This window comes from Paraburkholderia sp. BGA-UO-ETr-F21 (assembly GCF_059567925.1).
In genome coordinates this window covers 227,252-342,298 of sequence record NZ_JCAQOY010000005.1, presented here as the reverse complement: position 1 = coordinate 342,298, position 115,047 = coordinate 227,252, and the positions used below count along the sequence as shown (strand labels likewise).

The window sequence follows — 115,047 nt, the reverse complement described above, 5'->3', positions numbered from 1 at the left end:
TGGTCGGCGGGCCCAACCATTGTGAGGAACATACTGATACCGTGAGCAAGTCCGGCAACTTCATGTTTTTCGCGGGGGCGTTCTCCTCCCTGAGCAACTACGAGGCACCATTGGAGTAGGTTTGTAAGCTCCGGGTACTTCGCCAGCCGTTGGTGCAGGAGGCGTGATTCGGTGTTGATCAACGGTTGATTTTTCGATTGTCATTCTTGGTTTCCGCCTTGAGCCGGGTTGCCGCAATGACCGAATGACTGTTCTATCGCTAAACGCCGCCGTTGCGGTCATCTTGGGCTGAAGGGCCGAATAGGGTCGTGAAGCGGCGCTCGCCTTCCCACACGATCACGCTACAGCGACCGGTCTTCCTAACTGTTGCTGCCGATTTCCGGATAGTCCAACCAAAATCCCGGGCTTTCGAATCTAACTAATTCCGCTCACCGAGGGAGATCGGGTTATTTGGTCGCGCCCGTATCGGCGTGGCCGTGAATTCATGCTTTCGAGGTACCGGTGTGTCGGCGTATCCTTGGCGGTATCGAGTGCAGCCGGGAAAGCAACATGCCTAATTCGAGATTGGGCAGGTGCATCACCAGCAAGGAATTTTTTGATCGTGGGGCCGAGGTTGTCGAGGCTGCCATGAGCGGATTGGAGAGGCCGGGATTTACGCCAACATACGACCGGTTGGGACAGGACAAGGAGAACGCGACATGCCAGCCGACAAACTAGGCCGCTACATGACCAGCCCTGAATTCTTGAAGCGAGCTCAAACAGCCGTTGCGGACGCCGTGCGCAAGCTGGAAGCGAAGGGTATCAAACCCGCCTACGTTGACCGGCGATCTAGCCAAATCGTTGGTGCTGGGGATGACGAGGGTTGCGAAAAAGGCTCTTGCGAGGGTGAATCCGTTCCCGATATATTGAAAAAATAGAATCGGGCATATCTGAAGGAGCGCAAGAATGAGCGATAACGGAGCCACGCTTGGCAGAGCTTTTGCCGCCGAGCGGAACGCGGCAGATTGGAAGACCTATGCGAAAAATCTTGAGCAACAGTTGCTGGCGGCAGAAGCGAACCTTGCGGGCAACAAGGCGTTGAAGGACGCGGCCCTGAGAGAACTGGCAAAAGTTGCTCCATCGAATTACCTGATGGTGCAACAGAATCGTCAGCAAATCTATGACAAGGATTTCGACGCCGTCGTAGCGTCAGGCCGTCGCGCCGCGTAGCCTGCCCCGTTTCATAAAGAAGAGCCGGCCAAATGGACGGGCTTCTTGCTACATTTTCTCGCGGGAGATGTGACCCGCGTCTCTTGGGGCGCCACCGCCCCCCAGCATCGCAGGCCCTTGACTGCGAGCAACGTTGGCTCCTTGACTGACCCCCGCGCCGAAATTCTGATTAGTCTTGTCGTGCAGATCTTGGCCAACACGTCCGGCCATCTGGCCGCCGATCCACGCAAATACCTGATCGGGGATCACGTGGATAAGCGAGAAGGCGCCGTTCACGAGCGACAGGCACATGCTCACATAGAGCACGATGAACCCGACGATGCTGACCAGACCGGTTGTCGAATCGTACTGCGCGTTCTGTAGGGCGACGCCGAACATCGAATTGAGCAACGTTCCGAGTGCAACGACGCCGGCCCCGCCAAATACGAAACCCAACATCATGAACACCGGCCGAAACATCACATTGAGCAGGAAGATATAGCCGTGTGTTGTGCGCTGGCCCACGCCCTCGCCTTCGCCGTCAAGGTGCGCAAACCCCCATAACGGCGATGCCACAAGGCTCTCGCACACAACGGCAAACCAGCCAACCACGCCACCGAACCAGACCATGAACGGTAGCATAGGTACGTAGATCGACAGCATCGCGCCGAAGAAAAACAGCGTAATAACCAGCATGACGATGAACGGGCCGAGTGCCTTCATCACGCCGCTGCCCATGCCACCAACCAGTCCCGAGATCCCGCCCGTGGCGACCTCTGCCGCCTTACCAATCAGGGTGTCTTTCGCGCCCAAGGCGGCCTCGACACCAGCGTATCCGCCGAGTGCTACCCACCCCGCATCGAGGATGCGATCACCAAGGTTTTTCATGCCGATCAGCGGGTTGGTGGCAGCACCCGGCCCTTGTCCCGAGTTCCAGCTAACGACCCACTTCACCAGTCCCTGCCCGTTGAAGATCTTCCCGATGATCGTCTTCGGATCAGTGCCGGTTATACCCGCCGAAAGGTTGTCCAATGCGCCCTGCGTTGTAGCAACCGATGCGTCCTGTTGAAGCTGTTGGCTATAAACAGTGCTCACCTTACGGTATAGCTGCGGATACGGGATGTTGTCGGCAACCGTGCCGGGCACTGCGGCAGCCGTCGCGTTCGCCAGGTTGCTGACTTGTGAATTGGCTTGCGCGAAGGTCTGATACCAAGCGCCCATCATGATCCAGCCGTCGCGTTGCAGGTTCGACTGGATGACACTTGTTAGTTCATTGATCGCGCTTGATGAGTTCGAGATTGCCTGTGTAATCGAGGACTGATATTGCAATGCGGCTTGGTTGATGGTGTTCTCGGGATCGGCCGGTTGCGATTGCCCGTTCACCGCAGATACGTAAGCCTGCGCTGCGGCTAGCAAAGTGGACTGCATCGCGGCCAGCGCGTTTTGGTGTGCGCTGAGCATTTGGGAGTATGCCGCGTCCGGATCAGCTGAATAGACGGCCATGCCGTCGTATTCCGGCATCGACGGCGGCCGTGCAAGGTTGATCTCGGCCCCGCCGCACGACAGGCCGCGCTGATTCATCAGGACGATCTTGGTGTTTGTCGCGATCGGGTTGAAGTTCTCTACCGGATCAACGGACACACCGCTATCGTTCGGCATGTTTGCGATCGCTGTGTTGGCCGATTGAGCACAAAGGTTTGCTTCGAACAGGGCTTTTGCAAGCGTCGTAGCCTGCGGCGCAGCCGGCGTCGCGATCATCGAACCGCCCGTGTTGAGCACGCTCACGGCAGCGTCCAGTGTGAGGTTGGCGATGCCGACGCCGAGCATGGTTCCCCACAGCATCACCATCTGCACGCCGCTGAAGCCACCGAACACCGGTACGAGAGACGAGAACCCGACGCTGGTGCGGATGATGAACCATGGCGATGACTTTTTTTGCCCCATGAATTCGCCGTCCTGCCCGGTCGCGATAAGCGCAGCGCTAAAGTGATACATCGCCCAAATCACGCCCACCGCGAGCACGCACGAGTTCAGCACAAGGAACATTTGTGCGACCATGCCGCCTGCTCCGCTGCCGGCAGCGAGCGGGTTGTGTACTGCTGGCCCGAACACCAGTTCGAGCAGGGACATGGACTTGTCGCCGCTGCGGTTTGCCGCGTTCCGGATATCGCCTATCGTCATAGACGACTGCTGCGCAATCGATGTTGCTGTTGCCAGCATGAGTGACGTTGCTACCGTTACCCGTCTAACCTGATTGATCTTGTTCATCTGCACACCTTGTCAGGAAAAAAGGTGCGGGTTGAACAGGCGCGAGACCGCGCCTCGTGAGCGAAAGAAGTCGCGGAGACTGCCGAGCGGCGCGTCGGGCTGTTGCGGGCCGGCCTCCAGTTGCCATAGTTGCCGCTCGTACTTGACCGCAAACAACATCGGCAGACCGATACCGAGGATGCCATTCACCACGGCGAAAAGGTTCCCGCCGAGCATACCGCCGAACGCGTAGGAGGCGCAAAGGGCGACGAAAACCAGACAAAGGCGTTTTTTGTTGAGGCAGTCTTGCGCAATCCGCTCTAGCGGCAACGCGTCGGCCGGCCGTCGCGCGAGCGCTTCGCGATAAGTTCTGACATGCCGGGTTGTCGGCTTTTGCCGGTCGATTTCGTCTTTCAGGTCCCGTACCGTCTTTGCGCCGCTTCCCATCGCGTCTTTCGCGGACTTGAAGGCCCGGAAGATTGGATAGCCGGGGATGATGTACAGGCTCGCGTGCGCGATACGGCGGCCGATGCCCTTCTTTTTTGTTTCATCGTTCATCGCTTGATCTCCGATTCGACGGCGCGTTTGAGTTGCGCGTACGCCTGTTTCAGGAGGAATGACCAGAAAAAGGCGGTCCACGCTGCGGCCAGGCAAACGCCCAACCAGTTCATCGGGTCATAGTGGCTTCGCGCCCACCACACCGAGGCGCACATGAAGCAATGCGCGAGCACGCCTATCTGGAAGATGAGGCACGCGTCTTTAAACTGTTCATGGCTCAGTCCACCGCGCGCGCGGCGACGGCGCAGGACGTGCGGCAAAGCAGCTAATATCCGCAGGACGCGGTTAATGTTTCTAGACATGACATCACCCAGAGTTGGCGTACCGTTAGAAGGTTGTTGGATTTCATGTCTGGGTTGGTCATGCCCCTGCGCCCGGCAGATTGAGGCAGTTAGCGACTATGCTGGGGTCAGCCCATTTCCCATCAGGCCAGTAAGTATTGGTCGCCCACCAGTTATTGGCTCCGTCAGTGTAGATTTGTTGAAAGCCCCCCTCCGGTCCTCCGGAGAGTTGCCCAAGACTGCAATAGGCGTGAACGCCCAGATACAGGCTCGAAGTGTTGATCGGTATTGAATAACTGGAATAGGTGAACGCCTCACCTGCTGCTCTCCACACACCGGACTGACAAAACAGGGGCCCGCTGCCAGAGGTGCCAATGAGCGTATTCCCACCGCATGGAGTGCCCGCAACTGCGCTACCGTTAACTTGCACATACTCATTGGCAGTAAATCTGCCGGTCGTCACGAGTTGACCGCTCCCTCCGCCCCCGCCAACAACCGTCACCCCTGAACCGTTCCATGGCTTCAGGTACAGGTTTCCGCCACCCGTCTCGATGTACTGCGTGCCCGGATTGTAGATTTGGGTGCCGTTACCCATCGTTGTGTTGCCATTGATCTGCGCAGCATTCGCGACTACTGTTCCGTTCGCGGTCACATTGCCGTTGGCCGTCACATTGCCAGTAGCGGCAACGCTCCCATTGGAGTTGACGTTCCCCGAGTTAACCGTCGCCCATGCCGCCCCCGTCTTGTTCAGGACTTGCCAAGCGCCGGCCTGGTATGTGTTGGTGTTCCCCGCCCCATCGTTTGCGATTGTGGTTGACTGCGCGCCATTCGCAGACACGTACGTGGACGCATTCACCGTGGCGGCGTTGACGATGTTATGGAGGGTCCCGGTCGAGCCCTTGAAGTTCAGATTCCCTTCCATAGGAAGCGACCCATCACGACGTACAAACGCAGACCATCCGCTTGACCCGTAGCCAACGCGCATGGCGAGGATGCCAGAAATGTTCCCCATCGGATTCGGCTGATTCCAGCCAGAATTCATGCCCGTAATCGTGCCAGGCGTGATGATGTCCGAGTATCCACCGTCCCCACCGATCGCAGCAGCCCCGTCGTCCAGCGTCATCGGCTTCCCCGTAGACGGATCGGTGATCGAGCCAGCTATGTACACGAGGCCAGCGATGTCGCAGCTTGGGGCAGCGCAGCTTGCGGGCGTCTTCGCAAGCGAGATCACATAGGGCGTGCCGTATGCGCTCGTTGTCGAGAACCCGGCCGGAACTACGTTGATGTTCACCAGTTCCGTCATCGTCGGCGAATACTCATCAGCGACGCCCGCGATCGGGGTCCCGTTAATCAGATTCGAATAGTACTTGGTAAGATACACGCCGTTGATGCTGTTCCCGATATCGGCAAGTAGGTTTCCCTGTGCGGCAGTCTGCTGCGAAAGCATTTCCTGACGCTGTGCCCATATCTGCGCAGTGGCAAACGCGATCGCGATCGACGCGCCGATTCCAAGCGACAGCAAATCATAGATGCCTCGTTGCCGAGCGTGCGAGCCGATGAATAATTTATTGAGGTTCAATGCGTGCATTTGGTGGCTCACCGGGCATTAGTCGCACGTACGCGCTGAAGTTGAGCTTCGATTGCGGGACGATCTGCCGAGCGTTCGTGCGCAGCAAGAGATTGTCCCGACAGGACATTCGATTGCCTCACCGCTTTGACCAGTTCATGAATCTGATCAACCAAAAATGCTTGCGTGAGAAGCTGTTCACGCTGAAGCTTCGTCGGGTCGGCTACTGCACTGAATTCGATTTGCCAGTAAGGATTTTGCCAACGGCGGCCCGCCTCGAAGTCTTCGAGTTCCCCGAGGCTCATGATGCCGGTGCTCTTGGCAACGCTTGATGCGTTCGCATTGAAATACTGAGCCGCAGCGTCTGACTGCTTGATGTCTTGGATCAGTTGGGCGCTACCGGGGAATGGCATGCGCGACGCAATCAGCTCGTTCATGGGCTTGATTGCAGACGACATGTTCGCCTGATACGCCTTCTGCATCGCTATATATAGCTTGCCTGTTTCCGTGCTGGCTTCAGCCTTGGTGATACTCTCGGGCGGTTGTGGATCGATTGACATACGGGCGTAAGCGCGCGCCGCGTCCTGCTGCTGCGGTGTGAACGTCAAATCGACGTCCTTCCCGGGCATGCCTGCACCGATGAAAACCGAATCCACGTCCGCATCGCCGTCCGGCATTGTGGAAGCCTTGCAGCCGGCGTAGCCCATTTGCAGTTCGAGCGGACTGCAATAGTTGTCGGCGTGGATGCTTGCTGACGCTCGACGCGATGCCTCAACTGAAGGGGCGGGCGAGTTGAGCGCCTTATCGAGCGGTGCATAGCCGACATGCGAGCCACTCGGCCGATAGCTGGACGCTGTTGTAGTAGTGCTATGGACGGCCTGCAATGCATAGTTGCTGCTCGACGTAGAACAGGGATCGATGGGTAGTTCCGTCTCGCGCATAACTCGATCGATCTCCTGTTGCCGCTGAACTTCCAGTGCCATTTCGCGTTGGGTGTTAGACGCCTGCACGACGCTATCCGACACCTTTGAACCGACGCTTGCGATGTCAGTATCGATCTCGTTCAAAATTGTGGATAACGATGTGCCGAGGGATGCGATTGCTGTTTGAACTGTCAGTTGTGCCTCCGTGATCGCGCTGACGACACATCCGTCACATACGGCGAAGGCACTACTGCTGACCGAGAGCAGTGCGGCTCCCGCGAACGTGGCACTCAGTTTGACCTTGGTGATTTTCACAGTGGCGTCCTCAGTGGCAGGTAGATTCGAGACGCATCGCGGTCGGAGCTGACACAAACAGTTCCAACAGCCGCACTTTCATAGCAATGACTTTTCCTTCCGCAAGCCACTGCCTCACGGTCATTTGGCGCATCACCGACACACCATTCACGCACTCGCACGCGGTCACTGCGCGGTCCAGTGCCGCATCGTTGTTGATCTGAACCTGCTGTAAATGTGCGAGCGCTTCGGCGTGACGCGTATCGGCCGCCGCTTGTGCGGCTGCAAGCATGTCGGACGTGCTTTGTTGATCGGCGGGCGCTGACGTCGAGACAACAGCGAGCACATAGGCGCAAATGATTTTTCGAATCACCATGTCAACTGCCCCCGGCGTACACCACGGAACGACGCATGTCATATAGGCCGTACAAATACGCCCGCGTCTCTCCGGGTTCAGTGCGCTCAATGAGGGTTTCCAAGCGTTGGAGCGACATGTGCCACACGTCTTCGGTCTCGAGGACAACCGATAAATCGGTGTCGAACGGCAGCGAAGAAAGGGGGTGACTTGCTTGTAGAATGCGGGTAGTCATGCGTTGGCCTCTCGAACAGGTCTATGTGTGATTAGGTGCGACGGCCGGTTCCAGCCGGTCGTCGTACCGACATTCTTCTAAGGTTATCTAACTAAAGATAATCAATTATCACTGACGCAGATAATTCGGCAAGTACCGGTTTGTCCTATACTTCAAACTCGCGGAAATATTTTTTCTCGTAGGCTGGGAAAATTGCCTAACAGGCAAAAAAGCAGTGCTTGGCTGCGCCGTAAGTCGGTGAGCGAGCCGATTTCTTTGCTGGTTCGAAAGGCGTTGCTTACGTAAATTGCAGAAAGGAACGAGCTCGTGCGTTCTTCTGGTAGCTGTGGATGTGTGCTGGGGTGGCGCTGAACGTTGGCGTGTCTCTAGGCTGATAAGGCGGCCACGCGATGTTCGGTATGGTAACTTTAGTTCAGCGATATCGATGGAGCGATCATCTGTCTCGGCTGATTGAATCGATTAGCCGTGCCGCGACCTCGATGATGGTGAGGACGCGCGATTGACTGTTTCATTCGGCTTGCGGACATCTGCCTGCCTTTGCTTGAATTCAGTCCACGCACTGCGGCGCTGAGCGTAGTGTCGGCGCGCTGTCCGGATGGATCGATGCCCCAGCAGTGCTGCCACCTCGTCGGGCGAAGCGATTGCCTTAGCGTTCGCCGAAAACTGATGCCGAGCAGAATAGAGGGCATAGGTGCGTTTGGTATCGCCCGGCCATAGTGCCTTACACAGCCGGCGTAGAGCTTGGCTGCACCCCTTCTGAATTGCCGAGAATTGAATTCCCCGCGCTTGAAGTTCGCGCAGCGATTCCAGGTGCGCTCGAACAATCGGTAGATCGCCCGAATGTACAGGGATGACACGATGCTCACCGGTCGCACGTCCGTTCGTGGCCTTTGCGTTTCTGACGACTAGTGCTGCTTGGTCCTCGGATAGATTGGCGTGCTGCCATTCGCAAGGTCGAAGCCCCGTCACAATGGCACTCATCAACCAGAGGGCTGTTCTCCGCGAATAGTCGCCGTCACGTGATGGGTTCGCGAGGTTAGCGACCAACACGTCGTAGTCACGCTTGGGGATGCCCTTTCGTTTGCGTGACGACGTGCGTCCGATTTCCCGTTCTGGCTTGCAGTCGACATATGGGAGGAGTCGGATTTCATCGGCCGTTTTCTGAAACAGCGGGTGGCCAGTGCGTTCGAATTCCATCTCGTAACGGCACACCAGACACGCTTGATACTGCCGGAAGGTCGCCCACTTCCACTCGCTCGCGTGCCGTCTCATGTAGGCCACTACATCGGAAGGAGCCGGGTAAGCGTCTTCGGGTAACTGCATTTCATCGGCAATTCGACAGAGGAGACCATGCGCGCGGGCGAGGTACCCATCAATGGTTTCTTTTGTACGAGTCTGGTCTCTGGCTGCTTGCCTTGGGTTCATCATGGCCGTGCTCAATTCCATTTAGGGATGCAAACCACAAGTGCTCTGCCTATTGGGGTTGCAAGATATTTTGTCCACAAGACTATCAGCTTCCGTGATCTTGTTGGTATTCAATCGAGACGGCGTCCAATGCATTTGTGGATTCGTTACGCGGTTAGGTATCAGGTAGCGGCTATGTTTTCACATAGCCGCGTTACAGCTTCACTTGCAGTGAGCTGTAACAACCATAGGGTGTCGAAAAAGTATCAGATACCAAACCGGTCCGAATCCGGGCTCTGCGGGACACGAGATATTCGGAAGCGACTTTGCGCGAGCTGCGTGCGGGTATGTGTTGGTCGAGTTCGCGGAATCTTGTTGAGTTCAAATGCGTCAATATTGCGTCGACTACGCGTCGTGTGGGAAGCGGCGGCTACACCGACGGCCGATCAGTGTAGGCGGATGCGTTATAGATACGTCATCAATGCGTCGTTATTGATACATACCCCTGCCGGGATCGACCGAGATGAGATTGCGTTACGAATGCGTGGTAGATGACGCATCCTCGATAAAGCCAATCATTATTTCGGCAGTTACTGCAGACGGCCTTCTTGGTTGACAGCTGGCGAGGACTGATGCCGACACCTTTCCTGAGCCGTTCTTGAGGTCGAGGGTGCCAACCCCGAAGGGATAGGGGACGCACACTTTGTGCTCTGCGATGCAATCAAGGTCGCACCGCACGCGGTCTTGTCCCCTCCGAAGCGACCGACCGGCCGTTGAACGTTATACCCAAACACTTGGCCGATACGATTTGATACGCAGCGCCATCGCGCTCAAGCAGTCCGCCATCCTTTAGACCGTCTGCGGTTCGAACGTGCTGTATATATAGCGGCGCATCGCGGCCTCGCCGACAGCGTCCATCGACACGGCCAATCAAAGGGCAATCACATTGATCGAAGCCGTTGCATGGCTCTTACCGGATACAATCGCCCCTTTCCTTTGACACGACGCCAGCGCAATGACCACCATCTCGTTCCCGGAAATCCGTGCCCACTTGCAGGCGTTTGCAAAACAATGGAAACAGGCGGAACGCGAGAATGCCGACGCAAAGTTGTTTTGGGCGCGGTTTTACGAGTGCTTCGGCATCCGTCCGGAGTCGGCGACGATCTACGAAAAGGCGGTGGACAAACTCGACGGCACGCGAGGTTTCATCGACTCGTTTATTCCCGGGTTGTTGATCGTCGAGCACAAGAGCAAAGGCAAAGATCTGAACTCGGCGTTTACACAGGCGTCCGACTACTTCACGGCCTTGTCGGAAGGCGAACGTCCGCGATATATCATCGTGTCGGATTTCGCCCGGTTCAGGTTGTACGACCTGAAAACTGACACCCAGGCCGAGTGCAAACTCGCGGACCTTTCCAAGCACGCCGGTTGGTTCCGGTTCCTGGTCGAGAAGGATGCGTCGCCGGAGATCCTGGAGGAGTCGCCGATCAACCGAAAGGCGGCGTACGCCGTCTCGAAGTTGCACGAGGCGTTGTTGCAGGCGAACTTCCGCGGGCGCGATCTGGAAGTGTTTCTCACGCGGCTCCTGTTCTGCCTCTTCGCCGACGACACCGGGATTTTTGGACAAGACGGCCTCTTTCGACGGTACGTCGAAACCACAAGGCCCGACGGACGTGACACCGGGCAAAGCCTGGCGAGCCTGTTCGACGTGCTTGACACGTCGTACAGCGATCGGTCGTCGAACCTGGACGACCGTCTGGCCGCGTTCGCCTACATCAACGGGTCGTTGTTTTCCGAGCGTACACGCATCCCTTCGTTCGATGCGGACATGCGAACCCTGCTGGTGAAGTGCGCGGAACTGGATTGGAGTGGGATCAGCCCGGCGATCTTTGGGGCAATGTTCCAAGGTGTACTCGAAGTGCACACGCCGGACGAGACGCGCCAGGCCAGTCGCAGGGAACTCGGCGCGCACTACACCTCGGAACGCAATATCTTGCGGGTCATCAACCCGTTGTTCATGGACGATCTACGTACCGAGTTCGAGAAGGCGCGAAAGAGCAAGCCCCGATTGCAAGCGCTGTACGACAAGTTGTCGACGCTCACCTTCTTTGATCCAGCATGCGGCTGTGGCAACTTCCTGGTGATCGCTTACCGGGAACTGCGACGCCTAGAAAACGATGTCATCGCGGCGTTGTTTGTTGACTTCGGGCAAGGCCCCGGCCTGCTTGACGTGTCCACGCTTTGCCGGGTGCGGGTCAATCAGTTCTACGGCTTGGAAATCGACGATGCGGCGGCGCACATCGCTCGCGTCGCGTTGTGGATCACCGATCACCAGATGAACCTGGAATCAGCGGATCGCTTCGGCAACACGCGCCCGACGGTTCCCTTGGTTGATACACCGCACATCCACCAGGAAAACGCCCTCCGCTTCGATTGGGCGTTGATCCTACCGCCCACGCAATGCTCTTACGTGATGGGCAATCCCCCGTTTATCGGTGCGAAATACCTGAACGACGCCCAGCGGGAAGATGCTCGCCTGATCTTTGCCAAGATCAAAAATGGAGGTCTGCTGGACTACGTGGCAGCCTGGTATGTAAAGGCACTGGCATACATCCAGCAAAACCCGACCATCGACGTAGCGTTTGTCTCGACCAACTCGATTACGCAGGGCGAGCAGGTGTCTGCGCTTTGGGGACCGTTGCTGCAAGGCGGCATCCATATCCGCTTCGGGCATCGCACGTTTCAGTGGAGCAACGAAGGCAAGGGGATCGCCGCGGTGCATTGCGTCATCATCGGCTTTGGTCTCCGCGTACCGGATCGGTGTACGATTTACGACTACACCGGCGACATTAAGGCCGAGAACGCGCTAGTCATCGCCGCCAAACGCATCAACCCTTACCTGGTCGATGCGCCCGACTACTTGTTGCCCAATCGACGCACTCCAATATGCCCCGTTCCGGAAATCGGCATCGGGAACAAGCCTATCGACGGTGGGCATTATCTTTTCACCGACGACGAAAAAGCTGCGTTCGTCGAACTGGAACCGAAAGCCGCCCCGCTGTTTCGTCGGTGGTACGGCTCGGTTGAGTTTATCAACGACCTGAGTCGGTGGTGCCTGTGGCTGGGTGATCTAAAGCCGAACGAACTGCGCGCGCTGCCGGAATGTATGAAGCGCGTCGAGGCCGTCCGCAAGAGCCGTCTTGCGAGCGATAGCCTCCCCACGCAAAAGTTGGCGGACATGCCGACGCGCTTTCACGTCGAGTTCATGCCGGACAAGCCGTTCCTGGTGATCCCTGAAGTCTCGTCGTATCGCCGCGAGTTCATCCCGCTGGGGTACCTGGAACCGCCAACCCTTGCGAGCAACAAGGTACGTCTGATGCCCGACGCGACGCCGTATCATTTCGCAGTGTTGCATTCGACCATGCATATGGCTTGGGTGCGCACTGTAACGGGACGACTGAAAAGCGACTTTCAATATTCCGTCAAGATCGTATTCAACAACTATCCATGGCCAGAAGCGACGGAAGCGCAACGAAAAGCACTGGAGTCCACCGCCCAGGCGATTCTCGACGCGCGTTCGCTTTTCCCCGGGTCGTCACTGGCTGATCTTTATGACCCGCGGACCATGCCGCCGGAACTTCGGAAGGCGCATGTTGCCAATGACCGGGCGGTCGATGCCGCTTACGGGTTCAAAGGCGACAAATCCGATGCGGGGCGTGTTGCGTTCCTGTTTGTCCTTTACGGCAAGGTGACCAGCCTCCTTCCGCCTGCAAAGCCGAAGCGCACACGGAAGGAGAAAGCAAATGCGTAGTCGCAGCCAAGGCCATTGGGCGGGCGGAGCGTCCACCCTTACAACAGATCGCCGTTTTTGATGACCTTGAAGTTGCGCGGGTTGACCAGACGCGCGCCTCGCGACATGACACGGACATCGCCATGGCACTGGACCAACGTTTTCTCGCCGTGCGCGAGGACGGCCTGCTGGTACTCGTCCTTGTCGAGTTCAACAGAAACGTTTTTCGGTTGACCGTTCAACGTCACCGCGATCGTGATCGTTCCGGTTTCATCGGCCAGCGGCCGGTCCAGTTTTTCGACGGACCCGGTGATTGTCCGGTCGTACAGCGTGTAGTCTTCGCGTTTGTAGTAGGCCGCCGCCTCCGCGACGCGTTCCACCTTGTCCCTGTCGAACACGAACTTGACCGGCGGACTCGGCTCCAAACCGCTGCTGGCCGGTGTGATCGTCACCTCGAAGCCACGCTTCTGGTCTGCACCGCTCAAACCCACGAGCGCATCGCACAAGTTTGCACTCGCGCCATTGTTCACGGCTTCGTCGAGCACGATAGTGTTCCCGCCGCTCGAGATCGTACCGATCGCATCGTCGAGCGCCCGCAGCCCCGACGACAGGGTGGCGGTCACCAGGCGTGTCGTCGGCACCGATGGCAAACCAAGTTGCGACGTTTGCTGGACCGGTACAGGAGCGATGATGTTGACGACGTAACTGCCGATTTCCGTCTGACCCAAGCGCAGCGATCGCAGGTATTCGTTCATCTCGTCGGACTTGCGCCCCGTGAACTGCCGCCGTTTCGAGGTGGACGCAAGTGCGGCGGCTTCCATCAGGTCGCGCGCCCGCTGGTTCAGCAGCACGCCATCGTCGAGCGGGATCGTGCCGCCTTCCACGTCGAAGTGGAACACCCGAACGCGGATGCGATCCGAAAAATATCCAGCAACATCGCGAACGATATCGAGGACCGGCCGCCCCTCGAAGTCGGCGATCGCCGTCACGGCGTCGACCAGCCGCCGGCCAAAATCTTTCGCCCGCTGTTGCAGCGACGGCAGTAAAACTTCGGCGTCTTCCTGCTGGGGTTCCGGTCGGTGCCACACCGACGCCATCGCCCCAAGGTCCGCATCTTTTCGCCAGCCACGCAGGTCGAGGTAAGCGGCCAGTTGATCGGGCGTTATGTCGGCCAGGCGTTTGAGCAAGTCGTCGCGGCTCATAGCGCGCTCCCTCGATTGCTCGCCAAGGTCATCAGGTGCGTCAGTGCTTCGGTGGTCAGGCGTTGGTTCAATGGAACGTCAATCGTCACCGTCGTGCTATTTGCTGTGTCCGGCAGGTCGCGCAGTGACACGTAGAAGCATGCGTTATGCATGCTCATGTGGTCCTGATGATGCTGGACCCAATGCGCCGGCTCGTCGGACACGAGCAGTACGGCTAGATAACGCGGGCAGATGACATCGTCGCCGCGCAGGTCGTCGTAGTTCTTGCGGGACAACGGAAAGCGGATGACCTCGCCGGTCACGAGGTCACGTGACGTGCATTTGAGCTGGAACTGGACCTTGGGGTTGCGAACCGGGCCTTTGAAGCCGCGTCCGGTAAGCTCCAGGTCAACGCTGTCGTCGTCCACGTCGAGTTCCGACGGGTTGAGGCCCGCCTGTGCGGCGATCGCTCGCACGTACGCCTTGTTGAACTGCTCTTTTTGTTTTCCGATGTCCATCGCCCCCGATCCCCTTTCCCGCGTCTTGCCCCCAATCGAGCGGCGTCGCCTGCGACGTTTGCGACATTGTAACGGCCCTCGCCCCGCCGACGCTCGCGCTTTGCCACGTGCTCATCGGGGATTGGCTCTGGCCCGCCCTTCGAGCGCCCGGATGAACCGGATCGAGGCGCCGACGTGACTGAAGATCAGCAACGCCTCCGAATGGTTCAGGATTGGGTTGTCGTGCGCCAGGCTCTTGTTGTTGCGCACGTCGTTGAACGCCTCCAGGACGCTGATGCTGCTGCGCAGGATGCGGTCGGTCATGTCCGACTCGATCAGGCCAGCGACCCGTATCGCTTTGACATACTCGCCCATCAGGCTGTGCAACGGCTTGTCCCGGTTGACCTCGATGCCGCGGTGCTCGCAGTGCGTCCGCAAAAACTTCATAGCGAACACGTGCAGGCGATCCAGCGCCGTCGCCGGCTCGTTCTGTTCGATCGCCGTGCGGATGTGCTTCGCTGCCGCTTCAAAGTCCAAGTCGTTGACGCTGGCGGTGAACGCGTCGATCTCGGGGACGGGGCTCGACGGGTCTTGGTGAAGCTGGGCGATGATCTTGTCCACGTCGGCGAGTAACGCGGCATCCGCATCCGCCGGAAGGCAGTCGTATTCGTTCGCGTGCTCGATCAACGCGACGAGCACCTTGGCGACGAGGCGGTCCGGCTCGACGGTCCAGAAACCCCGCATCCGGTTGGCCTTTGACCCGGAACTCAGGTTGATCCGGTACTTCGCATCGTCGATGTCGAGGCCCGAGTGTTCTTCGAAGAACATGGAAAACGTGCGGTCGGAAAAGTTGAGCACGTAGCCGCTGCTCATCCCGAGCAGGCGTTCCAGTTTCCGTTTTTCGATCGACGACAGGGTTGCCATTTGTGGTCTGTATGTTGACTGGTCTGTTGCCGATTGTAGCGACAAACGGCACCTAGCCCCCTGTCGCTGCTTCGCCGGTCGGCGTTGGTGGCATGGGAATGATTGCCTGGCGATCGTCCGACACCACACGGTCGTAACGCTGGACGAACGTGCGCATCTTTTCCGGCTGTTCGTTGTACGACGTGATCCAGCGTGTGATCGCAGCAGCCGCCGCCTCGATCAATCCATACGTGTTGATGTACTTCACCATGGGGTCATCGCTGGGCGGGTGTTCCTGCGCGCCAACGTATGGCGTCAGGCGGGCGACCTTGCCGGCGGCGACTTTCCGGGACTCTAGATTCGTCATGTGCAGCAGGCTGTTGCGGAACTCCCAAAGTTCCTCAGGCGTGGCCCCGGCCGGGTCCGGGTCGGCGAACGTGCGCAACCAGTCGATGAACACGGGCGTCTCACGCGGCGGCCGGTCGCCGAACTCGACGTAAGCAATCGTGTCCAGAAACGACATCAGTAGTTTGAGGCACGAGATGAAATGCCGATTGTTGAACAACAGCCGTATCGCTTTGAAATAGTCGTCATGGATCAGGCCCGGCATGTCGAACGTGCCGGCCTCGTCGTTGATGTACTTGAACAAGTAGTCTTCCATCTTGCCAGGCTCCCCCACGCCGTCGGGCAGTTTCGACATGTCGAGCGGCCCCAGCGGCACCGACACGTGGATGGTGGGCACGCCGTCGACGATCGGCGTGACGCAAAACAGTGGTTGCCGGCCAGCACCGACCTCGGCGAGCAGCGGCTCGAAGATGTGGACCGTTTCGCCCAGGCGCTCCATCGCGTGGTACTGCTCGCGGCTCATCGGACGGGCCAATGGCACGCGTCGCGCCGACGAAAAATCGAACGTGGCGCGCTCCTGCAAAAATGCCAGTTTCTTCTTGTCGCTTCCCTGCCTGAAATACTGTTTGATCCCCACCGCCCGAAGTTGTCCGGCTTCGAAATACGTGAACACGTTGTACACCGGCTCGTGTTTTTTCATGCCTCGTCCTCGGTCTTGTTGTACCGGTGATGGTATCCGCAACGCTATGGCTGTATGGCGACAGGATGTTTGCATGCGGCGTAGATATTCGAGATCAGTAGTGCCGGTCCACAATCAGATCCAGATTCCCCTCGTCGTATAGGACCTCCGGCACGACCTTGCGGTAATAGGTGTCACGCCAGAGGACAACGACCTCGTGTTCAGGCGGCTCTTGATACTTTAGGTGCGCCAGTTCGTTTCCGAGGCGAACCGCACCCACCGCGTGAATTCTCAGTCCTTGATGTCGACCCGCGAAATAGGACTGGAAGTTACCAATAACTTGCCGCTCCTTATTGAAGTCCGACGACATCTGCCACTGTGTGTAATCCTCTTCGTTATCGAAATGATTTTCGTCTTTCAGGCCAAGCTGAGTTAGAAGATACTGGTCGTACATGGACGTCACAGGCTGGATATGCCGGTGGTTGACGCAGACGCTGTATACACCAATCTCTGAGTCATCGTACATTCCCGACTCTTGCCCCAGCACACCGAGAGAGTAGGCCTCGCTGGCGCACTTTGCCCCACGGAATTGCTCCGCTCCGCAGATCATTTTCTGTTGCGAGTTGAAGTCATGGAAGTACGCCTTTAAATCTTCGAACTCGTGAAGAAAGGATTTGACCAGCCGGAAATCATCCTTGACCACGACGATGTTCTCGAAATGTCGTGGCGCGTTCCGCGACCAGTTGAAGCTGCCGGTCACTACCGTCCGGTCGTCAACAATGCAGAACTTGTGGTGCATCAAATCTGACTTCCACCGTCCCCTAATGGGGAAGAGTTGGATGCTTGCGGCGATGTCCCTCAGCGTGTGCGTGTTCGCGTTGTCGTCGTTGTGGATCAGCTCGATCCGGACGCCCCTCTCTAGCAGGTTTTCGAGTACCCGACGGTATTTTTCCCAGTTAAGCCAGGCAACACAAAGCTTCACGCTGTGCTTGGCGGACTGAAGCTCGGATTGCAGATGGTCGTAGATGTCTTCAAAGTATGCCTGTGTCTTCATTTGCCATCCTTAAATGATGCATGATGCACGCCGGCGAATTTATCACTTGTTCGTCACATCGGCGATCGTGTTCTGGCACGACGGATTGTTGTTTGTCTCGCAACCATCTGCGCTCCGCGCCATGTCATCCGATCGCCACGCGAGATCGCCACTTCGGGGAATCGCCTCGCATTTTGAGCGTCAGTGGAACGGCAAACACCAGGCGGGATTCCTCGGTATTCATTGGCGGCAGGTCGTCAAGTCTAGGAGGGGCGGTTATGAACAAAGCGAAGCACCGAAACCCCCGGCGCGAGTTGCTGAGTCGCTATGGGCGCGTCACCAGTTGGCACTCAAGCCTGTCAATTCGCGCGGACCGGCCTCGAGGTTACCCTCCGGAGCGAGAGAGTCGCGCGTCGATTCAGTTAGAGGGGGAGTTCACTGAAGCGGTGGGCGGCGTAGTCAGGTTCTTGATCCAGGTTTCTCCGAAGGACAAACCGGATCTGGGCAATGTAGCCGTGCCGAACATTGGCGTGTTCATTTCGGTCAAGCCGGAGTTACAGGGAGTGGTTGATATGACTGAGGGCGAATTTCAACGGTTGTTAACGCTCGCCGCGTCAGACCACCTGGCATGGTGCTTCGTCGCATTCACAGTGCCATTTCGCCGGTCCGCTTTGATCGTCAGTATTGACTTCAGCACGCGCGCGCCCGACGACGAGACGTAATACGTCGAAGTCGAATCTGATGTCGAGATCGGATCGGTGCCGGCTTGCTCCCGGCAACCGCCAGTGTTGCCACGATGGGCCAGGCAGGCGGTTTCAGGTCCGGCTGAAAATTTTATTGGCGAGCGCTCAAGATAAGCGGTGGCGCTAATCCAGCTTCTTCGCAAGATCCTCTGCCCTCGGATGGTAGTACCGCATAAGCATCTTCGTGTCGCGGTGGCCTGTAATCTTCGCTAGTTCATGGAGTGGAAATTTTTCGGCAAGGCGTGATGTTGCCTCGTGTCGCAAGTCGTGAAAGCATAGGTCGACTAGGAGATTAGGGTTCGCGGTCACGCCCTTGTTCGCGCAATCCTCCTCGTACGTTTTCCTCGCCCGTGCGACCGCTCTCTCGAATGCTCGAGTTACCGCGTCGGGGCGGAGCGGAAAAAACAATTCGCGCCCATCTTTGATGAGATCTTCAAAGACGGCAATCGCTTTCCTCGAAAGGGGAACGTCGCGCGAACTCCCGTTCTTCGTCATGGCAAGACGAGCAACGCGCTTTGTAAGATCAACTTGGGCTGGGCCGAGCGAGATCAACTCACCTCTACGCATCGCCGTTTCGACTGCAATGTCGATGAGCGCGGGCAAGAAGGCAGACGCAGACGCTGCTTTGACGTACGCAAGTTCGTCGGTCGAGTCGCCTTTCACGGCTTCCGGTTCGATCTTGGCAATGCGGCGAATGCGCTCGTTTTTGATCGTTGGCTTGCGAACTAACTCGACCGGATTGGAGAGGCTTTCCAGCCCCCACTCCTTTCGCGCAATTGTAAAAAGGTGAGAGATTACAGCTAGGCGGCGGACAACCGTCGCCGGGCTATGAGTGACACACCATTCGTCGCGCATCTTCGCAATGTCAGCCCGCCGGATTCCTGCGAGTGGCCGCTTTGCGAGCCATGAGTCGCGCAGTTGGCGAATGATCGACTTCTCCTGCGTTGCGCCTCGTTTGTTCGATGCAATCTCGCGCTCGTAGCGGTCGAGCGCCTCGGTGAAGGTTGTGCTTTCAGCTTCCGCGTTGCTAACGAAGCGTCCCCGGTCCATCTCGCGTTCGATGGACCTCGCCCACTTTTCAGCATCTGCCTTGGTGTCGAAGGTCTTCGACTCTTGGGGGTAGCCTTTTCTGCGAATCTTGGCTTGCCACTGAAGGTCACCGCGTTTGGTAAAGGTCGCCATAGGCAAATTAGCCGCTAGATGTCGTTTCCGGGACAGGTGTGTCTCAAAATTGTCCCAAAAATCCAGAAATAGGTCAATGAACCTTTGTATTTAGGCATGGGCCTTCTGGTTCGCAATGCGAAGGTCGGGAGTTCGATCCTCCTCCTCCCACCAAACGGCCATATCAGAGCCCTGCAAGTCCAAAGACTTGCAGGGCTCTTTCTTTTCCACTCAAAGACCTAAACCCCGAGCGATGCAATCCGGGAGCAAAGGCGCATCCTCAACGCCAAAGCCTCGTTACAAGCCATCAACCCGAACCAACCCGTACTAACCCGCGTCAAGCGCCCTCGAACGTGCCCGGGCAGCTTTCAGCCGGCGAGTTGGTCGATCGCGCCGAGCGGCTTGGCATTCTTCTACTCGCTGGCCGTCGGTTCTCGCCTAATGGCGAGGACATGCAAAGCGTGCGGGCTGGCTACGGCAATCTCGACGAAACCGAAATGGCCGCCGCACTCGCGCGGCTCGGCGGCGCGGTTCGATATTCGCGTTGATGCAAGGAAGCCGAGAGGAAACGTTTGTTTGATCTTCCAACGCTGGTCGCATGCCACCGTCTGCGACGCATCACGCCTCCGCATGCTTGCGCCGCCCACCTTGGCACGGCGCTTAGTCAGAGAAGAGCGCTCAGAACTGATCCCACCCGTCATCCGCCCCGACCGCCCCGACCGCCACGGCTGCCGTCGCCAGTGCGGCAAGCGGCGCGGCAACCGGCGCGGGCGTCGCGCGGACGGCGCGCCGGACAGGCGCAACAGCCGATTCGCGTCGCTGTATTTCCTTATGCACGGGAACAGCAGAACCAGAAGCCATTGCCGCATCGCTATTCAGAATCTGAAAGAATGCCACCGCCTCGTTCAACTGCTGGCCCTGATCTTCCATCGACCGCGAAGCTGCCGCCGCTTCTTCTACCAAAGCGGCATTCTGTTGCGTGACGTTGTCCATCTGCGTGATCGCGAGATTGACCTGCTCGATGCCACGGCTTTGTTCGCTCGATGCCGCCGCGATTTCCGACATGATGTCCGTCACCCGCGCCACCGCCTGGGTGACTTCGGCCATCGTCTTGCCGGCTTCACCCGCCAGTGCCGAGCCGTCGCGGATCCTGTCCACGGAGCTGGCAATCAGGTCTTTAATCTCCTTGGCTGCGCTCGATGAACGCTGCGCCAGGCTTCTGACTTCGCTCGCGACCACCGCGAAACCGCGGCCCTGTTCGCCGGCGCGCGCAGCTTCGACGGCAGCGTTGAGCGCAAGAATGTTTGTCTGGAACGCAATGCCTTCGATAATGCCGGTGATGTCGGCGATCTTGGTGGAGCTATCGCTGATGTCGTGCATCGTGCTCACCACCTGGCCGACCACTTCGCTACCTTTCTGCGCGACCGACGAAGCATTCGTGGCCAGCATGCTGCCCTGCTGCGCATTGTCGGCATTCTGCTTCACGGTGGAGGTGAGCTCTTCCATGCTCGACGCCGTTTCCTGCAACGACGCAGCCTGCTGTTCGGTACGCTGGCTCAGGTCCATATTGCCCGCGGCGATCTGGCGTGCCGCGCCGGCAATACTCGTGCTGCTGTCGCGCACGCGTGCGACGATCGTGGTCAGCCGTTCGTTCATCTCGCGCAGGGCCCCCAACAGTTTGCTGGTTTCGTCGCGGCCGTTCACGGCGATGCGTGTGCGCAAATCGCCTTCCGACACGGTGCGCGCAACGTCGATCGCCTGGCGCAACGGTCCAGTGACGGCGCGCGTGATCAGCACGCATGCGCCGATCGCGAGTGCCACCGCGATCAGGCTGATCGCAATTAGGAGGTTGCGCTGGTTCTCGTAGTGCGCCGCGTATTCGTTGATCATCTGCTCCTGGCGGCCGTGCGTGTAGTCGGCATACGCGTTAGTCGCGCGAATCAGCGCGGCGAGCAGCGGCCGGCATTGATCGTCCATCTTGACGATCGCTTCGTCGCGTTTGTTGTTGAGCGCGAGATTGACGATGTCGGTGGCGACCGGTCCGTACGCGGCCTCCACCCGATTGATCTCGGCGACGAGGCTGCGAGCTTTCTCCGAGGTGTCGGTCGCGGCGGCGATCATGTCGTTGAGCTTCTTCAGATTGGTTTGCACATCTTCATGTGCGCGCAGCACGTCGGCCTTCTCGAGGTCCAGATCCTGAGGTTTCGTTACGAGCACGAGATTACGCGCGGCGATGGCCCGGCGGTCGACGGCGGTTCGCACCTGCACCGCCATGTCGGCGCGCGCGTTGATGCCATGCACGAAGCCGGAAAATCCATCGGTTGAGTCGTTCAGCGCCTTCAGCGAAAGCGAGGAGACCGCGACGACGATTAGAGACAGCATGCCGAAGCCGGCAATGAGTTTGGCTTTGATGGTGAGGTGCTTCAATGTCACGATTTTTCTCCAATAACGAAACTTGAATGCTTTCGCAATGGACTCTCAGGTCCGGGCATGGGAGCGTCTGTGTGGCCGTCGTACATGGCGGCGGCCCCGCGCTATTTACCGCTTCCTTGTCTCATGTCGAATGCGTGACTGGCCGCATCGGCGTAAGCCGCAAAAGAGGCATCCCATTCACCGAATATCGGATCGCAACGTCAAATCCTGAAGGCTAATCGGGTATAACACTAGAAAGTTTGCGCGCGATGACCGAAGAAACACACAATTTCGTGCCGATTGAATAATTTGGTCATTGAGTGAAAGGCTCGGATTACACTTGCGTCTCGTGTCGGCGTTCTAAACGCGGACGGAGGACATGGCAAAAACCCGCCTTGCCGATCGTTCGGCGCGCTACAGCGTCTGGTACGCTACCGATTTACGGTACGCGCCAGCCCGGACGCGGCCTTCCTGCTCACGCGCGCGGGTCCGCGCCTGCTCGAACGAAAAACCATGGTGACGCGCCGACCGAACATCGTGATTGCGATCAGCATCGTGCTAGCCAGCGCGATTCTCGCGATCGCCGTGTGGGTGCTGGCGCAAATGCGCGACGACGCATTGCGGCGCGCGCAGGATTCCGTGTTCAACGTGTCGTTGCTGGTAGAGCGCGACGTGTCGCGTAATCTCGAGATCTACGACCTTTCGCTGCGCGCGGTGATCGATGGGCTGAAACAGCCCGGCGTGCTCGACCTGAAGCCGGCACTCCGCCAGATGGTCCTGTTCGACGGCTCGGCGAGCGCGAAAGACATGGGTTCGATCCTCGTAACCGACGAGGCCGGCAACGTCAGGTTCGACTCACAGGCCTCGCCACCGCGCCAGGTCAATCTCGCCGACCGTGATTACTTCAAGGTGCAGCGGGACTCTCCCAATGCCGGCCTGTTCATCAGCCACCCGTTCATGCCGAAAGTGAGCGGCAAAGACGTCAGCATCGCGCTGAGCCGGCGGATCACGCGGCCGGACGGCAGTTTCGGCGGCGTGGTGGTGGGCACCATGCGCCTCACCTATTTTCGCAGGCTGTTCGCCGGCATGAATCTCGGCGCCGGCGGATCGATGGCGCTGATGCTGAACGACGGCACGATGCTGATGCGGCGTCCGTACGATCCGAAAATCATCGGCATCAATCTGACCGGCACTTCCAATTACTCACGCTTCACCCAGCAGCCGAGCGGTGACTTCTTCGGCACGGCGGCGATCGACGGCGTCGAGCGCTGGTACGCGTTCCGTCATATCGACATGTATCCGCTGATCCTCGACGTCGCGCTGTCCACGCGCGACATGTACGTGGAATGGCGGCGCCGTGCGTGGATCATCGGCTCGCTGATCGCCGCGCTCGACGTGACGATTATCGCGCTGGCTATCCTGTTCTCCCAGCAACTGCGCCATCGCCGCGCGGCGGAAGAAGAGTTGCGCGTGCTGGCGCGCACCGACGGGCTGACCGGTCTCTTCAATCGCCGCACCTTCGAGGAGCAGGCAGAAGGAGAGTGGCGCCGCGCGCAGCGCAACGCGTGGCCGTTGTCGATGCTGCTGATCGACGTCGACAGTTTCAAGGGTTTCAACGATCTGTACGGCCATTCGGCGGGCGATGAAGCGCTCATTGGCGTGGCCCGCTGTATTGCGCAGAGCGTGCGGCGCCCAGGCGACACGGCGGCGCGCTATGGTGGCGAAGAGTTTGCCGTGCTGCTGCCGGATACCGACGAAACCGGCGCAACCCATATCGCGGAGAAGATTCGCGCCGCGGTTCAGGCGCTCCAGCTTCGCCATGTGGCGAGCTCGCACCACGTGCTCACCGTGAGCATTGGCGTCGCGACTGCGTTACGCGACACATTCGCCACGAGTCGCGCCCTCGTGAATGGTGCCGACGAAGCTCTCTACGAAGCCAAAGACGCAGGCCGCAATCGCGTGCTGTGCTACCACGCGACCACCCGTGCGATGCGTGTAATGCGTGCGACGCCCGGCCCTGCCTCTGCAGCGGAATCCGTCACCCAAGCGAAAAACTCCACCTGACGAATCGGGCGATGCTTCGATTGCGCGATGCAGATTGCTCGACGCGTCGTGCGCTGCCGGAGAGGACAAAGATCGCCAAAGACGTGCCGCGCAGGCGCCGCTTTCGCAACACACGCGTGAACGCCAACGCGTAAGTGCGCTTGCGCGAGTAACAGATCGTGCGCGAGCAACAAATCATACTGACGAAAAAAAACCGCTCACGCTGGGGGAGCGTGAGCGGAAAAGTCGGAGAGTTACAACATCGCATGCGCTTGCTCATGGGGATCAACGCAGCAGGCCAAGTCTAGGCGTAAGCCGCCGCCCCATAAATCAGACAAATCCCAATCGGGGTGTCGACTTGCCGATCGTCCGGTCTTTTTGCGATCCGGCCCAGTCCCTTCGGCATCGCTTACAACATCCTGTCCCGGTTATTCCTGACATTTCGCGCATCAAGTCGCGGTGATGGCCGCCGTAAATGAGGTGGGAGCGTCGCTGCGCAGCCAGAAGGTCGCGAAATACTTCGCGATGGCGCGGCGACTCGAGCGACCCGTCGTGACTCGTGAAGGATGGTGAAATGAAGTGGTTCGACCGCATGCCTGTGTTCAGGAAACTGCTGCTGGCGTTTTCCGTTGTGATCGGTTTTTGCGTCGTGATCGGCGTGACTTCGCTGAGTACGCTGTCATCGATGCACGACATTACCGACGCGATCGGCAATAAACACATGAACGGCCTCTACTGGATGGAAGAGGCGAACCGCCACAAGATCGACTCCGATCTGGCCGCCGCGAACCTCGGCTATGCGGCCGACGACGCCGGCCGTCAAAAGTTGAAGGACAGCATTGTCGGCTCGCTCAAGGAAATGCACGGCGGCTACGACCAGTACCGCGCGACGATCGGGACGAGCAAGGGTCAGGCCATGTTCGACGACGTGCTGCGCGCGTCGGCGGCGTGGGAAGGCATCGTGCATCAGCAGATCGCTCTCGAGCCGGTTCCGGCCGGCGTCGACAACAACGAACTCGTGCGCCGCGCGATTGCGTCGAGTGAGGCGCTGCGCGATCGCATCATGGCGCTGATCGACTATCGCCGCGAGCAGGCCAACGCAGCGCAGCATGAAGCCTCCGCCGGCTATCAGCACATGCGCATCGTCATGAGCGTGCTGGTGCTCGGCGCGATCGTCGCGGGGATGCTGCTCGCCACGGTGATCGCGCGCCGTCTGTCCGCGCAACTCGGCGGCGAACCGGATTACGCGATGCAGATCGCCAACCGCATCGCGGACGGCGACCTGAGCGTGCGCGTCGAGACCCGCACCGGCGACACCCACAGCCTGCTGTTCGCGTTGCGCAACATGCGTGAGCGGCTGGCCGGCATCGTGTCGGGCATCAGCGAATCGAGCGAGTCCATCCTGATGGCGTCGGGTGAAATCGCGCAGGGCAATACCGATCTGTCGCAGCGCACCGAGGAACAGGCCGCCGCGCTGCAGGAAACCGCGTCGAGCATGCAGGAGCTGACCTCGACAGTGAAGATGAACGCCGAGAACGCGCAGCAGGCGGGCGGCGTCGCGCACGGCGCTTCGGAAGTGGCGGCGCGCGGCAGCCACCTCGTCGGCGACGTAGTCGAAACCATGCGCGAACTGGCGGCCGGCTCGAAGCGCATGACGGACATCATCGCGGTGATCGAAGGCATCGCGTTCCAGACCAATATCCTCGCGCTCAACGCGGCGGTGGAAGCGGCGCGCGCCGGCGAACAGGGGCGCGGCTTCGCGGTGGTGGCGGGCGAAGTGCGCTCGCTCGCGCAGCGCAGCGCGGTGTCGGCCAAGGAGATCAAGGAGCTGATCGAAAGCTCGACGGCGCGCGTGGGCAGCGGCGCCGAACTGGCCGAGCGGGCCGGCCAGACCATGGCTGAAGTCACGCACGCGGTCAAACGGGTGACTGACATCATGGGCGAGATTTCGTCGGCGTCGCAGGAGCAGAGCACCGGCATCGAAGAGGTCAACCGCGCGGTCGCGCAGATGGACGACGTGACGCAACAGAACGCGGCGCTGGTCGAGCAGGCGGCCGCCGCAGCGGCGTCGATGGCGGATCAGGCGCGGCAGCTGCAGGCGGCCGTCACGGTGTTTTCGCTGGAAGCCCGGCACGGCTGAACTTGCCAGGCCTGGTGGCACTCCGTACACTCGCGCGTAATTCCTGGGCGACGCCTTGTTCCGGCGCCGCGCCACCATAAATAGCGCCGAACAGAGGAGAACCCCCGCCATGGCCGATTCCTACTTCCCCCGTTGGCGTGCGCAGCCCGCACCGGCCGAGGGCCGCATCGTCGGCACCGACGAGCGGCTCGCCTGGCCGCAAATGTTCGCAATGGGCGTGCAGCACGTCGTCGCGATGTTCGGCTCGACTGTGCTCGCGCCGCTGCTGATGGGCTTCGATCCGAACCTGTGCATCTTCATGTCGGGCATCGGCACGCTGTTGTTCTTCGTGCTGGTGGGCGGGCGCGTGCCGAGCTATCTCGGCTCGAGCTTCGCGTTCATCGGTCTCGTGATCGCGGTGACGGGGTACGGCGGCCACGGGCCGAACCTGAACATTCCGGTGGCGCTCGGCGGGATCATCGCGTGCGGCGTGGTGTATGCGGTGATCGGCCTGATCGTGTCGGCGGTCGGCACCCAATGGATCGAGAAGCTGATGCCGCCGGTGGTCACCGGGGCGATTGTCTGCGTGATCGGTCTGAATCTGGCGCCGATCGCCGTGCACGGCGTGAGCGGCAGCAACTTCGATTCGTGGATGGCGCTGGTCACCGTGCTGTGCGTGGGCGCGGTCGCGGTGTTCGCGCGCGGCATGCTGCAGCGTCTGCTGATTCTGGTCGGCCTGCTGATGGCGTATGTGATCTACGCGATCGTCACGAATGGCCTCGGCATGGGCAAGCCGATCGATTTCGCCATCGTCGCCAACGCCGCGTGGTTCGGTATGCCGCACTTCACGGCGCCCGTTTTCAACATGCAGGCCATGACCTTGCTCGCGCCGATCGCGGTGATCCTGGTGGCGGAGAACCTCGGGCACATCAAGGCGGTGAGCGCGATGACGGGCCAGAATCTGGACCGCTACGTCGGCCGCGCATTCCTCGGCGACGGACTCGCGACGATCGTGTCCGGCTTTGCCGGCGGCACCGGTGTCACGACGTATGCGGAGAACATCGGCGTGATGGCCGTCACCAAGATCTATTCGACGCTGGTCTTCGTGATCGCCGCGGTGATCGCGCTGGTGCTGGGCTTTTCGCCGAAGTTCGGTGCGGTGATCCAGACCATTCCCGGGCCGGTGCTGGGCGGTGTGTCGATCGTCGTGTTCGGGCTGATCGCTGTGACCGGCGCGCGCATCTGGGTCGTCAACAAGGTGGACTTTTCCGACAACCGTAATCTGATCGTGTCCGCGGTCACGCTCGTGCTCGGCGCCGGCGATTTCTCGTTGAAGCTCGGCGGTTTCGGTCTGGGCGGCATCGGCACCGCGACGTTCGGCGCGATCATTCTCTACGCTCTGCTGAGAAGGAAGCCGGCGCAAGGTCCGGTGGCCTGAGCCTCCTCTCTCGTATCAAGCGGTTCGGCGGCGGCGCGGGCTTCTGTCTCCGTGATGTCTCATGCGGAGAAACGCGCCAGCCGCTGGAACCGCCATCACGCAGCGTCGCGCGTCAGCGCCTGCGCGCCGTCAGCGCAGTCTCTGACAGGTCCACTTCGCGCATCAGCTTGTTCAACGTCTCGTCATTGATCTCCTGAGTGCTGCGCAGCGCGAGCAGTGTCTTGCGCTCGGCTCGCATGGCCGCGAGCTTCATTCTGAACTCCAGCGCATCGGCGCGGCGCGCCAGCTCGCGGGGCTCCTGCTCTTCATCGAGCGTGGCGAGGCGGCGCCGATAGAGGTCCATGACTCGCGCGGTGACATCCGCCGCGTACGCCGAAGCCGATTCATCCAGATCAGCGCACTCGGTGTCGTGCACCTCGTCGACGGCCCGAATCGCCGCTTGCGCGGCCATCGTGCGCGCGAGCAATTCCTCGGCGGCATGCGGATCCTTGCCACGGCGCCAGCCATTCAGCAACAGCGGTAGCGCCACGACGGCCACCAGCAGCGAAAGCAGAATCACGCCGGATGCGATGAAGATCGCCAGATCGCGGCCCGGCAGCGGGACGCCACCCGGCAACACCTCCGGCAAGGACAGCACGCCCGCGAGTGTCACTGCTCCGCGTACGCCGGCCACCGTCGTGATCGTGACCGTGCGCAAACCCGGCACCGCATTCGCCACGCCCTGCTTCGCGGCGCCGCGGCTCGCGAACCAGCGCAGCAGCCAGACCCACACGAAGCGCATCGCATAGAGCGCCACCCCCACCGCGGCGATATAGCCGATCAGCAGCCAGACCTGCGCGTTGCTGGTCTCGTGCGCGTCGAGCAATGCGCGTCCGAGAATGTGTGGAAACTGCAGCCCCAGCAGAATGAACACCATGCCGTTGAAGACGAACTCGATCATCGTCCACGTGCTGGTGGCGCGCACCCGTGACGACACCGGTCCGGCGTTCGCAATCGTCGCGTAGTTCATCATCATGCCGGCGGCGACCGCGGCCAGAATGCCGGACAACTCGAGGCGCTCGGCGATCAGATACGCGGCGAACGGAATCAGCAGCGTCATGACGACGCCGGGCGCCGGGTCGCCTTCTTCGGTGAGATTCAGGAAGCGCGCCGACACGAAACTGAACAGCCAGCTCACTGCCGCGCCGATCGCAAGGCCGCCCGCGGCGATGATCACGAAACTGATCGACGCTTCGCGCAACGAAAACACGCCGGTCAGCGCGGCGGCAATGGCGAACTTCAACGCGACCAGTCCCGACGCGTCGTTCATCAGCGCCTCGCCTTCCAGGATGTGCATGAGCCGCCCAGGGATCTTGCCCTTGCCGACGATGCCGGATAGCGCCACCGCATCCGTCGGCGACAACACCGCGGCCAGCGCGAACGCAACCGGCAGCGAGATCGACGGCACCAGCGCATGCACGAAGTAGCCGACCACCAGCACCGTCATGAACACGAGGCCGAGCGCGAGCATCAGGATCGAGCGGCGCGCCATGAAGAATTCGCGCTTGGGAATGCGCCATCCGTCCGCGAACAGCAAAGGCGGAATGAACAGCATCATGAAAATTTCCGGGTCGAACGTGACGTGCAGCCCGAGCTTCGGCCATGCGAGCAACGCACCGATCGCGATCTGCACGAGCGGCAGCGGCAACGAGACCGGCAAGATGCGGGTGACGACGCCCGAGGCGGCGACGGCGAGCAAAAGAATCAATACGGTAAAGACAATGTCCATCGGTCTATTTCGGGGGATATAACGGCGTTGCTTCGGTGATCTTCGCCTATCGGCCATGCGGCGCTTACGAAGTGCAAGGCCGAAGTTTAGCCCGTCGACGGCTTGTGCCATCGCCGGCGCGGCATGAGGGCGTCACGAAGGCGTCACGAAGGCGCCAATCCGCGGCGCATGAGCGCCTCGACGAGGTTGCGCACCTTAACGGTGCGCTCTACGCCCACGAGCGGCGCATGCTCCCGTCCGCGTGCGCAATCTTTCGTATAAATTTCATTGGAATGTGCGTCAGCGTGCGCATGGAGCTTGCTTAAGGTATATCGATGACGCACATTTGAGAAACGGCGCCGAGGTTGTTCGCCTCCGCGTTCGGACCGGCCCGGCTCTCGCGTGAGAGGACTGCATGACGATTGCGCAACAGGAAAGAACGGCCAGCGCGCCGCATGGCTTCGAGGTCGAGATGACGTCGGGGCTCGAACGTTTTACGGTGCAGCATGGCGAGCTCACGCTAAGCAGCGTGTTTCAGCCGATTTTCAGTCTGTCGCATATGCGGGCTGTCGGCTACGAAGGGCTGCTGCGGGCGCATGACGGGCTCGACCGGCCCGTGTCGCCGCTCGACGTATTCGGCGAAGCCGCGCGCCTCGGCGACGTGCTTCAGGTGGACCGGCTGGCCCAGACGCTGCATCTGGAAAATTTCAAGGTGCTCGGCGCCGAGCGCGAATGGCTGTTCCTGAACGTGCATCCCGGCGCGCTCACCGATCCGTATCTCGCCGCCGCGTTGCTGGCCACGTTGAAGCGGCTCGATCTGCCGCCGCGGCGCATCGTGCTCGAAGTGCTCGAACATCGCGCGGAAGATCTGGAGCGTCTCGCCGACGCCGTGCGCCAGTTCCGCGAGCGCGGTTTCCTGATCGCACTCGACGACTTCGGCGCGGGACACTCGAACGTCGAACGGATCTGGCAATTGAATCCGGATATCGTGAAGCTCGATCGCGTCATGCTGTCGCACGCCGCGCATCGCGCCGACATGGCGACGATTCTGCCGGGGCTCGTCGCGCTGCTGCACGAGGCGGGCAAACTGGTACTGATCGAAGGCGTGGAAACGGAGCATGAAGCGCAAATGGCGCTCGCCTGCAACGCGGACTTCGTGCAAGGCTTTTTCTTCGGCCGCCCGAACCCGGGCGCGGCCGACGCGCTGCACGCGACCACCTGCATCAGCGAGCTCACCGAGCGTTATCGCGACCAGACCGAAGCGCGCGAGCGCCGCAACGCAAGCCGGCTTGCGCCGTATTTGCGGGCTTTCGAGCGGGCGGCGGAACGCCTCGCGGCCGGCGAACCGCTCGAGGAAGTGTGCTGGAATTTTCTCGCCCTCGACCATGCGGCGCGCTGCTTTCTGCTCGACGCGAAGGGCAAGCAGGCGGGTCGCAACGTCGTGCTGCGCGCCGATCGCGCGGCGCATGAAACGCGCTTTTTGCCGCTCGCCGACGCGCAGGGCGCGAACTGGCTGCGTCGTCCGTATTTTCGCGATGCGATCAATGCGCCGGAGCGTGTGCATGTGACGCGTCCCTATCTGTCGATCAACGAGGCTTTGCCGTGCGTGACGCTTTCGGTGGCGACGCGCGTCGGCGCGCAGACCTGCGTGTTGTGCGGCGACATTGACTGGGTGGACGAAGAGCATTTTTGAGTGTCCCTAACTGTCGTTGCGCGGCAGCCTCTCAAGGGAGCGCAAAAAAATTTGGGGCGGCCCGGGGCATTTTTGGAGATCATGTCGGTTTCAACGATCTTCAGCCGTGCTTATGTCCGTCCTTCTAGAAGTCATTGCCACGACCGTTGCCGACGCTCGCCTTGCCGCGCAAGCGGGCGCCGACCGTCTCGAACTTGTCACCGCAATGGGCGAGGGCGGCCTGACGCCGAGCCTCGGCTTGATCGAAGCGGTGGTGGCGGCGGTCGAGATTCCCGTGAACGTAATCGTGCGGCCGCATAGCCGCTCGTTCGTGTACGACGCCGACGATTACGCGGTGATGCTGCGCGACGTGCGGGCGTTCAAGGCGGCAGGCGCGAACGGGGTCGTGATCGGCATGCTGAATGCCGCGGGCGAGATCGATCGCGAAGGCCTCGCGCGTGCGATCGACGCGGCAGATGGACTGGCAATCACCTTCCACCGCGCGTTCGACGAAGCGCGTGATATGCACCAGTCGCTCGACGTGCTGCTCGGTTTCGATGCCGTAACGAATGTGCTGACCTCGGGTGGACAACCTTCAGTTCTGCACGCTGAAGCGACGATCCGCGAGCTGGTGCGGCAAGCGTCCGGTTCGCATTTGACGGTGCTGGCCGGCGCCGGCTTGACGGTCGATGCCGTCGCCGGTTTTGTGAGCAGCACGCAAGTCGAAGCGGTGCATTTCGGTTCGGGCGTTCGCGTGGACGGCAAGGGTCTCGCGCCGGTCGATGCGGCCAGGGTCGCGAAAGTCAGAGCGCTGATGGACGCATCGCGTAGCTAAATCACCGGGCAAAGAAAATGCCGCTTCGAGATCGCTCCCGAAGCGGCATTGATTCACGCATGTCCACGTGCAAGGAAAGCGAAGAACACTACTTCGCCACGACCACCGGAATGCCGCGCAACTGCCCCGCGCCTTTTACCTCTTCGAGCGATTTCCGTACCGATTCACCGGTCGCCGCTTCGATCTGCAAGCGTGCGGCCAGATCGCGCTCGCCACGCTTCACACCCGCCAGATTCGCGAGCTTTACGTGACCATAACCGCGCACGCGGGCGTGCAGGTCGGCGAGCTTCGCCACGTCTTCCAGATTGCCGGCGTTGAGCTTGGCGAACGCACGTTGCATCGTGGTTTCGTAGTCGCCGGCAAGTTCACGCTCCATCTTGCGCTCCAGCGTGCGGCCAAACGGATCGAGCATCGTGCCGCGCAGGCTGCTGAATTTCGCCAGCGTGCCTAGCACCGGCCACATCCATTGGCCGAAGGATTTCTTGGCCGGATTCTTGCCGGGTTGCGGGCGCGTGAGCGTCGGGGGCGCGAGATTGAACTTGATGCCGAAGTCCTTGCCGGCCACGCCTTCGAATTGCGCTTCCAGCGCTTCACGGAACGCGGCATCGGTATGCAGGCGCGCCACTTCGTATTCGTCCTTCACCGCGAGCAGACGATAGAACGTGGTTGCCACCGCGCGCGTCATGCGCTCGCTCTTCGTGTCCACGGCGGTCTCCGCGCGGCGTGCCGCATCGACGAGCGCACGGTAGCGCTTCACATACGTCGCGCCGCCGTAAATCTGCAGACGCCCTTCGCGATGCGCGATCAGTTCGTCGAGCGTATCGACGCGCACAGCCTGCTTCGCCAGATGCCGTGCCTGCCACAGCGATTCGAGCGCGGCCGGATCTTGCGCAGCGAGGCGGCCGATCGAAAACGCGAGCTGGTTCATCTGCACCGCGACGTTGTTCAATTCGATCGCGCGCATCATCGCGCCGAACGATACGGGCACGAGTCCAAGTTGCCAGGCATAACCGAGCATCAGAATGTTCGCGCCGATGGTGTCGCCGAGAAAGCGCGTGGCGAGTGCCTGTGCGTCGCATGTCGACATGCGCTCCGCGCCTGCCGCGTGACGCATCTTGTCGATCAGCGCGTCGGCGTGCAGCGTCGCATCAGGATTGGTCACGAACGTCGCGTTCGGAATCGCATGCGTGTTCACGACAATGCGCGTGCGGCCATGACGCACCGTTTGCAGCGCATCGGCGCTTGCGCCGACCACCATATCGCAGGCGAGCAGCACGTCGGCTTGCTGCGTGTCGATACGCACCTGATTGAGCCACTCGTCACGCGCGGCGAAACGCACGAACGACAGCACCGAGCCGCCCTTTTGCGCGAAGCCCATGAAGTCGAGCACCGACGCGCTCTTGCCTTCCAGATGCGCAGCCATGCTGATCAATGCGCCGACCGTCACGACGCCCGTGCCGCCGACGCCCGTCACCAGAATGTCGTACGGCGCGGCGTCGAGATGCGTTGCGGGAATCGGCAACGCGTCGACGCGTGCGGCCAATGCTTGCGGATCGAATGCGGCGCCCGCGGCTTTCTTCAGCTTGCCGCCTTCCACCGTGACGAAGCTCGGGCAGAAGCCATTCACGCACGAATAGTCTTTGTTGCACGACGATTGGTCGATGCGGCGTTTGCGGCCCAATGCCGTTTCAACCGGTTCGACTGACAGGCAATTCGACTGCACGCCACAATCGCCACAGCCTTCGCAAACTTCTTCGTTGATGAAAAGACGCTTGTCCGGATCGGGGAATTCGCCTTTTTTCCGGCGCCGGCGTTTTTCCGCCGCACAGGTCTGGTCGTAGATCAGTACGGTCACACCGTCGGTGTCGCGCAATTCGCGCTGCACGGTGTCCATTTCGCTGCGATGGTGGAACGTGGTGCCCTTCGGAAAGAGGTCGTGATGGCCGTCGTATTTCTCCGGCTCGTCGCTGACCACGACGAAGCGCGACACGCCCTCGGCTTCCACCTGACGCGCGATCTGCGGCACCGAGATGCTGCCGTCCACCGGCTGGCCGCCCGTCATCGCGACGGCGTCGTTATAGAGAATCTTGTACGTGATGGTGGCTTTCGCGGCCACCGCCTGGCGGATCGCCAGAATGCCGGAGTGGAAGTAGGTGCCGTCGCCGAGATTCTGGAATACGTGGCGCGTTTTCGTGAACATGGAGTGCGACGCCCAGTCCACGCCTTCGCCGCCCATCTGGATCAGGCCGGTCGTGTCGCGCTCCATCCATGAAGCCATGAAGTGACAGCCGATGCCCGCATGCGCGATCGACCCTTCGGGTACTTTGGTCGAGGTATTGTGCGGACAACCCGAGCAGAAGTACGGCGTGCGCTTCACGCTGTCCGCCGCGTTCGAGAGAATTTGCGGCGCGACCAGATCGACCACGCGTTCGCGACGATCGAGCGCGGGCTTGTGCTTCGCGAGCCAGTTGGCGAACACCGGCAGAATGCGCGACGGCCGCAATTCCCCGAGCGAGGACAGCAGCAGCGTGCCGTCTTCGGCGTTCTTGCCGATCACGATCGGCCGCGTGCCTTGCGAGCGGTTGTACAGATAGTCCTTGATCTGCTGTTCGATGACCGGGCCTTTCTCCTCGATCACCAGCACTTCGGACAAGCCGGAGACGAACGCGTCGATGCGCGTCATTTCCAGCGGAAACGACAGGCCGACCTTGTAGATCCGCACGCCGGCCGCTTCCAGATCGGCGACCGTCAGATCGAGACGGCGCAGCGTTTCCATCAGGTCCAGGTGGGCCTTGCCGCACGTCACGATCCCCACGTTCGCATGCGGGCTCGGCGCGATCCATTTGTCGATGCTGTTCACGCGAGCGAAGTGGCGTACCGCGTCGAGCTTGGCGTGCATGCGCGATTCGATTGTCAGGCTCGGCAGATCGGGCCAGCGATTGTGCAGGCCACCTGCCGGTGCTGCGAAATCCTGCGGTGCGGCCCAGTCGGTGCGCAGCGCGTCGAGATCGACCGTCGAGCCCGATTCGACCGTTTCGGAGATCGCCTTGTAGCCGACCCACGCGCCCGAGAAGCGCGACAGCGCCCAGCCGTACAAACCGAACTCGAGCATGTCGGCGATGTTGGACGGATTCACGACCGGCATATGCCAGGCCATCAACGCGAAATCGCTCTGATGCGGCATGGACGACGACACGCAGCCGTGGTCGTCGCCCGCCACCACCAGCACGCCGCCGTGCGGCGACGAGCCGTAAGCGTTGCCGTGCTTGAGCGCGTCGCCGGCGCGGTCCACGCCCGGGCCCTTGCCGTACCACATCGCGAATACGCCCTCGACGGTGCGTTCCGGGTCGGATTCCACTCGCTGCGTGCCGAGCACGGCGGTGCCGCCGAGTTCTTCATTGATGGCGGGCAAGAAGCGAATATCACTCGCCGTGAGCAGTTTGTTCGCTTTCCACAACTGCTGGTCGACCATCCCGAGCGGCGAGCCGCGATAACCGCTAATGAAGCCGGCGGTGTTCAGGCCGCGAGCCTTGTCGGCGGCGCGCTGCATGAGCGCGAGGCGCACCAGCGCCTGCGTGCCGGTCAGGAAGATGCGGCCGCGCGTCGCGGTGAGGTTATCGGATAGCTTGTAATCGGCCAGTGCGGGCGTGCCGTCGATGGGCAGGCGAGCGGTCATGGGGGAGTCTCCGTTGTCGATCGGAGTTGGCGCTTTAGCGCTTACTCCGATCCCATGCAACATAGTTGCGGTTTGCATCCGCGCGCGGTGGTGGGGACCACGAAGTTGGCGCAGCGAAAGAGACTCTATTTTTTAGCGCCGATTAGAGTGAATTATTTCTACTTTGGTCAGCAACTCGCGAAGAGGCGAGAAGAGCCAAGCGTTTTAACGGAGTTTTGAGATAGATCTGCCACGCGGCGGCGGCATTCGGGTATGCCCTGGTGCGTTTCGACCCGCTTACTGCGCCGGCGCCGGCGCTCTCGGGGCCGCAATGGGCGCGTCGTCGAGCGGCACGATTTCGTCGAAATGCGCGTAATCGATATGGCTCACGCCGTCCTGCTCGCTCATGATGTCGGCGAAACGGTGATGCCAGTAGATCTGATCGCACGACCACATGTGGCGTGCCTGCATAGTTTGGGAGGTCGACTCGTCGACGCCCTCCAGCGTGAGAATCAGCGACGTGTCGCGGCCTTTGAGCGTCTCGGCGGTTTCGCCGAACAGCGGACTGCTTTCGTCGATGATGTGCATTAGCGTCCAGCCCAGTTTGAACACCGGGTGTTGATCGCGCAACAGCGTCAGGTCATAGAGCTTGCGCAACGTATAACCTTCGGCGCTGGTCTCCTGGCGCAGAATGCGCAGTTTCGCGCGGGCCTCCGCGATCACGTTCTGACGCGCGTTGGCCGAGCGCACCATCAGCGTCATGCGGCCGTCGATCGGCCGGATCACCGCGTAGCGGGTGAACATGATCTTGGCATGCGGGCGCGAAAAGCGCGCGAAGATCAGCCCCGTCGCCAACGCGATGCTGGACATGCCGACGAAAATTTCCAGCGTGGCGATCCAGTGCGCGTAAACGGTTTGCGGATGCATGTCGCCGTAGCCGACCGTGGCGAGCGTTTCCACGCTAAAGAAGAATGCACCGCTGAATCCCGCCGGAAACTGATTGGCGATCGGCGCGTCGCCCAGCAGGTAGAGCGTGGCGAACGCGGTGTTGAGCAGCAGGAACAGGACCGCGAGCGACACGAAAAAGGTCGGCCAGCGAACCACGAGAGCGCGGTGATAGAGATCCTGCCAGAGCGGTGTCGGCATGCCGTGCGCGATGACCACGCGATCGTCCAGACGCAATTCGCGGCTGCCGCGCGGGCGGCGCGCCGGCGCGCGTGCTTCGCCATTGCCGAAGCTTGAAGGACGGTCTGTCGGTTCTGTCGCCATTGCAGGATCGTGGAAATGAAAACGGCCAAAGCGTAGCACGCCGCTTTGGCAGCGGAGCGTGGGTTGGGCGGGTGCGCGGGCGCTTGAAAGGCGAGCCGCGCGGCGGGCTGCCGCGTGCGACTCTTACGTCAAGGCACGGCGTACTGCCGGGCACTGAAGTGATCGTGCAACCCTGTCATTAACGCGAAAGCCTGCGCGCTTCGTACTCACGGAAACGCACGCGGTTTGGGAATGCCCGCACCGTGTTCGATATCGTCGACAGCCTGCTGATGCGCGGCCACGACAGCTTCGGTCGCGGCGCCGTAACCGTTGTCGCCGCCTACCGTCGTCCACGGTTTGACGGCTTTCTCGCGATGGCGGATTTCGTATTCCGCATCCCAGCGAGCACCGCTGAGTTCGAGCGGGCGGACGTGAATCGAATACACGCCGTAGAGGAAGAGCTGTTCAGCCATGACCGCCTCCGGCCAGTTAGTCCAGGGTGGCGCAACGCGAACGCAAAGAGCAAACGCAAGAAGCAAACGCGAATAGCAAAACGCGAAACGCGCGGCGCCGGTCTGCCTAGAGTTCGATTTCCCCGAGAATGCGATGAGCGAGCGCCTTGGCTTCCTCGAGGGCTTCCTCAGGCGTGGACGAAGTGGCGTCGACTTCGTAGACCGTGGTTTCCTGGTCGGCGGTTGCGTCGCCTTCGTCGCGCGAGAGGGTGACCACGCCTTGCCAGGTATCGCTATCTATTTCGCGTATCGAGGCAATGGCCGTGTAGATGCCTTTGGTGTAGGTGATGTCGTCCATGGCGTCGCTCCATCTTCCAAAGGTTTCGGTTTTTTCATCCTAGCACGATGACGGCGCCGGGGTTCTCCACCCTGCCGGCGCGCGCTGCCAGTGACAATGCGCGCCGCACAAGGCAAGCGGATTACAGGAGCGCCACGACTTCATCGAGCGACGGCGCGTGCGCGCCAGCGTGGCGGCACGCAGCCGCGCCGGCGGCCAGCGCGAAGGCGAGGTGCTCCGGCCACGCGCGCTGCGGCGCGGTCATCAGGCTGAACAGCAGGCCGCCGATCGACGCATCGCCCGCGCCGACCGTGTCGACGACTTCGACGCGCGGCGGCCGCGCCTCGGTCACCATGGCGCCGTCGATCAACATGGCGCTCTCCGGCCCGCGTGTGACCAGCACGGTGGCGGCGGGATTCATGGCCTGCAGCTGCGCAAGTGCGCCGGCTTCGTCGTCGGTTTTGAACAGCAGGCGCAAGTCTTCGTCCGACACCTTGATGAGATCGGCGAGCGCGGCCATTTTGCGCAGCGTGGGTTCGTAGCCGTGTTCCATCAGATTCCGGTAGTTCGGATCGAAGCTGATCTTCACACCTTGCGAACGCAACTCGGCGGCAAGCGTGGCGAGCGTGTCGCCGATCGGCTGCCGCACGAGGCTGATGCAGCCGAAGTGCGCCCACTTCACATGGCTCGCCCAGCCCGCCGGCAGTTTCGCCGGATCGAAGGCCAGATCGGCGCTGTTCTCGCCCATGAAGAAGTACGCGGGCGGATGCGTCTGATGCACGATCGCGAGCAACGGCGGGCGTTCCACGCGCTGCATGAAACGCATGTCGAGCCCCGCGGCCACGCTCGCGTTCCACAGCTCATCGGAGAAATTGTCGACGCCTAACGATCCGGCGCACGCAGTGGGCAGGCCGAGCCGAGCCACGCAGCGCGCCACGTTCCAGCCGGCGCCGCCGGGGCGCGACAGCCATTGCGAAGGGCCGGTGCGCACGAGATCGGTGAGAATGTCGCCGGCCGAGACGAAGAGGGGGAATTCGCTATTCGCGTTGGGGTTGCTCATGTTGTCTGCTCCGCGGATTCGGACGCCGTGGCCGCGCCATCGGGCAGCGCGTGGGCCAGTACTTCGTAGCACGCGCCCATGGTGTGATAGTCGGTCTTGCCGGCGGGACTTTTTTCGTCGCTGTACTTGCGGTTGTCGCACGTGAGGATGCGATACCACGCGCCATACTTGTGATCGACGAAATGCGCCCAGCTATAGCGCCAGATCTCGTCGTACCAGTCCCAGAAGCGTTCGTTGCCGGTGCGCTTGCCGAGCAGCGCGGCGGTCGCGAAGGTCTCCGCCTGCACCCAGAAATATTTGTCGTGGTCGCACACGGTGCCGTCGGGACCGAAGCCGTAATAGAGGCCGCCGTGGTCTTCATCCCAGGCGTGCGTCATGGCGGCGTCGAACAGTTCGATGGCGCGTGGCAGCAGCCACGGCAACGGCCGGAAGCGCTCGAGAATCAGCAGCAGCTTGGCCCATTCGGTTTGATGCCCCGGCTGGAAACCCCACGGCCGGAAAATGTTCGAGCTGTCTTCCTCGTTGTAGTGCCAGTCGACCGACCAGTCCGCGTGAAAGTGCTCCCACACCAGCCCTTGCGACAACTTTGCCTGGCGCAGCGTGATATTCGACGCCACCCGTTCGGCGCGATCCAGGTAGACGAGATGGCCGGTCGCTTCGTGCGCGGCGAGCAGCGCCTCGGTGGTGTGCATGTTCGCGTTCTGCCCGCGGTACGAACTGACCCGCCATTCGGGGGATGCTTCGTCGGCATAGAGGCCCGCGGCGGCGTCCCAGAAGCGGTGTTCCATCAACTCGAAGGTCGCGCCGATCATGGGCTTCGCTTCCTCGATGCCGGCCATCGCCGCATGCGAATACGCGAGCAGGACGAACGCGAGGCCGTAGCAGTGGCGCGTCGCGTCGAGCGTGCGCTTCTTGCCGTCGTGCCATTCGAGTTCCCAGTCGTAGCCTTCGTGCTGGGCGTCCCAATGCGCCTCGCGCAGGAACTGCAAACCGTGGCGCGCGTATTCGAGATGCTGCGGGTCGCCGAACTGGCGATACGCCATCGCGTAATTGAAGACGTAGCGGCAACTACTCACCAGATGCCGCGTGGTTTTGTCGTAGACCGAACCGTCGTCGCGGAAGAAATGGAAAAAGCCGCCGCTCGGATCGAACACGTTCGGCGCGTAAAAGCGCAACGTGTCCTGCACATGCGAGAGCAGAAAGTCGCGCTTGCGAAAGCTCTCGACTGGCGGCACCGCAACGGCGCCGTTAGCGGGGTGAAGCGGATCGGATTGCGTCATGGCGTTTTCACCAAAGTACTGGCACGGGCAATGAGATGAACGGGCAGGCTGACTTCCAGTTCGGCAGGTGCGTCTTCAAGCAGAAGTTCGACGCCGCGCCGGCCGAGCGCTTCCTTGTCGACCGAGAGGGTGGACAACGGCGGCGTGGCATGCGCGGCGGCGGGAATATCGTCGAAACCGATGATGGCGATGTCCTCGGGCACACGCAGGCCTCGCGCAAGGCAGGCGCGCAGTGCGGCGAGCGCGGCGGCGTCGTTGTAGGCGAACACGGCGTCGGGGCGTGGGCCCGGCGCGTCGAGCAGTTGATGCATCGCGCGCGCCGCGCCGCTGTCGGGATCGAGGCCGCCGTCGATAGTCACTTCCAGCGACGGGTCGAACAGCAAGCCCGCTTCGAAAAACGCGCGCCGGTAGCCGAGCGCCCGCTGCGCGATGCTGAAGTGCGCGAGCGAACCGCCGATAAACGCGACGCGCTTGCGCTGCTGTTCGAACAGGTGCCGCATGGCGAGCGTGGCGCCTGCGGCGTTGTCGAGATTCACCGAGCGCATGCCGGGCGCCCACAGGTCGATCAGCACGAGCGGGCGTTGCATCGCCACCAGCGTGGCCAGCGTTTCCGGTTCGACGAAACCGGCAATCGCCACCGCATCCGGCGCATGCAGGCGCATCTGCTGGATCACGTCTTCGGTGGGGCCGGCGGTCAGCACGGAGGGCACGATGCCGCGTTCGCGGCAGGCGTCTTCCACGCCGTGCAGCACGTGCGAAAAGAACGGGCTGACGGCGAAATTGTTGTGCTGACGGTGCAGCAGGAACGTGAGGCGGCGAATGCGCGGGCGCAACTGGGCGGCGTCATAGCCGAGCTTGCGCGCCGCTTCGACGACGCGCTCGCGGGTGGCCTCGGACAGGCCTGGCTGGTTCTTCAATGCGCGTGAGACGGTGCCGATCGACACGCTGGCCGCGCGGGCGACGTCGCGGATGGTTGTGGCCATCGAATCAGGCGGCCGCGCATAGCGGCCGCACGGTGTTTGGGTTCGGGCGATTGTATAGTAAAACTGCCCTAAATCAGCCCGGAAAACCGTCGATCCACACCCGGAAATACCCGTAGATAATGGTGTTGGCCTGAACTATGTTGTTTAGTAAAACAAGCTAAACAATACTTGGGTCATGTTGTTTGCTACCTGTTCACTCAGGCAGCACAGGCGTGATTTCGCCCTGTCCGCGCAGCAGCGACACGCTTTCGTCGGCGTCGATCAGCACGAAACCGCTGGCTTCGTGCTTCGCGCGCCGCTTGGCGAGTGCCGCCACGGAGGCAATTTCCTCGCTGCTATAGAGCGACGGTCCGTCGCCTGGCTCGACGCGCACGCAGCCAATCGCCATCGTCACGAAACCGAAGAAGGTGCGATTGCCGCGCCGGTCCTCGCCGTGTATGCCTCCGGCTAGCCGGTCAGCCGGCGCATAAAAGCGCTGCGCTCCTTCGTTGAACACGTGGATCGCGCGCAGCACGCGTTCGCGCCAGTCTTCGCTCTGAAACAGGATCAGGAAGTCGTCGCCGCCCACGTGCCCGAGGAAATCGCGGGTTGGGTCGCATACGTCGGCAAGCACGACGGCGGCGAATTTCAGCACTTCGTCGCCTTGCCAGTAGCCGTACTGATCATTGAACGGCTTGAAGTGGTTCAGATCGACGTAGCAGGCGTAGAAACCGGCGTCGTTGCCGAGCAGGCGGGCAATGTGCGAACTGATCGGGATGTTGCCCGGCAGGAAGGTCAGCGGGTTCGCATAGCGGGCGGCTTCGATACGCACCTCGGTCACCGCGCGCACGAGATTTTCGCCGGTGCCGAGGCCGGCGTACTTACCGTTGTCGGTGATGACGAAGCCGTCGGCGAGATAGCGCTGATCGTCGCTCGCGAGAAGCTGGGCCATCTGCTCGACCGTCATCGATTTCTCGATGATCACCGGCGATGCATTGGCGAACAGCAGGCAAGGGCGCTTGCCGAACAGCTCGCGGTGATACGGCAGCGCGTAGCGATCCATGAAGCTGCGGCGGTTGATCAGCGCGACCGGCTCGTCGTGCTCGACCACCGCGACCGCGTGCAGGTCGGGCAGGCGGTTGAACAGTTCGAGCACGTCGTTGTTGGTCGCCTGGCGCGGCAGCGCGGGCGCGTGCACCAGCATCTTCGCCGACGCCATGCCACCCGAAGGCGATGCGCTGCTCAGCGTGCGCGTGGTCTCGGGAAATACGGCGATGTGGCCGGCGCGCAGCGCGTCACGAGCGTCGTCGGTCACCTTGCGGGCCGGTTGCGCGTGCGGACGGCCGAAGAAAAAGCCCTGCCCGCAGCCAATCCCCATGTCGCGCACCACGATCAGATCCGCTTCGTTTTCGATGCCCTCGGCCACGAGCCGCGCGCCGCTTGCACTGGCGAAGTGCTGCATCGCGCGCACGGCTTCGAACTTGAGCGGATCGCAGGCAATGTCGTGAATGAAGAAGCGATCGATCTTCACGACGTCCGGTTGCAGCCGCACCCAAAGATTCATGCTGGCGTTCGCGGTGCCGTAATCGTCGAGCGCGAATTGCGCGCCAGCCGCGCGCAGCGCTGAGATCACCGGCTGGAAACTGCCCACGTCGGGAATCATGCTTTGCTCCGTCAACTCGATGACGAGCCGCTGCGGATCGACGCCGCGGTGGCGAAGTAGCGCGAGCGTGTCGTCGCGCGACTCGGCCAGCTGGCGGATCGCGCCCGCACTGAAATTCAGGAACAGCTTGCCGTCGAAATCGAGCCGCGCGAACGCGTCGATGCAGGTGCGCGCGGCGGCGCGTTCGAGTTCGATCCCGCAGCCCTCGGCGAGCGCTTGCGAAAACAGGGCGAACGGCGCTTCGAGCGGCGTGCCGGCCGGGCCACGGATCAGCCCTTCATAGCCGAGGATCGCGCCGTCTTCGAAATCGATGATCGGCTGGAAAACGGCGGACAGCTCACGCCGGGCGATCAACTCCTCGATGCGCGGCGCGGCGGATCGGGAGGGCGAGCGAGGTTGCATGGCAGGTAGGCGTAGCGATCGACCTTTGGCTTATCGGCTGGACCTGAGCGTAATTAAGTGAACTTTTAGTGACGCGTCGCACCGGGGTGGTGCGGGTGCGGGTGCGCCTTTCCGTGAATGCTGCCGCCTGCGTCGGCGGGCTCCGCGTTGCCAGGAATTCGCCTATGCCATCCGGCCGAGGCGACAGCCGCCGCGTTTGCGCGTGAAATAACAAAAAAGCCGCGCGAGGCGGCTTTCTTCAAATGACGCTCAGGGAGGGCGCTTATGAATGTCCTGTTTGCATTGCGCGCGTATTCACCGGCGCGCGACGGCGGCGGCGGTCCGCTCGCGCGAGGCGGCGTGGGTCTCGCCGCTGGTGTCGCGCGCGCCCCAGCGCTGCGCGAGCGCGGCGCACACCATCAACTGGATCTGGTGGAACAGCATCAGCGGCAAGACCACGGCGCCCACCGCATGCGAGGCGAAAATCACCTTGGCCATCGGCACGCCGGCGGCCAGGCTTTTCTTCGAACCGCAGAAGATGATCGTGATCTGATCCGCACGGCTAAAGCCGAGCCGCTTGCTGACGAAAATCGTCACGCCAAGAGCGAGAGCAAGCAGTACGACACAAACCAGCAGCAGGCCGGCGAGTGCGGAGAGCGGAATCTGGTGCCACAGGCCTTCGGTAACGGCCTCGCTGAACGCGCCGTACACCACCAGCAGGATCGAGCCCTGGTCCACGAACTTCAGCACGCCGCGATTGCGCTCGATCCACTTGCCGATCAGCGGCCGCAGCAACTGCCCGGCCACGAACGGCACCAGAAGTTGCAGCACGATGTTGCCGACCGTATGCCAGGGCGAAGCGCCGCTCCCGGCCGCCTGATTGGCGATGACGAGGCTGACGAGCGCGGGCGTGATGAAGATGCCAAGCAGGCTCGAGGCCGACGCGCTGCATACGGCAGCCGGCACGTTGCCTTTGGCGATAGAGGTGAACGCGATCGACGACTGAACCGTAGACGGCAGCGTGCAGAGGAAGAGGATCCCCGCATAGAGCGACGGCGTGACAAGTGGCGAAAGGAGCGGCTTAAGCGCGAGGCCGAGCAGCGGAAAGAGCGCGAACGTGCTGAGCAGCACTACGGCGTGCAGGCGCCAATGCGTCGCGCCCGCAATGATCGCTTCGCGTGAAAGCTTGGCGCCGTGCAGGAAGAACAGCAGGCCGACCGCCACGTTCGTTACCCAGTTGAACCCGACGGCGGCCTGCCCGTGAACCGGCAGGAAGCTGGCAAAGATCACCGTGCCGACGAGGCATAAGGTGAAGTTGTCGGGAAGCAGTTTCGGGCGAGCCATGTCGGTATCTCGATTCGGTGACGCGGAAAAGCGCGGCTGGCCGCGCGCATGAAGGCGCGGTTCCAGCTTATGGAAAACGGCTATTGTTGTTGATTTTCGATTGAAAAAGCAAATTCATTTGCCGAATCGATTAATGAGTGTTGCGCATTGCAGTGCATCTTCCAGAAAATTCGAAGGGTCCTGCAAGCTGTGCTTCAGTATTGGCGACGTCTTCTATTTGGTCCATCCACTTTTGACAATCGGGTCGAAAACGGGACTGTGATTCGTCATACGCAAAAGCTCCTCCGCTATCTCGCTAAGGTCTTGAAAGCAAGCGGTTTCAGGGCTTGCGCGCAAGCGCTCTGTCGCAAAAAAACGTCGCAGTAACAAGGTGTTACATCCGCGGCCGAGGCCTAACACTTTTTGGCTCGACACCCTTTGCCGGCACCCATAAATTACGGTTCAAAGGCCGTCGGGATGTCCCGCGCCGCGATGTCTGTCGCAGCGCCCGTGCCAGTCCCAAAACAAGTCCGTCGCAGCTCGAACGGTGGGCTTCAGGCAAGTCTTCGGGCATGAGAGTCACTGGGTGGACGGGTTGTCGAGAACGAGGCAATGGGCGTGGGGCGCGGTTATCGCTGCGCTGTGCTCGTTCGCCTATGCGAAAGCGCCAGGCATGCCGCATTTCGGCGGCGGTGGCGGCTATTCGCATGCCTCTGCCAATCATGGCGTACGCGGCGACACGCATAACGGTGGGCGCTTCAGTGGCGTCGCTGCGGCGCCGGCCCGCAATACCAACGCTGACCGCAACGCGCATCTGGCGCATGGTGGAGCGAGTTTCGCGGGCGGAAATTACGGCGACGGGTTTGGCGTCTACAGGCCGGCCATGCGCCGGGTGGCCGGACCAGCGGGTTACGCCGGCGACGGCCGCGGCGGCATGCAATACGCCGGTGCCATCACGCCGGTGAGCGCCGAGTCGCGCGGCGTGCCTCGGCCGCCGGTCAATGCGCCGGTTCGCGCCGGCTCGATTCGGGCCGACGTTGCCCGCTATAACGAGGAGCGCGGTTCTTCGCGCGCCATGCCGCGCCAGGCGGACGACCCACGCCAGCCAGAAGGTTCGCCGTACCGTAACTAGGCCACGCGCGGTCGTCTTTGTCCGCGGCGCCGGCTGAAGTAGTTCTCCGCCGAACCTCTTTCGGCTGAAACCTCTCGACTGAACCGTCTCTCGGCTGAACCAGCTTTCGGCTGAATCACCTTCCGGCTTAACCACCTCCCGCCTTCCCAACCGCTGCGCAGCGACCTGCCGCTGCCCCGCGCCCCAAGTCTGCCCGCTATGTGACGTTTCGACGCCACACTTTTTTGAAAACACTCGGCAGCACACCCCCTCTCGTCGTCAAATTTGGTCGTTTATGCGGCGGCGCGTCATCTGCATGTCATCTGAGGCGTTATCACGCGGTCGGGCCTAGTGTCGGTAACGTTTTGCGCGCCGCTACGAAGTCTGCGGCAGCACCGCGAACGCGCTATCGACCAGGGCTTTATCAGGCCGATAAACGATAAAACTAATCAGTCCGATATACCCGCAATAACCAACGATATTTTTGTTCATAAAAATGGTCCGCAAAGATGGTCCCGCCCAGATTGGCTCGATGATCGAACGGACAACAACAATGATTCGCGCGAGCCTCCCCTTTCGCACAGCCACACCCCTTTTGACAAAGACAGGAGAACCCATGAAATCAAGCATCAGCAGTGCGCTGAAGACCACCCTCAAGGCAACCGCGTGTGCCGCTCTGCTGGCCAGTGCATCGTCTGCTTTTGCGCAATCGAGCGTCCAGCTCTACGGTCAGGTCGACGAATGGGTCGGCGCGCAGAAATTTCCGGGCGGCAAGACTTCGGTGCAAGTCTCGGGTGGCGGCATGTCGACCTCGTACTGGGGCCTGAAGGGGGCGGAAGATCTGGGCAACGGCTACAAGGCGATCTTCGCGCTGGAAGGCTTCTTCCTTGCGCAGAACGGCCAGTATGGCCGCTTCACGGGCGACACGATGTTCTCGCGTAACGCGTACGTCGGTATCGAATCGCCCTACGGCACGGTGACCGCGGGCCGTCTGACGACGCCGCTGTTCGTGTCGACGATTCTGTTCAACCCGTTCATCGACTCGTACGTGTTCTCGCCGATGGTCTATCACACGTACCTCGGCCTGGGCACCTTCCCGACGTACTCGACAGACCAGGGCGTGACGGGTGACTCCGGCTGGAGCAACGCGGTGCAGTATTCGTCGCCGAACTTCAACGGCCTGTCGGCGACGGCCATGTACGCGCTCGGCAACACGACCGAGAACGGCGCGAAGAAGTGGAGCGGCCAGGTGCTGTACTTCCACGGCCCGTTCGCGGCAACGGCGGTCTACCAGTACGTGAACTTCAACAACGTGCCGAGCGACCTCGGCAGCTTCAGCACCTCGGGCGTTCCCGGCCTGAAGAGCCAGAGCGTCGCGCAACTCGGCCTGTCGTACGACCTGAAGTTCGTGAAGTTCTTCGGCCAGTACATGTATACGTACAACGACCAGCAGGTCACGAGCTGGCACGTGAACACGGCGCAGGGCGGCGCTTCGGTCCCGTTCGGCCCGGGCACGGTGATGGCGTCGTACGCCTACTCGCGCGACGGCGGCGGCTTCGACCAGACCCGTCAAACGGCTGCGATCGGCTACGACTATCCGCTGTCCAAGCGCACGGATATCTATGCGGCATATATGTACGATCACATCACCAGCCAGTCGAGCGGCAACACCTACGGCGTCGGCCTGCGCGCGAAGTTCTAAGCGCTCCGGGCCGGCTGCGCGACGCCTCCTTGCTGGTGTCGCGCGGCAGCGGCTGCATCGAGCTCGATCTCCCAAGCCCGCCTTCTTCGGAAGGCGGGTTTTTTGCTTTGGGCTCCGTTTTTCATGGCTCACGACGCCGTTTTGCCGACCATTTTTTGATAAACCCGGCAAAATGGCGTCGATTGATTCCTGAAGTGAGTGATTGAGATGGATACCCTCGTCAGCATGAAAGTGTTCCGCCATGTGGTCGAAGTCGGCAGCTTTGTCGGCGCGGCCGAACGGATGGAGATGTCGGCGGCCATGGCGAGCAAGCACGTGATGCATCTCGAACAGCAACTCGGCGCGCGGCTGCTCAACCGCACCACGCGGCGGGTCGCGCCGACCGAGGCGGGCCGCGAATATTACGAGCGTCTGAGCCAGGTGCTCACCGAACTCGAGGAGGCCGAACAGGTGGTCGGCGCGGCGAGCGTCGTGCCGCAGGGGCGCTTGCGGGTATCGTCGCTGTCGGCGTTCGGCTTGAGCCATGTGATGGCCGCGGTGGCCGATTATGCCGCGCAGTATCCACAGGTCACCGTCGATATGACGCTGTCCGACCGGGTGGTCGAATTGATCGACGAAGGTTTCGATGTCGCGATCCGGGCTTCGCCGAGCGGGCTCAAGTCGTCTTCGTTGATCGCGCGGCAGATCGCGACCGCGCATCTCGTGCTGTGCGCGTCGCCTGCCTATCTGAAGCGGCACGGCACGCCGAAGACCGTCGCCGATCTGGCGCGGCACAACTATCTGCAATACGCGGGCGTGTCGGCGCTCGAAATCGCGCCTGCCGCCGGTGACGCTTCGACGCGCGTGCGCCTGACGGGCAACCTCATCGTCAACCATCTGGAAGCGCAACGCGTGATCGTGCTGCAGGGCGCGGGCATCGCGATGCTCGGCACCGAAGTGATCGGCGACGATCTGGCTGCGGGGCGTCTGGTGCCTCTGTTGGTGGACGATGTCCCGCCGCGCGAGTTGCCTATTCATGTGGTCTACGCGAGCCGGCGGCATCTGTCGGCGAAGGTGCGCTCGTTTGTCGACTTCCTCGCCGAACGGTTCGCGAACGAGTCGCTGTGGCCGTCGCTCGAACAGATCAAGGCGCTGGCGGTGCGCTAGGCGCGTGGGCCGGTCAAGCGCCGCGACCCGTTTCGCTATACTGGGTGCAGCACCCATACGCGTAACGATCTGGGGGAGACATGACCGATCTGTCCACGCCGCAGCGCACCGGCAGCCACAAGCTGCCCGCGGGCCGGCGATTGCGCTTTGTCACGGCGGCTGCGTTGTTCGATGGCCACGATGCGTCGATCAACATCATGCGGCGCATTCTTCAGGCGAGCGGTGTCGAGGTGATTCACCTCGGCCATAACCGCTCCGTCGATGAAGTCGCCACCGCCGCGCTGCACGAGGACGCCGACGGCGTCGCCGTGTCGAGCTACCAGGGCGGTCACAACGAGTACTTCCGCTATCTGGTCGATCTGCTGCGCGCACGCGGCGGCGAGCGCATCAAGGTATTCGGCGGCGGCGGTGGGGTGATCGTCCCGGAAGAAATCGCCGAACTCGAGCGTTACGGCGTCGAGAAGATCTATTCGCCGCAGGACGGCCAGCGGCTTGGCCTGCAAGGCATGATCGACGATATGATCGCGCGCTGCGCTGAAGGGGCGCGCGCGGCGGCGGCCAGTGGGGTGAGTCCGGTTGGCGCGTGGGTGGCCGAGCTTTCGGAGCATGGGCTGCCGCGTTCTGATTCGCATGACGATGCTGCCGCAGAGGATCACGCGGCCGCCGCGCGCGATTCAGCCAGCAAGGCGATTCAAGCGGGCAGGGCCAACACGGCCGACACCACCACCCCCAACCCAACATCCCTCGCTTTCCGCCGGCTCGCGCAACTCATCAGCGCATTCGAAACGGCCGCCATCGACGCCTCCTCGCGCGAAAAACTGTCCGCCGTGGCCAAAGCAACCGCGATTCCCGTCCTCGGCATTACCGGGACAGGCGGCGCCGGCAAGTCGTCGCTCACCGATGAACTGATCCGCCGCTTTCGCCTCGACTACGGCGACGCGCTCAACATCGCCGTGCTCGCCATCGACCCGTCGCGCCGCAAGTCCGGCGGCGCGCTGCTGGGCGACCGCATCCGCATGAACGCTATCGGCGACTGGGGTGGCGGCGCGCGCGTGTACATGCGATCGATGGCGACGCGCGAAGCGTCGAGCGAAATCTCCGCCGCATTGCCCGACGCGCTGATGCTGTGCAAGGCGGCGGGCTTCGATCTGATCGTCGTCGAAACGTCCGGCATCGGGCAGGGCGACGCGGCGATCGTGCCGTTCGTCGACGAATCGCTGTATGTGATGACGCCGGAGTTCGGCGCGGCCAGCCAGTTGGAGAAGATCGACATGCTCGATTTTGCCGGCTTCGTCGCGATCAACAAGTTCGATCGCAAAGGCGCACCGGACGCGTTGCGTGACGTCGCCAAGCAGGTGCAGCGCAATCGCGGCGAGTTCACGAAGTCGCCTGAAGCGATGCCGGTGTTCGGCACGATCGCCTCGCGCTTTAACGATGACGGCGTGACCGCGCTGTACCTGCACGTCGCCGAAGCGCTGCGCAAGCACGGCTTGCGTGTGGGCGGCGGCCGTCTGGCAGCGCCCAAAGGCCTGCGGTTTTCGAGCGGCCGCAACGCCATCGTGCCGCCGACGCGTGTGCGTTATCTGGCGGATATTGCGCAGACGGTTCACGCTTATCGCGAGCGCGCCGACGCGCAAGCACGCGTGGCGCGCGAGCGCTGGCAACTTATCGAGGCGCGCCGGATGCTCGGGGAGGCGGGGGCGGCTGCACGTGGAGTTGCAGTTGCGGGCTCAGGTTCAGCCGCAAGTGCAACCAATGATCCAAGCACAAACGCCGTTTCAGGCACAAACGCGCCTGCGAACTCAACCTCAACCGCAAGCCCAGAAACGACCACACCCGCTGCCACCGGCAACCAGAATCTCTCCCAACTCGACACCCTCATCACCCAACGCACCGCGGCACTCGGCGAACGCGAGCGCATCCTCCTCGACAGCTGGCCGCAAACCGTCGCCGCCTATTCGGGCACCGAACACATCGTCCGCATTCGCGACCGCGAAATCCGCACCGCGCTTACCGTCACGACGCTGTCCGGCTCGGAAGTGCGCAAAGTCTCGCTGCCGAAATTCGTCGACCACGGCGAGATTCTGCGCTGGCTGATGCTCGACAATCTGCCTGGTTACTTTCCCTTCACCGCCGGCGTGTTCCCGTTCCGCCGCGAAAACGAAGATCCGACGCGGATGTTCGCCGGCGAAGGCGATCCGCAACGCACCAATCGTCGCTTCAAACTGCTCTCGGAAGGCATGCCGGCCAAGCGTCTGTCCACCGCGTTCGATTCGGTCACGCTCTACGGAGAAGAGCCGCACGAGCGCCCCGACATCTACGGCAAGGTGGGCAATTCGGGCGTTTCGGTGGCGACGCTCGACGATATGAAGACGCTCTACGACGGCTTCGACCTGTGCGCGCCGGAAACCTCGGTTTCCATGACGATCAACGGCCCGGCGCCGACCATTCTCGCGATGTTCTTCAACGTCGCGATCGATCAGCAGATCGCGCGCATGACGCAACAACAAGGCCGCCCGCTCACGGACGACGAACTCGCCGCGACGCGCCGCGCGGCGCTGGAAAACGTGCGCGGCACCGTGCAGGCCGACATCCTGAAGGAAGACCAAGGCCAGAACACCTGCATCTTCTCGACCGAATTCAGCCTCAAGGTGATGGGCGATATTCAGGCGTACTTCGTCGAGCACGGCGTGCGCAATTTCTATTCGGTGTCGATTTCCGGCTATCACATCGCCGAAGCCGGCGCGAACCCGATTTCGCAGCTCGCGTACACCCTCGCGAACGGCTTCACCTATGTCGAGGCCTATCTTGCCCGCGGCATGTCGATCGACGACTTCGCGCCGAATCTGTCGTTTTTCTTTTCGAACGGCATGGACCCGGAATACACGGTGCTGGGCCGCGTCGCGCGACGCATCTGGGCCGTTGCCATGCGTGAGCGCTACGGCGCGAACGAACGCAGCCAGAAGCTCAAATATCACGTGCAGACGTCGGGTCGCAGCCTGCACGCGCAGGAGATCGACTTCAACGATATCCGCACCACGCTGCAAGCGCTGATCGCGATTTACGACAACTGCAACTCGCTGCACACGAATGCCTTCGACGAAGCGATCACCACGCCCACGGAAGAGTCGGTGCGCCGCGCGGTGGCGATCCAGTTGATCATCAACCGTGAATGGGGGCTCGCGAAGAATCAGAATCCGAATCAGGGCAGCTTCGTGATCGAGGAGCTGACCGACCTGGTGGAAGAGGCGGTGCTGGCCGAATTCGACCGGTTGACCGAGCGCGGCGGCGTGCTGGGCGCGATGGAAACGGGCTATCAGCGTGGACGCATCCAGGACGAGTCGATGCTGTACGAACATCGCAAGCATGACGGTTCGTATCCGATCGTCGGCGTGAACACGTTCTTGAGCCCGCATCCACACGAAGCGCCGCAGCCGATCGCGCTAGCCCGCTCCACCGACGACGAAAAACAGAGCCAGTTGCACCGTCTGCATGCATTCCAGGCGCAGCATCGCGACGCGGCGCCCGCCGCGCTCGAACGCCTCAAGCGCGCGGTGATCGACGATGAAAACGTGTTCGCGGTGCTGATGGACGTCGTGCGTGTCTGCTCGCTTGGGCAGATCACGCACGCGTTGTTTGAAGTGGGCGGGCAGTATCGCCGCAACATGTGAGTCTTGCTGCGCGGCGATCGCTGCGGCTCGGCCCGACGGTCGGGCCTGAGGCGCGGGCCTGACGCGCGGCCGCAGCGAAATCTCCTCAGATCCGGCGCCTCAACCGAGGCGCTCCAATGGGACGCTCAGCGCGCAATCCCCAGCCGCGCCTTCGCATCGTTATATTCCTTCGTGAGACGCTGCACCAGTTCGCTCACGCTCGGCACGTCGTCCATCAGACCGACGCCCTGGCCCGCGCCCCAGATGTCTTTCCACGCCTTCGCCTTGTCGCTGCCGAAGTTCATCTTGGTCTTGTCCGATTCCGGCAGCGCGTCCGGGTCCAGCCCCGCGTTCACGATACTTTCGCGGATGTAGTTGCCGTGCACGCCGGTAAAGAGGTTCGTGTAGATGATGTCCGACGCCGTGGAATTGACGATCGCCTGCTTGTAGCTGTCCACCGCGTGAGCTTCCTTGGTCGCGATGAAGCGCGTGCCCATGTAGGCGAGGTCCGCGCCCATGGCCTGCGCGGCGAGAATCGAGCCGCCGTTGGCGATCGAGCCCGACAGCACGATCGGGCCGTCGAACATGCGCCGCACTTCGCCGACCAGCGCGAACGGCGAGGTCGTACCCGCATGGCCGCCCGCGCCGGAGGCCACCAGGATCAGTCCGTCGACGCCCGCTTCCAGCGCCTTCTGCGCATGCCGCAGATTGATCACGTCGTGCAGCACGATGCCGCCGTAGCTATGCACGGCGTCGACGATTTCCCGCGCCGGCGCCCGCAGGCTCGTGATGAAGATCGGCACCTTGTGTTCGACGCACACGCGCACGTCGTGTTCGAGCCGCGTATTCGACTGATGGACGATCTGGTTGACCGCGATCGGCCCGATGATCGCATCGGGGTTGGCCGCCTTGTGCTCGGCGAGCTGCGTCTGGATCTGCGTGAGCCATTCGTCGAGCAACTCAGCCGGACGGGCATTCAGCGCGGGGAACGAGCCGACGATGCCCGCCTTGCATTGCGCCAGGACGAGTTCGGGATAGCTGACGATGAACATCGGCGAGGCGACGACGGGCAGCGCAAGTTTTTGCAGAACGGCGGGCAATGCCATAGTGCGAGTCTCCTGATTTGAGCGGACCGGTGCGTCGTTGCGCGCCCGGCGATGAATGAGTTTAGCGGCACATGGCTTGCGGCGCTTTTATCTGCCGCAGCCACCCGAATATTTAAGAACGATCGTTCGATTATAGGCGAAGCGCTGCGCTCGCGTCCGGTCGCTGCGTTTGGAACAGTTGGAAGGAGTGTTCAGGTTCTATGCTTGCGTGGGCTGTCCCACCTCGCGCGGTCATATTGGGCTTCTACAATGCAGTGACTCCAAATCACAAAAGAGAGAGAGACGCCATGGCCTTCGAGAATTTCACGCCTTTTCGCGTCGCCGTGGGCGATGTCGATATTTTCGGAGTGAAGGGCGGAGCGGGGCCGCCTCTTCTGCTGCTGCACGGTCATCCGCAGTCGCATCTGATCTGGCAAAAGTGCGCCGCGCAACTGGCCGAACATTTCACCGTCATCGCAACCGACCTGCGCGGCTACGGCGCATCGGGCAAGCCGCCGAGCGACGCCGCGCACACGCCGTATTCCAAGCGCGCAATGGCCGCCGATCAGGTTGCCGTGATGCGTCATTTCGGCTTCGAACGTTTTCTCGTGTGCGCCCACGATCGCGGCGCGCGCGTCGCGCACCGCATGGCGCTCGACCACAGCGACGCCGTCGAGCGTCTGATGCTGCTCGATATCGCGCCGACGCTCGCGATGTACGAAGCCACCGACCGCGCCTTTGCGACGCACTATTTCCACTGGTTCTTCCTGATCCAGCCGGAGCCGCTGCCCGAGACGCTGATCGGCGCGAACCCGACGGCCTATGTCGACGCGGTGATGGGCAGCCGTCACGCGGGTCTGGCGCCGTTCGAGCCCGACGCGCTCGACGCCTATCGGTCGGCGCTCGCCGAACCCGGCGCCGTGCACGCGATGTGCGAGGACTACCGCGCGTCGGCGAGCATCGACCTGGAGCACGACCGGGCCGATATCGAACGAGGTCACAAGATCGGCTGTCCGCTGCGCGTGCTATGGGGCGACAAGGGCGTGATCGAGAAGTGCTTTGACGCGCTGGCGGAATGGCGCGTTGTGGCGCGCGACGTGAGTGGCCGCGCGTTGCCTTGCGGGCATTACGTCCCCGAGGAAGCGTCGAGCGAACTGGTCGCGGAGATGCTGTCTTTCTTCGAAGCGGTCGAACAGTAGGTCAGCCGCTTCGTTCTCTCCGGTGTGCCGCGCACGCGCACCCGCGCTTCGTCTAGCCGAGCGGCGGCAAGCGGCGCGCGACCGGCGTCGACTTGACGATGGCGGAACTGGTCTCCGCGCGCTCGGCGACTTTCGTCAGAATCTCGTCGAGCTGCTCGATCGAGTGGAGGTACAGGCGGCAGATGAAACAATCGTCGCCCGTCACCTTGTCGCACTCGACGAACTCCGGAATCCGCCGGATCACTTCTTCCACCAGATGCAACTGACCGGGCAGCGGCTTCACGCGGACGATGGCCTGCAACGTGTAGCCGAGGGCGCGCGGATCGATGTGCACCGTAAAGCGCTCGATCACGCCTTGCGCTTCGAGCCTGCGCACGCGCTCCGCCGTACTCGGCGCCGACAGTCCGACCAGACGCGCCAGCTCGCTGACCGGCTGACGGGCGTCTTCCGCCAGCGCGGCGAGTAGTGCGCGGTCCGTCTCATCGAGTGGGGCAGGTGCCGAAGGAGTAAGGCGTTTGGTCATGACGGCCTTCGATTATTAGGTTTCATCGCAGTTGCGCTTAAGTTTAGCCATGTATTCAGACGATCGGATTAATTACACTGCTGGTCGTGCAGGAATCAATTCGAGGATTGAATCATGGCGTCAAACGAAATTCGCCGCGGAGCCGCGGAAATGACCATGGCCATGCTGATGTCCGGCACCATCGGCTGGCTCGTGGTGTCGTCGCAGCAAGGCCCGTTCAATGTCGTGTTTTTCCGCTGCATTTTCGGCGGTGCGACGCTGGCGCTCGTCTGCGCGGTGCTGGGTTTGTTCCGGCGCCAGCTCTTCTCGTGGAAGATGCTCGGCCTCGCGTTGCTCGGCGGGGCGGCGATCGTCATCAACTGGGTGTTGCTGTTCGCCGCGTATTCGCGCGCGTCGATCTCGATGGCCACGGCTGTCTATAACACGCAGCCGTTCATGCTGGTGGCGCTCGGCGCTCTGGTGTTTCGCGAGCGCATCAGCCCGTCGACCGTGGTCTGGCTGCTGGTTGCGTTTATCGGCCTCGTGTTCGTCGTGAGGGTCGAGCCGGCGGTGTTGGCGGTGCCGGGGCAATATCTGGTCGGCGTTGCGTATGCGGTGGGCGCGGCGGCCATGTATGCCGTGTCGTCGATCATCACGAAGCGGCTCAAAGGGACGCCGCCGCATCTGATCGCGTTGATCCAGGTGTCGCTCGGCGTGCTGATGCTCGCGCCGTTCGTGCGCTTCGACGCGCTGCCCACAAACGCTGTGCAGTGGCTCGAACTGGTCGTGCTCGGCATCGTCAATACCGGGCTCATGTACGTGCTGCTGTATGGAGCGATCCAGAAGCTGCCGACTTCAATGACCGGCGCGCTTTCGTTTATCTATCCGGTGGTGGCGATCATCGTCGATCGGGTTGCGTTCGGGCAAACGCTGGCGTGGATTCAGGTTCTCGGCGCGCTGCTGATTCTGTTGGCTGCCGCCGGCGTCAATCTCGGCTGGCGGATCGTGCCGCACAAGCGCCTGTCGTCGACCTGACACGCACTGTGTCATTGCGGCGTGCCGCAATGCTATGGATTCCAGAGTAACTGGGCGCCGGGATTGTTCGTATGAGCGGACTAATGTTTCGAAAGCTGCACGACTACGAGGTTTTGTAGTGTGGCGTGTATGCCGCTTTAAAAGCGCGCGTCAAACTTCTGTAGGGAAATCACTGATGCGGCCAAAAAACCGGCACGCGTATCATGCGACTTGACGCTGATCACGTCCGACAGAATTTCCGCCGCTCGCCAGTCATGGTTGAGCGGCTTTCTTTTTGTACCGACGGTTCGAGCATCTCGCGCTGCCTGTCGGCGGCGGCGCGCTCCACTTCACGTCACGTCACGACGCACGCGCGACAATGCGCTCACCATCCACTTCCAGCGGCCCATTTCTCGCCGCCAGCTCCTCCACGATCTCTTTCACCAGCGCGGGCCACTCGCCGCGCGGCTTGAGTATCGACGCGGCGGCGCGCATCACGGCGGCGTCGTCGAGCATGTGCAGCAACGTGTCGAAGCGCATTGCGCGGACTTCGAGCAGCTTGAACACGATCAGCACCTTCAACGCGTTCTTTGCGTTGCGCGCGGGATCGGCACGCAGCCACGCCAACCGCGAAAAAGCGCGTTCAAGCGCCTGTTCGACATTCGTGAAGGAGGCGCCATGACCGGGAATGACGAGGCGCACGTCGAGCTTCGCAATGGCTTCCAGTACGGCCTGCTCCTCGGCGAATCCGCTCTCGCCCTCCAGTTCGGGAAAGATCACGCCGAAGCCGTTTTCCCACAACGCATCCGCGCTGATCAGGATGCGCTCGCCCGCGCAGTAGAGCATCAGCGAATGCGGATCGTGGCCGGGCGCGCCGAGCACGTCCCAGTCGAGCGCGCCGAGCCGCAACTGTGCGCCGGGTGCAATCGTTCCAGTGAAGCCGAAGCGCTCGCAGTTCTGGCCGGTGGCGCGAAACGTGAGGCGTGCCTCGTCCCAGTCGAGCACGGCATCGGCTTCCGAGGCGGGAATCACGGTGCGGCATGGCCACGTCGCTTGCAGGAGCGCATTGCCGCCGCAGTGGTCCGAGTGCAGATGCGTGTTGACGATCAGATCGAGCGGCCGCGTGCCTAGCGCCTGCCGCACCAGCGCGACCGTTTGCGGCGCGTGCGTCGCATAGCCGGTATCGATGAGAGCGGCGCATGCGTCGTCCACCAATAGCACGTTGTTCGACGATAGCCAGCCGCGTTCGAAGACGCGCATCGATTCCGGCAGCGTGATCATGTTGAGTGGGGCGTCGCGCTCGCATGAGCGGCGGCTTCGGGTTTCGGCATGACGAGAATGGTCGACGAACCGATCAACATGAGCTCGCCGCGCTGATTTACGACCGTGCCTTCGAGGTGCGTCAGATCGCCGTTCAGGCTCGGTTTCCAGTAAGCGTGCTTTACCCGCCAGTTGATGGTGAGCGTGTCGTTCGCATGGACGGCTTTCTTCAGCTTGATATCGAACTCGAGACCAAGCGGTTGCGCGTAGGCCGAGTAATGCGTCGCCAGCAGCGCCATGAAATGCGCGGTTGGTTGTGTACCGGACGCAATCAGGCCGCCGAAGCGGCTCTGCGCCGCATACGCTTCGTCGTGATGCAACGGATTATGGTCGTTGACGAGCGATGCAAACGATTTCACCGATTCCGCCGATAGCGCCAGCGTCGAACTGAACGTCTCGCCGATCGTGACGATGCGCGGCGCGGCGTTCATCGCTGCTCCTTCGGCAGGCTCGCCATGAACTCCACGTGGCGCGCCTCGATCGCGTCCCAGACCGCACGCTTCGCGTCGTCGTCGAACGACGACCAGCCGGCGATTTCGTCGATGGTGCGCAGGCATCCTTCGCACCAGCCGGTCGATGCATCCATCCTGCACACGCTGATGCAAGGCGACGGCACGGCGTGGTCGTCTTCGTTATCGAGGCCTGCTGTCATGTCGTCACGCCGTCTCGCGTAGCGCCACGTCGATCACCGGCGCGCCCGTCAGCGCGATCAGTTCCTGCGCCGTCAGATTGAACACCGCATGCGGATGGCCCGCCGCGGCCCACAGGCTGTCGAGTTCGAGCAGATCCGCGTCGATCAGCGTGACCGGTTCGGTGGCGTGGCCGATCGGACAGACGCCGCCAATCGCATAGCCGGTTTTTTCGCGGACGAACTTCGCATCCGCGCGGCCGATTTCGCCGACCTGCGCGGCGACCTTTTTTTCGTCGACGCGATTTGCGCCGCTCGCGACCACCAACACGGGCGCATCGTCTTCACGGCGGCGAAACAGGATCGATTTGGCAATCTGCGCGACCGAGCAGCCGAGTCCGGCGGCGGCTTCGGCGGATGTCTTGCCGGTTTCCGGCAGCATCACGATGCGGCCCGCGTGACCGCGTTCGCGCAACAGCAGCGCGACGCGGCGTGCCGAGTCGGGCAGCGCGGTGAGATCGTCGGATTCGAGAGAAGCGTGGTCCGTCATCGTTTCAGGTCCTGATGGTTTGCATGAGTATTGAGCGCATGCGTCGAGCAAGCGTCAGACGCAGTTGGCCGCTTCGCTGCGCGCCTTGGCGAGCAGCGCTTTACCGGCGCGCGAAACATTAGGCCGGCCGATCGACGTGGAGATGAAATCGCCGATCGACACGACTTGCGCGAGGTCGATGCCGGTTTCGATGCCGAGCCCATTCATCAGATACAGCACGTCTTCGGTCGCGACGTTGCCGGTCGCGCCCTTCGCATACGGACAACCGCCGAGGCCCGCCACCGACGCGTGATAGATCTCGATGCCTTCCAGCAACGCCGCGTAGATGTTGGCGAGCGCCTGACCATAGGTGTCGTGGAAGTGGCCCGACAGACGCTCGCGCGGAAACACCTGGGTGACCGCTTCGAACACTTCACGCGTGCGCCTGGGCGTGCCGACGCCGATCGTGTCGGCGATATCGATTTCGTCGCAACCGAGCGCCGCGAAGCGCTCGACGACATCCACCACCGACGCCACCGGCACTTCGCCCTGATACGGACAACCCAGCGCGCACGACACGCTGCCGCGAATCCGCAGGCCGTGCTGCTTGGCCGCCTGCGCGACGGGCGCAAACCGGTCGATGCTTTCCGCGATGCTGCAGTTAATGTTTTTCTGCGAGAACGCTTCGCTGGCGGCGCCGAAAATCACGATCTCGTCCGCACGCGCGGCGAGCGCGCCTTCGAAGCCGCGCAGGTTGGGCGTCAGCACCGAGTAGATCGTGCCGGGGCGCCGTTCGATGCCGGCCATCAGTTCCGCGCCGTCCGCCATTTGCGGCACCCATTTCGGCGACACGAACGAAGCGGCCTCGACGTTACGGAAGCCCGCCGCTGACAGACGGTTGACCAACTCGATCTTGGTCGCGGTGGGGACGAACTCTTTTTCGTTCTGCAGTCCGTCACGCGGACCGACTTCGACGATTTTCACTTGCTGGGGCAGTGCCATGATGTGTCTCCTATGCGGTCCCATGCAACCGGTCGCCGCCAGATAGGGCGGCGCTCCTTCAACGGGACCCGATATGTTCAATATCCACGTTCGATATCCACCACGCCGCTGACGGTAGCGCCGCCTACCAGCGCGGTGATCTTCCTCGCGACCTGAGCGACGCTTTCTTCGCGCAACGTCAAAGCCGAGACATGCGGCGTAATCGTGATGCGCGGCTCCTGCCAGAACAGATGATCCGCCGGTAGCGGTTCTTCGCGAAACACGTCGAGCGTGGCGGCGGCGATCTGGCCGCTCGCGAGCGCGTCGAGCAGGTCCGGTTCGACCAGATGTCCGCCGCGCGCCACATTGATCAGATACGCGCCGCGCGCAAGCCTCGCGAAGGTGCGCGCGTTCAGCACGTCACCGGTTTCAGGCGTATGCGGCAGTAGATTCACCAGCACTTTTACACCGTCGAGAAACGCGTCGAATTGCGCTTCACCGGCGAACGTTGCGATGCCGTCGATCTGCCGCGGGCTGCGGCTGTAACCGCGCACCGGCATGCCGAATGCCGACACCGCCTGTGCGACATGCGCGCCGAGCACGCCGAGTCCCAACACGCCGACGGTAAAACTTTCGCGCGGATGCGGCTCCAGCACTTCCCAGCGGCGCTCGTTTTGCCGCGTTTGATATTCGTCGAAGCGACGCAGATAGCGCAGCACCGCATGCGTGACGTACTCGGCCATTTGCAGCGCCATGCCGGTGTCTTCGAGGCGGATCAACTGCGCGTTGCGCGGCAACGTGCCGGGCTGTTCGTGTTCCAGCGCGAGGATCGCGTCGACACCCGCGCCGAGGTTGAAGATGGCGCGCAGATCGTCGCGGCCGGCCAGCATCTCGCGCGGCGGGCGCCACACCACCGCGAAATCGGCGGGCGCGGTATCGCCCGGCTGCCATTCACGCAGATCGGCCTCCGGCAGCGCGCGGGCGAAGTCGTGCAGCCACGCGGCGGCGTCGGCATGCGGCATGTAGAAGAGGATTTTCATACGGTCCGGAAGGCGCCTGCGCGGTCGAGTCGAGTGACGGAGAAGCCACGACATGGCCGATGCGGCAGATGCGATGCTGCGGACGACGCGTGCGGCATGAGGCCTCCTCCTTTTATGGATAGGCTTCATTCTACTTTTTCGACGCGGATTGCGCGCGTTTGCGCACGGGCGTGCGGTTTTGGTGGTGAGCTTTGCGTCGGGAGACCGCTATCTGGCGGCGCTTATGAGCGTCTAGCGGTCTATTTGCCCGCGCATTTGCCCCATAACCAAAGCACAAAAACTTGGTTCGCCCACGCGGGCCCCGGCGAGACAATCACTATCCGGAATTCCGCAGCGAGGCACCCACATGCTTTCATGCACCAAATCGACATGGCCACCGCGGCTCGTCACCGTTCCCGGCCTGCACGGCAGCGAGGGCGCGCACTGGCAGACATGGCTGGAGCGGCAGTTCGCGCGCTCGCTGCGCGTCGAGCAAGCCGACTGGGACGCGCCGGACCTCGCGCGGTGGTCCAGATCGTTGCGCGATCTGCTGGCGCGCGAGCGCGGGCCGTTCGTGCTGGCCGCGCATAGCTTCGGCTGCCTCGCGACCGCGCATGCGTTGCAGCAGGCGTCGTACGCGAACGACGTGATCGGCGTGCTGTTCGTCGCGCCCGCGAGTCCGCAGAAGTTCGCTTTCGCGGGACCGTTCGACGCGCGGCGTCTCGGCGTGCCATCCATTCTGATCGGCAGCGAAACCGATCCGTGGATGTCGCTCGCCGGATCACGCGATCTGGCGCAGCGTTTCGGCAGTGCGTTCGTCAATCTCGGTGACGCGGGACATATCAACACCGCGGCCGGATTTGGTCCGTGGCCGCGCGCGAAGTATTTCGTCGACACGCTGGTGCATTGCGCGGCGCCGTTGCGTTTTCGCGAGGAGTCGTTCGACACCGCGCAGCACGCGTTCGTTTGAGTGGCCGGGCCTGCGTTCGCGCATCACCGGGCGCGTGGACGGCCCGCTGGCCAAGTAAGCGATCCGTTAGAATCCCGCTTCATGCCGCGCGTTCATGCGGCCACTGGTTTTCATCAACGATAGGCGGGGACAGGATGGCAGGCAAGACGGGGACATCGCGCTGGCTGGCAGCCGGCATGACGGCAATCACGCTCGCGCTGGCGGGTGTGTCGACGGCGCACGCGGATGCGTCGCTGCTCAATGTGTCGTACGACGTGACGCGTGAGTTGTATAAGGACATCAACGCCGGCTTCATTGCCGCGTACAAGGAGAAGAGCGGCGAGACCGTGTCGATTCGCCAGTCGCACGGCGCGTCGAGCGCGCAGGCGCTGTCGGTGCTGCAAGGCCTGCAGGCCGATGTGGTGACGATGAATCAGCCCAACGACATCGACCTGCTCGCCGAAAAAGGCCAACTGGTACCGGCCAACTGGCGCGCGCGTCTGCCCGACGGCAGCGCACCGTACACCACGACGATGGTGTTCCTCGTACGCAAGGGCAACCCGAAGCACATCAAGGACTGGGACGATCTCGCCAAGCCCGGCGTGCAGGTCGTGATCGCCAATCCGAAGACATCGGGTAACGGGCGCTATACGTATCTGGCCGCGTGGGGTTATCGCAAGCAACACGGCGGCACCGACGCGCAGGCGCTCGACTTCGAAAAAGCGATCTTCAAGAACGTGCCGGTGCTCGACACGGGCGGCCGCGGCGCGACCACCACGTTCACGCAGCGCGGTATCGGCGACGTGCTGGTCACGTTCGAAAACGAAGTGGCGCTGATGGACACGGGCGTGGGCGGGGGCAACTTCGAGGCCGTCTATCCGTCGGTGAGTCTGCTGGCGGCGCCGCCGGTTTCGATCGTCGACAAGGTGGTCGACAAGCGCGGCACGCGCAAGGAGGCGCAGGCCTACCTCGACTATCTGTGGTCGCCGGCCGCGCAGGAAATCATCGCGCAGCATCATCTGCGTCCGCGAGACAAGACGGTGCTCGCGAAGCATGCCGCGGAGTTCAAGCCGATCAAGACGTTCACGGTCGAAGAAATGTTCGGCAGCTGGCAGAAAGCGCAGCAGACGCATTTTTCCGATGGTGGGACGTTTGATCAGATCATCGTCGACAAGAAATAAAACTTCGGCTTCTTAAGTAAAAAGGCTGTCTCGTACAAAACGAGGCAGCCTTTTTTATCGCGCGTGTTTTATTGCACGCGGCGCATGCGCTCAGTTCGGCGCAGCATGTTTATCGCAGCCATGCTCGCAGCCGCTTTGATCGAGCGGCATTTGTTGCGCGGCCTCGGCGCGAATGCCGAGTCGTTCGAGCAGCTTGCGGTCGGCTTCCGCCTGCGGATTGCTCGTGGTCAGCAACTGATCGCCGTAGAAAATCGAGTTCGCACCGGCGAGGAAGCACATGGCCTGCAACGCTTCGTTCATCTGCTCGCGGCCCGCCGACAGACGCACCATGGCGCGCGGCATGGTGATGCGCGCAATCGCAATCGTGCGCACGAATTCGAACGGGTCGATCGCTTCCGTGCCGGTCAGCGGCGTGCCTTCCACCTGCACCAGATTGTTGATGGGCACCGATTCCGGATACGGCTCCATGTTCGCCAGTTGCGCGATCAGGCCGGCGCGCTCACGGCGCGACTCGCCCAGTCCGACAATCCCGCCGCAGCACACGTTGATGCCGGCATCGCGCACGCGTTCGAGCGTGTCGAGGCGATCCTGATACGTGCGCGTCGAAATGATCTGGCCGTAGAACTCCGGCGACGTATCGAGATTGTGGTTGTAGTAGTCGAGGCCCGCTTCGCGCAGCCCTTGCGCCTGATGCGTTTCGAGCATGCCGAGCGTCACGCAGGTTTCGAGACCCATCGCCTTCACGCCGCGGATCATGTCCTTGATCGGTTCGAGGTGACGGTCTTTCGGATTACGCCATGCGGCGCCCATGCAGAAACGCGTCGCGCCGTTTTCCTTGGCGACCTTCGCGGCGGCGAGCACTTCGTCGACCGGCATCAGCTTGTCGGCTTGCAGGCCCGTGTCGTGATGCACCGACTGCGGACAGTACGCGCAATCTTCTTCGCAGCCGCCGGTCTTGATCGACAGCAGCGTCGACAGTTGCACGGTGTTCGCGTCGAAATGTTCGCGATGGGTTTGCTGCGCCTGGAACATCAGGTCGTTGAACGGCAGTTCGTACAACGCCACGATGTCCGCCACGCGCCAGCGCGCGACCTGCTTCGTGCCGGCTGCGGCGTTGTTATTGGCGGCGGCCGTATCGGCGGACGCCGGAGCGATGTTCAGTTGCGTCATGTCGTCGATCCTCATGGATGGATGTGATGGGGGTTCAGCGCTGCGCGTGGCGCAGCGTCTGCAAAAGGCGGTTGATGTCGAGCTGCTCCGCCGCGAACTCGGGCGAAGCGGGGCTCAGATGCGGCACGATGCCGAGCAGCGGCGCGTCATATTCGCGGGCGAGATGCGTGCGGATCGACGCGATGTTTTCGTCGGGAAACGTCATGTCCGGATCGATGCGGTTGGCGACCCAGCCGGCGAGCGTGAGCCCGCGCGCGGCGATCGCTTCGGCGGTGAGCAGCGCATGGCTGATGCAACCGAGCCGCATGCCGACCACCAGCACGACCGGCAGTTTCAGGGCAACGGCGAGATCGGCGGTGTCCTGAGTGGCGGTCAACGGCACGCGAAATCCGCCGACGCCTTCCACCACGACGATCTCCGCGCGCTTGAGCGCTTGCGCGTGACAGTCGACGATACGGTTCAGATCCAGCGCGACGTTTTCCAGCGCGGCCGCGATATGCGGCGCCGCCGGTTCCTTCAACAGATACGGCGTGCGCATCTCGGGCGGCAGCAGGACGTTCGACGCGGCGTCGAGTTGATCCGCGTCCTCGTTATGCAGCACGCCGTCCACTTCGAACGCGCCGGCGGCGATCGGCTTCATCGCGGCGGCTTGCAGCCCTTCGCGAACGAAGCCGCGCAATAGTGCAGCCGAGACGAACGTCTTGCCGATTTCCGTATCGGTGCCGGTGACGAACAACGACAGTGCGTTTTGATTCGCGCTACTCATGCCGCTTTCGCTCCCAATTGCTGCAAGCCGGCTTCGAGCCGATCGAGGTCCGCCTGCGAGTGCGCGGCCGACAGCGAAATGCGCAAGCGCGATGTGCCGGCGGGCACGGTCGGCGGACGGATGGCCGGCACCCATAGACCCGCACGTTCGAGGGTGGCCGCGATATCCAGCGTGGCATCGTTCGCGCCGATGATGAGCGGTTGCACGGCCGTATGCGAATCGACCGGTATCCACGGCGTTGCCTTGAGCATGGCGCGCGTGCGCTCGATCAACTGCTGAAGATGCGCGCGCCGCGCGTCGCCTTCTTCGCCACCGATGATGCGCAGGCTCGCCGACACCGCGTGCGCGGCGGCCGGCACCGACGCCGTAGTGAAAATGTACGGACGTGCGCGCTGCACGAGCCATTCGATCACCGTCTCATGCGCCGCGACGAATGCGCCGGAAACGCCGGCCGCTTTGCCGAGCGTGCCGATCGAAATGAGGTTCGGCGAACGCAGCGCCGCTTGCGCAATCGCGCCACGGCCTTGCGGGCCAAGCACGCCGAAACCGTGCGCGTCGTCGACGATCAGCCACGCGCCGTGTTTTTCCGCGAGTTCGAGCAGGCGTGCTAGCGGTGCTATGTCGCCGTCCATGCTGAAGACGGTGTCGGAGACGACCACTTTCACATCGGCGTCCGAGGCTTCGAGCATCGCGCTCAGCGCTTCGGTATCGCAGTGCGGGTAGATCTGCACGTCGGCGCGGGACAAACGCGCGCCGTCGATCAGCGACGCGTGATTCAGCGAGTCGGAGAAGAGCGTCGTGCCACGGCCCGCGAGCGCGGTAAGCGTGGCGAGATTTGCCATGTAGCCGGTGCTGAAGTAGAGCGCGCGCGCATTGTCGACGAAGCCGCCGACGAATTCCGCGAGATCGTCTTCGAGTTGCGCATGCGCGCGCGAGTGGCCGCCGAGCAGATGCGAGCCGCCGCTGCCCGCGCCGTAGCGCTCTGCGCCTTCGGCGATGGCCGCGATTAGTTGCGGATGCGCGGCGAGCCCGAGATAGTCGTTGCTGGCGAAGCCGATGATCGCGCGGCCGTCGACGGTCATGTGGGCCGCGCACGGCGTGTCGGCGGTGCGGCGGCGACGCCGCAGGCCGCGCGCGTCGATCTCCTTCAGCCCTTCGGCGAGCGTGTCGAGCAGATGCATTAGCGGGTCTCCGCCAGCGTGGCTTCGAAGGTTTCGCGCGTGCGTGAAGCGAGCAGCGCGAGTTCTTCGTCGTCGAGGATATAAGGGGGCATCAGATACACCGTGGTTCCGATTGGGCGCAGCAGCAGTTCGCGCTGCAACGCGTTTTCGAAGAAGCGGCGCGAGAATGTTCTGGCTTGCTGAGCATCGTCGATCACGGCATCGAACGCGAAGATCGTGCCGCGCTGACGCAGATTGCGGACTTGCTCGTGATCGGCGAGCGGCGCGAGCGCGTCTTTCAGTTTTGCGGACTTCTGCGTGTTGGCGGCGAGAACGTTGTCGCTCTCGAACAGATCGAGCGTAGCGAGCGCCGCGCGGCAGGCGAGCGGATTGCCGGTGTACGAATGCGAGTGCAGGAAGCCGCGCGCGGTGTCGTCGTGATAGAAGGCTTCGAAAATTTCGTCGCGCGACAGCACGATCGAAAGCGGCAGATACCCGCCGCTGATACCTTTCGACAGACAGATGAAGTCCGGCCAGATGCCGGCCTGTTCGCAGGCGAAGAAGGTGCCGGTGCGTCCGCAGCCGACGGCGATTTCATCGGCGATCAGATGCACGCCGTATTGATCGCACAAGGCGCGCAATCCGGCGATATACGACGCGTCGTGCATGGCCATGCCGGCCGCGCATTGCACGAGCGGCTCGACGATCAGCGCGGCGATTTTCGTGGCGCGTGCTTCGAACAGTGCGCGAACGTGATCGAGTGCGCGGCGCGCGACATCGGCGGCGCTTTCGCCAGCTTGCGCGAGACGAGCATCGGGCGATGCCACGACATGCGCGTGGCGGATCAACGGGTCGTAGGCGTCCTTGAACAGCGCGACATCGGTGACACCGAGTGCGCCGATGGTTTCGCCGTGATAGCTGTTGGCGATGCAGACGAATTCCTGCTTGTCGGCGAAACCGCGATTGCGCCATGAGTGGAAGCTCATCTTCAAGGCGATTTCGACGGCGGATGCGCCATCCGATGCGAAGAATGCGTGGCCAAGCGTATTGCCGGTGAGCGCGCTGAGCCGCTCTGCGAGTTCGATAGCCGGTTCATGCGTGCAGCCGGCGAGCATGGCGTGTTCGAGCGTGTCGAGTTGATCTTTGAGCGCCGCGTTGATGCGCGGGTTGGCGTGACCGAACAGGTTGACCCACCAGGAGCTGATGGCATCCAGATAGCGATGGCCGGCGCGATCGTAGAGCCACGCGCCTTGACCACGCGCGACGGGCACGAGCGGCAGGCGCTCGTGGTGCTTCATCTGCGTGCAGGGGTGCCAGACGGCGCGCAGGCTGCGGGCGATCCAGTCTTCGGGGGCTGTTGACTGAGTTGCTGACTTTTCCAAAGGGTACTCCAGGGTGCTATTTTGCCGCTGCGCGGCGTGGCTTTTTTAGGGCCATTTTCGAGCGGGCTGCGCATCTTTTTCTGCGCTGCGCGCGGCCCTTGGCGGGCTTGCGGGGTCGAGATTAGCGGTTTATTTCGTGCTGTGCACTAGGGGCGGATGGGCGGTTTTTGCCTGCGGCGCTGGGGTTGTTGGCTGTTCGATGCAGGTGGTTTCTGTTTTCCGCGGAAGGTTGCTGATCGGTGCAGTTAGCGACGGCAAAGTAGTTGGGTTTTACTGGCGGGAAATTGGGGTGGGCGGGGGTTTTTTGCCTGTTCGGCGGTTTTTTGGCTGGGGTCTTTGTGGTGTTGGCCTTTCCTTGCTTTGTTAGTGGTCTATTGGCGTTGCCCCTGTGCGGGGCGGCACCTACTTTCTTTGCCGCGGCAAAGAAAGTAGGCAAAGAAAGCCGCTTTGAACCGCCAGCCCATAAGCGGGGCCCCCGCGCAGCCACGGTAGTGGTCCATCTGGAATCCGTGCCCTCGCACATTCGGCCTTCGTGACAAGGCCGTCATACTTCCTGCTTCGCGCTGCGCGCTCGCCAGAACGGTCAGCCTGAAACCAGAGGCTGCGGTCGGGTGCGGCGGGAGCCGTCGGCTTCGCCTCGGCGTGGCGCCAATGGGACCGGCGCAAGAAGCGAGCGGAATTTTTGGAAGCCCGGCCGATACATGTAGCGAGCCGCAGGATTAGAAGTACTGCCGGCGTAAGAGCCGAGCCGCGGCATTAGAAATGCAGCCGGTGTAAGAGCCGAGTCGCGGCATTAGAGATACTGCCGGCGTAAGAGTCGAGTCGCGGCATTAGAAATACTGCCGGGGTAAGAAAGGCAGCGGCTTTAGAAATACTGCTGATGCCAGAAGGGGCCTGCGATGTGAAGTCGAGCTGGCCTGAAAAAAAAAGACAGGCGATTAGAAAATCCCGCTGACCTACAAACGACCGATGGTTGTAATGAAGTACCGCCACGGCGCGCGCAGCGCCGCTGGAAGAATGACTGCTGTGTCACAAGCGCTGAATGTGCGAGGGCACGGATTCCAGATGGGCCGCTACCGTGGCTGTGCGGGGAGCCCGCTTATGAGCTGGCGGTGCAAAGCGGCTTTCTTTGCCTACTTTCTTTGCCGCGGCAAAGAAAGTAGGTGCCGCCCCCCACAGGGGCAACGCCAATAGACCACAAACAAATCAAGGAAAGGCCAACACCCGAGTGAAGCAACCAAAAAAAAATACCGCCGATCAGGCAAAAAAACCACTCACTCCCGACTAGCAATAGCCCGCCGCGCATCAGCACTACCCCCAGCCCCACCATCAGCCGTCTGCGAAGACTGATCCCCCCAAACAACCGCATTATTCACCGCATACAACCGGCAAGGCGCCGAACTCTGCTTCTGACAATTGGCCACGGCAACCGACATAGGATCATCGCCACCCTCAGCCCACGACCAAGCCCCAGTATCAGACACAGCAAACGCCCGGCTAGGAAACTGATGCAGGAAATTCCGATACCCATTGCGCCCGGCCTCGTCGACAAACGGCACGGCATCGACCGCATCGACAGCGGCAAACCCGCTCGCCTTCGGCATGGAAGGATCCGACACACGATACTGCACACCAGTCGGCATTCCCACTCGCGCAAGGAACGCTTCCACGGCAGGCCACCACACATGCACGCCATCGCGGTCGCCGACCAGCCGGTGCGCATCGTTCTTGTAGTTGCCGAAATCCACCATCTTCGCGCTCGCGCCGTGCGCACCGAACGCGGCATACATGCCCGCCACCAGCGGCGCATTCCAGACCGAATCGTTATCGCCGTACATCCACAGCGACGGCACCTTGGTCTTCTCGCCGTAAGCGCCGAAGGCGCGCGTCAGGTTGCCCTGCCAGTCGCTGCAAGCATCCTGCCGCAAGCCGCCCGAGAAATTGATCAGCGCGCGCACGCCGGGCGCCGCTTCCGTACCGTAGGCAATCGTCGCAAGGCCGCCGTGCGAGGTGCCGGCCACGACGATGTGCGTGGCGTCCACGTAAGGTTGCTTCGACATGAAATCGACCGTCGCGGCGACGTCGCCGGCCTGGCTGATGCCGTTCTTTTCGACGTCGCAGCCGTCCTGTTGATAAGCGCCGTCCGAATGGCCGAAACCCTGACGGTTCGGCGCCACCACCACATAACCACGGCGCACGAATTCGCGCGCGAACGGCAGCGGGTCGCTGCGTTCCTGCGTGCGCGGATCGCCGGGAATCTTGCCGTGGTTGAAAACGATCATCGGAAACGGGCCTGCGCCGTCCGGTTTGTAGATCGTCGTTTCGAGGGTAATCGTGCCGGCTGCGTCGACCGGTACGCGGATGATCTGTTCGTTCAGACCTGCGCTGGGCAGATAGACATCGTCGTCGAGCGCAATACGCGGCACGTGCGCGCGTGTCAGCGGTCCAGCCTGAATGTCGGCGAGCGGGTCGGCGTGCGCGAGTGCGACAGCGCACGTGGCCGCTGCACAGATCACCGCACACTTCGTCAGAACCTTGCTGAACACCATTGACGCACCTGCCTCAAAAACCTGCCCTGAACACCGTGATGCCCGTTTATCGAAAGCCATTACTGACATTTACCTTTCGGCTGGCCTTTCGACAAACAAAAGCACACTCGCGCACGGAGTGCGCCAAAGGCGCACGCACGCTAATCGAGATCGCACGGGATGAACCCAAACGGCCGACGCGACCCCACGCGCCGATGATGAGCGTCACGCCTGCTGCCTGAAACCGCCGCCGGAACCATACTCTCTGGTGCCCGGCAGGGCGCCCTGCGCAATTTGCGGAGTGGTATGGACCGGCTCTCGCAACGTGACGTCATGAAGCTACGGCCTCATCCTGGCACGACAATTTTGTTTTGTGCAATCAAGGAGAACCCGCGACGCAAAATTTGCCGCGCGTCGATCGGCCACCTCGGGCCGGTCGTGCGGGCCTCGCGGGTGTTTGGTGCAACGAAGCAATCAGGCGCGGCGCGGGCGTTGTGGCATGGAGCCAACACGAAAAAATGGCCCCGCTATCGGGGCCATATGTGATCGCGGCGTAAGGACGCTGCGGCGTCGTGTAAGGGTCGGGAAGGTTATTCGTTCACGTCGCCATCCACGTAACGCCAGCGACCGTCTTCGTCGCGAACGAAACGGCTCAGTTCATGAAGCCGATGCGCGCGGCCGCCCACCTTGTACCGCGCGACGAATTCGACGGTCGCGTGATGAGCGTCGGTTTCAGCAAACGCCTTGATCTGCAGTCCGAGCCACCGTGGCGCGTCGGGCGAAGCGGGATCCGCGTCGAGATCGGCGGGGCAGGTGTGCGGCGCCCAGGTTGCGCGCAGATAATCCGTCGCACCGACCACATAGGCGCTGTAGCGCGAGCGCATCAATTCAAGGGCCCGTGGCGCCGCTTCGCCGCCGTCGATATAGCGGCCGCAGCATTGCGCGAAGCGGGGCGCCTTGGCGCCGTTGCGTTGATCGGGCGCGGCGCCGCCACAGGGACAATCAGCAGGTCGTTGTAACGGCAACAATTGCTTATTCATCAGTCTTTCAGCCAAGACCGCGTGCGATCAAAATTTTCTGGATGTCGCTGGTGCCCTCGTAGATCTGGCAAACGCGCACGTCGCGGTAAATCCGCTCGACCGGGAAGTCGCTCAGATAGCCGTAGCCGCCATGAATCTGTAAGGCGGCCGAACAGATGAGCTCGGCGGCTTCGGAGGCAAACAGTTTGGCCATAGCGGCTTCAGTAAGGCACGGCTGGCCGGCGTCTTTCAACGAGGCGGCGTGCCAGATCAACTGGCGCGCCGCTTCGAGTTGCGTCGCCATGTCGGCGAGGCGGAATTGCACGGCCTGGTGCGAAAAGAGCGGCACGCCGAAGCTCTCGCGCTCCTTCGCATAACTCAGCGCCGCCTCGAACGCGGCGCGCGCCATGCCGACGCTTTGCGCGGCGATGCCGATACGGCCGCCTTCGAGCCCTGACAGCGCGATCCGGTAGCCTTCGCCTTCCGCGCCGATCAGGTTCGCGGCCGGCACGCGGCAATCCTCGAAAATGATCTGCGCGGTGTCCGACGAATGCTGGCCGAGCTTGTCTTCAACCCGCGCGACGACGTAACCCTTCGTATCGGTCGGCACGATAAACGCGCTGATGCCGCGTTTGCCCGCGGCTTTGTCCGTCACGGCCATGACGATCGCGACGTTGCCGTTCTTGCCACTCGTGATGAACTGTTTGACGCCGTTCAACACATACACGTCACCGTCGCGGGTCGCGGTGGTGCGCAGCGCGGAGGCGTCGGAACCGGCTTGCGGTTCGGTCAGGCAAAACGCGCCGAGCATGTCGCCGCGCGCGAGCGGCGTCAGCCAGTCGCGTTTCTGCGCGTCGTTGCCGTAGGTGAGCAGAATGCTGCACACGGGGCAGTTGTTGACGGAGATCGCCGTCGAAGTGCCGCCGTCGCCGGCTGCGATTTCTTCAAGTATCAGCGCGAGCGCAAGCGCGTCCATGCCGGCGCCGCCGTACGTTTCGGGCACGAGCACGCCATACGCGCCGAGTTCCGCCAGTTGCCGATGCACGTCCTGCGGAAACGTGCGTTCGCGGTCCCATGCCGCCGCATGCGGCGTGATCGCTTCGCGTACGAACGTGCGCAGCGCGTCGCGGACCATCAGGTGATCCTGATCAAGCACCATAAGTGATCCCGTTCAAGTAGTTGCTCACCAGTCGAGCGGTGTCCCGTCGTATTGATAGAAGCGGCCGTTGAACGCTTCGCGCGCACCCGCGGCCTGCGCCAGCACATCACGCATGCCGGTCACGCTGCGCGCGGGATCGATCGCCGCCTGGGCGCCGCCCATGTCGGTTTGCACCCAGCCAGGATGCAGCGAAATACACGTGGCGCGCCGAGCGTCCAGCGATGCGAGTTTCAGCGCGTCGTTCAGCGCCGCCTTGCTCGCGCGATACAGCCAGCCGGTCGTGCCGCTCGCGTCGCCAATGCTGCCCATCTTGCTCGAAATCACCGCGAATACGCCGCTGGCCTCTTCGACGAGCGGCAGCAGGATCGGCATCAATTGCATCGGTCCGCGCACATTGGTGTGCATGACGTGGTCGAAGTCTTCGGCGGTGATCGTCTCGATGCCTTCCGTGCGCGGGCCGTAGACGCCCGCCACCACGATCGCCGCATCGAGCCGTTCACCGTCGAGCTTCCAGCCGAGCGCGGCGATTTCCTCTGGCGCGCTCACGTCGAGCGAGAACGTTTGGACGCCGAGTTCATTCAACGCGTCGAGCGCGGCGCCGTCACGCGCGGTGGCGAGCACGCGCCAGCCGCTCTTTTTGTACTGCCGCACAAACTCCTGGCCGATGCCACGCGACGCACCGACGATCAACACTGTTTTCATCGAATACTCCAAGCTGTCAAAACGCCCCGAATCGCGTTACACGAGTTCGATACCCATGGCCGTCGCTTCGCCGCCGCCGATGCACAGCGTCGCGACGCCGCGCTTGCCGCCGCGTTGCTTGAGCGCGCCGATCAGCGTGACGAGAATGCGCGCGCCCGACGCGCCGATCGGATGGCCGAGCGCACAGGCGCCGCCGTTCACGTTGACCTTTTCGTGCGGCAGATGGTGTTCCTTCATGGCTGCCATGGTCACGACGGCAAATGCTTCGTTGACCTCATACAGATCGACTTCGTCGGCGCGCCAGCCATTCTTCTCGAACAGCTTGCGAATTGCCCCGACCGGCGCGGTGGTGAACTTCGCCGGTTCCTGTGCGAAGGTCGAGTGGCCGACCACGCGTGCAATCGGCTCCACGCCGAGGCGCTTCGCCGTCGACTCGCGCATCATGACGAGCGCGGCCGCGCCGTCGGAAATCGACGACGAGTTCGCCGCTGTGACCGTGCCGGTTTTGCTGAACGCGGGTTTGAGCGTCGGAATCTTGTCGAGGTTCGCCTTGAACGGCTGTTCGTCGTGATCGATGGTGACTTCGCCCTTGCGGCTTTGCACCTTCACCGGCGCGATTTCCCAGCTGAACGAACCGTCTTCGTTCGCGCGCTTCGCGCGGTTGAGCGACTCGACGGCGAACGCGTCCTGCGCTTCGCGCGTGAAGTCGAACGAGGCCGCGCATTCTTCGGCAAAGGTGCCCATCAAACGGCCTTTTTCGTAGGCGTCTTCGAGACCGTCGTGGAACATGTGGTCGATCACCTGACCGTGCCCCATGCGCATGCCGGCGCGCGCTTTCGGCAGCAGGTACGGCGCATTCGTCATGCTTTCCATGCCGCCCGCGACGATCACGTCGACGGAGCCGGCCGCGAGCATGTCGTGCGCGAACATTGCCGCACGCATGCCGGAGCCGCACATCTTGTTCACCGTGGTGCTGCCGGTGGCGAGCGGCAAGCCGGCGCCGAGCGCGGCCTGACGCGCGGGCGCCTGGCCGAGGCCTGCGGGCAGCACGCAACCCATCACCACTTCGTCGATCTGTTCGGGTTTCAGGCCCGCGCGCTGCACGGCCGCTTCAATCGCCACCGCGCCCAATTGCGGGGCGGTCAGTGTGGCGAAGTCGCCCTGGAAGGCCGCCATCGGCGTGCGGGCCACGCCCACGATAACGATCGGATCAGTCTTTGTCTCAGTCATGTTTGTCTCACTCATGTTTAAGCTCCTTGATGACGCCTTCGACGATGGCCGGCACGTCGCCGAGCTGAGCCGCATCGGCGGCCACCACGTCGTTGTCTGCCTTGTGTGGGCCACTTGCCGACACGGCCGCGACACACTTCTGATAGGTTGCGTCGAGCGCGGCCGGCTCGCTGATCGTCATGCCGAGATTGCGCACCTTGCCGTCATGCACGCCGTACGCCCAGGCATGTACCGTCAACGCCTGGCCGCGCGCCCATGCATCGTTGACGATAGTGGTGCGGCACACGTTCATCACCTGTTCGATCGCGTTCAGTTCGACCAGACGCCGGTGACGCGCCTCGCCGATCGGCCATTCCTCGATCAGCGCGGCATGCTTGGCGCGCACGTCCTGCACGTGGTGTAGCCAGTTGTCCGCGAGACCCACGCGGCGGCCGTGCAGCGCCGCGCCGACACCCGAGCAGCCATAGTGGCCGACCACCATGATGTGCTTGACCTTCAGCAGATCGACGGCGAACTGGATCACCGAGAGACAGTTCAGATCGGAATGCACCACCACGTTAGCGATGTTTCTATGTACGAACACTTCGCCCGGCGGCAGGCCGATGATCTGGTTCGCCGGCACGCGCGAATCGGAGCAGCCGATCCACAAATACTCGGGCGTTTGCTGATGTGCGAGACGCGAAAAATACTCGGGGTCTTCGGACAGCTTGCGGGCGACCCACGCTTCGTTGTTGTCGAACAGATGCGCGAGCGGATTGTCAGGAGTGGAAGCGTTCGTGTTCATGGTGCGTCTTGGCGGTTGCTCGACCGGTTGACCGGTCGATGTCGTTACATAAGGTTCGGACGAGGCATCAACACTGCGGGCGGCACAGGCGCCTCATGCGACCCGCGCGCTGCGCTCGTCGGCCGGTGCGTCCGGTGCGTCCTGTGCGGAGTTGGCCGCATCGGCAAAGCGTTCCGGGTAGCGCACGCAGAAGCGCACGCTTTCGTCGTAGGGGAAAAAGTCGGGCAGTTCGCCTTTCAGTAGATGATCCTTGTGCCGTTGCCATAGCGCAGGATCGAAGAAGTCCGCGTGATGCTGCATGAAGGAGCGGCGCACGCGTGGGTCGCCGAGCAGAAACGTGCCGTAGGTCTCCGGGAAAATGTCGTGCGGGCCGACCGAGTACCACGGCTCGCCCGACATTTCGTCCTCCTCGTTACGCGGCGCCGGCACCGCGCGCACGTTGCAATCGGTCAGATATTCGATTTCATCGTAGTCGTAAAACACCACGCGGCCGTGACGTGTCACGCCGAAGTTCTTGTACAGCATGTCGCCCGGAAAGATGTTCGCCTGCATCAGTTCCTTGATGGCGTTGCCGTATTCCTTGATGCCGTGCTCGATGTCCTCGTCGTTGCCGTTCTGCAGGAACAGATTCAACGGCACCATGCGGCGTTCGATATACATATGGCGAATCACGAGGCTGTCGCCGTCGTATTCGATCAGCGACGGCACTTCCTTTTCGAGTTCACGCACGAGCGCTTCGTCGAGCCGCGAGACCGGCAACGCTACGCTCGAATATTCGAGCGTGTCGGCCATGCGGCCCAGACGGTCATGCCGTTTGACGAGCTGATACTTTTCCTTGATCTGCGCGCGCGTGGTTTCCTTCGGCGGCGGGAAGCTGTCCTTGATCAGCTTGAACACATACGGAAACGACGGCAGCGTGAACACCAGCATCACGAGGCCCTTGATGCCGGGTGCGACGATGAACTGATCGCTCGAATGCGACAGGTGATGCAGCAGGTCGCGATAGAACAGATTCTTACCCTGCTTCTGCAAACCCACGGACGTGTAGATTTCCGCCTTCGGTTTCCCCTGCATGATGGTGCCGAGAAACTCGACGTAAGCGGACGGCACTTCCATATCCACCAGGAAATACGAATGCGAGAAGCTGAAGATGATCAGCAACTGGTCGCGCTTGAGCAGCACCGTGTCGAGTGCGAGTACGCCCGGCTTCACATGGCGCAGCGGCACCGCGAACGGCAACAGCAGATCACCGTTGATGATTCGCCCGACGATATACGCAGACTTGTTCCGGTAAAACAGTGACGAGAGCACGTGAATCTGGAAATTGGGCGCTTCGTCGAACACGCCGAACGCGTCGCGGATCGCCTGCATCAGGCATTCGACGTCGCGGGTCAGATCTTCAAACGGCGGTTCCAGCTGGAAGTTCGTGACAATGCGCTCGAGCGTCGCCGCGAGGCCGTCTTTGCCGGGATAGTACGCGCGGTAAGTTGGCTTCGCCGCGGGTTCGTCGTTCTCGATGTATTCGGTCGAGATGGCCGGGCGCACGAAAATGAAATCGTTGTTGAAGTACGAGCGGTGCAGGATCTTGCAGCACACCGAATTGAAGAACGTCTCCGCGCATTCGGGCTGCCGGTGCGTGGTGAGTAGGCCGATGTAGTGCAGCTTGATCTGCTGCCAGACTTCGTCGTCGATATTTTCCGCGTCGTATTCGTCTTCGAGCAGTTCGACGCATTCCTCGACGCGTTCGTCGTACGAGGCAATGCGCTCGCGCGCGAGCTTCTGCAGGCCGTGCCAGTCGGCCTGTTCAAACAGCGTCTTGGCGTGGATCGCGGCGTCGCGAAAGACCCGGTAGTGCCGGTCGAATCCTTCAAGCATGGTCTGTGCGACGTCAAAGCCGATTTGCGACGACAGCAGTTTGGGGAAGTGATTCATGTCGACCGTGCATCCGTCTCATGTCGTAAAGACACCCGGGCTTGTATCGTCCAGGTGGGCCCGTGCCGCATCGCGCCGTGGTTCATGCCGGCTTGGTTTCGCGTGCGCCGGTCGCGAGCAGCGCCCGCGCCTGCGTTTCATATTGCGCGAGGTCTTCGAGCGTCGCGTTCAGGTCTTCCAGTTGACGCTCCAGCACTTCGCGATGACGCGCCACCGTGGCGAGGAACGCATGCAATTGCGGCACCGTGTCGGTCGGCGACTCGTACACGTCCAGCAGATCGCGAATTTCCGACAACGTGAAGCCGAGCCGTTTGCCGCGCAATGTGAGCTTCAGACGCGTTCGGTCGCGGCCGGAATACACGCGCCGCAAGCCGCTCGATCCTTCCCGGCTCGGTGAGAGTAAACCCTGATCTTCGTAGAAGCGGATCGCGCGCGGCGTGACGTCGAATTCCCGCGCGAGCTCGGTGATCGTGTATTGCGTGTTCATCGGGGCATTCCGTGGCCAGGCAGAAAATCGGATTGAACGATAGAATCAACGTTTACGTTATCGTCAACTTGAGCTGAACGCAACCAGGCGCAGTACGGCCGCAGTACGGCGCCAGCACGCCGCAACCACGCTATCCGGCATCGCATACCTCGCCATGCCGGACGGCCGACGGAGGAAGACACCCACAATGAATGCACTCGAACACCAACTCGACTACCCGTTCAACGATGCGTTGCCGGACGCGGGCCACGCCATGGAAGTCTCGCCAGGCGTTTTCTGGCTGCGCATGCCGCTGCCCTTCGCGCTGGATCACATCAACCTCTGGCTGTTACGCGACGAGATCGACGGGCAGCAGGGTTGGACCGTGGTGGACTGCGGGATCACCTCGGACACGATCAAGGAGAACTGGGAAAAGGTGTTCGACTCGGTGCTCGGCGGCCTGCCGGTGCTGCGTGTGATCGTCACGCATTGCCATCCCGATCACATTGGCCTTGCACACTGGATTTGCGCGGGCGGCGACAAAAAGCGCTGGGACGTGCGATTGTGGACGACGCTCGGCGAATACATGCAGGCCCGCGTGATGGCTGCGGGCGACGGTTCGAATGCGGGCGGCGAAGGTGCCGCGCGGCACTTCGCGCGGCACGGTGTGACCGACGAGGAATCGCTCGAGAAACTGCGCAATCGCAAGAGCTATTACTCGAGCCTCGTGCCGGCGATTCCTGGCCAGTATCGGCGCTTGCGCGAAGCGGACGGCGTGAAGATCGGCGGCAAAACGTGGCGCGTGGTGACCGGCTTCGGTCATTCGCCCGAACACTGCGCGTTGTTCTGCGAGGAGACCGGCGTGCTGATTTCCGGTGACATGGTGCTGCCGCGCATTTCGACCAACGTGTCGGTGTTCGATATGGAGCCGGAAGGCTCGCCGCTTGCGCTCTATCTGGAGTCGCTCGGTCGCTACGAGACGATGCCGGAAGAGACGCTGGTGCTGCCGTCGCATGGCAAGCCGTTTCGCGGCGTGCGCACGCGTATCCGGCAATTGCGTGAGCATCATGATGCGCGTCTGGCGGAAGTGCGCGAGGCATGCGCGGAAAAACCGCAAAGCGCTGCGGATATCGTGCCGCTCATGTTCAAGCGTCAGCTCGACATTCATCAGATGACGTTTGCGATGGGCGAAGCGCTGGCGCACTTGCATCTGCTGTGGCTGGCGGGGGAGTTGAAGCGTGAGCAGGATGCGGATGGGGTGATTCGGTTTTCGCCGGCGTGATTGCGGTGGCGTGCAGATGAAAAAGCCCGGTGCTTACGCAACCGGGCTTTTTCTCGCGCGCTGCAGACGCAGAAGCGATTACTGCACCGACACCGTCCCGAAGTTCTGCCGTCCAAACGGACTTACGTGATAACCGCTCACGTTCGTGCGCGTGATGGCCGCCGCAGTGGGATAGCCGAGCGGAATCCACAGCGCCTGATCGTGAATGACCTGCTGCGCCTGTTCGTACGCTTTCGCGCGCTTCGCCTGATCCGGCGTCGCCTTGCCGTCGGCAATCAGTTTGTCCAGATCCTGATCGCAGAAGCGCGCGAAGTTGATGCCCGACTTGACCGCGTTGCAACTGAATAGCGGCGACAGGTAGTTGTCCGGATCGCCGTTGTCGCCCGCCCAGCCCATGAATAGCGAATCATGCTGGCCTTGCTTGGCCTCCTTGATCAGCTCACCCCATTCGATCACCTTCACCTCGGCCTTCACGCCGATCTTCGCGAAGTCGGCTTGCAGCAGTTCCGCGCCGGCCTTCGGATTCGGGTTCAGCACGCTGCCGTTCGGACGCACCCAGATCGTCGTTTCGAAGCCGTTCGGATAGCCCGCGTCGGCGAGGAGTTTCTTCGCCTTTGCCGGGTCGTACGGCCACGCCTTAACGGACTTGTTGTAGCTCCATGTGTTCGGCGGATACGGGTTCACGGCCGCCGTTGCCGTATTGTCGAACACGGTCTTCAGATACGTGGTGCGGTCGAACGCCATGTTGAGCGCGGCGCGCACCTTCTGGTTGTCGAGCGGCTTCTTCTGCGTGTTCAACGCGACGAACGCCGTCATGAAGGCGGGCGTCTGCACGATGGCGAGCGACTTGTCGCCCTTCGCGTCGGCGAGATCCTGCGGCTTCGGCGACAAGGCGATCTGGCATTCGCCGGTTTTCACCTTCTGCGCGCGCACCGTGGCGTCCGGCGTGATCGCGTAGATCAAACGGTCGATCTTCGGTTTTGGACCCCAGTAGGCAGGATTCACGTCATAGCGGATCACGGCGTCTTTCGTATAGCTCTTCAGCTCGAACGGACCCGTGCCGATCGGTTTCGAATTCAGATCGGCCTGCTTGCCGGCCTTGAGCAACTGGTCGGCATATTCAGCCGAATAGATCGAGGCGAAACCCATTGTCAGGATCGACACGAAAGTTGCGTCGGGCGCGTTCAGCTCGAACTTGACGGTGTTGTCGTCGACCTTGCTGATGGACTTGATGAGCTTCGGCAGGCCCATCGACTGCGCATGCGGGAAGCCGCTCGCGCCCGCCACCTTGTGCCACGGATTGCTGTCGTCGAGCATGCGCTCGAACGTGAAGACGACGTCGTCGGCGGTGAGCGGCCGGGTGGGCTTGAAGTAGTCGGTGGTCTGGAACTGCACGTTCGGGCGCAGATGGAACGTGTAAGTGAGGCCGTCGGCGCTCACGTCCCACTTGTCGGACAGCGCCGGCACGACTTTCTTCGCCGCCTCGTCGTACGAGACCAGCGAGTTGAAGATCACATCGGCCGACGCATTGGTCGTGACGAGCGAATTGAACTGCACGACATCGAAGCCGTCGGGGCTCGACTCGGTGCAGACGGTCAGCGGTTTGGCGAGCACGAGCGCGGGCGCCGTGAACAGTACGGCGGCTGCGAGCAGTTTGAAGCGCATAGGATCTCCCATAACAAGCGCAGTCAGGCAGTGCGTCTGGTTGTGTGGTTATATTCCGTTGACGAGAGCGACGGGCGGCCGTCCAGCGTAGCCGCCGTCTTCATTGTGATACGTTTCCGGCGCTGGCGCATGGGTTGGACAATGCCGCCCACATGCGCGCCGGCCTTCGCGAAAGCTTATCGAAGGGTGGTTGCGCCGACAACAACATAATCCGCATATTCATATGGAAGGTTGGCCGGCCTCGCGGCGCGGCGTCGACGCTCATGCCGCCGCTGCGCGCCGCAGCAGATAAGCGATACCTTCGATCGCACGCACGCCGTACCACGAGACCATTTCCCCATCGATCAACTCGATACGCTTGCCGGCCAGCCGCGCGTCGCGTTTCAGCGTGTCGCAATGGGCCTGCGTGAAGCGATACGGCTCACTGGAGAGCAGGATGCGATCGACGTGGGCAAGCCATGGCGCGGTGTCGAAATCGAGCGTTGGGTAACGTCCTGCGCCTTGCGCACCGCCTTGCACATCAGGGAGCGTGCGCCAGTTCACGAGTCGCAGCATCGCGGAGATATAGGTGTCGCGCGCCACGGTCATCCACGGCTCGCGCCAGATCAGATAGAGCACGTTTTGCGGCGCGAATGCGTGCGCAGCCGCTTCGTCTAGCCGGGCTTCGAGCGCTTCGCTCAGGCGCTGCGCTTCCCGCGTCCGATCGAAGATCGCGCCCAGCAGCGTGTAGAGCGCCAGATTGTCCCGCGGTGTCCGCGGATGCGTCACGACGATATGCGGCACGAACTCGCGCAGCTGCTCGACGGTATCGCGTTCGTTTTCGTCGATATTGACGATCAGATGAGTGGGACGCAACGCACGAATGGCGTCGAGCTTCACGGCCTTGGTGCCGCCGACCTTGCGGACCTCGCGCACCTTGTCGTGAGGATGCACGCAAAAGCCGGTGCGGCCGACAATCTGCCGGTCGAGACGGAGCGCGAACAGCAGTTCGGTGATGCTCGGCACCAGCGAGACGATGCGTGCCGCGGCGCCGGCGGGTTCGTGCGCGACGCCGGCTGCATCGACCGCACGGGGGTGCATGCCTTACTCGGCTTCTGTGGCGGCGCGCGGCTTGCGCGGCGCGCGTTCGAACGCGCGGTCGTAGAGCCAACGCGGCAGCACGTGCAGCAGCATGGCCACGATGCGCATCTGCCAGGGGAACACCGCGAACGCCGTTTGACGTTCGATCGCCTGCGCCACCTTCACCGCGAAACGGTCGGCGTCCATCAGGAACGGCATGGTGTACGGGTTGTGCTCGGTCATGGGCGTGCGGATATAGCCGGGCGCGATGGTGACCACGCCGACGTCATGCGGCCGCATTTCCACGCGCAACGCTTCGAGATACTTGAGCGCCGCCGATTTCGACGCGCTGTACGCGCCGGACCCAGGCAAGCCACGCACACTGGCGACGCTGGCGATACCCACCAGCGTGCCGCGTTTCGCGGCGATCATCGCGGCGGCGAACGGCTCGAAGGTGGCGACCATGCCGAAGTAATTGATATCCATCACTTCGCGAAAGGTGCGCAAATCGCCGTGGCCCGTGACCGCGCCGCGGCTGATGCCGGCGTTGGCGATCACGACGTCCGGCAAGCCGTGCCGCTCGATGAACTGCGCGGCCGCGTCGGCGAGCGCTTCGGCGTCGCGAACGTCAACGGAATAGATGGAGACGGTGTTCTGCGGATGGGACTGCTGGAACGCGGCGAGGGCGTCGCCGCGGCGGGCAACGAGGCCGAGAATCGCGCCGCGCCGCGCATATTCGGCGGCGAGCGCGAGGCCGATGCCACTCGAAGCGCCGGTAATGAAAACCTTCAGCGGTGAACTCATTCCGGCGCCTCTGCTTTACATCTTCTTGGCGCGGACTTGTGCGACCAGGTAGTCCAGCACCTGGAGCGTGCCCGGCAGGCTGTTGGTCGCGGCCGGGCCGGTTTCATACTTGCCCTGCACGGCCAGCGTCGGCACGCCGTCGATCTTGTAGTCTTCCAGCAGCTTCTTGTCTTTCTGCAGCGCGCTTTGCGTCGAGAACGAGTTGTACGCGTCCATATATTTCTTTGGATCGACGCCGTTCTTCGCGAGGAATTTGGCCTGATCTTCCGGCGTCAGCAGGTAGTTCTTGTTGACGTGGATTTCATTGAAGACCTTCGGCGTGAGCTGCGAGGCGAGGCCGAGTGCGTCCAGCGCGTGATACATCTTGGAATGCGGAATGAAGTCGTCGCGGAAGGCGACCGGTACGCGCTTGAACACCACGTCCGGGTTTTGCTTCTTCACCCACGTTTCGAGGTACGGGTCGAATTCGTTGCAGTGCGGGCAGCCGTACCAGAAGAATTCGGTGACTTCGATCTTGCCGGCGGGCACGTCGGTCGGCTGCGCCGTGGGCAGCACGGTGTAGTCCTTGCCCGACACCGGCGCGGCCGGCGATGCTTGCGCCGTGGCGGCAACGAGTCCCAGCGAGAGGAACAGAATGCTCAGCAGTTTTTTCATGTTGTGTTGACCCAAGTAGGCGTAAAACAGTGGCGCCACGCAAAAGCCCGCCACCGTCTTCAGATTTCGGCGTCGGACGGTTTCAGCCGTCCTTCGTGCTTGTGACACGCGCCGCGCGCCGATAGTTCGGCGGCGGCGCGTCCCGGCAAATCACCGTTTGTTTTTTGTTGGCTTATTGCTTCGTGAAGCGGATCACCGCGGTATCCACGCCCGCATCGGACAGACGCTGACGGCTCGAATTCATGTCTTCGAACTTTGAGAACGGCCCGATACGCACGCGGTAGTACGTGACGCCGCCGGCGTCGCGCTGCGTGACCTTCGATTCGAAGCCCTGGAAGGCGAGACGCGCACGCTGCTGTTCGGCGTCCGCCGCGGTCTTATAGGCGCCGACTTGCAGGAAGTAGCCAGTGTTCGCGTCGCCCGCTGCCGGCGCCGCGCCCGAACCGGGCTTGGCGTTGGCGGCGGTGGCCGGCGAGCCGCTCTTCGGCGCGGAACCTGCCGCGGTGGCGGCCGGCGCGCTGGAAGCTTGCGGCTTCTTAGCCGGCGTGGCGGCCGTGCCGTTGCCGTTGTCCTGCGCGGGCTTCGGCGCAACCGCTGTGCCATTCGCATTGCCACTGTTGCCGTTAGCCGGTGGCACTTCGACGATTTGCGGCTCTTCCAGCATGCCCGACTGCGTCTGCGGGTTGGTCTGGCCCGGCGCCGTGTTCGGCGGCGCGGGTTGCGCGGCTTGCGGCACCGGCTGCCCCGGCGTCTTGCCTTGCAGCGGACGGTTCGGGTCGTATTGCGGCTGGCTCGCGCCGGCGTCGGACGCCGCGGGCGGCGCCACCTTCGAGACGAATGGCGTGGGCGCACGGGTGATATACAGCGCCACCACTACCGCGATCGCAAGGCCAACGATCAGGCCCAGCACGATGCCGAGAAAAGTCCCCCCGGTTTGTTTCGATTGCTTTGTTGTGCGGCGTGGTTTTGCCATCGTATGAATCACCTGCAAAAAGAATCCTGGAACGGCCGCCGATTATAACGACGGCCGCATGCATGTTGCGCCGGAGGACTTACATCTTGACGGGAGCGGAGACGCCGATCGTCGCGAGACCGTTGGCCAGCACCTGACGCGTGGCCGCGAGCAGCGCCACGCGTGCATTGCGCTCGGCCGCATCGTCGACCAGCACGCGTTCGGCACGGTCATTGTAGAACGAGTGGAATTCCCCGGCGAGGTCGCGCAGATAGAACGCGACCGCGTGCGGTGCGAGTTCGTCCGCAGCGTGTTGCAGCATGTCCGGGAATTCGGCGAGTTTGTTCAGCAGGGCCATCGCGCGTTCGCTGGTGAGCGGGGCGACGTCGACCTCCGCCAGCGTGCTTTCGTCCGTGCTGTAGCGTGCCTTGCATTCGGCGATCACCGAGCAGATCCGTGCATGCGCGTACTGCACGTAATGCACCGGGTTCTCGTCGTTCTGTTTCAACGCGAGGTCGATGTCGAACACGAATTCCGTGTCGGCTTTGCGCGAGATCAGGAAGAAGCGCACGGCGTCGCGACCGCGGCGGATCGTTTCCTCGTCGATCAGATCGACGGCGGCTTCCGAGCCCGGCGTCGCGCCGCCCGACCATTCGATCAGGTCGCGCACCGTCACGTAGCTGCCGGCGCGCTTGGAGATTTTCACCTCTTCCCCGTTGCGCATGACGGTGACCATCTTGTGCAGGATGTAGTCGGGATAGCCCTTCGGAATGCCGATGCCGAGACCCTGCAGGCCGGCGCGCACCCGCGCGATCGTGCCGTGGTGGTCCGAACCCTGAATGTTGATGACCTTGGTAAAGCCGCGTTCCCACTTGGCGACGTGATAGGCGACGTCCGGCACGAAGTACGTGTAGGTGCCGTCGGTCTTGCGCATCACGCGGTCTTTGTCGTCGCCGTCGTCCGTGGTGCGCAGCCACAGCGCGCCTTCCTGCTCGTAGGTCTTGCCGGCGGCGATCAGCGCCTCGACGGTTTTCTCGACCCGGCCTTCCTTATACAGCGACGACTCCAGGTAGTACTGGTCGAACTTCACGCCGAACGCCTGCAAGTCCATATCCTGCTCGCGGCGCAGATACGCCACGGCGAAGCGGCGGATCGCTTCGAGGTCTTCCACGTCGCGCGCGCCGGTGACTGGCTCGCCGTCGCTCGCGGCCACGGTGGCGCCGTTCAGATAGTCCTTCGCGATGTCGGCGATGTACTCGCCGTTGTACGCCGAAGCCGGCCAGCCTTCGTCGCCGGGGGCGAGGCCGCGGGCGCGCGCCTGGGTCGACAGGGCGAGCGTCTGGATCTGCACGCCGGCGTCGTTGTAATAGAACTCGCGGTGCACGTCCCAGCCTTGGCTAGCCAGCACGTTCGAGAGCGCGTCGCCGAGCGCGGCCTGGCGGCCGTGGCCGACGTGCAGCGGGCCGGTCGGGTTGGCCGAGACGAACTCGATCAGCACATGCTTGCCGGCGTCGCGTTGCGAACGGCCGAAGTGCTCTTTTTCAGCGAACACGGCGGCGATCACCGCCTGCTTGGCAGCGGCCGCGAGGCGCAGGTTGATGAAGCCCGGGCCCGCCACTTCAGCCGCTTCGATCAGGCCCTTGGCCTGCGGCTGCGCGAGCAGCGCGTCGACGATCTGTTGCGCCAGCTGGCGCGGATTGGCGCGCAGCGGCTTGGCGAGTTGCATCGCCACGTTGCAGGCGACGTCGCCGTGCGCGGCGACCTTGGGCCGCTCCAGCGTGATGGTGGGCGACACGAACGCGGCTTCGGTCGCGCCTTGCGAGGCAGTCGCGACCTGCTTCACCGTGTCGGCGAGCAGTGTTTCGAGGGTATGTTTATGTGCGGGCAGCATGCTTGTTGCGAGTCCAGTGAGGCAATCCGGTGATGCGGAAGAGGCGCCGGCCGCGCGGCAGGCGCGACCGGTTCGTCAGAAGCGTGGAAAGCGGCCTGCACCCGCCGCGGCGCGTCGGGCGCAATGGGTGCGGCATCAGGCACGTTGCCTGCAACGCGTTAAGCGCGGTGCGCGGCGACAGGCCGTGGCATGGGCTGCCGCGGCGGGCAGGGTATGAGGCGAGTTGCGGCCAACCGGCCCAGCCACGCCACTTTTGCTTCGCCGCGTGCGGCGCATTGCGGCACGCTTTTCCGTCCAGACGGATTTTAGCAGGTGCTAATATGTTCAATGAGATGCCCAGCAAGGGCCGTGGCCGCCACGCCTGATCGGCGAGCCAACGTAACGCGCGCCGGCGGTCGCCTTTGAGCCGCTCGCGCGCCAATCGAACATAACGAAAAAGGGAACAGTCATGCTGATTACTTTCAAATGCCACGCCTGCCCGGACGTGATGATGCTGGAAAATCTTGCGCAGTATCTGGTCGGTATCGTCGGCAAGCGGCTGGGTGAGCGCGGCGTCATCACTCACGACGAACTGGGCCCGGCCATTCAGAAACTCGAAGCAGCCATTTCCGTCGACAAACAGGAACGTGCCGAGCACGACGGCCATTTCCACGAAGGCGAAGACGGTCACGATCATCACGAGATTCCGCCGGGGCTTGCTCAACGCGCCTATCCGTTCCTTGACATGCTGCGCGCGGCGCAGAAAGAAAACGCGGATATCGTCTGGGGTCTCTGATCCCGCGCCGGTCCGCCGGCTGCTGCGCTCTGACGAGCCGCGGCGCTTCGCGGCGCGCACCCTGACGCACCAATGAAAAGAGCCCGCTTTCATGCGGGCTCTTTGTCGTTCAGCGATCCGGACCGGCCGCCGCCATGCTGCTTACTGGCTGGCGGCGTCCGCCGGAGCGGCCGCAGGAGCCGACGCACCTTTCTTCGCTTTCTGTTTCTTCGGTTTCTTGACGTGTTTCACCGTGGGCGGCGAATACGAACTGACCGAACTGGAACCGCCAGGCGCGGCGGGTTGGGCCAGCGCCACCGAGGCACCCAAAGCAAGCGAAACAGCGGTCAACAACAGCGTCAGCTTCTTCATACGATTTTCTCCGTTGACGATTGCAAATTAATGAGCCGACGCGTTTTGGCCGCGTCTGGCGGGGTCAAGCCGCCTCAGTCTACAAAGCCGAAAATTACGTTGCCGCAAATATTCAGTCTTTCTCGCCCGATATAGTGGGTTTCCCGCCACGCCTCGCCGCGCCTCGCTTTGCCGCTTCGCGCTCAGAGCAAAGGCGCCAGGGCCCGCTCCGCATCTGTCTTCGACAACGACATGCGCTTTGCGTAATCTTCCAACTGGTCTTGCCCGATCTTGCCGACCGAGAAATAGGTGCTGTCCGGATGCGCGAGATAGAAACCGGAGACGCTTGCCGCCGGCAACATGGCGAGCGATTCGGTCACGCTCATACCGATTTCGGTGGCGTGCAGCACGTCGAACATGTCGCGCTTCACCAGGTGATCCGGGCAAGCCGGATAGCCGGGCGCCGGGCGAATGCCACGGTACTTTTCCGCGATCAGGTCGTCGTTGGCGAGGGTTTCGTCGTTCGCGTAGCCCCACAGGTCGCGCCGCACGCGTGCGTGCAGCGCTTCGGCGAAGGCTTCGGCGAAACGGTCGGCGAGTGCCTTCAGCATGATCGCGGAGTAGTCGTCGTGGTCCTTTTCGAACTGCTTTTCCTTCACGTCGACACCCAGACCCGCCGTCACCGCGAACATGCCGATGTAGTCGGCCACGCCCGAGTCTTTCGGCGCGATGAAGTCGGCAAGCGAACGGTTCGGGCGCATCACGCCGTCGACCACCGGACGCACGCTTTGCTGGCGCAGATTGCGCCACGTGAGCGCGACTTCCGAGCGCGATTCGTCCGTGTAGATTTCGATGTCGTCGTCGTTCACCGTGTTGGCCGGCAATAGCGCGATCACGCCGTTCGCCTGCAGCCAGCGGCCCTGGATCAGGCGCGCGAGCATCGACTTGCCGTCCGAGAAAACACGCCGCGCCGATTCGCCCACGATCTCGTCGTTCAGAATGGCCGGATACGGGCCGGCCAGATCCCACGTCTGGAAGAACGGACCCCAGTCGATATAGTTCGCCAGCTCGCTCAGATCGAAGTTCTTGAACACGCGGCGGCCGATGAACTTCGGCTTGACCGGCTGATAGCTCGCCCAGTCGATCCTGGTCTTGTTGGCGCGGGCTTCGGCCAGCGTGACCATGGGCTGCGCTTTCTTGTTGGCGTGCTGGTCGCGGATCCGGTCGTAATCGGACTTGAGTTCGTCGAGGTACTTGGCTGCGCCTTCGTCGGACAGCAGGCTCGACGCCACGGACACCGAGCGCGAAGCGTCCGGCACGTAGACCACCGGCCCTTCGTAATGCGGCGCGATCTTCACGGCAGTGTGCACGCGCGAGGTGGTGGCGCCGCCGATCAGGAGCGGAATCTTCTTGATACGGAAGTAGTCGTCGCGTTGCATTTCCGACGCGACGTAGGCCATCTCTTCGAGGCTCGGTGTGATCAGCCCGGAGAGACCGATGATGTCGGCGCCTTCGACCTTCGCCTTGGCGAGAATGTCGTTGCACGGGACCATCACGCCCATGTTGACCACTTCGAAGTTATTGCACTGAAGCACCACCGAGACGATATTCTTGCCGATATCGTGCACGTCGCCCTTCACCGTGGCGATGACGATCTTGCCCTTCGCGCGCACGTCGGCGCCGGCTTCAGCGAGCTGCTTCTTTTCTTCTTCGATGTACGGAATCAGATGCGCGACGGCCTGCTTCATGACGCGCGCCGACTTCACCACTTGCGGCAGGAACATCTTGCCCTGACTGAACAGGTCGCCGACGATGTTCATGCCGTCCATCAACGGCCCTTCGATCACGTTGATCGGGCGGCCGCCTTCGGCCGCGATCTTCGCGCGAACTTCCTCGGTGTCTTCGACGATGAAGTTGGTGATGCCGTGCACGAGCGCGTGCGACAGACGTTTCTCGACCGGCTGGTTGCGCCACTCGAGATTCTCTTCCTTCTTCGCGGCGCCGGTCTTGAACTTGTCGGCGATTTCGAGCAGCCGGTCGGTGCCGTCTTCACGGCGGTTCAGCACGACGTCTTCAACCCGTTCGCGCAACTCCGGATCGAGGTCGGCATACACGCCGAGCTGGCCCGCGTTGACGATGCCCATGTCCATGCCCGCCTGGATCGCATGGTAGAGGAACACGGTGTGGATCGCCTCGCGCACCGGGTCATTGCCGCGGAACGAGAACGACACGTTCGACACGCCGCCGCTCACCTTGGCGTATGGCAGGTTCTGCTTGATCCAGCGCGTCGCGTTGATGAAGTCGACGGCGTAATTGTTGTGCTCTTCGATGCCGGTTGCGATCGCGAAGATGTTCGGATCGAAGATGATGTCTTCCGGCGGGAAGCCGACTTCGTTCACCAGGAAGTCGTACGAGCGCTTGCAGATCTGCGTCTTGCGCTCGAAGGTGTCGGCCTGGCCCTGTTCGTCGAATGCCATCACCACCGCGGCCGCGCCGTAGCGGCGAATCAGGTTGGCGTGGTGGCGAAACGCCTCTTCGCCTTCCTTCAGCGAGATCGAGTTGACGATCGCCTTGCCTTGCACGCACTTCAAACCCGCTTCGATCACGTCCCATTTCGACGAGTCGATCATGATCGGCACGCGCGCGATATCCGGTTCCGATGCGATCAGATTCATGAAGCGCACCATCGCCGCTTTCGAATCGAGCATCGCCTCGTCCATGTTGACGTCGATGATCTGCGCGCCGTTCTCGACCTGCTGGCGCGCGACCGCGACCGCCTCGTCGAACTGGTCGTTCAGGATCATGCGCGCAAACGCCTTCGAGCCGGTTACGTTGGTGCGTTCACCGACGTTGATGAAGAGCGTCCCGGACGTGACGTTGAACGGTTCGAGGCCGGCAAGGCGCAAGGTGTGATCGGTCATGGCGTATGTGCTCGATTGCTGCGATTAAGTGCGTCGTGTTCGATGGCGATACGGCGGGCGGGGGAGGCGGCTCAGCGAACCGCCGCTCGCCTCAGGCTGCGTCGCGGTATTGCGTCGGCCATTGGCGCGGCTTCACTTCGGCCAGCGCCTGCGCAATCGCCGCAATATGTTCCGGCGTCGTACCGCAGCAGCCGCCGGCAATATTCACGAGACCAGCCTGCGCGAACTCCTTCAGCAAGCCCGAGGTATCCGCGGGCAATTCGTCGAAGCCCGTGTCGCTCATCGGATTCGGCAAGCCGGCGTTCGGATAGCACGACACATAGGTGTCGCACAGCTTGGCCAGTTCGGCGATGTACGGGCGCATCAAAGCCGCGCCCAACGCGCAGTTCAGACCGAACGTGAGCGGCTTGGCGTGACGCAGCGAATTCCAGAAGGCTTCGACCGTCTGGCCGGACAGAATGCGGCCCGACGCGTCGGTGACGGTGCCGGAGATCATGATCGGCAGACGCTCGCCGGTATCTTCGAACAGTTCATCCAACGCAAACAGCGCAGCCTTCGCATTGAGCGTGTCGAAAATGGTCTCGACGAGGAACAGATCGGCGCCGCCGTCGAGCAACGCCTTGGCCTGCTCGTAGTAGGCCGCGCGCAGTTCGTCGAACGTCACGTTGCGTGCGCCGGGATCGTTCACGTCGGGGGAAATGCTCGCGGTCTTCGGCGTCGGTCCGATCGCGCCGGCGACAAAGCGTGGCTTGTCGGGCGTCGAATACTTGTCGCAGGCGGCTCGCGCCAGCTTCGCCGACTCGAGGTTCATCTCGATGGCGAGGTCTTCCATGCCGTAGTCCGCCTGGGCAACCGTCGTCGCGCCAAACGTGTTGGTCTCGATGATGTCCGCGCCCGCCGCCAGATATTGCTCGTGGATCTCGCTGATGATCTGCGGCTGCGTGATCGACAGCAACTCGTTGTTGCCCTTGATGTCGCGCCCGTAGTCCTTGAAGCGTTCACCGCGATAGCGGGCTTCGTCGAGCTTGTAGCGCTGGATCATCGTGCCCATCGCGCCGTCCAGGATCAGGATGCGCGACTTGAGCAGCGCGGGCAGCGCCGTGCCGCGCGTGTAGGCGGCGTCGGGACGGACTGGCGTGGCGGTTTGAGCGGGCTGGTTCATGGCGGACGAGGGCTTGCGCCGGCTTTTTCGGGAAACCTGTCATTGTAGCCGCTGCCGGACGAAACCGCCCGGCGCGGGCGGGCGGCCGCCCTGCCTGTCAAGGTGTACCGCATGCTAAAGAGCGCGAAAGCGGCGCTACAAAGAAAACGGCCCAGTCAGGCAAAAGCTGCTGGGCCGCTTCATAATTGCCGACCAACTTGTAAAAACCGCCGGGTTGCCCGGGAACGGGGCCAGACGGAGTGGTCGATGTATGTCGCCAAAAACGTAAAGCCAGACCTCTCGCTTAGTGAAGAATCACCGGTTGATGCATCAGGCTATCGAACTGACCGAGGAATTCGTCAACTTCGTCCAGCGACGGTTCCTCTTCGATCAACTTCTGCACGTGCTCGCGAAAACGCGCCGCCATTGCTCCGTCGATATAGATCTCGCGCTGCATGTTCTTGTCGACGATCTCATAGCCACCTGACTTCATGGCCAGAGGACCTTCCTGCGGCGGAAACTCGACGACACAATAATTGGGGCTGTTGTAGATCATTTGCATGGCGACACTCCTTATTTCCGTTGGCTCCTGGCCATTCCTGCGCCATAGGTGGAGCGTATGGTTTGGAATTCAAGGGGTGGGTCCGGATTGACGGATGTAAAAGCTCCGAACCTACCGGTTAGACCGGCCTTTCTAGAAACGTTTCAAGCAGTGCAGCAAAACGGTGAGATTGCTCGATCGGCGCAAGATGAGCGGCATCGAGCACTTCGAAACGTGCGCCTTCGATGGCGTCTGCTATCGCCTGAGTGGAAGCAGGCGGCGTGCCCGTGTCGTGGCGGCCCGCCACGGTCAATGTTGGGCATCGGATTGTTGCCAGCTTACTGCGTACGTCGAAATCGCGCAGGGCTTCGCACGCCATGGCGTAGCCTTCTGGCAACGTCTGCATCAATACGTCGCGGATCTGCTCGACCGCTTCGGGGTGCGCAGCCTGAAAATCGGCTGTCAGCCAGCGGCTCAAGGTCGCGGGCACGAGCGCGGCCATGCCCTCGCTGCGGGCCGCGGCAGCCCGCTGGTCCCAGGTGGCGCGGGCCTCCGGCAGCGTGCCGCCGCTAGTGTCGGCGATCGTCAGCGTGTCGACGCGCGTGGGATGGTCCAGCGCGAATTGCTGCGCGATCATGCCGCCCATCGACATGCCGACCAGATGAGTACGAGGTGCATCGAGCGTGTCGAGCAGTGCGGCGAGATCGCGTGACAGGTCTGCCACGCCAAAGGGCGCGCCGGATGCAGCGGTCTTGCCATGGCCGCGCACGTCGTAGCGCAATACGGTGTAGTCGTCGCGGAAATAGCCGGCGAGCTGGTCCCAGACGGACAGATCGCCGCCGAGCTGGTGAACGAACGTCAGCCATGGGCCGCCGCCCTCGTTGCTCAACACATAGCGCGTTTCGATACCGTTGATGTTCACTTGCATGCGGGCTCCTTTAAGGGGAACGCAGTGGAAGGGTCCATTCACGCGCGCTGTCGCCCATCTGGGCCGTACGTCTTCTTTGTATACGCAGCACCGGCGCGAACGGTTGCAGCAATGTGTTGCGAGTCGACCTCGTTGTGGAAGTTTCGTCGATTTGATCGAGGCCGCGCTCGGATTGGCGGTTCTCAGGGTTTGATGATGCCAGGCGCGTTGGCGGGCTCGGTCGGATCGACTGGCGGGGCTGCCGGGGAGGGCGCGGCACCGGGAGAGGCGGCTGTAGAAGGTCCAGCGCCGGGTGTAGCTGCCGGGGAAGCGGGAGTAGATGGTCCAGCGCTGGGTGTATTTGCCGGTGAAGCGGGAGTAGAGGGCCCGGTCGAATTGTCAGAGGAAGCCGTGCTCGCGGCGCCATTGCTGTCGGGCGGCCCATCGACGTTGCCGGCATTGAGCTTGCCGCGCCATACCAGTTCGAACTGCGTGCCGTTCGGTTCCGTCTGGACAATACGCGCGGGCAGCCAGCCGAGCGATGGCGCGAGCCACACGTCGATGCGGCGTAAATCGCCGTCATGGCGGGGCAGGCGCTTGAAATGGCGCGTGTCGAGGAAGCCTTGGTCCGTGCGGATGGTTTCGTCGCCAATCGTCTCGACCGGCCAATTTTCGCCGCTATCGTTGTCGACCACGAAGAATTGCCGCGTCACGCCCGGCTTGTAAGCGGCGGGATCGCCGCGCACCAGGCTGGCGAGTTGCATCACCATGCTGAAGCGGTCCTGCGCGCCATCGGGCAACGGCAGCGCGGCCGGGGTACGCGTGAAGGCGATCTTCTTGTCGGTGCGATTGAAAATCGCGATGTCTTCAGCCCGGCGGCCGCGCTTTTCGATGTACTGGTCCGGCGCGAGGCCGAATGCGTCGATGCGGCCATGACTCGAATACACGAAAGTGCCGACGAAAGGCAATGGCACCGAGACGACCATTTCGTAGCTTTGTGCGGTGCTCGTCCAGTGGATCGTGCCGGGTTGGTTGCGCACGCCATTGTAGAACGTGTCGTACTGTAGTTCGCCGGATGGCGGGACGGAGAATTTCACGCCTGGCGACGCTTGCGGCGCACTCGCGGCAGCGGGGGCGCTGGCCGCGCCGGCGGCACTCGCGGCGGCATTTGGAGCCGCGTTGGCGCCTGCTGCATCTGGCGCACTCGCCACCGCGTTCGATGCCGCGGCAGGCGCCACCGGCGCCGCTTGCTTCGCCGGTTGCAGCGCCGTCAACACATGTTCGCGCGGCTTGCGCGCCGCGGCCCGCCGCGCGGGCGCCGGTTCAGGCGTGGAGGTCGCGGCGGCGGCCGGTTGCCGTTCGATCCGTTCGGGCGTCAGCAAGGCGACCTGCACGGGCACATGCTCGTTGTCCGAAGGATTCAGCGTCGCGCGATTACGCTCGACCCATTGCGCGGCAATCCAGTGCAAAACGGCCACGATCAGCAACACCGCGATCCAGCGCCCCGCACGCATACCGGTGCGCGGCCCGCTGGGCGGGGTGCGATCGGAACGGCGGGCTGCGGGAGCTGAGGACATCGGCAAGTGAACGTGTTCGGAAGGAAAGCGTCGGGATTGACGGCGAGCGTGTATGGGCTGCGGCTATTGAGGAAAGACGGGCGCAGCCTCATCTGCAAGCGACGAGGTCAGCCGCGAAACAATTCGACCGCACGGCCGCGAGCGATGTTCCGCGCCCATGCAATACGCACAGTCAACGCACGTATCAACGTACCGATCAACGCACCGAGCAACGCATACAACACATGCAACACATGCAACGCCGAGCGGTCCGCTCACCAGGGTTTCTGTTTCCGAGCCGACGATCGCGCCGCACCTCGCGTACGGCATCATGCCTTTTCGTCACGCGGCGCCGCACTATACCCCAGCTCATACGAGAGCTTTTGCGCGCACTCGCGCAGCGCCGTATCGATCTCTCCGCCCCAGCGAATATCGAACGCGCCCTCATGACCGAGCGCGACGAGGCCGAGCGCGAGTTCGCCGGTCGAGTCGAATACGGGCATCGAGAACGCGTGGATGGTGGGCAGCAACATGCCTTCCACGCGCGCCGCCTGGTGCTCGCGCACTTGCGCGAGCACCTGCTCGACTTCGTCTCGCGTGCGCGGGCCACCTATATGTGACGAGCGCCGCGAATCGGCCAGCTCACGTTCGAGCATCGCGGCGGTCTTGCTCGATGGCAGATATGCCGCGAACAGCAAGCCGGTGGCGGAACTGAGCAGCGGCATCACATCGCCGAGTTTCAGCGACGCCTTTGCCGGATAGCTCGATTCCATCCAGTGCACCATGGTCGGCCCCTGATTGCCCCATACCGCGATGCCGACCGTGAGATCGAGCCGGTCGCGCAATTCGGACAGCGCGATGCGCGCGAGCTTCACGCCGTCCACGCGGGCGAGCCGCGCGAGTCCCAATTGCAGCGCAAAACCGCCCAGTTCGTAACGGCCCGAGAAAGGATCTTGCGACACCACGCCGAGGCGCAGAAAACTCACCAGGTAACGATGCGCCTTTGCCGGGCTCATGCCGGCACGCTGGGCGAGATCGCGCAGCATCATGGCGCGCGGTTCGTGAGTCAGCACATCGAGCAATCTGAAGCCGACTTCGATCGACTGGATGCCCGAGCGCAGTTTCTCCTCGCCGCTGTCGGCGCTTTCGTCTTCGGATTCGGGCGTGTCGAGCGGTTCGGCGGAGTCGGCGTCGGTGCGGATCGCGCCGGAGCGGGCAATTGGAGGCATGAGCGAGGCGCACGAAGCGCATTCAAAGGTGATACACGGGCGAGGCGGGCGCGGGCATTTGGGCTGCGCCGATTCACCATCGTAGAATAGATTCCTTCTATCGTCACTAACACGGTTCACTCATCTATGAAACTTGCCACGCTGAAGGACGGCACGCGCGACGGCCAGCTGATCGTCGTGTCCCGCGACCTGCACACCGCGGCCGTCGCCGACGCAATCGCGCCCACGTTGCAGCGCGTGCTCGACGACTGGGCCTTCTATGCGCCGCAACTGCACGATCTGTATGACGCGCTCAATCAGGGCCGCGCGCGCAACACCTTCGCTTTCGACGCGAGGGAATGCATGGCGCCGCTGCCGCGCGCGTTCCAGTGGGCCGACGGCTCGTCGTATGTGAACCATGTCGAACTGGTGCGGCGCGCGCGCGGCGCGGAAATGCCGCCGGAGTTCTGGACCGACCCGCTGATGTATCAGGGAGGTAGCGACGACTTCATCGGACCGAAGGATGACGTGCTGTGCGCATCCGAGGCATTCGGTATCGACTTCGAGGCGGAAGTTGCCGTGATCACCACCGACGTGCCGATGGGCGCAACGCCCGATCAGGCGCTCAGGAGCGTGCGTCTGATCACGCTCGTCAACGACGTCTCGCTGCGCAACCTGATTCCCGCCGAACTGGCGAAGGGCTTCGGCTTTTTCCAGAGCAAACCGGCCACGTCGTTCGCGCCGGTCGCGGTGACGCCCGACGAACTCGGCGAACACTGGCGCGAAGGCCGCGTGCACCGGCCGATGATCGTCCACTGGAACGGCAAGAAAGTCGGTCAGCCGGACGCCGGCACCGACATGGTGTTCCACTTCGGCCAGTTGATCGCGCACGCGGCGAAGACGCGCAACCTGCGCGCGGGCGCGATCGTGGGCTCGGGCACGGTATCGAACAAGGACGCCAAGCGCGGCTATTGCTGTATCGCCGAGAAGCGCTGCCTCGAAACGATCGAGCACGGTGCGCCGCAAACCGAGTTCATGAAGTACGGCGACACGGTGAAGATCGAAATGTTCGACGAAGCGGGCAAGTCGATTTTCGGGTCGATCGACCAGGGCATCGCGCCGCTGGATTGATGCACGCTCCGGCGCGCGCCGCGCCGGATGCGAAAGGGTTTAGCCCGATGCCGCGGCCGGTGCGCGCGGCTACACTGACTGGCGCGGCGGCGCGGCCCGGGGCGGGCTGGCAGTGGGGACATTGCATGAACGCCGTGAAGCAGAACAGCGCGTGAATGACACGTGAGCCGGGCACGAGCAAGTCCATCGGCAGCACATCAAAAACGAAAAACCGTGAGGAGACAGCATGCCGCAAATCGAAACCCTTGAACCTGGAAGCCGGCGCGCTCGCGCATCGAGCCTGCGCCTGAATCGTTCGCATAAGCGGCTCGCGCGTCGTGCCGTTGCATTGTGCGCGGCAGTTGCCGGCGTATTGCCCGGCATTGCGCTGGCGCAGGTGAAAATCGGCCTCGTGCTGTCGCTGACCGGGCCGGCTGCGTCGCTCGGCATTCCCGCACGCGATACGGTTGCATTGCTGCCCAGGCAGATCGGCGGTCAGAGCGTCGAATACATCGTGCTCGACGACGCGTCCGATACCACCCAGGCCGTGCAGGACACCAAGAAGCTGATCTCCGAAAATCACGTCGATGCGATCATCGGCTCGTCGATCACGCCGAATTCGCTGGCGATGATCGACGTGGTCGCCGAAGGTGAAACACCGATGATCTCGCTGGCGTCGTCGGCGAAGATCATCGAGCCGGTGGACGCGAAACGCCACTGGGTCTTCAAGACGCCACAAACGGACGCGATGATGGCGTCGGCGATTGCCGAACATGCCAGCCTGCACGGCGTCAAAACCATTGCGTTCATCGGCCAGGCCGACGCGCTCGGCGAAACCTTCTACACCGAGGTCGCGAAGTTCGCGCAACTGCATCACATCAGTATGGTGGCGAGCGAGCGCTTCAATCGCACCGATCCGAGCGTGACCGGCCAGGTCCTCAAGATTCTGGCGACGCATCCCGATGCCGTGGTGGTCGGCGCGGCCGGCACGCCCGCCGCGTTGCCGCCGAAGACGCTGCGGGAACGCGGTTACAAAGGGCTGATCTATCACAATCACGGGGTCGGCAACAACGACTTCCTGCGCGTGTGCGGCGCGGATTGCAACGGTACCTTCCTGCCCGCGAGTCCAGTGCTGGTCGCCGCGCAATTGCCGGCGGATCATCCGGCCAAGCGCCTCGCGCTCGACTACATCGCGCGCTTCGAAGCCGTGCGCGGCACGGGCAGCGTGTCGGCGTTCGGCTCGTACACATGGGACGCGGGCATGCTGCTCGGTCAGGCTGTACCGGTCGCGCTGAAAAGCGGCGCGCCGGGCTCGCCGGAATTTCGCCGTGCACTGCGCAATGCGCTCGAAGCGACGCGCGGTCTCGCGGATACCAACGGCGTCGTCAACATGAGCGCCACCGATCACCTCGGGCTCGATCAACGGGCGCGTGTGATGGTCGAGATCAAGAATGGGAAGTGGGTTTATCAGCCGCGCTGAACGTGCGGCGCATGCGCCACTCAGTAAAACGCCGGGCCGTTTCATGTTTCTCGCGCCGCTTGCACTTGCGGTGGCGGCGCGCTCAATGAACGCGGCCCGGTTCAACAGATACACCGATATACGGATCGCTCATCATGTCTCAGGCACCACACCGTAACGACGCGTTTTACGCGCACTATCAGTCGCTCCAGTTGCATCGCCATCCGCACGGCGTGCTCGAAGTCGTGATGAGCGGCGAGGGCGCCAACAAGAGTGGACTCGCCACCGCCAACGCGCGCATGCACTTTGAACTCGCGGAGATCTGGCGCGACATCGACCGCGATCCCGATACGCGTGTGGCGATCATTCGCGGTGAGGGCAAGGGATTTTCGGCCGGCGGCGACCTGCAACTCGTCGAAGACATGGCAACCGATTTCGACGTGCGCGCGCGCGTGTGGCGCGAGGCGCGCGATCTGGTCTACAACGTGATCAATTGCAGCAAGCCGGTCGTTTCCGCCATGCACGGCCCGGCGGTGGGCGCGGGGCTCGTGGCGGGCCTGCTCGCCGACATCTCGATCGCGGCGAAGACGGCGCGCATTATCGACGGCCACACGCGTCTGGGCGTGGCCGCGGGCGATCACGCGGCGATCGTGTGGCCGCTCCTGTGCGGCATGGCGAAAGCCAAGTATTACCTGATGCTATGCGAACCGGTGAGCGGCGAGGAGGCGGAGCGTATTGGCCTCGTGTCGCTCGCCGTCGACGAAAACGATCTGCTGCCGAAAGCTTTCGAGGTTGCACAAAAGCTGGCCAACGGCTCGCAAACGGCGATCCGCTGGACCAAATACGCGCTGAACAACTGGCTGCGCTCGGCAGGGCCCGCGTTCGATACGTCGCTCGCGCTGGAATTCATGGGCTTTGCCGGGCCGGATGTGCGCGAAGGCGTGAACTCGCTGCGCGAGCGGCGCGCGCCGGATTTCGGCGGCGCCGACCCGTGGCGCGGGAAATCGTCGGGCGGCGGCGCGGCGGACGGCGAGCGCTCGTGACGCCACTGTCCGCGCGGTATGATCGAATCAGACGCGCGCGGCACGGCGCCCCTTCCTTACTTTATGCAGCGAGGCGACAAGCATGACCGACACTCCTGGCTCCACGCCGCCCTTTCCCGGCTTCCCTGGATTTCCGCCCGCTGAAATGCTCGAGCGCATGTGGGGCATGATGCGCATGTCGCCGTTCGGCTCGGCTTTCTCCGGCGCGCAACCGGGCGGCAGCCTCGGTCCCTCGCTCTCCATGATGTCGGACATGATGGCACCGCTCACGAATGTCGAGGAACTCGACAAGCGCATCACCGACATGCGCGCGGTCGAGCAATGGCTCAAGCTGAATCTGAACATGTTGCAGTCCGCGATTCAGGCGCTCGAAGTGCAGCGCGCGACGCTCGCGACGCTGCGCGCGTTCGGCGCCTTCGCGCAGTCGTCGATGACGCAGCCCGCGGCGGCCTCCGCCGCGCCGAGTCCCACAGCGCCGACGGGCTGGCCGCATCCGGCCGCACCGGCGCCCACCCCGGCGCCGGCTGCTTCGGCGAGCGCCGGTTCGTCGGCCGAAGAGCCCTCCGGCGACGAAGAGCAAACGCCGGCAACGCCGCCCTTCGACGCGTCCGCGTGGTGGAATCTGCTGCAATCCCAGTTCAACCAGATCGCCCAGTTCGCGATGACGCAGCCGGCGGCCGCGGCTGGCAGCGCGGCAACCGATTCCGCGCCAGGCGAAGAGGCGGCGTCGGCATCCGGCGCTGAACCCGCGAGCGACGCGCCGCCGCCGCCCGCGCAAGAAGCGGAGCACGCGGCTACGCGGCCGGCGGCGAAGCGGGCGCCGACGTCGGCCAAGCGCACGAGTGGTACGAGCACCACAAGTGGTGCGAGCGCCAGCCCGAGAACCACGAAAAAGTCTATCTAACAGAAGGAATGAAACGCGGCGGCGCGAGTCCGAGCCCTGGCGCTGCCCGAAACGGCGAATTCGCCGTCTGTCATGGATTTGACGCTGATCTTCGACACACTCCGCGAATCTCGCAATGGGTTGCGCGAGATCAGCCAGGCACCGGAATTGCGTCTGTTGCAGTGCGGGTTGCGTCAGGTCAGCGTGCTATCATTGTGTAAGCTATTTATGTGGCTTTTGGGCGTGCGTTGAAAACAACCAATCCAACCGCCCTTGCTGCATCGCCGCCGGTATCCCCGGCGCAGGGCTGGACGGTGCGGCCTTGATCGCAGACTGGCTCGACCTCAGGCACGGGTATCCCTCACCCACGGTTGGCCGCGCAACGCATAACCTAAGGTTAGGCGTAGGCGCAAAACGCCAGGACTTCTTTGCCGCCAGGTGCATCTGGGCGGCCGATTACCGCGTAAAATTGAATGCTTGGCCGGCAAACGGCGCGCACCCGGTGCGATCCGTTCGTCGTGAGCAAAAGTGCTACACGTAGTAGTAACAGACACAGACAGTATGCGCAGAACAGGGGTGGGACTATGAACACCATGCTTTATCCGGAACTTTATAAATCGCTCGAATCCGTTCGATGGGACATGGAGAAAGACATTCCCTGGGACAAGTTCGATGCATCGCTATTGACCGACGAGCAGGCAGCGACGATCAAGATGAACGCGATCACCGAATGGTCGGCGTTGCCCGCCACGGAAATGTTTCTGCGTGACAACCATCACGACAGCGATTTCTCCGCGTTCATGAGCGTGTGGTTCTTCGAAGAACAGAAGCATTCGCTGGTGCTGATGGAATATCTGCGCCGCTTCAAGCCGGAAATGTGCCCGACCGAAGAAGAGCTGCACGCGGTGCGCTTCGAATTCGATCCGGCGCCGCCGCTCGAAACGCTCATGCTGCACTTCTGCGGCGAAATCCGCCTGAATCACTGGTATCGCCGTGCCGCCGAATGGCACACCGAGCCGGTTATCAAGCACATCTACGAAACGATCTCGCGCGACGAAGCGCGTCATGGCGGCGCATATCTGCGCTACATGAAGAAGGCCATGTCGCAAACCGGCGACATCGCGCGCGCTGCGTTTGCGAAGATCGGCGTGCTGATGGCATCGGCTCGCCGCACGGAAAAGCCGCTGCACCCCACCAACCTGCACGTGAACCAGGCGCTGTTCCCGCGCGACACGATTCAATCGCGTCTGCCGGATCCGGAATGGCTCGAACGCTGGCTCGACGAGCAGATCCGTTTCGACGACAGCTGGGAAAAGAAGGTGGTGGAGCGCATTCTGCACAACCTGTCGATTCTCTTCGAGCGCACGTTCAACACGGCGCAGGAACTGAACCGCTACCGCAAGGAAGTGGTGCTGCGTCTGCAGGCCGAGCAGAAGTCGGCCGAACAGCCGGCTTGATGGTCGAAAGCGCCTGACTCCGGTTTGCGGCGCGCGCCGCGAACCGGCTCGAGGGTTTCAGGAAAGGCCTGGCACGCGCGAGCTTGCCGGGCCTTTTTGCTTCATGCCGTTCACCGTGTATCGTGACGGCACTTCCTTGTCTCTTTCCGACTCCGTCATGGCTGCCATTTTTGAACGCAAGATCCTTACGCGCGATGCTCTGGCGACGCTGCGTCCTTCGCTGAGCGCGCCAGTTGTGTTTACCAACGGTGTGTTCGATATCCTGCATCGCGGGCATGTCACTTATCTCGCGGACGCCAAGGCTTTGGGCGCCTGCCTGATTGTCGGCGTGAATAGCGATGCATCGGTTCGCATGCTCGGTAAAGGCGACGACCGGCCCATCAATAATGAGGCGGACCGCATGGCGTTGCTGGCAGCGCTGGAGAGTGTCGACTACGTGGTGTGCTTCGGCGAGAAGACGCCCGTGGAGTTGATTTCGGCGCTTCGACCGGATGTGCTCGTCAAGGGCGGCGACTACGACATGGACACGTTGCCAGAGTCGGCCATTGTGCGAGGCTGGGGCGGCAAGGCGTTGGCGATTCCCTTCGAGCATGACCGCTCGACCACCGCGTTGCTGAAGAAAGTCCGTACTCAGGGCTAATGGCTGAGTGGCGCTCAATGGCGCTTAATGGTGCCGCGGTAAAGTTGCCGTGTCGAACCGGCTCCTTGCGTTTCGAATCTTGACGGCCGGACGCGTAACTGCCCGCGTTACTGCGACAGCGCGGAGGCCGCGATCGGCGCCGCCGGTGCCGGTCCGCCCACCACTGCCTGATCGGCGGCCTCGGCTGCCGTGACCGGCTTCACCTTCAACCATTCCGGATGAACCTGGCGGTTCAGATGGTTGGGCTCGCGTCCGCCGGCTGTGGGCGTCGGGCCAAATACGCCGCGCACCGCGACGAATGCCAGCATGTTGGCAAGAAACAATATGGCGATCAGCCAGCGCAGCATTGTTGGTTTTCCCCGTCCAGAAGTTGAGCCGCCGTTATCCGCGGTTATCCATATCGCCGCGATCAGGCCGCGCGTTAAGCTGCGCGCTCGGCAGCGATCAGCGCAAGACCGGACAGCACGAGCGAATCGTGGCGAGTATGCGGCACTTTCAACGCACTCGCCACTTCGTCCACAGCGCCGCCGCTGACTACGAGCCGTACCGGCACCCGCCACTCTTCCTGCAGATCACGCCACATCCGCTCGATCAACCCCGCTTGCGCCAACGTGCAGCCGGCGGACAACGAGCGCGGCGTGTCGGTTGCGAAGAACGGACCACGGCGTGCTGCGTCGGCCGAACTGCCGTCGAGCAGGCCGCGGGCCGCATTGGCGTCGAGCGTCGGCAGTTGCGCCGTGTGCTCGCCGAGCGAGCGCATCATCAAAGTCCAGCCCGGCGCGATCAGACCGCCGACAAAGCAGCCGTCCGCACGCAATGCCTCGAGCGTAGTGGCCGTGCCGAACGTCGCGATCAGGAGATGTTCACCGGGAAACGCCGCGTGCGCGCCGATCATGCCGGCCCAGCGGTCGCTGCCGAGCGTATGCGGCGCGGTGTAGCTGTTGGTCACGCCGCATTGCTCTGGGCACGCGCGGATCGTGGTGAGCGGCAAGTGTGGCCAGTGCGCGTCGAGCAACGCGGCAATCCGCTGCGCGACGCCTTCACCCGCCACATTCGACAACCATGCGCCGCCGGGCGTGGGCAAGTTCGACCAGTCCGGCTGATCCTCGCCGCCGTGCCCCAGCGCGCCGCCCGCAATCTGCGAACCGCCCGTCTGCACCAGCGCCCACTTGATGCGGCTATTGCCCGCGTCGATCAACAGATCAGGCTTGCCGCTCGTCATGCAGCACCGTCGGCCAGACGCAGCGAGATGTCGCCCGTCGCGACGATCTGGCGGCCGGTCGCGGTATCGAGCAGCAACTGACCGCGCTCGTCGACGCCCGCCGCCACGCCGCGCATCTGTTCCTCGCCTTGTTCCAGCAACACGACTTCGCGGCCTGCGTAAGCGTGCACCGCGTTCCAGCGCGCCTGGAACGGCGCGAAGCCTTCAGCGCCGAAGCGCTGCAAAGCCGGTTCGAGTGCATTCAGTTCGGCGGCGAGCGTATCGGTGAGGTTGGCGTTGGGGAGCGCGCGCTGCAATGCGGTCGGAACGGTGCCGCGCGCCTGCGGCGGCGCACTGGCGTTCAGCGCACCGACTTTGGCGGCGAGTTCGTCCGCGCCCTTCACGTTGGTGCCGATGCCGATCACCACCGCGCTGGCTTTATCCGTGCTCCACGCGGTTTCGATCAGGATGCCGGCCAGCTTGTCGCCTTCGAGCAGGACGTCGTTCGGCCACTTCAGCGCGATCTGGCCGGGACCCGCGACCGGCAACGAGCGCAGCCCGTCGACCAGCGCCACGCCCACGGCGAGACTCAGGCCCGCGAGTCCTTCGAGCGGGCGCGGCAGCACGCAGGCCACCGAAAATAGCAGCGCATTGCCCGGCTCCGCATACCACGGACGGCCGCGGCGGCCACGCCCGGCCGTCTGCAGATACGCGACCCGCACGATCGGCCGCGGCAATGCGCCGGCCTTGCGCGGCAACGCTTTGACGCGGGCCATCAAATCGGCGTTGGTCGAGCCGGTTTCCTCGACGATCTCGATCGGCCAATCGTTCGCCTGCGGGCCGAACAGGGCGACGGCGCGCTCGCGGTCGATGCGCCAATCGGTTTGGTGCGCGGCTGCGGCGGCGGCCTGCGGGGGAGTCTTGGAAGCGTTCATGACTCATATTGTAGCGACAGCGAACGCGCTCAGCCCACGTGGACGGTCCTTCTGCCGCGCCTTCGTTACAATGGCCCCTAAACCGATAACCAGATTCAGCGATCCTTGAACTACGACACTCCGCCCGGCCTCGAAGTCGCGGCAGGCAGCCAAGGCAAGATCGTCCGGCTCTCGGGCCAGTGGACGGCGCTCGCGCTCGCCCGCGACCGGGCCACCGGGCACGTGATTCCGCTGCTGCGTTCACTGGTCGGCACCGAAGGTATCGGCCAGTGGGACCTGTCGCGCATTGACCGGATGGACCACGTCGGCGGCCAGGCGCTGTGGCGCGTGTGGGGGCACAAGATGCCGGCGGATACCACGCTCACCGACACACAGCGCGACATTTTCGAGCGCATCGCGCTGCTCGACACCGTGCGCGAGACAGCCGAGCCGGTGATCAAACTCGATCCGTTCACGCGGCTGGGACTCGCGATCTTCTCGTTCTTCGAGCATCTGTATGGCGGCGTGGCCATGCTCGGGCGCGTCGTGCTCGATCTGATAGGGATCGCGCGCAAGCCGAAAATCACGCCGTGGACCGAGATCTCCGCGAACATCTATAACGCCGGCACCAAGGCCTTGCCGATCACGGCGCTGGTCGCGTTCCTGATCGGCATCGTGCTGAGCTATCTGTCGGCGCAGCAACTGCGGCTTTTTGGCGCAAACCAGTACATCGTCAATATTCTTGGCCTCTCGGTGATTCGCGAACTCGGACCGGTGCTTTCGGCGATTCTGGTGGCGGGCCGCTCGGGCTCGGCCATCACCGCGCAGATCGGCGTGATGCGCGTGACCGAGGAACTCGACGCCATGCGCGTGATGGGCATTCCGCACGGCCTGCGGCTGATCCTGCCGCGCGTACTCGCGCTCGGCGTGGCCATGCCGCTGCTCGTCATGTGGACCAACATCATCGCGCTGACCGGCGGCGCACTGGCCGCCAAGATCGTGCTCGGCATCGACATGAGCTACTTCGCGCGGGCGTTGCCGGGCGTCGTGCCGGTTGCGAATCTGTGGATCGGGCTCGGCAAGGGCGTGGTGTTCGGTATGCTGATCGCGATCGTCGGCTGTCACTTCGGTTTCCGTATCAAGGCCAATTCGCAAAGTCTCGGCGAAGGCACGACGACCTCGGTGGTGACCTCGATCACGATCGTGATTCTCGCGGACGCCGTGTTCGCGATCCTCTTCCAGAACGTGGGGCTCGGATGATCGCGCCACTCACTCAGGCCGTGCGCGGCCAACCCGTCCCCTCGATCGCCGAGCCGGTGATCGAAGTGATCGACGTGACCAAGCGCTACGGCCGCAACATCGTGCATCAGCATCTGAATCTGGACGTGCGGCGCGGCGAGATCATGGCGATCGTCGGCGGCTCGGGTTCCGGCAAGACCACGCTGGTGCGGCAGATTCTCGGTCTCGAGCGTCCTTCGTCCGGCACCATCAAGCTGTTCGGCGAGAATCTCGCGACCATTTCGCCGGAAACCGCGCTGCTGATGCGCAGCCGCTCCGGCATGCTGTTCCAGCGCGGCGCGCTGTTCTCGTCGCTCTCGGTGTTCGACAACATCGCGCAGCCGGTGCGCGAACTCGGCCAGGTGCCCGAAGATCTGTTGCGCGACATCGTGATGCTCAAGCTCGAGATGGTCGGCCTGCCGTGCAAGCATGCGTCGAAAATGCCGTCGGCGCTGTCGGGCGGCATGATCAAACGCGTGGGCATTGCCCGGGCTATCGCGCTCGAACCCGAACTGCTGTTTCTCGACGAGCCGACGGCCGGACTCGATCCGCAGGCGTCCGATGAATTCGTCGAACTGATCTCCGCGCTGCACCGCGCGCTCGGCCTGACGGTGGTGATGGTTACGCACGATCTCGACACGATGATCGCGCTGTCCACCCGCGTCGCCGTGCTGGCGGATCGGAAGGTGCTGGTCGCCGCGCCGGTCGAAGAGGCGGCGGCGGTCGATCATCCTTTTATCCGCGAGTATTTCCTCGGCTTGCGCGGGCGGCGCGCATTGCAGGCATTGCCGCCGGAGCGCCGCGCGAAGCTGCCGCGCGCGGCGCTCGAGCCGGCGTCGTCCGAATTGCCGCTGTGAACCAGGGAACCTGACAATGGAAAACAAATCACATGCCTTCTGGGCCGGGCTCTTCACGATCGTTTTGCTGGCGGCAGTCGCGGTGGCGGCTTTTTTGTTCAACGTCGACCGTTCCGTGCGGGTGCCGTACGATCTGATTGCGCGCACCAACGTCACGGGCCTGTTTACCGACGCTGCGGTGCGCTATCGCGGGCTCGACGTCGGCAAGGTGCAGTCGATCAAATTCGATCCGGATCATCCCGGGCAGATTCTGATCCGCATTCTCGTGGACACGCACGCGCCGATTACGCATTCGACATTCGGCAGCCTGGGTTTCCAGGGCGTGACCGGTATCGCCTTCATCCAGCTGGATGACAACGGGCGCGATCCGACGCCACTGCCGTCGTCGGCCAAACAGGTCGCGCAGTTACCCATGCGCCCCGGCTTGCTCGATCAACTGCAGCAACGCGGCGACGTGCTGCTGCGCAAACTCGAAAAAGTCGCAAACGACGTCGACAATCTGTTGTCGCCGGAAATGGCCGCGCAGTTACAAGGCACGGCGGCGAGCCTTCAGAAGGCCGCGGACGGCGTCGCCACGCTGGCCCAGCAGATCGCGCCGGCCGCTGGCAAGTTGCCCGGCACGCTCGACCAGCTTGACCGCACGCTGGCGTCGACCAATCAGTTGATCACCGGGTTGAACCGCCCGAACGGTCCGTTCGAGACCAACCTGAACAAGGTCGGCACGGCGGCGCAACAGGCGGGTGATGCGCTGACGTCGATGAACGGCTCGTTGCAGGAACTGTCGGCGCGGGTCGGCTACGACACCTTGCCGCGCGTCAATTCGCTCGCTGAAGACGTGCGCTCCGCCGCCCGCTCGGTGAATCGCGCAGCCGATACGTTCAGCACCAGTCCGCGCAGTGTGCTGTTCGGCGCGCCGGGTGCGGCTCCCGGCCCTGGCGAAGCAGGATTCCAGTGGCCTGCCGCCCGCGCCGCCAAATGATTTTGAAGGTTTGAAGAAAGGAAGATTGTCATGTCACGCTCGATTCACCGATTGTTGTCCTCGAGCGCCGCGCTAGCGGTGTTGCTCGCATTCGGCGTGCTGGCCGCGGGCTGTGCCGGTAACCCCGCGGCGATCTCGGACATTCGCTACGACTTCGGGCCGCCGGCTCCGGCGGCGTCCGCGGGTACGTCACCGGCTGTGAAGGTGCTCGACGTCAGCGCACCGGACGTGCTCGAATCGGACAAGCTGGTTTACCGTCTTAGCTTCGCCGACGCACAGCAGACAGCTGCTTACGCGAACAGCCACTGGACCATGATGCCTTCGCAGTTGCTGACGCAGCGTCTGCGTGGCGCGCTCAGTTCGCGCGGCACCGTGCTGACGGGCGCCGACGGCGTGTCCGCGCCGGTGTTGAAGGTCGATCTGAGCGAGTTCGAACAGGTCTTCGACAGCCAGTCCGAAAGTCACGCCGCGGTTACCGCGCGCGCCACGCTGATTCAGAGCGGCAAGGTGATTGGTCAGCGCACCTTTATCGCGCGCGCGCCGTCCAGGTCGGCGGACGCCGCCGGCGGTGCGCAGGCGCTCGCCAGCGCCAGCGACGATCTGGTCGCGCAGATTGGCGCGTGGCTCGGCGTGCAGGCGCTGGTCGCCGCGCAATGACCGGCTCGCAGCGCACGCAACGGAGCGCTGCATGAGCGAACGGTCCTGGCTGCGCCGTCCGTCGGCGCTCGCCCGGCAAGCGCTGGTGCTGTATGCCGCGTTGATCGTCTACGGTTCGTGGTATCCGTTTTCGGGCTGGCGTTCGCTCGGCCTCGGTCCGTTTGCTTTCCTGTCCGATCCCATGCCGCAGTACCTGACGGCGTTCGACGTCGTCACCAATGTGCTCGGCTATATGCCGTTCGGAGCGCTGGTGGTGCTTGCGCTCTATCCGCGCTGGCGCGGCACGCTGGCAGTCGCGCTCGCCTTCGTGCTCGGCGGGCTGCTGTCAGGCGCGATGGAAGCCGTGCAAACCTATCTGCCGACGCGTGTCGCCTCCAACCTCGATCTTGCCGCCAATGCGCTCGGCGCGCTGCTCGGCGCGGCCATCATGTCGCCGGCCACGGGCGCGCTGCTCGACCGCGGATTGCTGCGGCGCTTGCGGCTCGTGTGGTTCGAGCGCGATCGCGCCGCGCTCGCGTGTCTGGTCGCGGCGTGGCCGTTCGCGACCATGTACCCGGCGCCACGCCTGTTCGGTCTCGGCAACTGGCCGCGCGCGCTCTGGCTGCGCTTCGATTCGACCACCCAGGATGCGTTGCTCGCGTGGACGCCGCCGGGCTGGCACGTTGGCGCCTGGCCGGCCGTCGTCGCCGCCTGGATGCCCGACGACGTGTGGGAAGCGGTGATCACCACGCTCAACCTGTTCGCGGCGCTCGCGCTGGCGTCGTTGCCGGTGCGTCGGCATGCGCCGCGCGTGCGTTTGTTGCTCCTGTTCATTTTCATGACCTTGTGCGTGAAGGTCGGCGCGACGTTTTTGCAGTCGCAGTCCGGTCTCGCGTTCGACTGGGCCACGCCCGGCGCGCTCGCGGGGCTCGTGTGCGGCACCGCGGCCGCACTGTGCGCGCTGCGACTGCGGCGCCGGTCCCGCGCGATGCTGGCAGGTGTCGCGCTGACGGTCGCGCTGGTGTTCGTCAATCTGTTGCCCGTGAATCCTTATTTCGACGCCGTGCTCGCCGACTGGCGGCAAGGGCGCTATCTGCACTTCAACGGTCTGGCGCACTGGCTCGCATGGATCTGGCCGTACGCGGCGCTGGTGTGGCTGGCGTATGTGGTCGAGCAGGCGTGGCTCAGACGGCGCGTGAAGCACGCGTGAGGTGCGCGCGAAGCGCAGCCGGCATCGGCGGCCGCCGGTCCCGCTCGTTATAATCGTTCGCACAACAGGCGCGCCGTCGTGCATTCAGCGTCATTCCCATCCTGGCAGTTTCGCCCCCGGACATCATGGACTCCTTCTACAAGTACCACGTCTTCTTCTGTCTCAATCAGCGCGAGCCCGGCGCCGAGCGCCCGAGCTGCGCGAACTGCAACGCGCAGGAGATGCAGGAGTATGCGAAAAAACGCGTGAAGAAACTCGGTCTCGCAGGTCCGGGTCAGGTACGCATCAACAAGGCCGGTTGCCTCGACCGCTGCGAACTCGGCCCGACGCTCGTCGTGTATCCGGAAGGCGTCTGGTACACGTATGTCGACGAGAGCGACATCGACGAAATCGTCGACTCGCATCTGGTGAACGGCAAGATTGTCGAGCGTCTGAAAATCGATCAATAAGCCTCGCCATGAACACACATACGAAGAAGTATCTGATCGACGGCCCGGTCGGCAAGATCGAGGTCGCGCTGGATCTGCCCGACGCAACGCGCGAGAGCGGCGCCGCGCCGCGCGGCATCGCGCTGGTCGCGCATCCGCATCCGCTGTTCGGCGGCACGATGGACAACAAGGTCGCGCAAACGCTCGCGCGCACGCTCGTGCAGTTGAACTACGTGACCTATCGCTCGAATTTTCGCGGCGTCGGCGAAACGCAAGGGGAACATGACGCGGGCATCGGCGAGCGCGACGACCTGCGCGCCGTGCTCGATCACATGCGGGCCGAACCGGGCCAGGCCGATCTGCCGCTCGTGCTCGCGGGTTTTTCGTTCGGCACTTTCGTGCTGTCTCACGTGGCCGCGAAGCTGCGCGAAGAAGGTCAGGAGGTCGAGCGAATGGTCCTGGTCGGCACGGCGGCGAGCCGCTGGGAGGTCGCGCCCGTGCCGGAAAACACGCTCGTGATTCACGGCGAGACCGACGAGACGGTTCCCATTCAATCCGTTTACGACTGGGCGCGTCCGCAGGAATTGCCCGTGGTCGTGATTCCGGGGGCGGAACATTTTCTGCATCGCAAGCTGCACGTTCTGAAGCGGATCATCGTCGACGCGTGGCGGTGATCGGCATGCGCCGTGTGTTTTCCGGGGTACAGGTACGCGCAAACGCAAATTAATCGCCGGCCTTTGCGCAAAGTTACCGGGAGAGCACGCGTATAATGGCGACTCTTTTTTGGGCGCAGCGCCGCCCATCCGGCAGTTCGCGCGACGCGTAGCGTCTTTTCGCCGCAGCGGTGCCGGATGCAGGGCGTGCTGCGCGAACCGATCGCGTGGCCGGAAGTCCAACGGCGCTGTGTCGTTTTACGGCCAGACGCCGCCGACCGGCTCTTCCAAACAATGCGCCCTGCGCGCGATGTACTTTTCTGCACGAATCGACCCTATGCGTTTCTCCACCTCCGGCCGCACGTCGTTCCCTTCTGTTGCTTCCTTCGTTTCCCCTACGCTTAGCCGTGCCGTGACTCTCGGCATCGTGTTGCCGGCCACGCTCGCCGCCAGCACGGCGTTCGCGCAGGTGCCGCCGCCGGCGGTGAACGCGCGTTCGTGGGTGCTCGTCGACGCCACCAGCAATCAGGTGCTCGCCTCGGGCAATGCCGACGAACGCGTGGAACCCGCGTCGCTCACCAAGCTGATGACGGCGTACCTCGTCTTCGAAGCACTGCAGACGAAGAAGATCACGATGGAACAGACGGTCATGCCGAGCGAAGCCGTGCGCCGCGTGCGCACCGACGAATCGCGCATGTTCATCGAAGCGAACAAGCCGGTGACCGTGCACGATCTGGTCTACGGCATGATCATCCAGTCGGGTAACGACGCGGCGATCGCGCTGGCCGAACTGGTCGGCGGCAGCGAAGCGCAGTTCGTCAACATGATGAACACCGAAGCGCAGCGCCTCGGCATGAAGCACACGCATTTCGCCGACGTGAACGGCATGCCCGACCCGCAGCACTACACGACCGCGGGCGACCTCGCGATCCTGTCGGCGCGTCTGATTCGCGACTTCCCCGACTACTACAACATTTTCTCGGTCAAGGAATTCACGTACAACAAGATCAAGCAGCCGAACCGCAATCGCTTGCTGTGGATCGACCCGACGGTGGACGGTCTGAAAACCGGTCACACCCAAGCGGCCGGTTACTGCCTGATCGCGAGCGCGAAGCGTTCGCTGCCGGGCACGACGGACGCATCGCGCCGTCTCGTCTCGGTCATGATGGGCGAGACCAAGGAACACGACCGCGTGCAGGACAGCCTGAAGATGCTGAACTACGGCTACACCGCGTACGACACGGTGCGTCTGTACAAGGCGAATCAGGTGGTGGGCACGCCGCGCGTCTACAAGGGTGCGCAGGACACCGTGCAGATCGGCGTGAAGGGCGATCAGTACATCACCGTGCCAAAGGGCATGGGCGACAAGGTGAAGCCGCAGATCGAGCAGATCGATCCGCTGATCGCGCCGCTCGCGAACGGTCAGCAGGTCGGCACGGTGAAGCTGGTCGCCGACGGCAAGGTGCTGGCGCAGTTCCCGGTGGTGGCCTTGCAGGCCGTTCCGCAAGCCGGCGTGGTTGGCCGCGTGTGGGATTCGCTGATGCTCATGTTCAACAAGAAGAAGTAAGAGTCCGATTGCAATGACCGCTGTTTCCGATGTTTCGCCTGATCCGATTGTCTATCTGAACGGCGAGTTGGTGCCGTTGTCCGAAGCGCGAGTGCCGGTTCTCGATCGCGGCTTTATTTTCGGCGACGGTATCTACGAAGTCGCGCCGCTCTACGCTCATGCCGCGCAAGCGGGCGGGCGTACGCCGTTTCGTTTCCAGCAGCACCTGGCGCGGCTCGCGCGCTCGGTCGGCAAGATCGGCATCGCCAATCCGTTCGACGACGCCGGCTGGCGCGCGCTGATCGGGCAGGTGGTCGCGGCGAACGAGTCGGATGGCGGTTTGCGCGCCTATCAGGACGCAATTGCCTATATTCAGGTCACGCGCGGTGTCGCGAAACGCGGTCATGCGTTTCCGGCCGGCATCCAGCCGACCGTGTTCGTGATGGTCACGCCGCTGAACCTGCCGGACGCGGCGCAGCGCGCGCAAGGCGTGCGTTGCGTCACCGCGGAAGATCGTCGCTGGCTCAATTGCGATATCAAGTCGGTCTCGCTGCTCGGCAACGTGCTGATGGCGCAATACGCTGCGGAGAACGACGCGTTCGAGACCATCCAGTTTCGCGACGGCATGCTGACCGAAGGGTCGTCGTCGAATGTGTGGATGGTGAAGGACGGCGTGTTGTCCGCGCCGCCGCGCAGCCACAAGATTCTCGAAGGGATCCGGTACGGCCTGATCGAGGAACTGGCGAGCGAATGCGGCATCCGTTTCGAGGCGCGTGAGATTGGCGAGGCCGAACTGCGCGCGGCGGACGAGATCATTGTCAGTTCGGCAACCAAGGAAGTGCTGCCGGTCACGCAGCTCGACGGCGAGCCGGTCGGCGAGGGCAAACCGGGTGCGGTCTTTGCGGCGCTGTACGCGGCTTATCAGCGAGCCAAGACCCAGGAAGCGCGCGAGGCGCAGCAAGGAGTAGAAAATGAGTCCCGTGAACGAATCACTGTTTGAGTTTCCGTGCGATTTCCCGATCAAGATCATGGGCAAATCGCACCCCGAGTTCGCCGAGACGATCGTTACGGTGGTCCGGCGGTTCGACAATGAAGTCGACGAATCGCGCGTGGAGACGCGGCCGTCCAGTGGTGGCAACTACACCGGCCTGACCGTCACGGTGCGCGCGACGAGCCGCGAGCAGCTCGACGATATCTACCGCGCGCTCACCGGCCACCCGATGGTGAAGGTCGTGCTGTAACGCTTCTCCCCGCGTCTGATTTACGGCGTGATGCGCAACGCGTCCGCCGTCCTTTCCGCGCTTGAGCCGGGTCCTGCCTCGCAAGCCCGGTCAAAAAGCTGCTTGAAGCGACCCACCTCTTCGAACACCCAGTCGCGAAATGCTCTGACCCGGGCGGTTTCGAGCATCTGCGGCGGGCAGATGAAGTAGTACTGCCACGGGCTCGGTCCATCCACATCGAATAGCCGCACAAGGCGGCCTGCCGCGATCTCGTGCATAGCCAGTGAGCGGCGCGTGAGCGCAACGCCCTGACCGTCGATGGCCGCTTGCAGCAGGTTCGACGAATCCTGGTACAGCACGCCGCGCTTCGGCTCGGGCCAGTCGGTGAGGCCGGCGGCGTCGAACCAGGGGCGCCATAGCTCGTCGTCGGAACGCAGCAGCGGGACGTTGGCCAGATCGGCCGGCTTTTGAGGCAGCTTGCCGCCGTTGAAATTCGGCGCGCAAGCGGGAAAGAAAATCTCCTCCAGCAATAATTCCGAATGCAGCCCCGAATATTTGCCGAAGCCAAAACGGATCGCCACGTCGACGTCGTCACGCGCGAAATCCGTTAGGGCGTTGGTGGACAGCAGTTCGAGGTCCCACTGCGGATGCGCCTCGATAAAGCTGCCGACGCGCGGCGTCACCCAGCGCGCCGCAAACGACGACAGCATGGACACGACGAGCCGCCGCTCGCGGTCGCCGGCGCGGATCTGGCGGGTGGCGTCGGCGAGCGCCATCAGCGCTGAGCGCACGTGCGTGGCGTAACGCCGGCCGCTGTCGGTGAGCCGCACGCGCTTGCCGTCGCGCGCGAACAGCGAGACGCCCAGTTCGGCCTCGAGCGCGCGGATCTGGTGGCTGACGGCGCCGTGGGTGACGAAGAGTTCGTCGGCCGCGCGCGAGAAGCTTTCGTGACGGGCGGCGGCCTCGAACGCCTTGATCGCGTTCAGTGCGGGGAGTTGCCGGAGGTCCATGCCAATATTTCTCACATAGAGGTGAAAATAGATCGTTTTGCGTAAACCCTTGCTACGCCTAGGATTGTAGTCACGAAACGATTTTTGGCGAGGGCATCATGCGAGAAATTTCCTCTAGCATCGCGTTTGAAATCCGCAGTGGCGAAACAGTTCCGCTGAAGGTGGCGCGCAGTACCAAGCTGGTCGTTCGCGGCGGCGCGGTATGGGTCACACGCAGCGACGACATCGAGGATTACTGGCTGCAACCCGGTCACACGCTGCGACTTCGGCGCGGAGAACGGTTGTGGCTGAGCGCTGAAGGCGACACGCAGGCAAAGGTGGCGTTTTCCGTGCCGACGCGTTGCGATGAGCGTGCGCTGAACTGGTTCGCGCGGATCGGCGAACGGCTGGCGGCGCGCGTGCGGGGTGGCTGGCGGACGGTTTGACGGATGCGAGGGGCGCGCCAGGTTCGGCGAACGATGCTGCTCAACGGTTGAGCGCCGCCTCCGGCCTGAGCACGCTGCTGGCTCAGCCACGTGACGGCGTCCCTGGCAAGACCGGCGAGGCTGGACCACACCGGTTTTGCCCTTCAAGGGGGAGCGAGTCGGCCCCGACGTGACACTCCCAACGCGCCCAGTTCCGGCGAGGATTCCCGTATTTCGGTAAACTGGCGAAATCATGTGCGCCACCCCGGTTTTACCCAGCCCCTTGCCTGCCTCTGTGCCGCTTACGCTGCGTTGGCGTGGCAGCGAACCCTACCAGACCAGTTTCGACGCCATGCGCGCGTTCACCGACGAGCGCACGGCCGACACCCCCGACGAAATCTGGCTGGTCGAACACCCTCCCGTCTTTACGCTAGGCCAAGCGGGCGATCCCGCCCATCTGCTGGCTGCCGACAGCGGCATTCCTCTGGTCAAAGTCGACCGGGGCGGGCAGATCACGTATCACGGGCCTGGCCAGGTCGTGGCTTATCTGCTGCTCGATTTGCGCCGTCGCAAGCTGATGGTGCGCGAGTTGGTCACGCGGATCGAGCAGGCCGTGATCGACACGCTTGCGGCGTATAATCTCGCCGGAGAACGAAAGGCGGGCGCACCCGGTATCTACGTGGCGCCCGGGCCGGACGCCGGGTTGCATGCCGGCGCCAAGATCGCGGCGCTGGGTTTGAAAATCCGCAACGGCTGCAGCTATCACGGCGTGAGCCTGAACGTGAGCATGGATTTGCAGCCGTTTCTGGCCATCAATCCGTGCGGCTACGCGGGGCTCGAAACGGTCGATATGGCAACGCTAGGCGTTACCGCCGGCTGGGACGACGTGGCCCATACCTTTGCAGCACGCCTCACCGCAAACCTCGACGGCAGTCCCGCGGCCGTCGCCCAACCACAGGCCGGTGCACTCACCGCCTGACTGGACCGAACGAATGACTGACGTTACCGCGAACCTCGCAGCTTCTCCCGCTCCTGATGCCGTGCCGGCCCCCGCCGCCTACGACGCTACTGCGAAGCAGAAAGCCCAAGCCAAGACCGCCCGCATTCCCATCAAGGTCATCCCGATCGAGAAGCTCAAGAAACCGGACTGGATTCGCGTCAAGGCGGCCACCGGCAATTCGCGTTTCTACGAAATCAAGCAGATTTTGCGCGAGCACAATCTTCACACGGTGTGTGAAGAAGCGAGCTGCCCGAACATTGGCGAATGCTTCGGCAAGGGCACCGCGACCTTCATGATCATGGGCGACAAGTGCACGCGCCGTTGCCCGTTCTGCGACGTCGGCCACGGTCGCCCAGATCCGCTCGACGCGGATGAGCCGGGTAATCTCGCGCGCACAATTGCTGCGCTGAAACTGAAGTACGTGGTGATCACCAGCGTTGACCGTGACGATTTGCGTGATGGTGGCGCGGCCCACTTCGTGGAATGTATCCGTCAGACGCGTGAGCTTTCGCCGGAGACGCGCATTGAAATTCTGACGCCGGATTTCCGCGGCCGTCTGGATCGCGCGCTCGGCATCCTGAACGCCGCACCGCCCGATGTGATGAATCACAACCTCGAAACGGTGCCGCGTCTGTACAAGGAAGCGCGGCCGGGTTCAGACTACGCGCATTCGCTGAAGCTGCTGAAAGACTTCAAGGCGCTGCATCCTGACGTGGCCACCAAGTCCGGTCTGATGGTTGGCCTTGGCGAAACCGAAGAAGAGATTCTGCAAGTGATGCGCGACCTGCGCGAGCACGACGTGGACATGCTGACGATCGGTCAATACCTGCAGCCGTCTGAGCACCATCTGCCGGTGCGCTCGTACGTGCACCCGGACACGTTCAAGATGTACGAGGAAGAAGCGTACAAGATGGGTTTCACGCACGCCGCAGTGGGCGCAATGGTTCGTTCGAGCTACCACGCAGATTTGCAGGCGCATGGAGCCGGTGTGGTCTGAGTATTTTCGCTAGCGGTTGGATTGAGAAAAGCCTGCACGTGTTGCAGGCTTTTTTCTTTGGGGCGGCGAAAGATCGAGAACAGGAATCGCGCTGTTGTTCTGCGCCCGCGA

Annotated in this window: 99 protein-coding genes; 38 read left to right on the top strand and 61 right to left on the bottom strand. The window is 62.7% G+C overall.

From position 1 onward, the window contains the following. The first annotated feature begins 698 nt into the window (after window positions 1-698). Window positions 699-917, top strand: coding sequence for a hypothetical protein (locus tag AC57B1_RS03035; RefSeq protein WP_496416527.1), 219 nt, complete (start codon window positions 699-701; stop codon window positions 915-917). A gap of 28 nt (window positions 918-945) precedes the next feature. After that, the gene (locus tag AC57B1_RS03030; RefSeq protein ID WP_496416526.1) at window positions 946-1,209 is read left to right on the top strand and encodes a hypothetical protein; all 264 of its coding nucleotides are present in this window, start codon (window positions 946-948) and stop codon (window positions 1,207-1,209) included. Between the two features lie 48 nt (window positions 1,210-1,257). Here the strand turns inward: AC57B1_RS03030 and AC57B1_RS03025 are convergent, their stop codons facing one another. The 7 genes from AC57B1_RS03025 to AC57B1_RS02995 all read right to left on the bottom strand — a co-directional run bounded on the left by AC57B1_RS03025 (window position 1,258) and on the right by AC57B1_RS02995 (window position 9,094). Beyond that, complete coding sequence (locus AC57B1_RS03025) at window positions 1,258-3,456, bottom strand: DotA/TraY family protein (protein WP_496416525.1); 2,199 nt, start codon at window positions 3,454-3,456, stop codon at window positions 1,258-1,260. Between the two features lie 12 nt (window positions 3,457-3,468). Continuing rightward, complete coding sequence (locus tag AC57B1_RS03020; RefSeq protein WP_496416524.1) at window positions 3,469-3,993, bottom strand: hypothetical protein; 525 nt, start codon at window positions 3,991-3,993, stop codon at window positions 3,469-3,471. Then, complete coding sequence (locus AC57B1_RS03015; protein WP_496416523.1) at window positions 3,990-4,295, bottom strand: hypothetical protein; 306 nt, start codon at window positions 4,293-4,295, stop codon at window positions 3,990-3,992. Before AC57B1_RS03015 ends, AC57B1_RS03020 begins: the two co-directional genes overlap by 4 nt. Before the next feature lie 58 nt (window positions 4,296-4,353). Next, window positions 4,354-5,862, bottom strand: a complete 1,509-nt coding sequence (locus AC57B1_RS03010) for a hypothetical protein (RefSeq protein WP_496416522.1) — start codon at window positions 5,860-5,862, stop codon at window positions 4,354-4,356. 8 nt (window positions 5,863-5,870) lie between these two features. Continuing rightward, window positions 5,871-7,079: a conjugal transfer protein TraW gene (traW, locus tag AC57B1_RS03005; RefSeq protein ID WP_496416521.1), complete on the bottom strand. Its 1,209-nt coding sequence runs from the start codon at window positions 7,077-7,079 to the stop codon at window positions 5,871-5,873. A 10-nt stretch (window positions 7,080-7,089) separates the two neighbouring features. Next, window positions 7,090-7,434: a hypothetical protein gene (locus AC57B1_RS03000; RefSeq protein ID WP_496416520.1), complete on the bottom strand. Its 345-nt coding sequence runs from the start codon at window positions 7,432-7,434 to the stop codon at window positions 7,090-7,092. A 673-nt stretch (window positions 7,435-8,107) separates the two neighbouring features. After that, the gene (locus tag AC57B1_RS02995; protein ID WP_496416519.1) at window positions 8,108-9,094 is read right to left on the bottom strand and encodes a site-specific integrase; all 987 of its coding nucleotides are present in this window, start codon (window positions 9,092-9,094) and stop codon (window positions 8,108-8,110) included. Between the two features lie 973 nt (window positions 9,095-10,067). Between AC57B1_RS02995 and AC57B1_RS02990 the strand changes: the two genes are divergently transcribed. Then, entirely contained in the window at window positions 10,068-12,863 is a 2,796-nt protein-coding gene (locus tag AC57B1_RS02990) for a class I SAM-dependent DNA methyltransferase (RefSeq protein ID WP_496416518.1), read from the top strand. A gap of 38 nt (window positions 12,864-12,901) precedes the next feature. On the opposite strand, the gene AC57B1_RS02985 is transcribed toward AC57B1_RS02990, so the two are convergent. The 5 genes from AC57B1_RS02985 to AC57B1_RS02965 all read right to left on the bottom strand — a co-directional run bounded on the left by AC57B1_RS02985 (window position 12,902) and on the right by AC57B1_RS02965 (window position 17,501). Next, window positions 12,902-14,044 (bottom strand): hypothetical protein, encoded by a 1,143-nt coding sequence (locus tag AC57B1_RS02985; protein WP_496416517.1) that lies wholly within the window; start codon window positions 14,042-14,044, stop codon window positions 12,902-12,904. Then, window positions 14,041-14,541, bottom strand: coding sequence for a DUF4365 domain-containing protein (locus AC57B1_RS02980; protein WP_496416516.1), 501 nt, complete (start codon window positions 14,539-14,541; stop codon window positions 14,041-14,043). The genes AC57B1_RS02985 and AC57B1_RS02980 overlap by 4 nt, the downstream gene beginning before the upstream one ends. Before the next feature lie 111 nt (window positions 14,542-14,652). Continuing rightward, complete coding sequence (locus AC57B1_RS02975; RefSeq protein ID WP_496416515.1) at window positions 14,653-15,444, bottom strand: abortive infection family protein; 792 nt, start codon at window positions 15,442-15,444, stop codon at window positions 14,653-14,655. A gap of 52 nt (window positions 15,445-15,496) precedes the next feature. After that, the gene (locus AC57B1_RS02970) at window positions 15,497-16,582 is read right to left on the bottom strand and encodes a hypothetical protein (RefSeq protein WP_496416514.1); all 1,086 of its coding nucleotides are present in this window, start codon (window positions 16,580-16,582) and stop codon (window positions 15,497-15,499) included. Continuing rightward, window positions 16,563-17,501 (bottom strand): phospholipase D-like domain-containing protein, encoded by a 939-nt coding sequence (locus tag AC57B1_RS02965; RefSeq protein ID WP_496416513.1) that lies wholly within the window; start codon window positions 17,499-17,501, stop codon window positions 16,563-16,565. Before AC57B1_RS02965 ends, AC57B1_RS02970 begins: the two co-directional genes overlap by 20 nt. A 257-nt stretch (window positions 17,502-17,758) precedes the next feature. Between AC57B1_RS02965 and AC57B1_RS02960 the strand changes: the two genes are divergently transcribed. Then, window positions 17,759-18,202, top strand: a complete 444-nt coding sequence (locus AC57B1_RS02960; RefSeq protein ID WP_496416512.1) for a hypothetical protein — start codon at window positions 17,759-17,761, stop codon at window positions 18,200-18,202. A gap of 144 nt (window positions 18,203-18,346) precedes the next feature. Here AC57B1_RS02960 and AC57B1_RS02955 read toward each other — a convergent pair whose 3' ends face one another. Together AC57B1_RS02955 and AC57B1_RS02950 are read right to left on the bottom strand one after the other, a co-directional pair. Then, on the bottom strand, window positions 18,347-19,405 hold the full coding sequence (locus AC57B1_RS02955) for a tyrosine-type recombinase/integrase (RefSeq protein ID WP_496416511.1): 1,059 nt from the start codon (window positions 19,403-19,405) through the stop codon (window positions 18,347-18,349). A gap of 657 nt (window positions 19,406-20,062) precedes the next feature. Then, window positions 20,063-21,766, bottom strand: a complete 1,704-nt coding sequence (locus AC57B1_RS02950; protein WP_496416773.1) for a methyl-accepting chemotaxis protein — start codon at window positions 21,764-21,766, stop codon at window positions 20,063-20,065. 543 nt (window positions 21,767-22,309) lie between these two features. Here AC57B1_RS02950 and AC57B1_RS02945 point away from each other — a divergent pair. From AC57B1_RS02945 to AC57B1_RS02935, 3 genes are all read left to right on the top strand, one after another. Beyond that, window positions 22,310-23,860 (top strand): sensor domain-containing diguanylate cyclase, encoded by a 1,551-nt coding sequence (locus AC57B1_RS02945; protein ID WP_496416510.1) that lies wholly within the window; start codon window positions 22,310-22,312, stop codon window positions 23,858-23,860. A gap of 553 nt (window positions 23,861-24,413) precedes the next feature. After that, window positions 24,414-25,979 carry a methyl-accepting chemotaxis protein gene (locus tag AC57B1_RS02940; protein WP_496416509.1) on the top strand — a complete coding sequence of 522 codons (1,566 nt, stop codon included), beginning with the start codon at window positions 24,414-24,416 and terminating at the stop codon, window positions 25,977-25,979. Between the two features lie 109 nt (window positions 25,980-26,088). Further along, window positions 26,089-27,396, top strand: a complete 1,308-nt coding sequence (locus tag AC57B1_RS02935; RefSeq protein ID WP_496416508.1) for a solute carrier family 23 protein — start codon at window positions 26,089-26,091, stop codon at window positions 27,394-27,396. Window positions 27,397-27,508: 112 nt separating this feature from the next. Here AC57B1_RS02935 and AC57B1_RS02930 read toward each other — a convergent pair whose 3' ends face one another. Continuing rightward, the gene (locus AC57B1_RS02930; RefSeq protein ID WP_091797021.1) at window positions 27,509-29,164 is read right to left on the bottom strand and encodes a Na+/H+ antiporter; all 1,656 of its coding nucleotides are present in this window, start codon (window positions 29,162-29,164) and stop codon (window positions 27,509-27,511) included. A gap of 394 nt (window positions 29,165-29,558) precedes the next feature. Between AC57B1_RS02930 and AC57B1_RS02925 the strand changes: the two genes are divergently transcribed. Next, window positions 29,559-30,836: a sensor domain-containing phosphodiesterase gene (locus AC57B1_RS02925; RefSeq protein ID WP_091797019.1), complete on the top strand. Its 1,278-nt coding sequence runs from the start codon at window positions 29,559-29,561 to the stop codon at window positions 30,834-30,836. 112 nt (window positions 30,837-30,948) lie between these two features. Beyond that, window positions 30,949-31,650: a copper homeostasis protein CutC gene (locus tag AC57B1_RS02920; RefSeq protein ID WP_496416507.1), complete on the top strand. Its 702-nt coding sequence runs from the start codon at window positions 30,949-30,951 to the stop codon at window positions 31,648-31,650. A gap of 88 nt (window positions 31,651-31,738) precedes the next feature. On the opposite strand, the gene AC57B1_RS02915 is transcribed toward AC57B1_RS02920, so the two are convergent. From AC57B1_RS02915 to AC57B1_RS02875, 9 genes are all read right to left on the bottom strand, one after another. After that, entirely contained in the window at window positions 31,739-35,326 is a 3,588-nt protein-coding gene (locus AC57B1_RS02915; protein ID WP_496416506.1) for an indolepyruvate ferredoxin oxidoreductase family protein, read from the bottom strand. A 276-nt stretch (window positions 35,327-35,602) separates the two neighbouring features. After that, window positions 35,603-36,574 (bottom strand): ion channel, encoded by a 972-nt coding sequence (locus AC57B1_RS02910; protein WP_496416505.1) that lies wholly within the window; start codon window positions 36,572-36,574, stop codon window positions 35,603-35,605. A gap of 206 nt (window positions 36,575-36,780) precedes the next feature. Continuing rightward, on the bottom strand, window positions 36,781-37,026 hold the full coding sequence (locus tag AC57B1_RS02905; protein WP_496416504.1) for a hypothetical protein: 246 nt from the start codon (window positions 37,024-37,026) through the stop codon (window positions 36,781-36,783). 106 nt (window positions 37,027-37,132) lie between these two features. Next, window positions 37,133-37,363 (bottom strand): hypothetical protein, encoded by a 231-nt coding sequence (locus AC57B1_RS02900; protein ID WP_408343726.1) that lies wholly within the window; start codon window positions 37,361-37,363, stop codon window positions 37,133-37,135. A 121-nt stretch (window positions 37,364-37,484) separates the two neighbouring features. After that, on the bottom strand, window positions 37,485-38,402 hold the full coding sequence (locus AC57B1_RS02895) for a carbohydrate kinase family protein (protein WP_496416503.1): 918 nt from the start codon (window positions 38,400-38,402) through the stop codon (window positions 37,485-37,487). Beyond that, window positions 38,399-39,682 (bottom strand): AGE family epimerase/isomerase, encoded by a 1,284-nt coding sequence (locus AC57B1_RS02890; RefSeq protein ID WP_091797005.1) that lies wholly within the window; start codon window positions 39,680-39,682, stop codon window positions 38,399-38,401. Before AC57B1_RS02890 ends, AC57B1_RS02895 begins: the two co-directional genes overlap by 4 nt. Next, window positions 39,679-40,665, bottom strand: coding sequence for a LacI family DNA-binding transcriptional regulator (locus AC57B1_RS02885; RefSeq protein WP_496416502.1), 987 nt, complete (start codon window positions 40,663-40,665; stop codon window positions 39,679-39,681). Before AC57B1_RS02885 ends, AC57B1_RS02890 begins: the two co-directional genes overlap by 4 nt. 193 nt (window positions 40,666-40,858) lie before the next feature. Further along, window positions 40,859-42,709 (bottom strand): EAL domain-containing protein, encoded by a 1,851-nt coding sequence (locus AC57B1_RS02880; protein WP_496416501.1) that lies wholly within the window; start codon window positions 42,707-42,709, stop codon window positions 40,859-40,861. 294 nt (window positions 42,710-43,003) lie between these two features. Next, entirely contained in the window at window positions 43,004-44,032 is a 1,029-nt protein-coding gene (locus AC57B1_RS02875) for a bile acid:sodium symporter family protein (protein ID WP_496416500.1), read from the bottom strand. Window positions 44,033-44,597: 565 nt separating this feature from the next. On the opposite strand from AC57B1_RS02875, the gene AC57B1_RS02870 reads away from it, so the two are divergent. From AC57B1_RS02870 to AC57B1_RS02855, 4 genes are all read left to right on the top strand, one after another. After that, window positions 44,598-45,143, top strand: a complete 546-nt coding sequence (locus AC57B1_RS02870) for a hypothetical protein (RefSeq protein ID WP_496416499.1) — start codon at window positions 44,598-44,600, stop codon at window positions 45,141-45,143. 595 nt (window positions 45,144-45,738) lie between these two features. Further along, entirely contained in the window at window positions 45,739-46,824 is a 1,086-nt protein-coding gene (locus AC57B1_RS02865) for a porin (protein ID WP_496416498.1), read from the top strand. 207 nt (window positions 46,825-47,031) lie between these two features. Beyond that, complete coding sequence (locus AC57B1_RS02860) at window positions 47,032-47,970, top strand: LysR family transcriptional regulator (RefSeq protein ID WP_091796989.1); 939 nt, start codon at window positions 47,032-47,034, stop codon at window positions 47,968-47,970. Between the two features lie 80 nt (window positions 47,971-48,050). After that, a complete protein-coding gene (locus tag AC57B1_RS02855) occupies window positions 48,051-51,641 on the top strand; it encodes a methylmalonyl-CoA mutase family protein (RefSeq protein WP_496416497.1) in 3,591 nt (1,196 codons plus the stop codon). 125 nt (window positions 51,642-51,766) lie between these two features. Here the strand turns inward: AC57B1_RS02855 and AC57B1_RS02850 are convergent, their stop codons facing one another. Then, window positions 51,767-52,726, bottom strand: a complete 960-nt coding sequence (locus tag AC57B1_RS02850) for an NAD(P)H-dependent flavin oxidoreductase (RefSeq protein ID WP_091796985.1) — start codon at window positions 52,724-52,726, stop codon at window positions 51,767-51,769. Between the two features lie 287 nt (window positions 52,727-53,013). On the opposite strand from AC57B1_RS02850, the gene AC57B1_RS02845 reads away from it, so the two are divergent. Beyond that, window positions 53,014-53,904 carry an alpha/beta fold hydrolase gene (locus AC57B1_RS02845; RefSeq protein WP_496416496.1) on the top strand — a complete coding sequence of 297 codons (891 nt, stop codon included), beginning with the start codon at window positions 53,014-53,016 and terminating at the stop codon, window positions 53,902-53,904. A 52-nt stretch (window positions 53,905-53,956) separates the two neighbouring features. Here AC57B1_RS02845 and AC57B1_RS02840 read toward each other — a convergent pair whose 3' ends face one another. Further along, on the bottom strand, window positions 53,957-54,427 hold the full coding sequence (locus AC57B1_RS02840) for an Lrp/AsnC family transcriptional regulator (protein ID WP_408479402.1): 471 nt from the start codon (window positions 54,425-54,427) through the stop codon (window positions 53,957-53,959). A gap of 114 nt (window positions 54,428-54,541) precedes the next feature. Between AC57B1_RS02840 and AC57B1_RS02835 the strand changes: the two genes are divergently transcribed. After that, window positions 54,542-55,441 (top strand): DMT family transporter, encoded by a 900-nt coding sequence (locus AC57B1_RS02835; RefSeq protein WP_496416495.1) that lies wholly within the window; start codon window positions 54,542-54,544, stop codon window positions 55,439-55,441. A gap of 339 nt (window positions 55,442-55,780) precedes the next feature. On the opposite strand, the gene AC57B1_RS02830 is transcribed toward AC57B1_RS02835, so the two are convergent. From AC57B1_RS02830 to AC57B1_RS02805, 6 genes are all read right to left on the bottom strand, one after another. Continuing rightward, the gene (locus AC57B1_RS02830; protein ID WP_496416494.1) at window positions 55,781-56,701 is read right to left on the bottom strand and encodes an MBL fold metallo-hydrolase; all 921 of its coding nucleotides are present in this window, start codon (window positions 56,699-56,701) and stop codon (window positions 55,781-55,783) included. Continuing rightward, window positions 56,698-57,171 (bottom strand): MaoC family dehydratase, encoded by a 474-nt coding sequence (locus tag AC57B1_RS02825; protein ID WP_496416493.1) that lies wholly within the window; start codon window positions 57,169-57,171, stop codon window positions 56,698-56,700. Before AC57B1_RS02825 ends, AC57B1_RS02830 begins: the two co-directional genes overlap by 4 nt. Continuing rightward, window positions 57,168-57,392: a DUF1289 domain-containing protein gene (locus AC57B1_RS02820; RefSeq protein ID WP_408184463.1), complete on the bottom strand. Its 225-nt coding sequence runs from the start codon at window positions 57,390-57,392 to the stop codon at window positions 57,168-57,170. The genes AC57B1_RS02825 and AC57B1_RS02820 overlap by 4 nt, the downstream gene beginning before the upstream one ends. 4 nt (window positions 57,393-57,396) lie before the next feature. Continuing rightward, window positions 57,397-57,918: a YbaK/EbsC family protein gene (locus tag AC57B1_RS02815; protein ID WP_091796974.1), complete on the bottom strand. Its 522-nt coding sequence runs from the start codon at window positions 57,916-57,918 to the stop codon at window positions 57,397-57,399. 54 nt (window positions 57,919-57,972) lie between these two features. Next, window positions 57,973-58,899, bottom strand: a complete 927-nt coding sequence (locus tag AC57B1_RS02810) for a hydroxymethylglutaryl-CoA lyase (RefSeq protein ID WP_496416492.1) — start codon at window positions 58,897-58,899, stop codon at window positions 57,973-57,975. Between the two features lie 77 nt (window positions 58,900-58,976). Then, on the bottom strand, window positions 58,977-59,918 hold the full coding sequence (locus tag AC57B1_RS02805) for a 2-hydroxyacid dehydrogenase (protein WP_496416491.1): 942 nt from the start codon (window positions 59,916-59,918) through the stop codon (window positions 58,977-58,979). 346 nt (window positions 59,919-60,264) lie between these two features. Between AC57B1_RS02805 and AC57B1_RS02800 the strand changes: the two genes are divergently transcribed. Both AC57B1_RS02800 and AC57B1_RS02795 read left to right on the top strand, forming a co-directional pair. Next, the gene (locus AC57B1_RS02800; RefSeq protein WP_496416490.1) at window positions 60,265-60,867 is read left to right on the top strand and encodes an RBBP9/YdeN family alpha/beta hydrolase; all 603 of its coding nucleotides are present in this window, start codon (window positions 60,265-60,267) and stop codon (window positions 60,865-60,867) included. Between the two features lie 134 nt (window positions 60,868-61,001). Further along, window positions 61,002-62,027: a sulfate ABC transporter substrate-binding protein gene (locus tag AC57B1_RS02795; RefSeq protein WP_091796966.1), complete on the top strand. Its 1,026-nt coding sequence runs from the start codon at window positions 61,002-61,004 to the stop codon at window positions 62,025-62,027. Window positions 62,028-62,117: 90 nt separating this feature from the next. Here AC57B1_RS02795 and bioB read toward each other — a convergent pair whose 3' ends face one another. From bioB to AC57B1_RS02735, 12 genes are all read right to left on the bottom strand, one after another. Next, entirely contained in the window at window positions 62,118-63,197 is a 1,080-nt protein-coding gene (gene bioB, locus AC57B1_RS02790; protein ID WP_408298488.1) for a biotin synthase BioB, read from the bottom strand. 34 nt (window positions 63,198-63,231) lie between these two features. Further along, complete coding sequence (gene bioD, locus AC57B1_RS02785; protein WP_496416489.1) at window positions 63,232-63,963, bottom strand: dethiobiotin synthase; 732 nt, start codon at window positions 63,961-63,963, stop codon at window positions 63,232-63,234. Next, on the bottom strand, window positions 63,960-65,144 hold the full coding sequence (gene bioF / locus AC57B1_RS02780; protein WP_496416488.1) for an 8-amino-7-oxononanoate synthase: 1,185 nt from the start codon (window positions 65,142-65,144) through the stop codon (window positions 63,960-63,962). The genes bioD and bioF overlap by 4 nt, the downstream gene beginning before the upstream one ends. Then, entirely contained in the window at window positions 65,144-66,505 is a 1,362-nt protein-coding gene (bioA, locus tag AC57B1_RS02775; protein WP_496416487.1) for an adenosylmethionine--8-amino-7-oxononanoate transaminase, read from the bottom strand. Before bioA ends, bioF begins: the two co-directional genes overlap by 1 nt. A gap of 1,274 nt (window positions 66,506-67,779) precedes the next feature. Next, window positions 67,780-69,054, bottom strand: a complete 1,275-nt coding sequence (locus AC57B1_RS02770; RefSeq protein WP_496416486.1) for a dienelactone hydrolase family protein — start codon at window positions 69,052-69,054, stop codon at window positions 67,780-67,782. Between the two features lie 569 nt (window positions 69,055-69,623). Further along, window positions 69,624-70,073, bottom strand: coding sequence for a YchJ family protein (locus tag AC57B1_RS02765; protein WP_496416485.1), 450 nt, complete (start codon window positions 70,071-70,073; stop codon window positions 69,624-69,626). Between the two features lie 7 nt (window positions 70,074-70,080). After that, on the bottom strand, window positions 70,081-71,211 hold the full coding sequence (locus AC57B1_RS02760; protein ID WP_496416484.1) for an acyl-CoA dehydrogenase family protein: 1,131 nt from the start codon (window positions 71,209-71,211) through the stop codon (window positions 70,081-70,083). Between the two features lie 24 nt (window positions 71,212-71,235). Continuing rightward, complete coding sequence (locus tag AC57B1_RS02755; protein ID WP_496416483.1) at window positions 71,236-71,913, bottom strand: SDR family oxidoreductase; 678 nt, start codon at window positions 71,911-71,913, stop codon at window positions 71,236-71,238. 36 nt (window positions 71,914-71,949) lie between these two features. Beyond that, complete coding sequence (locus AC57B1_RS02750) at window positions 71,950-73,158, bottom strand: acetyl-CoA C-acetyltransferase (RefSeq protein WP_496416482.1); 1,209 nt, start codon at window positions 73,156-73,158, stop codon at window positions 71,950-71,952. Beyond that, window positions 73,151-73,927, bottom strand: coding sequence for a carbonate dehydratase (gene can / locus AC57B1_RS02745; protein WP_408184475.1), 777 nt, complete (start codon window positions 73,925-73,927; stop codon window positions 73,151-73,153). The genes AC57B1_RS02750 and can overlap by 8 nt, the downstream gene beginning before the upstream one ends. A 93-nt stretch (window positions 73,928-74,020) precedes the next feature. Next, complete coding sequence (gene aceK, locus AC57B1_RS02740; RefSeq protein WP_496416481.1) at window positions 74,021-75,859, bottom strand: bifunctional isocitrate dehydrogenase kinase/phosphatase; 1,839 nt, start codon at window positions 75,857-75,859, stop codon at window positions 74,021-74,023. Between the two features lie 82 nt (window positions 75,860-75,941). After that, complete coding sequence (locus AC57B1_RS02735; protein ID WP_496416480.1) at window positions 75,942-76,346, bottom strand: MerR family transcriptional regulator; 405 nt, start codon at window positions 76,344-76,346, stop codon at window positions 75,942-75,944. A 187-nt stretch (window positions 76,347-76,533) separates the two neighbouring features. Here AC57B1_RS02735 and AC57B1_RS02730 point away from each other — a divergent pair, with 187 nt between their 5' ends. After that, window positions 76,534-77,607, top strand: coding sequence for an MBL fold metallo-hydrolase (locus tag AC57B1_RS02730; RefSeq protein ID WP_496416479.1), 1,074 nt, complete (start codon window positions 76,534-76,536; stop codon window positions 77,605-77,607). A gap of 78 nt (window positions 77,608-77,685) precedes the next feature. On the opposite strand, the gene AC57B1_RS02725 is transcribed toward AC57B1_RS02730, so the two are convergent. The 6 genes from AC57B1_RS02725 to argS form a co-directional block, all read right to left on the bottom strand. Continuing rightward, window positions 77,686-79,272 carry an ABC transporter substrate-binding protein gene (locus AC57B1_RS02725; protein ID WP_496416478.1) on the bottom strand — a complete coding sequence of 529 codons (1,587 nt, stop codon included), beginning with the start codon at window positions 79,270-79,272 and terminating at the stop codon, window positions 77,686-77,688. A gap of 261 nt (window positions 79,273-79,533) precedes the next feature. Further along, a complete protein-coding gene (locus AC57B1_RS02720) occupies window positions 79,534-80,352 on the bottom strand; it encodes a cobalamin-binding protein (protein ID WP_496416477.1) in 819 nt (272 codons plus the stop codon). A 3-nt stretch (window positions 80,353-80,355) separates the two neighbouring features. After that, the gene (locus tag AC57B1_RS02715) at window positions 80,356-81,135 is read right to left on the bottom strand and encodes an SDR family oxidoreductase (protein WP_091796938.1); all 780 of its coding nucleotides are present in this window, start codon (window positions 81,133-81,135) and stop codon (window positions 80,356-80,358) included. Between the two features lie 15 nt (window positions 81,136-81,150). Next, complete coding sequence (locus AC57B1_RS02710; protein WP_091800849.1) at window positions 81,151-81,789, bottom strand: thiol:disulfide interchange protein DsbA/DsbL; 639 nt, start codon at window positions 81,787-81,789, stop codon at window positions 81,151-81,153. A 172-nt stretch (window positions 81,790-81,961) separates the two neighbouring features. After that, complete coding sequence (locus tag AC57B1_RS02705) at window positions 81,962-82,780, bottom strand: SPOR domain-containing protein (protein WP_496416476.1); 819 nt, start codon at window positions 82,778-82,780, stop codon at window positions 81,962-81,964. Window positions 82,781-82,841: 61 nt separating this feature from the next. Next, window positions 82,842-84,632 carry an arginine--tRNA ligase gene (argS, locus tag AC57B1_RS02700; protein ID WP_091796934.1) on the bottom strand — a complete coding sequence of 597 codons (1,791 nt, stop codon included), beginning with the start codon at window positions 84,630-84,632 and terminating at the stop codon, window positions 82,842-82,844. A gap of 448 nt (window positions 84,633-85,080) precedes the next feature. Between argS and AC57B1_RS02695 the strand changes: the two genes are divergently transcribed. Next, complete coding sequence (locus AC57B1_RS02695) at window positions 85,081-85,407, top strand: DUF1840 domain-containing protein (RefSeq protein WP_496416475.1); 327 nt, start codon at window positions 85,081-85,083, stop codon at window positions 85,405-85,407. A gap of 141 nt (window positions 85,408-85,548) precedes the next feature. Here the strand turns inward: AC57B1_RS02695 and AC57B1_RS02690 are convergent, their stop codons facing one another. From AC57B1_RS02690 to AC57B1_RS02660, 7 genes are all read right to left on the bottom strand, one after another. After that, window positions 85,549-85,758: an acid-shock protein gene (locus AC57B1_RS02690; RefSeq protein ID WP_091796930.1), complete on the bottom strand. Its 210-nt coding sequence runs from the start codon at window positions 85,756-85,758 to the stop codon at window positions 85,549-85,551. A 182-nt stretch (window positions 85,759-85,940) separates the two neighbouring features. Continuing rightward, window positions 85,941-88,658 (bottom strand): methionine synthase, encoded by a 2,718-nt coding sequence (gene metH, locus AC57B1_RS02685; RefSeq protein WP_496416474.1) that lies wholly within the window; start codon window positions 88,656-88,658, stop codon window positions 85,941-85,943. A 91-nt stretch (window positions 88,659-88,749) separates the two neighbouring features. Then, window positions 88,750-89,820: a homocysteine S-methyltransferase family protein gene (locus AC57B1_RS02680; protein WP_091796928.1), complete on the bottom strand. Its 1,071-nt coding sequence runs from the start codon at window positions 89,818-89,820 to the stop codon at window positions 88,750-88,752. Window positions 89,821-90,103: 283 nt separating this feature from the next. Next, a complete protein-coding gene (locus AC57B1_RS02675; protein ID WP_007179533.1) occupies window positions 90,104-90,361 on the bottom strand; it encodes a BTH_I0359 family protein in 258 nt (85 codons plus the stop codon). Between the two features lie 118 nt (window positions 90,362-90,479). Continuing rightward, a complete protein-coding gene (locus tag AC57B1_RS02670; RefSeq protein WP_496416473.1) occupies window positions 90,480-91,268 on the bottom strand; it encodes an alpha/beta fold hydrolase in 789 nt (262 codons plus the stop codon). 182 nt (window positions 91,269-91,450) lie between these two features. Beyond that, on the bottom strand, window positions 91,451-92,824 hold the full coding sequence (locus AC57B1_RS02665) for a DUF3108 domain-containing protein (protein ID WP_496416472.1): 1,374 nt from the start codon (window positions 92,822-92,824) through the stop codon (window positions 91,451-91,453). Between the two features lie 308 nt (window positions 92,825-93,132). Further along, a complete protein-coding gene (locus AC57B1_RS02660; RefSeq protein ID WP_496416471.1) occupies window positions 93,133-94,032 on the bottom strand; it encodes an IclR family transcriptional regulator in 900 nt (299 codons plus the stop codon). Window positions 94,033-94,158: 126 nt separating this feature from the next. On the opposite strand from AC57B1_RS02660, the gene AC57B1_RS02655 reads away from it, so the two are divergent. The 6 genes from AC57B1_RS02655 to rfaE2 all read left to right on the top strand — a co-directional run bounded on the left by AC57B1_RS02655 (window position 94,159) and on the right by rfaE2 (window position 100,603). Continuing rightward, on the top strand, window positions 94,159-95,142 hold the full coding sequence (locus tag AC57B1_RS02655) for a fumarylacetoacetate hydrolase family protein (RefSeq protein WP_091796919.1): 984 nt from the start codon (window positions 94,159-94,161) through the stop codon (window positions 95,140-95,142). Window positions 95,143-95,368: 226 nt separating this feature from the next. After that, the gene (locus AC57B1_RS02650; RefSeq protein WP_496416470.1) at window positions 95,369-96,601 is read left to right on the top strand and encodes an ABC transporter substrate-binding protein; all 1,233 of its coding nucleotides are present in this window, start codon (window positions 95,369-95,371) and stop codon (window positions 96,599-96,601) included. A 134-nt stretch (window positions 96,602-96,735) separates the two neighbouring features. Beyond that, complete coding sequence (locus AC57B1_RS02645) at window positions 96,736-97,623, top strand: enoyl-CoA hydratase/isomerase family protein (RefSeq protein ID WP_496416469.1); 888 nt, start codon at window positions 96,736-96,738, stop codon at window positions 97,621-97,623. An 82-nt stretch (window positions 97,624-97,705) separates the two neighbouring features. After that, a complete protein-coding gene (locus AC57B1_RS02640) occupies window positions 97,706-98,527 on the top strand; it encodes a PhaM family polyhydroxyalkanoate granule multifunctional regulatory protein (protein WP_408479428.1) in 822 nt (273 codons plus the stop codon). 563 nt (window positions 98,528-99,090) lie between these two features. After that, window positions 99,091-99,963 (top strand): ferritin family protein, encoded by an 873-nt coding sequence (locus AC57B1_RS02635; RefSeq protein WP_091796911.1) that lies wholly within the window; start codon window positions 99,091-99,093, stop codon window positions 99,961-99,963. 157 nt (window positions 99,964-100,120) lie between these two features. Further along, entirely contained in the window at window positions 100,121-100,603 is a 483-nt protein-coding gene (gene rfaE2 / locus AC57B1_RS02630; protein WP_091800843.1) for a D-glycero-beta-D-manno-heptose 1-phosphate adenylyltransferase, read from the top strand. Between the two features lie 107 nt (window positions 100,604-100,710). Here the strand turns inward: rfaE2 and AC57B1_RS02625 are convergent, their stop codons facing one another. The 3 genes from AC57B1_RS02625 to AC57B1_RS02615 form a co-directional block, all read right to left on the bottom strand. Continuing rightward, window positions 100,711-100,950, bottom strand: coding sequence for a hypothetical protein (locus AC57B1_RS02625; RefSeq protein WP_091796909.1), 240 nt, complete (start codon window positions 100,948-100,950; stop codon window positions 100,711-100,713). Between the two features lie 74 nt (window positions 100,951-101,024). Continuing rightward, complete coding sequence (locus tag AC57B1_RS02620; protein ID WP_408343663.1) at window positions 101,025-101,825, bottom strand: type III pantothenate kinase; 801 nt, start codon at window positions 101,823-101,825, stop codon at window positions 101,025-101,027. Further along, window positions 101,822-102,739 carry a biotin--[acetyl-CoA-carboxylase] ligase gene (locus AC57B1_RS02615; RefSeq protein WP_408298531.1) on the bottom strand — a complete coding sequence of 306 codons (918 nt, stop codon included), beginning with the start codon at window positions 102,737-102,739 and terminating at the stop codon, window positions 101,822-101,824. The genes AC57B1_RS02620 and AC57B1_RS02615 overlap by 4 nt, the downstream gene beginning before the upstream one ends. A 105-nt stretch (window positions 102,740-102,844) precedes the next feature. Here AC57B1_RS02615 and AC57B1_RS02610 point away from each other — a divergent pair, with 105 nt between their 5' ends. The 10 genes from AC57B1_RS02610 to AC57B1_RS02565 all read left to right on the top strand — a co-directional run bounded on the left by AC57B1_RS02610 (window position 102,845) and on the right by AC57B1_RS02565 (window position 111,546). Continuing rightward, on the top strand, window positions 102,845-103,978 hold the full coding sequence (locus AC57B1_RS02610) for an MlaE family ABC transporter permease (RefSeq protein WP_496416468.1): 1,134 nt from the start codon (window positions 102,845-102,847) through the stop codon (window positions 103,976-103,978). Beyond that, a complete protein-coding gene (locus AC57B1_RS02605) occupies window positions 103,975-104,853 on the top strand; it encodes an ABC transporter ATP-binding protein (protein ID WP_091796902.1) in 879 nt (292 codons plus the stop codon). Before AC57B1_RS02610 ends, AC57B1_RS02605 begins: the two co-directional genes overlap by 4 nt. A 16-nt stretch (window positions 104,854-104,869) precedes the next feature. Next, a complete protein-coding gene (locus tag AC57B1_RS02600; RefSeq protein ID WP_496416467.1) occupies window positions 104,870-105,832 on the top strand; it encodes an MlaD family protein in 963 nt (320 codons plus the stop codon). Between the two features lie 30 nt (window positions 105,833-105,862). Then, window positions 105,863-106,489, top strand: coding sequence for an ABC-type transport auxiliary lipoprotein family protein (locus tag AC57B1_RS02595; RefSeq protein WP_496416466.1), 627 nt, complete (start codon window positions 105,863-105,865; stop codon window positions 106,487-106,489). Window positions 106,490-106,520: 31 nt separating this feature from the next. After that, window positions 106,521-107,678, top strand: a complete 1,158-nt coding sequence (locus AC57B1_RS02590; RefSeq protein WP_496416465.1) for a VanZ family protein — start codon at window positions 106,521-106,523, stop codon at window positions 107,676-107,678. Between the two features lie 125 nt (window positions 107,679-107,803). Then, a complete protein-coding gene (locus AC57B1_RS02585) occupies window positions 107,804-108,127 on the top strand; it encodes a (2Fe-2S) ferredoxin domain-containing protein (RefSeq protein ID WP_408184521.1) in 324 nt (107 codons plus the stop codon). 8 nt (window positions 108,128-108,135) lie between these two features. Then, entirely contained in the window at window positions 108,136-108,780 is a 645-nt protein-coding gene (locus AC57B1_RS02580) for an alpha/beta hydrolase (RefSeq protein ID WP_091796897.1), read from the top strand. A gap of 316 nt (window positions 108,781-109,096) precedes the next feature. Continuing rightward, on the top strand, window positions 109,097-110,326 hold the full coding sequence (locus tag AC57B1_RS02575) for a D-alanyl-D-alanine carboxypeptidase family protein (RefSeq protein WP_091796896.1): 1,230 nt from the start codon (window positions 109,097-109,099) through the stop codon (window positions 110,324-110,326). 13 nt (window positions 110,327-110,339) lie between these two features. Further along, window positions 110,340-111,305 carry a D-amino acid aminotransferase gene (locus AC57B1_RS02570; RefSeq protein ID WP_496416464.1) on the top strand — a complete coding sequence of 322 codons (966 nt, stop codon included), beginning with the start codon at window positions 110,340-110,342 and terminating at the stop codon, window positions 111,303-111,305. Continuing rightward, entirely contained in the window at window positions 111,277-111,546 is a 270-nt protein-coding gene (locus tag AC57B1_RS02565) for a DUF493 family protein (protein ID WP_408343653.1), read from the top strand. Before AC57B1_RS02570 ends, AC57B1_RS02565 begins: the two co-directional genes overlap by 29 nt. Before the next feature lie 20 nt (window positions 111,547-111,566). Here the strand turns inward: AC57B1_RS02565 and AC57B1_RS02560 are convergent, their stop codons facing one another. Then, window positions 111,567-112,535, bottom strand: coding sequence for a transcriptional regulator GcvA (locus AC57B1_RS02560; protein ID WP_496416463.1), 969 nt, complete (start codon window positions 112,533-112,535; stop codon window positions 111,567-111,569). A gap of 98 nt (window positions 112,536-112,633) precedes the next feature. Between AC57B1_RS02560 and AC57B1_RS02555 the strand changes: the two genes are divergently transcribed. The 3 genes from AC57B1_RS02555 (at window position 112,634) to lipA (ending at window position 114,936) form a co-directional block, all read left to right on the top strand. Next, entirely contained in the window at window positions 112,634-112,960 is a 327-nt protein-coding gene (locus AC57B1_RS02555; protein WP_496416462.1) for a DUF2917 domain-containing protein, read from the top strand. 232 nt (window positions 112,961-113,192) lie between these two features. Continuing rightward, window positions 113,193-113,918, top strand: coding sequence for a lipoyl(octanoyl) transferase LipB (gene lipB, locus AC57B1_RS02550; RefSeq protein ID WP_496416461.1), 726 nt, complete (start codon window positions 113,193-113,195; stop codon window positions 113,916-113,918). A gap of 13 nt (window positions 113,919-113,931) precedes the next feature. After that, window positions 113,932-114,936 carry a lipoyl synthase gene (lipA, locus tag AC57B1_RS02545; RefSeq protein WP_091796890.1) on the top strand — a complete coding sequence of 335 codons (1,005 nt, stop codon included), beginning with the start codon at window positions 113,932-113,934 and terminating at the stop codon, window positions 114,934-114,936. Window positions 114,937-115,047: the final 111 nt, after the last annotated feature.

What these genes read in the sequence shown, in the direction of transcription:
- AC57B1_RS02695 (WP_496416475.1), top strand. Translation starts at nt 85,081, where the DNA reads ATGCTGATTACTTTCAAATGCCACGCCTGCCCGGACGTGATGATGCTG.
- AC57B1_RS02710 (WP_091800849.1), bottom strand. Translation starts at nt 81,789, where the DNA reads ATGAAAAAACTGCTGAGCATTCTGTTCCTCTCGCTGGGACTCGTTGCC.
- AC57B1_RS02945 (WP_496416510.1), top strand. Translation starts at nt 22,310, where the DNA reads ATGGTGACGCGCCGACCGAACATCGTGATTGCGATCAGCATCGTGCTA.
- bioF (WP_496416488.1), bottom strand. Translation starts at nt 65,144, where the DNA reads ATGCATCTGCTCGACACGCTCGCCGAAGGGCTGAAGGAGATCGACGCG.
- AC57B1_RS02615 (WP_408298531.1), bottom strand. Translation starts at nt 102,739, where the DNA reads ATGAACGCTTCCAAGACTCCCCCGCAGGCCGCCGCCGCAGCCGCGCAC.
- AC57B1_RS02905 (WP_496416504.1), bottom strand. Translation starts at nt 37,026, where the DNA reads ATGGCTGAACAGCTCTTCCTCTACGGCGTGTATTCGATTCACGTCCGC.
- AC57B1_RS02820 (WP_408184463.1), bottom strand. Translation starts at nt 57,392, where the DNA reads ATGACAGCAGGCCTCGATAACGAAGACGACCACGCCGTGCCGTCGCCT.
- AC57B1_RS02800 (WP_496416490.1), top strand. Translation starts at nt 60,265, where the DNA reads ATGCTTTCATGCACCAAATCGACATGGCCACCGCGGCTCGTCACCGTT.
- AC57B1_RS02805 (WP_496416491.1), bottom strand. Translation starts at nt 59,918, where the DNA reads ATGAAAATCCTCTTCTACATGCCGCATGCCGACGCCGCCGCGTGGCTG.
- AC57B1_RS02655 (WP_091796919.1), top strand. Translation starts at nt 94,159, where the DNA reads ATGAAACTTGCCACGCTGAAGGACGGCACGCGCGACGGCCAGCTGATC.
- AC57B1_RS03025 (WP_496416525.1), bottom strand. Translation starts at nt 3,456, where the DNA reads ATGAACAAGATCAATCAGGTTAGACGGGTAACGGTAGCAACGTCACTC.
- AC57B1_RS02930 (WP_091797021.1), bottom strand. Translation starts at nt 29,164, where the DNA reads ATGGACATTGTCTTTACCGTATTGATTCTTTTGCTCGCCGTCGCCGCC.
- AC57B1_RS03015 (WP_496416523.1), bottom strand. Translation starts at nt 4,295, where the DNA reads ATGTCTAGAAACATTAACCGCGTCCTGCGGATATTAGCTGCTTTGCCG.
- AC57B1_RS02830 (WP_496416494.1), bottom strand. Translation starts at nt 56,701, where the DNA reads ATGATCACGCTGCCGGAATCGATGCGCGTCTTCGAACGCGGCTGGCTA.
- AC57B1_RS02895 (WP_496416503.1), bottom strand. Translation starts at nt 38,402, where the DNA reads ATGAGCAACCCCAACGCGAATAGCGAATTCCCCCTCTTCGTCTCGGCC.
- AC57B1_RS02880 (WP_496416501.1), bottom strand. Translation starts at nt 42,709, where the DNA reads ATGCAACCTCGCTCGCCCTCCCGATCCGCCGCGCCGCGCATCGAGGAG.
- AC57B1_RS02925 (WP_091797019.1), top strand. Translation starts at nt 29,559, where the DNA reads ATGACGATTGCGCAACAGGAAAGAACGGCCAGCGCGCCGCATGGCTTC.
- AC57B1_RS03020 (WP_496416524.1), bottom strand. Translation starts at nt 3,993, where the DNA reads ATGAACGATGAAACAAAAAAGAAGGGCATCGGCCGCCGTATCGCGCAC.
- AC57B1_RS02725 (WP_496416478.1), bottom strand. Translation starts at nt 79,272, where the DNA reads ATGCGCTTCAAACTGCTCGCAGCCGCCGTACTGTTCACGGCGCCCGCG.
- AC57B1_RS02640 (WP_408479428.1), top strand. Translation starts at nt 97,706, where the DNA reads ATGACCGACACTCCTGGCTCCACGCCGCCCTTTCCCGGCTTCCCTGGA.
- AC57B1_RS02890 (WP_091797005.1), bottom strand. Translation starts at nt 39,682, where the DNA reads ATGACGCAATCCGATCCGCTTCACCCCGCTAACGGCGCCGTTGCGGTG.
- bioB (WP_408298488.1), bottom strand. Translation starts at nt 63,197, where the DNA reads ATGACGCAACTGAACATCGCTCCGGCGTCCGCCGATACGGCCGCCGCC.
- lipA (WP_091796890.1), top strand. Translation starts at nt 113,932, where the DNA reads ATGACTGACGTTACCGCGAACCTCGCAGCTTCTCCCGCTCCTGATGCC.
- AC57B1_RS02600 (WP_496416467.1), top strand. Translation starts at nt 104,870, where the DNA reads ATGGAAAACAAATCACATGCCTTCTGGGCCGGGCTCTTCACGATCGTT.
- AC57B1_RS02835 (WP_496416495.1), top strand. Translation starts at nt 54,542, where the DNA reads ATGGCGTCAAACGAAATTCGCCGCGGAGCCGCGGAAATGACCATGGCC.
- AC57B1_RS02760 (WP_496416484.1), bottom strand. Translation starts at nt 71,211, where the DNA reads ATGGTGCTTGATCAGGATCACCTGATGGTCCGCGACGCGCTGCGCACG.
- AC57B1_RS02715 (WP_091796938.1), bottom strand. Translation starts at nt 81,135, where the DNA reads ATGAGTTCACCGCTGAAGGTTTTCATTACCGGCGCTTCGAGTGGCATC.
- AC57B1_RS02825 (WP_496416493.1), bottom strand. Translation starts at nt 57,171, where the DNA reads ATGAACGCCGCGCCGCGCATCGTCACGATCGGCGAGACGTTCAGTTCG.
- lipB (WP_496416461.1), top strand. Translation starts at nt 113,193, where the DNA reads ATGTGCGCCACCCCGGTTTTACCCAGCCCCTTGCCTGCCTCTGTGCCG.
- AC57B1_RS02950 (WP_496416773.1), bottom strand. Translation starts at nt 21,766, where the DNA reads ATGCTGTCTCTAATCGTCGTCGCGGTCTCCTCGCTTTCGCTGAAGGCG.
- AC57B1_RS02845 (WP_496416496.1), top strand. Translation starts at nt 53,014, where the DNA reads ATGGCCTTCGAGAATTTCACGCCTTTTCGCGTCGCCGTGGGCGATGTC.
- AC57B1_RS02840 (WP_408479402.1), bottom strand. Translation starts at nt 54,427, where the DNA reads ATGACCAAACGCCTTACTCCTTCGGCACCTGCCCCACTCGATGAGACG.
- AC57B1_RS02860 (WP_091796989.1), top strand. Translation starts at nt 47,032, where the DNA reads ATGGATACCCTCGTCAGCATGAAAGTGTTCCGCCATGTGGTCGAAGTC.
- AC57B1_RS02575 (WP_091796896.1), top strand. Translation starts at nt 109,097, where the DNA reads ATGCGTTTCTCCACCTCCGGCCGCACGTCGTTCCCTTCTGTTGCTTCC.
- can (WP_408184475.1), bottom strand. Translation starts at nt 73,927, where the DNA reads ATGAACACGAACGCTTCCACTCCTGACAATCCGCTCGCGCATCTGTTC.
- AC57B1_RS02675 (WP_007179533.1), bottom strand. Translation starts at nt 90,361, where the DNA reads ATGCAAATGATCTACAACAGCCCCAATTATTGTGTCGTCGAGTTTCCG.
- AC57B1_RS02960 (WP_496416512.1), top strand. Translation starts at nt 17,759, where the DNA reads ATGAACAAAGCGAAGCACCGAAACCCCCGGCGCGAGTTGCTGAGTCGC.
- AC57B1_RS02765 (WP_496416485.1), bottom strand. Translation starts at nt 70,073, where the DNA reads ATGAATAAGCAATTGTTGCCGTTACAACGACCTGCTGATTGTCCCTGT.
- AC57B1_RS02665 (WP_496416472.1), bottom strand. Translation starts at nt 92,824, where the DNA reads ATGTCCTCAGCTCCCGCAGCCCGCCGTTCCGATCGCACCCCGCCCAGC.
- metH (WP_496416474.1), bottom strand. Translation starts at nt 88,658, where the DNA reads ATGACCGATCACACCTTGCGCCTTGCCGGCCTCGAACCGTTCAACGTC.
- AC57B1_RS02570 (WP_496416464.1), top strand. Translation starts at nt 110,340, where the DNA reads ATGACCGCTGTTTCCGATGTTTCGCCTGATCCGATTGTCTATCTGAAC.
- AC57B1_RS02995 (WP_496416519.1), bottom strand. Translation starts at nt 9,094, where the DNA reads ATGGAATTGAGCACGGCCATGATGAACCCAAGGCAAGCAGCCAGAGAC.
- AC57B1_RS02815 (WP_091796974.1), bottom strand. Translation starts at nt 57,918, where the DNA reads ATGACGGACCACGCTTCTCTCGAATCCGACGATCTCACCGCGCTGCCC.
- AC57B1_RS02670 (WP_496416473.1), bottom strand. Translation starts at nt 91,268, where the DNA reads ATGCAAGTGAACATCAACGGTATCGAAACGCGCTATGTGTTGAGCAAC.
- AC57B1_RS02940 (WP_496416509.1), top strand. Translation starts at nt 24,414, where the DNA reads ATGAAGTGGTTCGACCGCATGCCTGTGTTCAGGAAACTGCTGCTGGCG.
- AC57B1_RS02975 (WP_496416515.1), bottom strand. Translation starts at nt 15,444, where the DNA reads ATGGCAACCCTGTCGTCGATCGAAAAACGGAAACTGGAACGCCTGCTC.
- AC57B1_RS02990 (WP_496416518.1), top strand. Translation starts at nt 10,068, where the DNA reads ATGACCACCATCTCGTTCCCGGAAATCCGTGCCCACTTGCAGGCGTTT.
- AC57B1_RS02690 (WP_091796930.1), bottom strand. Translation starts at nt 85,758, where the DNA reads ATGAAGAAGCTGACGCTGTTGTTGACCGCTGTTTCGCTTGCTTTGGGT.
- aceK (WP_496416481.1), bottom strand. Translation starts at nt 75,859, where the DNA reads ATGAATCACTTCCCCAAACTGCTGTCGTCGCAAATCGGCTTTGACGTC.
- AC57B1_RS02560 (WP_496416463.1), bottom strand. Translation starts at nt 112,535, where the DNA reads ATGGACCTCCGGCAACTCCCCGCACTGAACGCGATCAAGGCGTTCGAG.
- AC57B1_RS02680 (WP_091796928.1), bottom strand. Translation starts at nt 89,820, where the DNA reads ATGAACCAGCCCGCTCAAACCGCCACGCCAGTCCGTCCCGACGCCGCC.
- AC57B1_RS02625 (WP_091796909.1), bottom strand. Translation starts at nt 100,950, where the DNA reads ATGCTGCGCTGGCTGATCGCCATATTGTTTCTTGCCAACATGCTGGCA.
- AC57B1_RS02810 (WP_496416492.1), bottom strand. Translation starts at nt 58,899, where the DNA reads ATGGCACTGCCCCAGCAAGTGAAAATCGTCGAAGTCGGTCCGCGTGAC.
- AC57B1_RS02755 (WP_496416483.1), bottom strand. Translation starts at nt 71,913, where the DNA reads ATGAAAACAGTGTTGATCGTCGGTGCGTCGCGTGGCATCGGCCAGGAG.
- AC57B1_RS02605 (WP_091796902.1), top strand. Translation starts at nt 103,975, where the DNA reads ATGATCGCGCCACTCACTCAGGCCGTGCGCGGCCAACCCGTCCCCTCG.
- AC57B1_RS02920 (WP_496416507.1), top strand. Translation starts at nt 30,949, where the DNA reads ATGTCCGTCCTTCTAGAAGTCATTGCCACGACCGTTGCCGACGCTCGC.
- AC57B1_RS02915 (WP_496416506.1), bottom strand. Translation starts at nt 35,326, where the DNA reads ATGACCGCTCGCCTGCCCATCGACGGCACGCCCGCACTGGCCGATTAC.
- AC57B1_RS02645 (WP_496416469.1), top strand. Translation starts at nt 96,736, where the DNA reads ATGTCTCAGGCACCACACCGTAACGACGCGTTTTACGCGCACTATCAG.
- AC57B1_RS02875 (WP_496416500.1), bottom strand. Translation starts at nt 44,032, where the DNA reads ATGGCTCGCCCGAAACTGCTTCCCGACAACTTCACCTTATGCCTCGTC.
- AC57B1_RS03010 (WP_496416522.1), bottom strand. Translation starts at nt 5,862, where the DNA reads ATGCACGCATTGAACCTCAATAAATTATTCATCGGCTCGCACGCTCGG.
- AC57B1_RS02980 (WP_496416516.1), bottom strand. Translation starts at nt 14,541, where the DNA reads ATGGACATCGGAAAACAAAAAGAGCAGTTCAACAAGGCGTACGTGCGA.
- AC57B1_RS02580 (WP_091796897.1), top strand. Translation starts at nt 108,136, where the DNA reads ATGAACACACATACGAAGAAGTATCTGATCGACGGCCCGGTCGGCAAG.
- AC57B1_RS02585 (WP_408184521.1), top strand. Translation starts at nt 107,804, where the DNA reads ATGGACTCCTTCTACAAGTACCACGTCTTCTTCTGTCTCAATCAGCGC.
- AC57B1_RS02730 (WP_496416479.1), top strand. Translation starts at nt 76,534, where the DNA reads ATGAATGCACTCGAACACCAACTCGACTACCCGTTCAACGATGCGTTG.
- AC57B1_RS02965 (WP_496416513.1), bottom strand. Translation starts at nt 17,501, where the DNA reads ATGAAGACACAGGCATACTTTGAAGACATCTACGACCATCTGCAATCC.
- AC57B1_RS03035 (WP_496416527.1), top strand. Translation starts at nt 699, where the DNA reads ATGCCAGCCGACAAACTAGGCCGCTACATGACCAGCCCTGAATTCTTG.
- AC57B1_RS02855 (WP_496416497.1), top strand. Translation starts at nt 48,051, where the DNA reads ATGACCGATCTGTCCACGCCGCAGCGCACCGGCAGCCACAAGCTGCCC.
- bioD (WP_496416489.1), bottom strand. Translation starts at nt 63,963, where the DNA reads ATGAGTAGCGCGAATCAAAACGCACTGTCGTTGTTCGTCACCGGCACC.
- AC57B1_RS02595 (WP_496416466.1), top strand. Translation starts at nt 105,863, where the DNA reads ATGTCACGCTCGATTCACCGATTGTTGTCCTCGAGCGCCGCGCTAGCG.
- AC57B1_RS02565 (WP_408343653.1), top strand. Translation starts at nt 111,277, where the DNA reads ATGAGTCCCGTGAACGAATCACTGTTTGAGTTTCCGTGCGATTTCCCG.
- AC57B1_RS03030 (WP_496416526.1), top strand. Translation starts at nt 946, where the DNA reads ATGAGCGATAACGGAGCCACGCTTGGCAGAGCTTTTGCCGCCGAGCGG.
- AC57B1_RS02935 (WP_496416508.1), top strand. Translation starts at nt 26,089, where the DNA reads ATGGCCGATTCCTACTTCCCCCGTTGGCGTGCGCAGCCCGCACCGGCC.
- AC57B1_RS03000 (WP_496416520.1), bottom strand. Translation starts at nt 7,434, where the DNA reads ATGGTGATTCGAAAAATCATTTGCGCCTATGTGCTCGCTGTTGTCTCG.
- AC57B1_RS02955 (WP_496416511.1), bottom strand. Translation starts at nt 19,405, where the DNA reads ATGGCGACCTTTACCAAACGCGGTGACCTTCAGTGGCAAGCCAAGATT.
- AC57B1_RS02770 (WP_496416486.1), bottom strand. Translation starts at nt 69,054, where the DNA reads ATGGTGTTCAGCAAGGTTCTGACGAAGTGTGCGGTGATCTGTGCAGCG.
- AC57B1_RS02795 (WP_091796966.1), top strand. Translation starts at nt 61,002, where the DNA reads ATGGCAGGCAAGACGGGGACATCGCGCTGGCTGGCAGCCGGCATGACG.
- AC57B1_RS02750 (WP_496416482.1), bottom strand. Translation starts at nt 73,158, where the DNA reads ATGAGTGAGACAAACATGACTGAGACAAAGACTGATCCGATCGTTATC.
- AC57B1_RS02590 (WP_496416465.1), top strand. Translation starts at nt 106,521, where the DNA reads ATGAGCGAACGGTCCTGGCTGCGCCGTCCGTCGGCGCTCGCCCGGCAA.
- AC57B1_RS02650 (WP_496416470.1), top strand. Translation starts at nt 95,369, where the DNA reads ATGCCGCAAATCGAAACCCTTGAACCTGGAAGCCGGCGCGCTCGCGCA.
- AC57B1_RS02620 (WP_408343663.1), bottom strand. Translation starts at nt 101,825, where the DNA reads ATGACGAGCGGCAAGCCTGATCTGTTGATCGACGCGGGCAATAGCCGC.
- AC57B1_RS02735 (WP_496416480.1), bottom strand. Translation starts at nt 76,346, where the DNA reads ATGAACACGCAATACACGATCACCGAGCTCGCGCGGGAATTCGACGTC.
- AC57B1_RS02660 (WP_496416471.1), bottom strand. Translation starts at nt 94,032, where the DNA reads ATGCCTCCAATTGCCCGCTCCGGCGCGATCCGCACCGACGCCGACTCC.
- AC57B1_RS02985 (WP_496416517.1), bottom strand. Translation starts at nt 14,044, where the DNA reads ATGAGCCGCGACGACTTGCTCAAACGCCTGGCCGACATAACGCCCGAT.
- AC57B1_RS02635 (WP_091796911.1), top strand. Translation starts at nt 99,091, where the DNA reads ATGAACACCATGCTTTATCCGGAACTTTATAAATCGCTCGAATCCGTT.
- AC57B1_RS02850 (WP_091796985.1), bottom strand. Translation starts at nt 52,726, where the DNA reads ATGGCATTGCCCGCCGTTCTGCAAAAACTTGCGCTGCCCGTCGTCGCC.
- AC57B1_RS02910 (WP_496416505.1), bottom strand. Translation starts at nt 36,574, where the DNA reads ATGGCGACAGAACCGACAGACCGTCCTTCAAGCTTCGGCAATGGCGAA.
- AC57B1_RS02900 (WP_408343726.1), bottom strand. Translation starts at nt 37,363, where the DNA reads ATGGACGACATCACCTACACCAAAGGCATCTACACGGCCATTGCCTCG.
- AC57B1_RS02885 (WP_496416502.1), bottom strand. Translation starts at nt 40,665, where the DNA reads ATGGCCACAACCATCCGCGACGTCGCCCGCGCGGCCAGCGTGTCGATC.
- AC57B1_RS02865 (WP_496416498.1), top strand. Translation starts at nt 45,739, where the DNA reads ATGAAATCAAGCATCAGCAGTGCGCTGAAGACCACCCTCAAGGCAACC.
- argS (WP_091796934.1), bottom strand. Translation starts at nt 84,632, where the DNA reads ATGCTGCCCGCACATAAACATACCCTCGAAACACTGCTCGCCGACACG.
- AC57B1_RS02555 (WP_496416462.1), top strand. Translation starts at nt 112,634, where the DNA reads ATGCGAGAAATTTCCTCTAGCATCGCGTTTGAAATCCGCAGTGGCGAA.
- rfaE2 (WP_091800843.1), top strand. Translation starts at nt 100,121, where the DNA reads ATGGCTGCCATTTTTGAACGCAAGATCCTTACGCGCGATGCTCTGGCG.
- AC57B1_RS02720 (WP_496416477.1), bottom strand. Translation starts at nt 80,352, where the DNA reads ATGCACCCCCGTGCGGTCGATGCAGCCGGCGTCGCGCACGAACCCGCC.